Origin of the sequence: Micromonospora sp. NPDC005367, from assembly GCF_040606825.1 — a bacterium.
Lineage (GTDB): Bacteria > Actinomycetota > Actinomycetes > Mycobacteriales > Micromonosporaceae > Micromonospora.
Genome location: NZ_JBEXFP010000006.1, coordinates 56,427 through 138,788, shown reverse-complemented (window position 1 = coordinate 138,788; position 82,362 = coordinate 56,427). Strand labels below are relative to the sequence as shown.

Sequence of the window (82,362 nt, the reverse complement as noted above, 5' to 3'; positions counted from 1 at the left end):
CGGTTCGCAGCCCGGCCAGCCCGGTTCGCAGCCCGGCCAACCTGGTCCGCAGCCTGGTTACCCGGGCGCGCAGCCCGGCTGGGATCCGGCGGGTACGGGCGTCCGGCCCGGCTGGGATCCGAATTCGCCGACGCCCTGGAGTCCTTCTGGCGGCTACCCGCCTGCTCTGCCGGCTGGCGGCTACTCGCCTGTTCCGCCGGCCGGTGGCTATCCGCCCGCCGCGGCGCCCTACCCCGGTCAGACCTGGTACGGGTTGCCGGTATCCGGTTGGTACCCACCCGGCATCGACCCGAACGACCCGCTGGTGACGCCGCCCGGGGTCGGCCTCGGCGGCTGGTGGGAACGCTGCCTCGGCGCGGTGCGACGCGGTTGGCGCGTACTGCTGCCGCTCCTGCTGCTGACCCAGGTCCTGCCGGCGGTGGTGCTGTCGGTGATCAGTTTCGGGGTGGACCCGAGCGCGCGGTGGGAGGCCGCGGCCGCTCAGGATCCCACGAGGTTGCCGGACACCTTCGTGGGCGACGTGACCACCCTGCTCCTGGTGACGGTCGCCGGAAGCGTGCTGGTCGGGCTGGTGCAGTGCCTCGGTTGGGCGGCCGGTACGTGGGTGATCGCCCGCCAGGCGGCCGGTGAGCCGGCCGACCTGGGTAACGCCCTGCGCCACGGCGCGCGCCGGATGCTCGGGCTCTGGGGCTGGACGCTGCTGGCCGGTCTGGTCATCGCCGTGGGCCTCTGTTTCTGTGTCCTGCCCGGGATCTATCTCGCCGCCGCGCTGAGCCTCTTCGGTCCGGTCTACCTCTTCGAACGGGAGAACCCGCTGGGTCGCGCGTGGGGGATGTTCCACAAGCGGCTCGGCATGGTGCTCGGGCGGGTGCTGCTGGTGGTGGGGCTGGTGCTCGTCGTCAGCGTCGTCGCGGGTGGCGTGCAGACGGCGGCCAGCGCGCCGTTCGGCCTTGATCCGTTCAATTCCGCCGGTACGGCGATCGGTGTGATCTTGGTGCTGGCGGTCACCGGGCTGCTGACCCTGCCCGCGCAGCTCGTGCAACTGGTGGGGCTGGTGGTGACGTACGCCGAACAGCGCGCCCAGGAAGGCCCGGTGAACAGCGCGAGGCTGGCTGCGGAACTCGGCTGACGGGCTGGTGCTGCTTGCACTCGGCATGGGAGAGTGCTAAACAAGTTATTGGCACTCGCACACTGTGAGTGCCAAAGGTCGGGACGGTGGGGCTGCGGCCACATCGGCGGAACAAGCCGCTGGTGGGGACGTGGCCGGTCGTCGCGGGCTATCCGGCCCGGCCGAGGAGACGTCGTCGTCGCATGGTGGCGACGTTCCAAGGTGCGTACACCAGGCGGCCCATCCGGGACACACACTCGGGTGGCCCGTGAGTGTCCAGGAGGACAACGCCGTATGGCCAAGATGATCGCGTTCGACGAAGAGGCGCGCCGCGGCCTCGAGCGGGGCATGAACCAGCTCGCCGACGCCGTTAAGGTGACCCTCGGCCCCAAGGGCCGCAACGTTGTGCTCGAGAAGAAGTGGGGTGCCCCCACCATCACCAACGATGGTGTGAGCATCGCCAAGGAGATCGAGCTCGAGGACCCGTACGAGAAGATCGGCGCCGAGCTGGTCAAGGAGGTCGCGAAGAAGACCGACGACGTTGCCGGTGACGGCACGACGACGGCGACCGTCCTGGCCCAGGCCCTGGTCCGTGAGGGCCTGCGCAACGTGGCCGCCGGTGCCAACCCGATGGCCCTGAAGCGGGGCATCGAGGCCGCCGTGGCCAGCGTCTCGGAGGAGCTGCTGAAGCTCGCCAAGGACGTGGAGACCAAGGAGCAGATCGCCTCCACCGCCTCCATCTCGGCTGCTGACACCAGCGTCGGCGAGATCATTGCCGAGTCGATGGACAAGGTCGGCAAGGAAGGCGTCATCACCGTCGAGGAGAGCAACACCTTCGGCCTGGAGCTGGAGCTCACCGAGGGTATGCGCTTCGACAAGGGCTACATCTCCGCGTACTTCATGACCGACCCGGAGCGTATGGAGGCCGTCTTCGACGACCCGTACATCCTGATCGCCAACAGCAAGATCTCGTCGGTGAAGGACCTGCTCCCGATCCTCGAGAAGGTCATGCAGGGCGGCAAGCCGCTGCTGATCATCGCCGAGGACCTGGAGGGCGAGGCCCTCGCCACCCTGGTGGTTAACAAGGTCCGCGGCACCTTCAAGTCGGTCGCCGTCAAGGCGCCGGGCTTCGGTGACCGTCGCAAGGCCATGCTGACCGACATCGCCATCCTCACCGGTGGCCAGGTCATCAGCGAGGAGGTCGGCCTCAAGCTCGACGCCGCCCACCTCGACATGCTGGGCCGCGCCCGCAAGGTCGTGGTGACCAAGGACGAGACCACCATCGTCGACGGTGCCGGTGACCCCGAGCAGATCCAGGGCCGGGTGAACCAGATCCGGGCCGAGATCGAGAAGAGCGACTCCGACTACGACCGCGAGAAGCTGCAGGAGCGCCTGGCCAAGCTGGCCGGCGGTGTTGCGGTGATCAAGGTCGGCGCGGCCACCGAGGTCGAGCTGAAGGAGCGCAAGCACCGCATCGAGGACGCCGTTCGCAACGCGAAGGCCGCCGTCGAGGAGGGTGTCGTCCCGGGTGGTGGCGTCGCGCTGGTGCAGGCCGGCAAGACCGCCTTCGACAAGCTGGACCTGACCGGCGACGAGGCGACCGGCGCGCAGATCGTCAAGATCGCGCTGGACGCCCCGCTGCGGCAGATCGCCGTGAACGCCGGCCTCGAGGGTGGCGTGGTCGTCGAGCGCGTCCGCAACCTGGAGCCGGGCCACGGCCTCAACGCCGCCACCGGCGAGTACGTGGACCTGCTGGCCGCGGGCATCATCGACCCGGCCAAGGTGACCCGTTCGGCGCTGCAGAACGCGTCGTCGATCGCGGCGCTCTTCCTCACCACCGAGGCTGTCGTGGCGGACAAGCCGGAGAAGACCCCGGCCGCCCCGGCTGGCCCGGGTGGCGGGGAGATGGACTTCTAAGTCCTGAAGTTCCAGTCGGAAACGGGGCGGGTCGCGTCAGCGGCCCGCCCCGCTTCGTCGCCGGTTGGCCCTTCTCGACCTCCCCGCCTGCCGTCGGACCGCGAGTTCGGACGCGGTGGCGCTCACCGCGGTTCAGCTCGAAGAGGGCTCGGTGGCCCGGGCGCCGTCAGGTCGGCAGCGGTCGTTGGTTGCGCCGCTTGTGCACCCGGTCGTACGGAGCGCGCACCTTGATCGGCGCGTCCACCATCTCCAGCGGCTCGTCGGTCACCGGTTCGCCGGTGTCGGTCATCTCCGCGAGCTGCTCGGCGTCGCCGTAGTCCAGCCGGTCGATCGGGAGATGGCCGGGGAGATCGCCGACCGGCGTCCAGGTGACGGGCGCGATGTCGTCGCTCTCTTCGTCCGTGGTCATGGCTGCCTCCTCTACCGAAACGGTAGGGGGCGGCGCTGGTCGGTGAGGGCGAATGGCATTATCTGGGTCTATATCCCATTCGCCCTTTTATCAATTCTCGATCTGCTTCCGGTACAGGAAGAAGACGCGCTCAATCCGGGCGCCCGCGCTGCGCGAATAGAACGGTACGGGCCCGACCCAGCCGATCTGCGCCGAATCGTGCCCCGCCGCCCGCTGGTCGCGCAGGCACCGCCGCAGCAGCACCCCACCGATCCCCGAGCCCTCGGCCGCCGGAGTGGTACCCATCGGGCCGAACCAACTCGGCCGGGACGAGCCGTAAGCCGCGAAGGCGATCACCTCACCATCCCGTTCGGCCAGGTGGCAGCCGGCGCCGGAGCGGCCCACCGAGCCGGTCAGCTCGGCGTCCCAGGTCCCACCGAAGGTGGTGCGGGCGAGCTCGGTCAACGCCGGCAGGTCCGCCGGCTCCGCCTCGCGTACCGTCACGCCCTGACCGGCGAGGCGGCGCTCCGCGGCATCCGTGGACCGCGGCGCCGGCGAGTCGTCGTACGACAGGTCGGCCGTCATGTTCCACGCCGTCCGGTCCTGCTGGTAGCCGAGCGCGAGCGCGGCGCAGACCGCCGGGGTGTACCGGACGTCGATGCCCGGCCAGGCGTAGTACGGCGGGTTGCCGGCGAGCAGCACTTCCGCCGCGCCCAGCCCGGCGAGGCGCCGTTCCGCGCCGGCCAGCAGCGCCCGGGTGGCACCCCGGCGGCGGTGCTCCGGCGCGACCGCGACCAGGTCGACGTGCCCGAGCCGCTGGTCGGCCGCCGACATCGAGCCGATCAGCACCCCGACCAGGCCCGTCCCGCGGTACGCCCCCAGCGCGAACACAAGCCGGTCGGCCGCCGCCCGGGGCCAGAGCGCGTCCACGACGACGGCCGCCTCGGCCGCGTCCTCCGGCAGGTCCAGTGCTCCTTCGCAGAGCCGTACGACAGCCGGTGCCAGCTCGGGGGTCAGCTCGACGACGGTGATCTCTGCGTCCATGGTGGCCGACCCTAGATCACCGGGTACGGGTCAGCGCAAGAGCGCCGGCCCTTCGAATAAGAAGCGCTCAGCGGGCCGCACGCACGGCGGCGTACGCGTCGACCAGCCCGGCGCCGGTGATGTTGGCGTCCCCGCCGCACGCGTCCGACGGGTTGCGGGACCGGTAGGTCGGCCGCGCCGGTGCGGCGGTGTCCCGCAGCAGTTGCCGGGTCCGGGCCACGTCACCGATCAGCGCCGGGTTCGCCGACCACATCAACGCCACCACGCCGGCCACCTGCGGGGTCGCCATCGAGGTGCCGTCGAGGGTGGCGTACCCGCCGCCGGGCATCGCCGAACGCACCCCGACGCCCGGTGCCACCACGTCGGGCTTCGCGGCGCCGCCGGGTGCCGGTCCGCGCGAGGAAAACTCCGCGACCCGGTCCCGGTCGTCCACCGCCCCCACCGTCAGCACGTCCGGGTACGGCGCGGGCGGGTCGTCGACCGAGCCGCACCACGGTCCGGTGTTGCCGGCCGCGACGACCACGAAGATGCCGGCGGCGTCGAGTGCGGCGGTCGCCGGCCGGAGAACGCCCAGGTCGCAGCCTTCGATGCCGGGGCAGCCCCACGAGTTGGTGAGGATGTCCGGGGCCCGTTCGGGACGCCCGGCGGTGAACGGGTCACCACCGGCCGGGAACGGGGCGAGCATGAACTGGAGGCAGTCCAGGTAGTGAGCGGGGCTGCCCAGGTTGCGGGCCAGATTCACGCACCCCACCCACTGCGCGCCCGGAGCCACCCCGATGCCGCCGCGGCCGACGGCGCTGCCGAGCGTGTGCGTGCCGTGCCCGCCGGAGTCGGTGGGGGAGCGGGTGCCGTCCCACGGGTCGAACCAGGAGTCGTCGCCGCCCCGGAAGCCCTCGGCCAGGGCCGGGTGACGACCGTCCACGCCGGAGTCCGAACTGCCGACGACCACGCCGGCGCCGGTCACCCCGAGCTGCGTCCAGACCCGGTCGGCGCCGATCCGCCGGATGTTCCACTCCGGGCCGCTCGGGGTGGGGTCGGTTCCCCGGGCGGCGCGGGGCGGCGCGGGCAACGGACGCAGTCGCTGGCTCACCAGCACCCGGTCCACCTCGGGCCGGCCGGACAGCCACGCCCGCACCGCCGGTCCGCCGTCGACCTCGATCGCGTTCACCAGGTAGTACGACTTCGGGTGCACGTTCCGGCGGGTCAGCTCCCGGCGCAGGCCCGCCTGGGACCGGTCGGCCGTGTCGACCAGCCGCCGGTACACCTCGCGAGCCCGGGCGTCCCGGCCGGCCCGGCCCGGTGCGGCGGCGGGAAGGTTGCTCAGGTCGGCCTGCTGGCGCAGCACCACGAGCAGGCGTTCGCCGTACAGCCCGGGCTGCCCCGGGCCGAGGTCCACCGCGACGAGCGCCACCAGCAGCGCCACGGCGGTGATCGCGGCGGTCCGCCGGCTCGGGGTACGCCCGCTACGGCGGGCGAGCAGCACCCCGTACCCGGCGGCGAGGAGCAGCGCCACGGCGAGCCCGGCACCGGCGATGACCGCCACCCAGTACGGCACATCCCGGCTGCCGACCAGCAGCAGGCTGATCTCCTCCGGGTCGGCGAAGGCCAGCGGCCCGAACGCGGCGAGCCCGACGAGCCACCGGGTCGGAGCGGCGGACGCCACGCCGGCGGGCCCCCGGCGGCGGCCGGCGGCATGCAGGGCAGCCAACGCGAAACCGGTCGGGGGGAGGGTGAGCAGGGCCGGCAGTTGTGCGCCCGACTGGCCGGCCCCGGCGGCGAGCAGCAGCAGTGCCACGCCGGCGACCAAGCCGCCGACCAGCACCAGGCGGGCCGGCCGGGGCGGCTCGCCGACCGCGAACCGGGACCAGAAACCGGCGTCGAGGAGCGCCCCGGCCACCGCGCCGAGCGCCGCGGCCGCCAGCGCGGCGAGCACCGTCTCCAGCAGCCCGCCGAGCGCACCCAGCCACGCCCAGGGCAGCAGCAACGCGAGTCCGCCGGCGATCGCGAGCATCGTGACCGGCGCGGGCCGCAGCCCCCCGAGCGTCCTGCGGCGCGGCGCGGCGCCACCCGGGTCGACCCCAGCCGCAGGTACGGCCTCCGCCCGGCGGCGAGCGAGCCGGCCCAGGATCAGCGCGGCCAGCGCGGCGGTCACGGCGAACCCGGCGAGGTACGCCTCGTGATGCACCGGTGGGATCGCCCGCAGCAGCGTGAACGAGCCGAGCACGACCACGCCGGCCAGCCAGACCCGGCCGATGGCGCGCACCACACCCGAGCGGGGCAGCAGGGCGAGCAGCAGCGCGGGCGTACCGACCAGCAGCACGGTCAGCAGGCCCGCCACCGGCCAGAGCCAGCCGACCCGGTCCCGCCCGAAGCCGAGCAGCACCTGGTCGACCAGCCAGCCGCCGATCTGGGTCGGCGCGGTCACCGCGACGGTCCAGCAGCCGACCAGGACGGCCCCGACCACCGGCCAGGGCGAGGAACCGTTCGACGCGCGGGCGTCGGCCCACTGCGGGGGATGGGGCATTGAGAAACAGTACGACGGGCCGCCGCCCGCGGACCGGTACGGCTGCGGGTGACCCCCGGGCGCGCACCGGTCGGGCCGGCGGGGCGAGCCCCTGCGACGTGCCGCCGGATGTTCTCGGCGGTTACGGTGGACGGGTGCGCGACCCCAACGTCTCCCGATCCCTCGCCGGCCGGCTGTCGCCCGACCGTCGCAGCAGCGACCTGCGCAAACTTCGGGCGGAGCGGTTCGATGTGCTGGTGATCGGCGGTGGGGTGACCGGGGCGGGCGCTGCCCTGGACGCGGCCTCCCGAGGGCTGAAGGTGGCCCTGGTCGAGGCGCGCGATCTCGCCGCCGGCACCTCCAGCCGCTCCAGCAAGCTGATCCACGGCGGGCTGCGCTACCTGGAGCAGTTGGAGTTCCACCTGGTCCACGAGGCGCTCACCGAGCGTGGGCTGCTGGCCACCCGGCTGGCGCCGCACCTGGTCCGGCCGGTGCCGTTCCTGGTGCCGCTCCCCGCCGGTCGAGGCGTGCGGGACCTGCCGGGTCGGGTCTTCCGCCGCTCCTACTACGGCACCGGGGTGGCGACGTACGACGCGTTCGCCGGGATCTTCGGCACCGGTCGCGGCATGCCGCTGCACCGGCACCTGACCCGGGAGGGGGCCCGCCGGATCTTCCCGAGTCTGCGCGCCGACGTGCTCGCCGGGGCGATCCGCTACTACGACGGCCAGGTGGACGACGCCCGGCTGGTGGTGACCCTGGCCCGCACCGCGGCCAGCCTCGGTGCCACCGTGGTGAGCAGCGCCCGGGCGGTCGGCCTGATCCGGCAGGCGCGGGAGGTCACCGGGGTCCGCGTACGGGACATGGAGGCGCCGGGCGGCTCGCCGGACGCCGAGTTCGAGGTGCGGGCCCGTACCGTCATCGCCGCCACCGGTGTGTGGAGCGACGACATGGCGCGGATGTTGAACGACGTCGGGCTCCGGCCCGGCCTGCGCGTACGGGCCTCCAAGGGGGTGCACCTGGTGGTGCCCCGCTCGGCGATCACGGGCGAGACCGGCCTGATCCTGCGTACGGCCCGAAGTGTCCTCTTCGTCATCCCGTGGGGCGGTCACTGGATCATCGGTACCACCGACACCGACTGGCAGTTGGACCGCTCGCATCCGGCGGCGACCGCGAGCGACATCGACTACCTGCTCGATCAGGTCAACACGGTGCTGGACCGTCCACTCACCACGGCGGACATCGAGGGCGTGTACGCGGGGTTGCGCCCGCTGCTGGCGGGTGAGGCGGATTCCACCTCGAAACTCTCCCGCGAGCACGCGGTCGTCGAGCCGATGCTCGGGCTGCTGCTGGTGGCCGGCGGCAAGTACACCACGTACCGCGTGATGGCCTCGGACGTGGTGAACCGGGCCGCGCGGCGCCTCGGTGGGGTACGCCCGTCGCGCACCGCAGACCTGCCGTTGCTGGGCGCCGACGGGTACACCGCGATGTGGCGGGACCGGGCCGACCTGGCGCGGCGACACGGCGTGCCGGTCGGCGTGGTGGAGCATCTGCTGGAGCGGTACGGCACCCTCACCCTGGACGTCCTCGCGCTGATCGATGCCGAGCCGCTGCTCGGCATCCCGCTGGCCGGAGCGCCGGAGTACCTGGCCGCCGAGGTCACGTACGCGGCCCGGGCCGAAGGGGCGCTGCACCTGGAGGACGTGCTCACCCGGCGTACCCGGATCTCGATCGAGACCAGTCACCGGGGCGTCGAGTCGGCGGAGCACGCGGCGGAGTTGATGGGCGCGGTACTCGGCTGGGACGCGGCGCGCCGGGCCCGCGAGGTGGAGCACTACCGGGCCCGGGTCGAGGCGGAGCGGGAGTCCCAGCTGATGCCGGACGACGTCGCGGCCGACGCGGTCCGACTCGGCGCGCCGGACGTGCGCGGTTACGCCGCCGACCGGGGCGGCGACGGCGACCCGGCGGAGCTGCCCTCCAGCTGACCGCCGCCGACGGCCCGTAAGCTACCGAGCTGTAGGGCTACCAGGCACAACCGGCGGTGCTGTAGCTTCCGGCGAGTGTCACGCCGTTCCCGTTCCCGTCTGCTCGCTCCTCTCCTCAGCGCGGTGCTGGTCGCCACGTTGACCGGCTGCACCCTCGTCCACGCGTCCACAGAGGAGCCGGTGCCCGCGACGGACGATCCGGCCAGCGCGCTACCGGAGCCGGGTGCCCCGACGACCGTGGGGGACGGCCAGGTGAGCCTCTTCCAGAAGCTCGGCGAGTACGGCCCGCTGCGCACCCTCCAGGTCGAGCGGGACGGCGTCTGGAAGTGCCTCGACTGCGCCGGGGACGGGGTGAACTCCACCGGCAGCCTCGCTCCGGAGCAGGTGAACCGGTTGCAGCAGCTCCTCACCGACCCGGCGCTCGCCACGGAGACCGACCAGGCACGGCGCTACCGGTCCACCTGCATCGACGCGCTGACCTCCAGCCTGCTCACCGCCGTCGGGTCGATCACCACCGAGGACTGCCCCGGGGTGGAGGATCCACGGATCGCCGGCGAGATCCTCCTGCTGCTCACCCAGGCCACACCGGCCGAGCTGAAGGGCTGACGCCGGAGGCTCAGAGCACCTTGCCGGGGTTCAGCAGCCCGGTCGGGTCCAGCGCAGCCTTGATCGCCTGGTGCACGCGTACGCCCACCGGCCCGATCTCGCGCGCCAGCCACTCCCGCTTGAGCAGGCCCACCCCGTGTTCCCCGGTGCAGGTGCCGCCGAGTTCCAGCCCGAGCCGCATGATCTCGTCGAAGGCGCGCCGGCCGCGTTCCAGGCTGGCCGGGTCGGCGCGGTCCACCACGATGTTCGGGTGCATGTTGCCGTCCCCGGCGTGCCCCACCACGCCGATCGGCACGTCGCACTCCGCCGCGATCCGGGACAGCCCGTCGAGCAGCGCGGCGAGCGAGCCGCGAGGCACCGCCACGTCATCGATGACCAGGCCGCCGTTGCCACCCGGGTACGCGTCCGCGGCGAACTTCTCCATCGCGGGGTGAGCGAGCCGACGGGCCTGGAGCAGGGCGGCCGCCTCGACCGCGTCGGTGGCGGCGTAGACCTCATCGGCACCGGCCGCCTCGCACACCTCCGCCAGCGCGGCCAGGTCGTCCGCGGCCCGGGTGCCGGTGTCGGCGGCGGCCAGCAGCAGCGCCTGGGCGTCGGTACGCAGGCCCATCGGCTGGTACGCCTCGATGGCCCGCAGGTGGGTCTGGTCCAGCAGTTCCAGCAGGCTCGGGCTGAGCCCGCGGGCGGCGATCTCGGCCACCGCCGCGCCCGCGGTCGCCGTGGTGGGGAAGACCGCGACCAGGGTGAGCGACTCCGCCGGGGCCGGGCGCAGCGCGACCGTCACCTCGGTGACCACGCCGAGGGTGCCCTCCGAGCCGACGAAGAGCCTGGTGAGGTCGTACCCGGCCACGCCCTTCGCCGTCCGCCGGCCGGTACGCAGCACCTCGCCGGAGGCGAGCACCACCTCCAGGCCGAGCACGTACTCGGTGGTCACGCCGTACTTCACGCAGCACATGCCGCCGGCGTTGGTGGCGACGTTGCCGCCGATGGTGGAGGACTCCCAGGAGCCCGGGTCCGGCGGGTACCAGAGTCCCTGCTTCGCCACCGCGGCGGCCAGCGTCGCGTTCACCACGCCCGGCTGCACCACCGCGATCCGGCTCACCGGGTCGATCTCCCGGATCTCGTTCATGGCGACGGTGCTGAGCACCACCGCGCCGTCCACCGCGTTCGCGGCGCCCGCCAGGCCGGTACGGGCTCCCTGCGGCACCACCGGTACCCCGTGCCGGGCGGCGGCCCGGACCACGGCCACCACCTCCTCGGTGCTGCGCGGGCGGGTGACGACCAACGGGGTGCCGGCGACGCAGAGGTCGGCTTCGTCGCGTTCGTGCGTCCGGAGCAGGTCCGGGTCGGTCAGCACGGCGCTCTCGCCGAGGGCGGCACGCAGTTCGTCGATGAGGGGGGATCCGGCCATGCAGGAGAGGCTAGGTGCCCGTACGCCGTTCATCAACATGATCCACTGCGGTGCGGGCATGCGTCGTCTTCAGGATCGGTCACCGGGCCGCCCCGGATCGCCGCCTGGCCCTCGTGCGACACCGCCGGCGTTCCCGGACCCCGCGCTAGGTTTACGGCCATGCTCTACCTGGATCGGCCCGCCTGGCCGTCGCGCGGCCGACTCTGGTCCCATCTGATCAGCGACGTCTCCTACGCGGAACTGCACGCGTTTGCCGAGGCGCTCGGTGCGCCCCGGCGTGGCTTCGACCGGGACCACTACGACATCCCGGCCGACCGGTTCCCGGTGGCCGTCTGGCTCGGTGCCCGGGTGGTGCCCAGCCGCGAGCTGGTCCGGCTGCTCCGCGGTGCCGGGCTGCGCCGGCCGAAGCACCTGGTGCGGGCGGCGCAGGCCGGCGATTCCGCTACGCCGGAGCGGATCCCGGGGTGGTCAGGGCCGTCAGTTCGCGGCGCAGGTTCGCCCGTGCCGGCTGCTCCCAACGGCGGGCCAGCGGCGGTGACCGGAACAGCGCGGGCAGGCCGAGCAGCCCGTTGAGCACCCGTGCCCTGCCGATCCGGAAGTCCGGTTCGGGCACGTGTGCGTATTCGCGCCGCACCGCCCCCGCGTACCGTTCGTACGCCGCGGGAGGCGCGGCCAGCACCGCGAGGTCGGCGTCGCAGAGCAGGGCGCCGTCGGCGTCCCCGGCGTCGACCAGGTGCCCGGCCGTGAGCAGCACCAGCCGGCGGACCTCCGCCACCGCGTGAGGCGCCAGCCCGAGGCCGGTGAGCAGCCGGACGGCCAGTTCGGCGCTGTCCTGCTCGTTCGCGTCGCTGCCGGCGCGTGGGTCGTAGACCGCGTCGTGACACCAGGCGGCCAGCCGGACCAGATCCGGTCGTACGGCCAGCTCGGCGTGCCGATCGACCACGTCGAGCACCGCGCGCAGGTGGTCGACGGTGTGGTAGTGCCGGTGCGGCTCCCGCCACCGGTGTATCAGCTCTTCGCCGGCGTCGGTCAGCCCGGCCGGGCCGGTCGCCCCGGCGCCCCGGGCCGCCGCCCGCCACCGTTCGAGTAGGTCGGCCACCCGACGAGTCTGCCCCAGCCGGGAACGATGCGGAAGCGAGGATTCACCCGGCACACCTCGGGTAGTAGCGGACATGGCGGCGACTCGGGAGCGTGGACGGATCAGGCGTGTGCGCCCTCGGGAGCTGGTCGCCGACGTCGACAGCGCGCGTATCGCCGACGCGATGGAGCAGGTCCGCCACATTAGCAAGGCGACCCTGCACGATCGGCTGCACCGGGTCCGGATGGCCGCCGGGCTGGCCGTGCAGGCCGGGCTGGCGGCCCTGTTGGCGTACCTGGTGTCGCACCGGCTGCTCGGCAACCCGCAGCCGGTCTTCGCTCCCATCTCGGCGGTCGGCACCCTGGCGGCCTCCGTCGGCCAGCGGTTCCGGCGCACGGTGGAGCTGATCGTCGGGGTGGCCATCGGGGTGGCGATCGGCGACGGTCTGGTCTACGTCCTCGGCACCGGGGCCTGGCAGCTCGGCCTCGTGGTCACCGCGGCCATCCTGCTGACGATCTTCGCGGGCGCGAGCGTGGCGATCGTGATCCAGGCGGCGGCCACCGCCGTACTGATCGTGACGCTGAGCCCCTCCACGATGAACCTGGAGATACCTCGGTTCGTCGACGCCTTCCTCGGCGGCGGGGTGGCGTTGCTGGTGACCGCGGTCCTGCTGCCGCTGAACCCGCTCCGAGTGCTCAACCGGGCCGCCCGGCCGGCGCTCGATCTGCTCGCCTCCCAGCTCGACGCCACCGCCGAGGGCCTGCGGAACCGGGATCGCGCCCGAGTGCAACGGGCCCTGGACCGGCTCCGTGACAACAAGTCGGAGCTGGCCACCTTCGTCGAGGCGATCGACGGGGCGAAGGAGACCGCGACCCTGTCCCCGGCTCGGTGGCACCGCCGCAACGAGTTGACCCACTACGCGGAGGCGGCCGACCCGATCGACCGGGCGATGCGCAACAGCGGCACACTCATCCGCCGCGCGGTGACCCTGATCGAGGACGAGGAGCCGGTCCCCGAACCGATGTCGGACGCCGTCGACCACCTCGCGGAGGCGGTGCGCCTGCTCAGACACGAGTTCGCCGTCGGCGACGAGCCTCAGCAGGCCCGGGAGCGGTCGCTGCGCGCGGTCAGCGAGGCCGGCCGGGCGTACGACGAAGGGGTGGGTTTCTCCGGCAGCGTGGTCGTGGCCCAGGTCCGCACGGCGGCGAGTGACCTGCTGGTCGCCTCCGGCATCGAGCAGGAGGAGGCGAACCGGCTGATCCGGCAGTCCTTCGGCGAACACAACACGCCCCCCGGCGCCCGCCCCGAACCGGATGGCGGACGGCCGAAACCCCCCACCGCGCCTCCGGTCGGCTGACCCGCCGGCCGGGCACATGGTGTGCCAGGCCGGCCGTGCCCGTGGGCCGGTGACCGACCGGCGGTCCGCCGCCGGGCGTTCAGGCGAACGTGGCGAGGGCCGCGAGCAGCCGGTCGACGTGCTCCTCCGTGCTGCCCAGCCCGATGCTGGCCCGCAACGCGGTCGGCGGCAGGTCCCGCCGTCCGGCGCGGGTGGCCGCCTCGATGAGCAGTCGCTGGGCGAGCGGGTGGGCGCAGAACAACCCGTCGCGTACCCCAATGGCGTGTTCCCGGGCCAGCTCGGCGGCCACGTCGGAGGAGTCCCGCCCCGCCACCACGAAGGAGACGATGCCCACCCGGGGCGCGTCGGGACCGAAGGTGCGCAGCTCCACGACGTGCGGCAGCGCCGCGATGCCGTCGCGCAGCCGGCCGAGCAGGCGCTGCTCCCGGTCGTGCAGCGCCGCACGGTCCGCGTCCGCGAGGGCGTCGCACACGGCGGCCAGCGCGACCGCGCCGAGCAGGTTGGGGGTTCCGCCCTCGTGCCGGGCCGGCCCGACCGCCCAGGTGACCTCGTGGGTGGCCGCCCCGACCCGGGCCGTGGCGCCACCGCCGGCCAGGTACGGCTGCGCGTCGTCGAGCCAGTCCGCCCGGCCGATCAGCGCCCCGGCCCCGAACGGGGCGTAGAGCTTGTGGCCGGAGACGGCGAGATAGTCGACGTCCAGCGCCAGCAGGTCGACCGGTGCGTGTGGGGCGAGCTGCGCGGCGTCCAGGGCGATCCGGGCCCCGTGGCGCCGGGCCACCCGGGCCAGCTCGGCCACCGGCCAGCGCTCGCCGGTCACGTTGCTCGCCCCGGTGACCGCCACCAGTACCGGCAGCCCGGGCTGCGCCGCCCGGCGCAGCTCGGTGAGCGCCGCGTCCAGGGCACGTACCGCCTCGCCCGGGTCCGCGGGCACGGGCAGCCGGACCGAGCCGCGCGGCCAGGGCAGCAGGTTCGCGTGGTGCTCGCCGCCGAAGGTGACCACGGTGGTGCCGGCGGGCAACGCCCGGGCCAGCAGGTTCAGCGCGTCCGTCGTGTTGCGAGTGAAGATCACATGGTCTTCGGCCCGAGCGCCGAAGAAGTCACCCACCGTCTGCCGGGCCCGCTCGTAGGCGAGCGTGCAGCGGCGGGAGAGGGCCCCGGCGCCGCGGTGCACGCTCGCGTACCACGGAAGCAGCGCGGCCACCGCGTCGGCCGCGACCCGCGCGCACGGCGCGGTGGCGGCGTAGTCGAGGTTGATCTCATCCGGTACGCCGAGCACGGCGAGCGGCTCGGTCCCGGCCGGAGCGGCCGGCGCGGTGGCGATCGGGGATACGAGGGTGACGGACACGCGGGAACCTCCCGGGCCAGGGACCCCGGGGCGACGTCGGGACGGGGTCCGCGCTTGCCCGGCACGCGGATCGGGCCGGGCCCGGTCATCACCCGGGGCACCCCACCGCGAACTCGACGAGGGTTGCCGGCCAGCAAGCCGGGGCTTGACGCTGGCGCTCGTGACCTGTCGGCAGCATAGCGGCTGCCGATGCGCCAGAACCACCCGCCCGGCGGTGGCTAGGCTGACCGCATGGCCGACACCCCGCCCGGCAGCGCGCCGCCGTCGCCGTCCGTTCCGCCCGGTCCCGGTGCCGCGCTCCGGATGCCGCTGCGCCGGCTGGGCTGGCGGCGGTTCCTGGTGCTCGCCGGGCTGGTGCTCCTCATCGCGGCGTGCGCGGTCTTCATGGTCTACACGATCGGCGAGAACATCGGCGTGCAGGCGCTGCTGATCGGTACGGTCGCCGCCCTCCTGCCGGTGCCCGTGCTGGTCGCCTGCTTCCTCTGGCTCGACCGGTACGAGCCCGAGCCGCTGAAGTACCTCATCTTCTGTTTCACCTGGGGTGCGTTCGTCGCCACCGCCGCCGCGCTGACGGTGAACGACTTCGCGGCCGGCCAGCTCGCCCACGCGAAACTGCCGGCCGCGCTCACCGGAGTGCTGGTCGCACCCTTCGTCGAGGAGTCGACGAAGGCCCTCGGGCCGATCCTGCTGCTGGTGTTCCGGCGACGGGAGTGGTCGGGGATCACCGACGGGCTGGTCTACTGCGGGCTCTCGGCGGTCGGCTTCGCGATGGTGGAGAACATCCTCTACCTCGGCGGGTACGGCTTCGCGACAGGTGTCGACAGGTACGGGCCGGCGACGGGGGCACAGCAGGTCATCGCCATCTTCATCGTCCGGATCCTGCTGTTCGGGTTCGCCCATCCGCTCTTCACCTCGATGACCGGTGTCGGATTGGGCATCGCCGCCCGTACGGCCGACCGTCGGGTCCGGGTGCTCGCCCCCGTCGCGGGGCTGCTGGTGGCCATGATGCTGCACGGCACGTGGAACCTGCTGCCGACGCTCAGCCAGGCCACCAACCAGCCGCTGATCATGCTGTACGGCTTCATCGGCCTGATGGTGCCGATCTTCTTCGGCATGGTCGGGCTGGCCGTCTGGCTGCGCGCCTGGGAGGGGCGGCTCACCGAGCGCAGGCTGCCGGACTACGTCCGGGCCGGCTGGTTGAGCCCACCCGAGGTGGCGGCGCTGAGCAGTCTCGGCCGTCGGCACGCGGCCCGCGCCTGGGCGCGACGGGTGGCCGGGGACGCCGGGGTGAAGGCGATGCGCGGCTACCAGTTCGCGGCCACCCGGCTGGCGCTGTTGCGCGACGGGTCGCTGCGCGGCCTCGACCGGAAGGCGGCGGATCAGGAGCGGACCGCCCGGGAGGAGCGGGAGCTGCTGGAGTCGATCACGGCGTACCGCTCGTTCTTCGTCGGCCGGGACCCGCAGGCGCCCGCCGGGGTGTGGGACGGAAACCGCTACCACCTGCGTTTTCCGGACGGCTCCCAGCGGAGCGTGAACGCGCCGGACGAGCCGGTGGTGCCGATCCCGGTGGTGTTGGGCGGGCCACCACCCGCGCCCGCGCCGCCCGGCTGGCACGTGCCGCAGCCCGGCCCGCCCTGGCACGCCTGACCGGGCGGCGCCGGAGTGCGAGCCGGTGCCGACCGGTCCGGATACTCGGGCGGGCCGGCGCGGGTCGCCGGGCGGGTCAGGTCATCAGGCTGGTGAGGAAGTCACCGAGTCCCTGGAACATGGCCACCAGTCCCGCCCCGATCGCCTTGAAGATGTTCGCCGCGCCGTCCGGCCGGAACGCCATGAAGTAGATCAGGAACGCGATGAAGCCCCAGAACAGCAGCTTCCTGATCCATTCGGGCATCGTCCCTCCCCAGGGCCGGTGGTGCGGGCTGGCTTCCCGGCGGGGAGCGGTGCAAACGGCGTCCGTGCGGTCGGCGGCGGGAAAGCCGGCACCGTCCGGCGCCGGTCCGCGGGGAGCGGGCTAGAGGTAGAGCCCGGTGGCGTCGACCTCCACCCGCTCGGCGGCGACCGCGTGTACGTCCCGCTCGCGCAGCAGCACGTAGCCGCGCCCGTGCAGTTCGACCTCCGACCGGTCGTCGGGGTCGAAGAGGACCCGGTCGCCGGAGACGATGGAACGGACGTTCGGACCCACCCCGACGGCGGTGGCCCAGGCCAGACGCTTGCCCACCGCCGCGGTCGCCGGGATCACGATGCCGGCGCTGGAGCGGCGCTCGCCCTCGCTTCCCTCCAACTTGACCAGCACGCGGTCGTGCAGCATGCGGATGGGCAGGCCGGAGTCGAGATCGTTGTCGGCGGTCACGTCGCAGACGCTACCGTGTCGCCCCCGCTCCTCGACCGGTGGTTACCGTCACGGTGGCCAGGGCAATGTCGCACAAGGGGCCTATGGTGACGAGCGTCGGCGTATGCTGTCCGACCTGTCACCGTGGGCGGACCGGCCGTCTTGCCAGGAGGTGCGCTTGAGCCGCTTCGAGCGGGTACGCGACCGGTTCCGTCGTGCGTACGAGACGGCGCGGTCGTCCAGACGATCCGCGCAGGCCGCCTCCGGCGACGTTCCCGCCGAGGCCGGCCTGGCCTCGCCGGCGTCGCCGGGCCCGATGGCGCCACCGGCGGCGACGGTGGTCGACGAGGAACTGCCACCGCCCCCGCCGCCGAGCACCACCAGCCGGGACGACGCCGAGGTGCCCCACGCGCTGCGCATCGCCGCCGCCTGGTCGTGGCGCCTGATCGTGATCGGCCTGGTCGCCTGGGCGCTGCTGAGGATCGTCGGCACGATCCGCATCGTGATCATTCCGCTCGCCATCGCGCTGCTGCTGTCGGCGCTGCTGGCACCTGCGGTGGGTTGGCTGCTGCGGGTCCGCTTCCCCCGGTCGCTGGCGACCGGGGTGGTGCTGGTCGGCGGCCTGGCCGCGGTGGTCGGCACGCTGACCCTGGTGGTGAACGAGTTCATCAAGGGTGTGCCGGAGCTGAGCGAGAAGTCCTCGCAGGGTGTCCGGCAGATTCAGGAGTGGCTGAAGACCGGCCCGCTGCACGTCTCCGACAGCCAGCTGGATCGCTACATCGAGGAGGGTCAGAAGTGGGTCAGTGAGAACACCGGCCGGTTCACGGATGCGGCCACCACCATCTCGGGCACCGTCGCCGAGGTGGTCACCGGCCTGCTGCTGGTGCTCTTCGCCACGTTCTTCTTCCTGCGTGACGGCAACCGGATCTGGCGCTTCCTGGTGCGGCTGCTGCCCGTGGCCGCCCGCTGGCGGGTGGACGACGCCGGCCGCGCCGCCTGGGGGACGCTGGTCGCCTACGTACGGGCCACCGTGCTGGTCGCCTTCATCGACGCCGTCGGCATCGGCATCTTCCTGGTCATCTTCGACATCCCGTTCGCCTTCCCGCTCGCCGCGCTCGTCTTCCTGGGGGCGTTCATCCCGATCGTCGGGGCGGCGCTCTCGGGCGGGGTCGCCGTGCTGGTCGCGCTCGTCGACAGCGGCCCGGTGACCGCGCTGATCATCCTCGGCGTGGTGATCGGCGTGCAGCAGGTGGAGGGGCACGTGCTCCAGCCACTGATCATGGGTCGTGCGGTGGCCATCCACCCACTCGCGGTGATCATCGGTATCGCCGCCGGCGTGGTGCTCGCCGGGATCACCGGCGCGCTGGTCGCCGTACCGCTGATCGCGGTCCTGAACACGGCCATCCGCCGGCTCGCCGCTCGTACCGTGCCGGCGACCCCGCCGGACGCCGTGGTGGTCGCCTCGCAGACCCCCTGACCGCCCCGCCGTCCACGACGGACCGGCAACGGTCGGGTCAGGACGCGGCGAGACGCTTCAACGCACCCTGGACGACGTCCCGCCGGGTGGTGTACCAGAACGGCGGCAGCGATCGGCGCAGGAACGGGCCGTAGCCGCGGGCGGTCTCCAACCGTGAGTCGAGCACGGCGACGACTCCCTTGTCGCCGGTCGCCCGAATGAGCCGACCCACTCCCTGCGCGAGCCGGATGGCGGCGATCGGCACGCTGACCGCGGCGAAACCCGAGCCGCCGCTGGCGTCCACCGCGGCCGCCCGGGCCGCCGCGAGCGGCTCGTCGGGCCGGGGGAAGGGGAGCCGGTCGATCACCACCAGCTGGCAGGAGTCGCCGGGCACGTCCACCCCCTGCCAGAGCGACATCACCCCGAACAGGCAGGTCTCGCGCTCCTCGCGGAACCGGCGGACCAGAAGGGGCAGCGCGTCCTCGCCCTGCAACAGCACCGGCAGGTCGGTCCGGGCGCGGACCAGCTCCGCCGCCTGCTGCGCGGCCCGCCGCGAGGAGAAGAGCCCGAGGGTACGACCACCGAGCGCCTGGACCAGGTCCAGCAGCTCCTCACCGGCCGCGTCGGGCAGGCCTGAGACACTCGGCCTGGGCAGGTGCGCGGCGACGTACAGGATGCCCTGCCGGGCGTAGTCGAACGGCGAACCGACGTCCAGCGACCGCCAGCCCGGCCCGCTCGTGGCCGCGCCGCCCGCGTCGCGCTCCGCCTCGCCGCTGGTGCCGCTGGTGCTCGTGCCGGCGCGGCCGCTCCTGCTGGTGGCGGCGGCCAGGGCCGCGGCTGCCGGGGATGGCGGCGAAGCGGCCGGGGCCTCCAGCCCCAGCGCCCGGGCCACCGTGTCGAACCGGCCGCCGAGGGTCAGGGTGGCCGAGGTGGCCACCACGGTGCGGTCCTCGTAGAGGTGGGTGGCGAGGGTGCCGGCGACCGACAGTGGGGCCACCACCAGCGCCCGGCGGCTGCCGTTGTCGGGCTTCTCGACCCACGCGACGTCGTGCTCGTTCTCCTCCAGCAGCCGCTGCGCCGTGGTCGACAGCTCGTCCAGCACGGCCCGGGCCTGCTGCTTGCGTACCGGGTCCGGGTCGTCGGACTTGACGTCCCCGATGGCGTCGAGCGCGGCGCGGGTGGCCGCGTCGAGGAGGGTGCAGGCCTCGCGCAGCGGCGCGGGCAGGCCGGCGGTGAGCCGCCCGGCCGGTGCCTCGGCCAGCCCCACCGCGAGCGCGTCGCCGGCGGCGGTGAGCGCCTCCGCGGTCTCCGGCTTCAGCAGCGGTCGGGCCCGGCGGGTGGACCGGTCGATCAACTCCGGCACCAGTTCGGCCTGTGCGGCCGAGGAGACCCGGTCGGCCAGTTCATGCGCCTCGTCGACGATGAGCAGCTTGTGCGGTGGCACGATCTGCCGCCCGGCGAGCATGTCCACCGCGAGGAGGCTGTGGTTGGTGACGACGATGTCCGCCTCGCGTGCCCGGGCCCGGGACGCCTCGGCGAAGCATTCCGCGCCGAACGGGCAGCGGGTCGCCCCGACGCACTCCCGGGCCGGCATGGAGACCAGGCGCCAGGCCTGGTCGTCGACGCCCGGATCCAGCTCGTCCCGGTCCCCGGTCGCGGTCTCCATGGCCCAGTCCCGCAGCCGCTGAACCTGCTTGCCCAGCCGACCGGCCTCGCCGAGCCACTTGCCGCCGGCCGGGCCGGGAGACGGTGCGTCGAAGAGACCGTCGGTCGGTTCCTCCTCGGTCGAGTTGTCGAGCCGGGCCAGGCAGAGGTAGTGGTGTCGCCCCTTCAGCACGGCGAACGTGGGCCGGCGGCCGAGCAGCGGCTCGACCGCGTCGGCCAGCCGGGGCAGGTCGTGGTCGACGAGCTGGGACTGGAGCGCGAGGGTGGCGGTGGAGACGACGACCGGCCCGTCGACGGTGAGCGCCGGCGCCAGGTAACCCAGGGACTTCCCGGTGCCCGTGCCGGCCTGCACCAGCAGGTGCTCGCGGGCGGTGACGCACTCCTCGATCGCGGCCGTCATCTGTTGCTGGCCGGGGCGGGCGCTGCCACCGGGGACGGCCCCCACGGCGGCGGCGAGCAGCTTCTCGCTGCTCGGCCGGGTGCCGCGACGCCGCCCCGTACGGGCCGACGGGGTGCTGGAACCGGTGGCGGCGCGGGGCAGGGTCACCGTGCGACGGTACCCGCCGCCGCCGACACCGGGCGCGCCCCTCCGCCGCGTGGCGGCACGTCGGGTTCCAGCCCGTTACATCGGCGCTACGACGAGTGGGCGATATCGGTTAGGGTGCGATTCATGCCGAGCGACGTGGTCCGCGTGATCTACCGCAAGTACGACGGCAGCGCCCACCGCGACTACCCGGCTCGTCGGCTCGCGGAGGACGACCTCGGGGTTTGGCTCGGCGTGCCGGTCGGCACGAAGTCGATCTACCACGGGCGTCCGTCGGTGGAGCAGATTCCGTTCGTGCTCCTGGTGCCCCACCAGGCGTGGTGGACCGCCATGTTCAACCCGCCGCCCCGCACCAGCGAGGTCTACTGCGACATCGCCAGCCCGGCCCGTTGGGAATCCGAGGACACCGTCCACCTCTACGACCTCGACCTGGACGTGGTTCGCCGGCGCGCCACCGGCGTTGTGGAGTTGCGTGACGAGGACGAGTTCGCCGAGCACCGGGCGCGCTTCGGCTACCCCGATGAGCTGGTGGCCGAGGCGGAGGCCGCGGCGCGGTGGCTGCTGACCGCGCTCGGCGACGGCACCGAGCCCTTCGCCACCGCGTACCGCAAATGGCTCAACCTCGTCCTCTGACCCTCGCGCGGGGGCGGAGATGGGGGCGAGGGGCGGCGTCGGCGCGCGGGTTCGGCGTCGACGGGTGATGATCCGAGGGTGGCACCTCGTGAGACGGAAGTCGTAGCGCCGGTCGGCGGGCCCCTGCGGGGGCTGCTGAGGGCGACGGCGCCGGTCGACCTCGGCACGGTCGACCCGCGGTCCACCCCGGGGCTGCCGGGCGAGGCGGTGACCGGTGAGCGTCGCAAGGCCTGGGCTCGCGCCCAGGTGCGGCTGATCGGAGCCGAGCTGGGCCGGCAGCAGGAGATGCTCTACGCGGAGGCGAAGGTCGCCGATCCCGACCCGGGTCCCGTGGACGGTCCCGGGGCCCTGGGCGGGGCCGCCCGGACGGGCGGGTCGGGGCCGGCCCGGCGGGTACTGCTGGTGCTCCAGGCGATGGACTGCGGCGGCAAGGACGGCACGATCAAGCGGGTCGCCGGTGCCATGGACCCGCTGGGGTTGCACATCCGCTCCTTCGGTCCGCCGACTCCCGAAGAGCTGCGGCACGACTTCCTCTGGCGGATCCGGCGGGCGTTGCCGGCCGCCGGCTACCTGGGGGTCTTCAATCGTTCCCACTACGAGGACGTGCTGGTCGCCCGGGTCGAGGCACTGGTGCCTGAGCCCACCTGGCGGGCCCGGTACGACGAGATCAACGCCTTCGAGCGCGAGCTGACGGAGAGCGGCGTGACGCTGATCAAGGTCATGTTGCACATCTCGTACGCGGAGCAGGGCGAGCGCCTGCTCGCACGGCTCGACGACCCGCGCAAGTACTGGAAGTACAACCCGGCGGATGTGGCCGCCCGGGGCCGCTGGGACGACTACCAGGCCGCGTACGCCGATGCGCTGGGCCGGTGCGGCACGGACGCCGCGCCCTGGTTCGTGGTGCCCGCCGATCGCAAGTGGTACCGGGACTGGGCGGTGGGGCATCTGCTCCGAGAGACGTTCGACACTCTCGACCTGGGGTATCCGCCCGCCGGTTTCGATCCGGAGCGGGAGCGGGAGCGGCTGCGAACTGGGGTCGTCGAGGCGCGAGGGACGCCCGAGGTGAACGGCAGGTGAACGAGCGATGAATGTGGCCTGGCCTGGGGTGGGCCGGGAATTTCCCGCCACCGTCGTTCCCTAGCATTCCCAGGGCAGGCGTCCTGGCGGCGTCCGCCACCCTTCCACCGACACGACGAGGTCCGTGCTGTGAAGTTTTCCTTCCGCCCCACCGAGGGGGCCTTCTACGAGCTCTTCACCAGGGCCGCGCAGAACTTGGTCCGGGGCACCGAGCTGCTCAACGAGCTGGCTCTGCCCGGTGTCGAGGTGCAGTCGGTCAGCGAGCGGTTGACCGAGGTGGAGCACGACAGCGACCAGATCACCCACGAGCTGTACAAGAAGATCAACTCTACCTTCATCACCCCGTTCGACCGGGAGGACATCTACCGGCTCGGGTCGCTGCTCGACGACGTGATGGACCACTTGGAGGCGGTGGGGAACCTCCTCTACCTGTACGGCCTGACGAAGCTGCCGTCGCTGCCCCGGGAGATGCACGAGCTGGTCAACGTGCTCGACCAGCAGGCGAAGCTGACCGCCGAGGCGATGCCCCGGCTCAAGTCGATGAAGGATCTCGAGGACTACTGGATCGAGTGCAACCGACTGGAGAACGACGGTGACCAGGCGTACCGGATGCTGCTCGTCCGCCTCTTCTCCGGCGAGTACGACGCGTTGACCGTGCTGAAGATGAAGGAGGTCGCCGACGAGCTCGAAGCCGCGTGCGACGCCTTCGAGCACGTGGCCAACACGGTCGAGACCATCGCGGTCAAGGAGTCCTGATCCTGTGACCCCCGAACTCATCGCCGTTCTGGCGGTGATCGCGGCTGCCCTGGTGTTCGACTACACCAACGGTTTCCACGACGCCGCCAACGCGATCGCGACGAGCGTCTCCACCCGGGCGCTGACACCCCGGGTCGCCCTCCTGCTGGCGGCCGTCGGAAACTTCGTCGGGGCGCACTTCGGCGCAGGCGTGGCGAAGACGGTCGGCGACGGCCTGGTCACGCTACCCACCGGGGTGGGCAGCCTCGGGGTCGTCTTCGCCGGCGTGCTCGGTGCGATCTGCTGGAACCTCATCACCTGGTACTTCGGCCTGCCGTCGTCGTCCTCGCACGCCCTGTTCGGTGGCCTGGTCGGCGCCACCCTCCTCGCCAGCGGCGGCGTGGTGCAGTGGGTGAACATCGTCGAGAAGGTCATCCTGCCGATGGTGCTCTCGCCGATCGTCGGCCTTACGCTGGGCTACCTGGTGATGCTCGCGATCCTCTGGCTGTTCCGGAAGGGGCAGCCGGGCAAGCTGAATCGAGGCTTCCGCTGGGCGCAGACCGCATCGGCGGCGGCCATGTCGGTGGGCCACGGCATGCAGGACGCGGCGAAGACCATGGGCATCGTGGTCCTCGCGCTCTACACGGGTGGATTCCAGGAGAGCAAGACGCACATCCCGGGCTGGGTCTTCTGGACCTCCGCGACCATGCTGGCGCTCGGCACGTACGCGGGCGGCTGGCGGATCATCCGCACCCTCGGCCGCAAGATCATCGACCTGGGTCCGCCGGAGGGCTTCGCGGCCGAGATGGTGGCCAGCGCGGTGCTCTACTTCAACGCCCTGGTGCTCAAGGCGCCGATCTCCACGACGCACACGATCACCTCGGCGATCATGGGCGTGGGTGCCACGAAGCGGCTCTCCGCGGTCCGCTGGAACGTGGCGGGCAACATCGTGCTCGCCTGGATCATCACGTTCCCCGCCGCGGCGCTGATCTCCTGCATCGCGTACCTGGTGGTGCGCCCGCTCTTCGGCTGAGCCACCGCTCGCCGAGGACGCCGGGGGCCGGCACCCCGGAGCGAGCCCGGACTGAACAGAGGCCCCGGCCGTCGCGGAAGCGACGGCCGGGGCCTCTGTTTCACATCCGATCGACGCTCACGCGTAGTCGACGCCGATCTGGCCCCGGATCGTGTCGAGCAGCGTCATCACCTCGAGGGTGGTGGAGTGCGGCACCAGCGGGCTCTCGAGCAGGCCCTCCGCCAGGCAGCGCTGCACCTCGATCGCCTCGTACTGGTAGCCCCCGCCGGGCACGTCCAGCGAGACGGTCTCCGGCTCGGCGCCGGCCCGGTGCAGGGTCAGCGAGTCGGGCCGGAAGAACGGCGCCGGCAGGTCGATCCGGCCGGCGGTACCGGTGACCGAGGCGACCAGCGGGGTGGCCCCGATGATGCCGCAGCTGAGCGTCGCGACCGCGCCCGAGTCGTAACCGAACACGACGCCGGTGTTCTCGTCCACGCCCTCCGGGCCGATCTTGGCCCAGGAGCGGACGTGCTGGGGCACCCCGAGCAGCAGGTGCGCCAGGCTGATCGGGTAGATGCCCAGGTCGAGCAGGGCGCCGCCGCCCAGCACCCGGGCCCGCATCCGGTGCTCGGGCGGGAACGGCCCGGATGCCCCGAAGTCGGCCTGCACGCTGGTCACGGTGCCGATCGCGCCGTCGGCGATCAACTCGACCAGGCGCAGGATCACCGGGTTGGTGCGCATCCACATGGCCTCCATGAGGAAGACCCCGGCGGCGCGGGCGGTGTCGATGAGCTCCTTGCTGGTCGCCACGTCGAGCGTGAACGGCTTCTCCAGCAGCACCGCCCGCCCGGCCGTGAGGCAGGTCATGGCGGCCGCGTGGTGGGCGGAGTGCGGCGTCGCCACGTACACGGCGTCGACCTCCGGGTCCGCGGCCAGTTCCGCCCACGAGCCGTACGCGCGCGGCACGTCGTGCTTCTGGGCGAAGAGCTTCGCGCTCTCCGGCGTACGCGAACCGACGGCGACCAGCTCCGCGTCCGGCACCAGCCGGAGGTCCTCGGCGAAGCGGGCGGCGATGTGGCCGGTGGCCAGGATGCCCCAACGAGTCATGGCGGCAACGCTAGTCCAGCCAGGTGAACGGGCGATCATGCGCTCCCGGCGGGCGCGACTAGGCTCACGGCATGACGATCGACCCCGACGGCTTCCCCGCGCCGCCGGCTCTGGTGGAGCACGCCCGGCGGTTCCGTGCCGAGGGTGGGGTGCCGGCGGTGCCCCGGGTGGCCGCCACCGTGCTGTTGCTCCGCCCGGTCGGCCCCGGCTTCGAGGTGTACCTGATCCGTCGCGTCGCCGCGATGACCTTCGGTGGGATGTACGCCTTCCCGGGCGGCGGGGTGGACCGGTCGGATTCCGAGACCCACCTGGACTGGGCCGGTCCGACGCCGGCCGAGTGGGGCCAACGGCTCGGGCTCGCGCCGGACGCCGCGCAGGCGGTGGTCTGCGCCGCCGCCCGGGAGGTCTTCGAGGAGGCCGGGGTGCTGCTCGCCGGCGCGAACGCGGCGAGCGTCGTCGGCGACGTGAGCGGGGACGAGTGGGAAACCGCCCGGGTCGCGCTGGAGCAGCGCGAGGTCGGCTTCGCGGGCCTGCTCGCCGATCGGGGACTCACCCTCCGCTCCGACCTGCTGCTGCCGTGGAGCCGCTGGATCACGCCGGAGTTCGAGCCGCGCCGCTTCGACACGTACTTCTTCGTGGCCCTGTTGCCGCAGGGCCAGCGGCCCCGGAACGTGTCACGGGAGGCCGACCGCACGCTCTGGCTCCCGCCGGCGGACGCCCGGGCCAAGGCGGAGGCGGGTGAACTGAACATGCTGCCGCCGACGCTGGTGACGTTGGGGCAGGTGGCCGCGGCCGGCGACCTGACCGGTGTCGCGCGAGCCGCCGCCACCCGCGACGCGGCAACCCCGGTGACTCCGCACCTGGACGACCCGGACAACGGCACCCCCCACTTCCGCCTCCACTAACCCCCCCGTCCGCCCAGAAGCGCACCCTTGCCCGAAAAGAGTGGCCATCCCGTGCGGAATGGCCACTCTTTCCATGAGTGCGCCGCCAACAGGGCGGGGTGAGGTGGGTCAGCCGAAGCGGCCGGTGATGTAGTCCTCGGTCTTCTTCTGGCTCGGGTTGCTGAAGATCTTCTGGGTGTTGTCGTACTCGATGAGGCGGCCGGGGTCGCCGGTCTTCTCGATCGAGAAGAAGGCGGTACGGTCCGAGACCCGGGCGGCCTGCTGCATGTTGTGCGTGACGATGATGATCGTGAACTTGTCCTTGAGCTGGAACATCAGGTCCTCGATGGCCAGCGTGGAGATCGGGTCGAGCGCCGAGCAGGGCTCGTCCATCAGGACGACCTGCGGCTCGACGGCGATCGTCCGGGCGATGCAGAGCCGCTGCTGCTGACCGCCGGAGAGGCCGGCGCCCGGCTTGCCGAGCCGGTCCTTGACCTCGTCCCAGAGGTTCGCCGAGCGCAGCGCCTTCTCCGCGGCCTCGTCGAGGATCGACTTCTTCCGTACGCCGTTGAGGCGCAGCCCGGCCACCACGTTCTCGTAGATGCTCATGGTGGGGAACGGGTTGGGCCGCTGGAAGACCATGCCGATCATGCGGCGGACAGCGGTAACGTCGACGTCCCGGTCGTAGATGTCCTGGTCGTCGATGGTGAGGCTGCCCTCGACCCGGGCACCGGGGAGCACCTCGTGCATCCGGTTGATCGAGCGGAGGAAGGTCGACTTGCCGCAGCCCGAGGGGCCGATCAGGGCGGTGACCGTCTTCGGCTCGACGGTGAGGTTGATGTTCTCGATCGCCTTGAAGGCGCCGTAGTAGGCGGTGACGTTCGAGGCTTCGATGCGCTTGGCCATGGTGGTGGTACCTCCGAAGTTCATCGGCCGAGCCGGTTACGACGGGCCAGCAGCTTCGCCGCGATCGTCAGGATCAGGACGAGGGCTACCAGGGTGAGAGCCGCGGTCCACGCCCGGGCGGGGGAGAACCGCGACGCGTCGCCGGCCTGCTGGTACACGAAGAGCGACAGCGACGACTGGTTGTTCTCGAACGGGTTGAAGTTGATCGCCGCGCCGCCGCCGGCGACGAGTAGCACCGGCGCGGTCTCGCCGGCCGCGCGGGCGATGGCGAGCATGACGCCGGTCACGATGCCCGGCAGCGCGGTCGGCAGCACGACCCGCAGGATGGTCTTCCACTTCGGCACGCCCAGGGCGTACGCGCCCTCGCGCAGCGGCGCCGGGACGAGGCGCAGCATCTCCTCGGTGGAGCGGACCACCGTGGGGAGCATCAGCACGCTCAGCGCGAGCGCGGCGGCGAAACCCGAGAAGCTGGGCCGGCCGTCGTTGAACCACGGGGAGACGATCAGCACCCAGAAGGCCAGTACGAACAGGCCGGAGACGATCGACGGGATGCCGGTCATCACGTCGACGAAGAACCGGATCGTGAAGGCGAACTTGCCCCGGCCGTACTCGACGATGTGGACGGCGCAGAGGATGCCGAGCGGGACGGTGATCAGGGTGGCGATGCCGACCTGCTCCAACGTGCCGATGATCGCGTGGTACGCCCCGCCGTTCGCGTCCCGGGCCCCGATGTTGTTCATCGAGGTGAGGAAGAAGTCGGCGTCGAGGCGCTCGACGCCCTTGCTGAGCAGCGTCCAGACCACCGACGCGAGCGGCAGTACGGCGAGCACGAACGCCGAGTGGATCAGTGCGCTCCAGGTGCGGTTGCGGGCCGAACGCGGCCCCTCGACCGCCTTCGCCGCGATGTAGAGCCCGGCCAGGTAGAGCAGCGCGCCGAGGACCACGACGAGCACCCAGTTGCCGATGCCGGCGCCGAGCACCACCGCCGCGGAGACCAGCAGGGCGGCGAGCGCGACGGCCGGCGCGGCGTACCGGGGGAGTCGCTTCGTCCGCAGGGTGTCCGGCTGGGCGGCCGGTCGGGAGCGGTGGCTGGTGACGGTGGTGGTCATGCGGCCGACTCCGTGAACTCCCGGCGGCGGTAGATGATGACCCGCGCGGTGATGTTGACGATCAGCGTGATCGCGAAGAGCACCAGGCCGGAGGCGATGAGGGCGCCCCGTCCGGTCTCGTTCGCCTCGCCGAACGCGTTGGCGATGTTCGCGGCGATGGTGTTACCGCCGTTCTGGATCAGGTTGAACGAGATGCCGAACGTGATGCCGAGCGTCATCGCGAGGGCGATCGTCTCGCCGAGCGCGCGGCCCAGGCCGAGCATGACCGCGGCGATGATGCCGGGTCGGCCGTACGGCAGCACCGCCGTGCGGATCATCTCCCACCGGGTGGCGCCCAGGGCGAGGGCGGCCTCCTCGTTCGCCGTCGGGGTCTGCATGAACACCTCGCGGGAGAGCGAGGTGACGATCGGCAGCACCATGATCGCGAGGACCAGCGCACCGAGCAGGATGGACTTGCCGAAGGGCCCCTCGCCCCCGAAGAGCGGGATCCAGCTGAAGTACTTGTTCAGCCAGACCGAGAAGTCCCGGACGGGGTTGATGAAAATTTCCCGGCCCCACAGACCGAAGACGACGCTCGGCACGGCGGCGAGCAGGTCGATCAGGAAACCGAGCGTGGTGCCGACGCGGCGTGGCGCGTAGTGGGAGAGGTAGAGCGCGATGCCCAGCGCCACGGGCACCGCGATGAGCAGGCCCAGTGCCGCGCTGAGCACGGTACCGAACGCGAGCGTGCCGATGCCGAACTTCGGCTGCGTCTCGTTGGGCGACCAGCCCTCGTAGGTCCAGAAGTTCGCGGTGTCGGCGCGCAACGCCGGCACCGCCTTGGCGACCAGGAAGACCGCGATCGCCGCGATGATGACCAGGACGGCGGTGCCGGCAGCCAGGGTGAGGCCGCGGAAGGCCCGCTCGGCGCCGAACGCCCGGGCCCGGGGCAGCGCGCCGCCGCCGCCCAGCCCGGTGCCGCCCGGGGTACGGGTGCTGACTGGTGCCTCGGCCACACGCGCCGAAGCACCGGCGGGCCACTCGTGACTCTCGGTCACGCGAGTCCCGCCGGTGCCGGCGTCGGCCGAGCGGTGGGGGGTTTCACCCATCTGCTCGCTCGATTCGATTGCGGAGGTGGTGGGTCAGGTCAGGAGATGTTCTTGACCGCGGCCTCGACCTTGGTGCGGACGGTCTCCGGCAGCGGCGCGTAGCCCAGCTCGGTCAGGGAGTTCTGGCCCTCGGTGCTGGCCGCGTAGCCGAGCAGGCCCTTGACCAGCGGCAGCTTGTCGGCGGCGAGGCCCTTGCCGCAGACGATCTCGTACGTCGCCAGGACGATCGGGTAGGCCCCGGCCTCCTTGGTGTTGTAGTCGATCGACAGCTTCAGGTCGTCGCCCTGGCCCTCGATGGTGGCTCCGGCGATGGTCTTGCCGGCGTTCTCGGCGGTCAGCTCGGCGAACTCGCCGGCACCGTTACCGATCTTGGCCATGTTGAGGCCGGCGTTCTCGGCGAAGGACCACTCCATGTAGCCGATCGAGCCGTCCGCGCCCTTGACCGAGGTGGCCACGCCGTCCGAACCCTTGGAGCCGGTGCCGCCCGGGGCCTTCCATGCCTTGGCCTTGCCGAAGGTCCAGTCCGCCTCGGCGGTCTTGCTCAGGTAGTTGGTGAAGTTGTCGGTGGTGCCGGACTCGTCCGAGCGGTGCACCGTCTGGATGGTGGTCGACGGCAGGGTGGCGCTGGGGTTGTCGGCCTTGATGGCCGGGTCGTCCCACTTGGTGACCTTGCCGGCGAAGATCTTCGCCAGGGTGGCCGGCTTGAGCTGGAGGTTGTCCACGCCACTGACGTTGTAGGCGACGGCCACCGGACCGATGACCATCGGCAGGTGGATGGCCGTACCGCCGGCGCACTTGGCGTCGGCCTGCGGCTGCTCCTCCGGCTTGAGCGCGGAGTCGGAGCCGGCGAAGTCGGCGGTGCCGGCGATGAAGGCCTGGATGCCCGCGCCGGAGCCGGTGGGCTCGTAGTTGATGGTGCTGCCCTGGCACTTCTGCTGGTACGCCTTGATCCATTCGGCCATGGCGTTCTTCTGGGCCGACGAGCCCTGGGCGTTGACCGTGCCGGTGGCGCAGTCGACCGCGGAGGCCGAGCCGGAGGCGCTGGCGCCGGTCGCGGGCTCGTTGTTGTCCGAGCCGCATGCACTGAGAGCGAGCGCCGCAGTAACAGCGAGGCAGGCGATCGTGCCATACCGCTGGAGCTTCACCTGAGGGGTTTCCCTTCACGTCTGACTTGGCGCCCCGGTAGTCGCCCGGGGGAACCGGCAGTGACCGGCCGATTCCACAAGCTAGGAGCGCCAGGTAGCCGGTTTGCCGGTCGCGAGTGAACGAAGGGTGAACAGGTTCGGCAGATGAGGTGACCGCTCGCCGAGGGCGGGTTGTCCGTTAAGTGAACTCGCGAGCGCAAGTCGGATTTATGGCCATTTTCCCGGTTGTCCGGGACCTGGTCGAGCCGTACTGGTCATCCCACCCGCGGCCGGTCCGGGGCGTCGGCGCGGCATACCGACGGACCCGACGACGCGTCCACGCCGCCGACCTGTCCGCGTCGACGGCTCGCCCCCACGGCGAGGCTCGGCGACCTGGGCGCCACCGAGCCGGTTCCGGTCAGCCCAGGTGGTAGTTGACGTGCGCCGACCAGCGCAGGAACCCGAGCCGCTCGTAGAGGGCGACCGCCGGGCCGTTCGACTCGTCGACGTAGAGCATCACCCGGTCCAGCCCGCGCCGGTCGCGCAGGTACGCGAGCCCGGCCGCGGTCAGCACCCGGCCCAGCCCGCCGCGGTGCGCCGCCGGATCCACCCCCAGCACGTACACCTCGCCGATACGGGCCGATCCCGGGATCTCGTGCACCTTGGTCCAGTGGAACCCGAGCAGGCGGCCGGTCGACTCCTCCACCGCGAGCAGGAAGCCGGCCGGGTCGAACCATTGTTCCGCCAGCCGTACCCGCAGGTCGTCGGCCGTCCATCGGCCCTGCTCGGGATGTTCGGCGAAGGCCCGGGCGTTGAGCGCCAGCCAGGCGTCGTCGTCGGCCCCCGGCTGGAAGGCGCGCAGCGTGACCCCGTCGGGCAGGCGAGGCTCGGTCACCGGGGCGGTGAGCGAGCGGCGCAGCTGCCAGAGCACCCGGGCCCGGGTGAACCCGAGGTCGACCGCGAGCGCGGCGGCGGAGGGGTGGTCGCCGTGCGCCCAGGCGCGCAGTGGGCCGGTGGCCGCGGCCACCGCGGCCCGGGCCAGCGCCCGGCCGGTGCCACGCCGCCGGTGCGCGGGATGCGCCACCAGCTCGACCCCGACACCGGCGGACGGGTCGGTGGTGTCCAGGTGGGCGTACCCGCTCAGCGTGCCGTCGCCGGCCCGGGAGATCAGGTGCACCGCGAACGCCTCGGGGTCGCGCAGGCGCAACAGGGTGTGCTCGTCGAAGGGGTCGGCTCCGTCGGTGTCGCCGGCGGCCCGGGCCAGGGCCAGCACGTCGGCGATCTCCGTGGGGGAGAGCCGGTCGGCACGGGTCACCTGGTCGGCGCTGGGCTCGGCGCTGCTCATCCGTTCACCGTATCCCGGTCCGGTCCGGTGGTCGCCGGCCCCCGGTGCGATCGACTCACGTCTGGTCGGTGGGCAGGGCCTCCAGGTCGAAACGCGCGGTCAGCTCCGGAAGGAGCTGCCAGAGGGCCTCCACGGTGCCCTGCCGGTTCCCGCCGGCGTCGTGCATCAGCACCACCGAACCGGGTTCGACCTGGGAGGAGACGATCGCGGCGATCTTCGCAGCCCCCGGTGCCTCCCAGTCCGACGGGTCCACGGCCCAGTGCAGCGGCGTCATTCCCAGCGCGTGCGCCACGGAGACGACCGGGTAGGTCCAGGCGCCGCCAGGCTGGCGGTACCAGACGATCGGCGCGTCGGGGACCGCGGCCCGGATGGCCTGGTTGGTGCGGAGCAGGTCGGCCCGGATCGCGTCCGGGGAGCGCTTGCCGAGTGTGATGTCGTGGTTCCAGGAGTGGTTGCAGAGGGTGTGCCCATCGGCCACGATCGCGCGGACCAGGTCGGGATGGTTCTCGGCCATCTCGCCCACCAGGCAGAACGTGGCCCGGACGCCGAACTCCCGTAGTGCGGCGAGGACCTGCGGGGTGTACTGCGGATCGGGGCCGTCGTCGAAGGTCAAGGCGACCCGGTCATTGCCGGTGGTGGCGTGCGCCCCGAAGAGGCCGTCGCCGGTGGCGTCCTGCGACGAGCCGTCCTGTCCCGCCTCGGCGGGCTCGGTCGGCTTCGGCGGTTCGGTGGGATCGCCGTCCTGCTCGGCCTGCTCGGTTTGCTCGCTGACGGTGGGCTCGGCCGCGGGCTGGTCGGCGTAGTGGCCGCCGTTCAGGTCGCTGGTGACTCCGGCGGCACTGTGCTGCGGCCGTTCCGGGATGAGGCTCCGCCCCAGCGCGTACGCCGAACCGAGCAGCGCGGCCACCACCAGGACGACGATCGCGGCCGCGCGTCCGGTTGAGCCGGGCCGCAACAGCGCTCGTACCCGGTCGCTCAGCCGGCTGCCGCCCCCCGTGGTCATTGCGCGTACCGCCGTCCCTTTTCGCCGACAAACTCGACAGTCAGAATAGAACCGGCGAGCTGCACAAAAAGGGCATATGGGAAAAGCCCGAGAGGAAACCGGATCAGACCGGCAGTGGCGCGGGCTCCGACTCGGGCAGCGGACGGGACGGCGGCACCACGAACTTGTAGCCCACCTGGCGCACCGTGCCGATCATCGACTCGTACTCCGAGCCGAGCTTGGCCCGCAGCCGCCGGACGTGCACGTCCACCGTGCGGGTGCCGCCGAAGTAGTCGTATCCCCAGACCTCCCGCAGGAGCTGGTCGCGGGTGAACACCCGGCCCGGGTGCTGGGCGAGGAACTTCAGCAGCTCGAACTCCTTGTACGTGAGGTCGAGCGGACGCCCCTTGAGCTTCGCGGCGTAGGTGTCCGGGTCGATCGTCAGCTCCCCGGCCCGGATCGCGCCACCCGTGCCGGCGACCGCGTTGTTGTACCGCCCTACGGCGAGTCGCAGCCGGGCCTCCACCTCAGCCGGGCCGGCCGACGCGAGGACGACGTCGTCGATGCCCCAGTCGGCGTTCAGCGCGATCAGCCCGGCCTCGGTGACCACCGCGACCAGGGGTACGCCGAGGCCGGTGGCGTGCAGCATCCGGCAGGTCGCCCGGGTCTCGGTCAGCTCCGAGCGGGCGTCCACCAGGACCGCGTCCGGACTCGGGCCGGCGACCAGCGTGCGTACATCGCGCGGCGCGGTGCGTACCGAGTGCGGCAAGAGCTCGAGCGCCGGCAACACGGCGGACGGCTCACCCGCACGTGCACCCACCAGCAGCAGGATCTCCACGATCACCTCCGTCCCGGCGGCCTCGTGGCCGCGCGCGACCAGCGACACTCCGGTCGACGAGTGTGCTGAGAACTAGCGTGGGTCCCGGCGTCTCTGACGGGCGGGGTAACGGCATGAGCCTAACCGATGGGTCTCCCCGCACTCCCGGGAAAGTTTCCCGTTTGTTCGCTTTGCCCGCGATGGGGGCTCGGGTTTTAACGTTGCCGAAACCGTGACCGCCGTACCCCGGGCGGGGCCTCCGCCCCGCGCGGCCGGTCTGGCACGATCGGGACGTGTTTCCCTCCACCTCGCCCGAGACCGGCCGTGACCCGTGGTCCGACGGACCCCGGCCCGGGCCGCCCTACGGCCCGCCGCCGGAGCCGCGTAGCGCGCCCGACGCCGACGGCGGTGAACGCCGCGAGCGTCGTGGCCCCCGCCGGATCCGGCGCGGCGGTGAGCCGGCCCGGAGACCGGACGACGCGACGGTCGAGCCGGACGAGGAGGAGATGCCGCCGGTCGAGGTCCGGCGGCCGCTCTCGCTCGCCACCGCCGGCTTCTCCCTGCTGCTCGGGATCGGCCTGGTGCTCGGGGCGCAGACCTCCGGGCCGGGGCACCGGCTCCCCTTCGCGATCATCATTCTCGGCGTCCAGCTGCTCTTCGTGCTGGCCTGGACGATGGCCATGCGGCCGCCCGCGCTGCTGCTGGTCGCCCTGGTCAGTGTCGGGGTGGCGGTGGCGGCCGACGCCGCGGCGGTGCAGTCCGGGGTCGCCGGGCTGGCGCCGCTCGGCTACGTCGCGGCCGGCGGCTTCATCCTCGGCGTGCTCGGCCAGCTGATACGCCGCGTCGACCGGGTGCGGGTCACCGACTCGCTCGGCAGCACCCTGCTGATCGTGGTCGGCGTGGTCGCCTTCGGCACGCTGATCGTGCTGAGCCGGGTCCCGGCGGGCACCCAGGCCATCACCGTCTGCCTGGCCGCGAGCGGCGTCGCACTCACCGTCGCCCGGGCCGTCGACGCGGTGGTGCCCTGGCCCCGGCTCGCCCCGCAGGTGCCTCGGGGCGCCGCCGGGGTGGTCGGCGGCGCGATGGTCGGCACGCTGGTCAGCGCGGTGCTCGGCAGCTACCTCGTCACCCCCTTCACGCCGACCAAGGCCGCGATCATCGGCCTGGTCGCGGCCGTCGCCGCGGTGCTGGCCGACCTCGCCGTGGGTTACGCGGAAGCGGGCCGGCTGATGGCCGGTGAGGCGCCGACGATGTGGGTCGCCCGGCACATGCAGGGCCCGCTGGGCGGCTTCGCGTTGGCCGCCCCGGCCGCGTACGCGATGTGCATGCTCTTCCTCTGAACGTACGGTTGAGTTCGATGCCGCCCGGGTACCAAGCGGGCGCTACGGCGCGGCACCGGTAGCGACGAGCCGTCGCGACAGCGCGGGCGTGACAGGACGAGCCGCACAGCGGCGTACGGACAGGAGGCGGCGTGACCCAGGCCCAACCGGCGTATGCGGAACGTCCCCGGCGACGGGGCCGTCGGGCCCTCGTCGTACTCGTCGTGCTGCTCCTGCTGCTGGTCGGGATCCTGGTGGTCGCCGACCGGGTGGCCGTCGGGGTGGCCGAGCGCGCCATCACCGACCAGGTCCGCCAGGAAGTGGCCAAGCAGGGCGCCCAGTCCGCGCCGCCGGAGGTCGAGGTCGGCGGCTTCCCGTTCCTCACCCAGGTGTTGAACGGCCGGTACGAGCGCATCTCGATCGTGCTGCGCGAGGTCCGTGGCTCGGTGCAGGGCGACGCGATCAGCCTGCCGAAGCTCGACGTGGACGCCCGTGAGGTCAGCGCCTCGCTGGACACCATCCGCTCCGGGCGGGGCGAGGTGGTCGCCGAGAGGGTGCACGGCACCGCCACCGTCAGCTACGACAGCCTGGCCGCCCTGCTCGACCGGCCCGGGCTCAAGCTCAGCGAACAGGGCGGGAAGCTGGCCGTCACCGCACCGGTGGACGTCCTCGGCCAGCAGCTCACCGTCACCGGCACCGCCGACGTGGTGATCAGCGAGCAGGGCAAGGTCAGCCTCCGCTTCAACGACCTGAACGCCGAGGGGCTGCCGGACGTCGCGGTGGCCCGTACGTTGCTGAACAACTACGCGCGGAGCATCTCGATCGACGTGCCCCTGCCCGAGTTGCCCTTCCAGCTTGCCGTCCGTGAGGTCCGGCCCACACCGGACGGGCTGGCGGTCACCGCCGACGCCACCGACGTGCCCATCAACTCCGCGGGCTGACCCGGCGAGACGCGCACGTCGGCGGGTAGCCGGTTCCCGGATGCTGGTCGGTGCCCTGGCGTCCGGAAAGATGGCTGATAGGCTCGCATCCCATGGGGACCCTCCTCACCAAACGGCGCGCGGTCGACCTGTGCCGCGTGGCCACCTGCCTGTGTCGTCCCGTCATCTGACGGCGGGGCTGTCCTCGGCCGCTTGACGCGGCCATCGGCACGCAGGGTCCACGTACCCTCCGGTGCTCCCACCCCCATCCGCCCGGCAGCGGCGCCGTCGCACGAACCCGTGATCCGTCCTAACCGTGGGTCCCGCGCATGGTGCGACATCGACAATTTTCGCTCTTCGCGTTGACTCACCACCCATCCTCACCAGGGAGTGATCTGATGAGTCGCGACACCGCACTCGTGTCGGCCGACTGGGCCGAGAAGAACCTCGACACCCCGGGAGTCGTCTTCGTCGAGGTCGACGAGGACACCTCCGCCTACGACACCGGCCACCTCGCCGGGGCGATCAAGCTGGACTGGAGGACCGACCTGCAGGATCCGGTACGCCGGGACTTCGTGAACAAGAACCGGTTCGAAGCGCTGCTCTCCGAGCGTGGGATCGGCAACGACGACATCGTCGTGCTGTACGGCGGCAACAACAACTGGTTCGCCGCGTACGCCTACTGGTACTTCAAGCTCTACGGTCACCGTGAGGTCAAGCTGCTCGACGGTGGTCGCAAGAAGTGGGAGCTGGACGCCCGTCCGCTGGTCAAGGACGTGGTGACCCGTCCCGCCACCCGGTACGTCGCGCAGGAGCCGGACACCTCGATCCGCGCCTTCCGCGACGAGGTGGTCGCCGCCATCGGCACCAAGAACCTGATCGACGTGCGGTCCCCCGACGAGTACGCCGGTCGGCTGCTCGCCCCCGCCCACCTGCCGCAGGAGCAGGCGCAGCGGGCCGGGCACATCCCGACCGCGCTCAGCGTGCCGTGGTCGAAGGCGGCCAACGAGGACGGCACCTTCAAGTCGGACGACGAACTGCGCAAGATCTACGCCGACGCGGGGCTGGACGACGGCAAGGAGACCATCGCCTACTGCCGGATCGGCGAGCGCTCCTCGCACAGCTGGTTCGTGCTGCAGGAGCTGCTCGGGCACCGCAACGTCAAGAACTACGACGGCTCCTGGACCGAGTACGGCTCGCTGGTCGGCGTGCCGGTCGCGCTCGGCGACGAGCCGGGGGAGGTGTGAGACGTGACTGCTCCTGTCGCTTCCACCGCTGCGGGCTGCGCCGCACCGGACCAGGCCGCACCTCTGCCGGCCAGCCTGGACCTGGAGAAGGAAACCGTGATCAGCGGCGTCGTCCGCGCCGCCGAGGGTGAGGTCGTGCCCGGCGCGTACGTCCGGCTGCTCGACTCGACCGGCGAGTTCACCGCCGAGGTGGTGACCTCGGCGGCCGGCCAGTTCCGTTTCTTCGCGGCGCCGGGCACCTGGACCCTGCGCGCGCTCTCCCGGCACGGCAACGGTGACACCACAGTCACCGTCGGCCGGGGCATCACCGAGGTGCCCGTCGCCGTCGCCTCCTGACCCACGCTCTGAACGTCCGGGGCCGGTCACCCACGCGGGTGGCCGGCCCCGGCCGTACCCGGGCCACGACCGTCGGCCGGGCGGTCCCACCATCGACGCGGGTCCGGGTCGTCGGGCGTCGCGTGACACGATGGCTCGGTGAGCGGTGCTGTCCAGACGGGGTACGCCCCGCCGTCCGGTCCTGACGCGCCGGCCCCCAACCGTCGCCGCTGGCTGCTGGCGGCGGCCGTCGCGTGGGCGCTGCTGCTCGCCGTGCTCGTCTGGACGTCGGTGCACGACGACCCGCCGACGGTGCGCGAACAGCGCACCCTCTCCGAGGCGGGCGCCCTGGTCGACCGGGCCGTGGGTGAACTGGCCGCGGCCGCCGGCACCAACCTGCTTGAGCTGACGCCGCCGCGGGTCGAGCGGGGCTGCCGGGTCACCCCGCTGGCCGAGGGCGCGACCCTGACCCGGAGCGTGGCGGTGGCCGCGACCGAGGGCGACGAGCGGCAGTTGCTGGAGGGGATCGCCGATCGCTTGCCGGCCGGCTGGCGGGCCGGGGTGCAGATGACACCGGACGGGCTCCGGCTGCGCGCCGATGCCGGCGAGTTCGTCGCCGTCGCGGGACGCCCCGCGAGTGAGCGGCAGGTCCAGCTGACCGTCGACACCGGCTGCCGATTGCTCGGTGCCGGATACCCGCCCGCCGGCGAGGCGAGCACCGCGACGCCCGGGGCCGAGGTGACCGCGCTCGCCGACGCGCGGCGCGCCCTCGGTGGCTCCGCCGAGGCGGCCCCCGAGCTGGTGACCGCTCCCTGCCCCGGCGGTGGCCTCGCCCGTACCGCCCGCTCCGACGCCGAACCCGGCCCGGCGGACCCGGCCACCGCACTCGCCCCGCTCGCCACGGGCGGCCCGATGCTCGAAACCGTCGAGGCGTACGCGTACCGCACGGGCCGGACCGTCGTCCTGGCCGACACGGCGGCCGACGAACCGCACCTGGCGGCCACCACCGGCTGCCCCTGACCACCCCGCCGGCCCCCCGGGCGATCACGAGTTCGCCGCCCAGACGGCGGTGGCCCCATGGTGGAGAGTCGTCCGGCGAACGAGGTCAGGGACGGCGGCCGCCCATCGGGGTGCGACTACGACCGAGGGCATCGACCCTGCCCCAGCGCCCCGGGATGTCGAGCAACTCGATGCGGCCCATGCCCTCCGGCACGGCCGGGTCGATCACGAGATGCTCGCCCTGCGGTTCGAGGCCGAGCATGACCCGCAGCAGCAGCAGCGGAGTGCCCGTCGACCAGGCCTGCGGGCTGGACGCGGTCGGGTACCGCACCGGGAAGTCGGTCAGGCTGCGCTCGTAGCCAGCGAACGCCTCGGGCAGCCGACCGTTGAAGTACTGGGCGGCGGCGAGCATCGCGTCGCAGATCCGCCCGGCCTCCTCCCGGTAGCCGTACCGGTGCAGTCCCCAAGCGATGATCGAGTTGTCGAACGGCCAGACCGTGCCCACGTGGTAGCCGATCGGGTTGTAACGCCCCTGGTCGTCGGCGAGCGTACGCACGCCCCAGCCGGAGAAGAGCCGCGGGCCGAGCAGATGGTCGACGATCCGCCCGGCTCGCGCCTCGTCCACGATGCCGCTCCAGAGCAGGTGGCCGATGTTGGAGGAGAGGGCGTCCACGTGCCGGCCGTCGGCGTCGAGCGCGAGCGCGTAGTACTCCTTCTCCGGGATCCAGAAGTCACGGTTGAACCGCTCCTTGAGCTGCGCCGCCTCGCGTTCGAGCCGGTCGGCGTACTCCGGGTCGTTCCAGAACTTGCGGGCGAGCCGGGCGCCCCGCACCTTCGCGTCGTAGGCGTAGCCCTGGAGTTCGCAGGTGGCCCGGGGAAAGCCCGGCAGCCGCCCGTCCGAGTACGAGATCGAATCCGGGGAGTCCTTCCAGCAGTGGTTCTGCAGACCGGTCCGCGGGTTGCGGGTCTGGAACCAGATGTAGCCGGTGCCGAGCAGGTCGCCGTAGGTGTCGATCCAGTCCAACGCGGCCCGGGCCGCCGATTCCAGCAGCAGCACGAGCTGGCTGTCGCCGGTCCACCGTTCGTACTCGTCGAGCAGGATGACGAAGAGCGGCGTGGAGTCGGCCGAACCGTAGTACGGGGAATGAGGCTGCTCCTCGAAACCGGCCGTCTCGCCGTACCGCAGCTCGTGCAGGATCTTGCCCGGCTCCTCGTCCCGGAAATCGTCCACCCGATGTCCCTGTAGACCGGCCAGGATCTGGAGGGTGGGCGGGACCAGCTCGGGCAGGAACGGCAGCGCCTGGAGCGAGGTGAACATGCTGTCCCGGCCGAAGAGGGTCATGAACCACGGCAGTCCGGCGGCGAGCAGCCGGACGCCGAGAGTGATCGACTCGTAACGCAGGGCGGCGAGGTCGTTGAGGCTGCGCCGGTAGGCGGTGGCGAGTGGCTCGCAGTCGCAGCCGAGCTTCGGCGCCCGCTCGATGAACTCGCTCTGCTCGGCCTCGATGGCGGCCATGTCCCGACTGCCGCCGTACCGCAGGGTGGAACGGATGTCCTCGCCGCGTGCGCCGTACACGACGGTCTCCACGTGCAGCCGTGTGGTCCACTCGCCGTGCCGGTCGACGCGGACGTGGAACGCCATGCCGGCCACGTCGATGTCGGCCGGCTCGCTGGTGGTGATCACCGTTTCCCGGTGGAACGCCTCGCGACGGTAGATCAGGCGGAGCTCGTTGCCGTTCACCATCGCCGTCGTCCGGCCCTTCTTCTGCCGGGGGCTCTTGACCTCGAAGAGGTCGGCGAAGTCGGCGCCGATGTCGACCCGCAGCCTGAACTCGACCTGCTCTCCCGAATGGTTGAGCACGGTCAGTTCCTCGCTGAAGCTGCCGCCGATGGCGCGGCTGCGGATCACCGAGACCTTGGCGTCCAGGTAGTGGGTCGGCTCGCCGGGGGCCAGGAAGAACCGGGTGCGGTAGGACCGCGCGTCGTCGATCGAGAGCGGGTGCAGACGTTCCCCGTCGAGGGTGAGCAGCCAGGTGGAGAGGAAACGGGTGTCGAACGAGAAGAGGCCGGTGGGGAAGTCGAAGGAGGGTTCGACGTCACCGCGTTGGTCACTGACCAGGAACGTGTTGCCGTCCAGGATGCTGACCAGGTCGATCACGCCGGCCGTCCGACCTGCTGCCGAGCCACCTCGCGGGGGTCACGGGTGCCCGGGGGGTCGGGGAAGAACCTGCGGAAGACGAGGAAGAGTACGACGTTCCCGCTGAATGTGCTCTCGTTGCGCAGCACCGCGGCGATGCCCTGTGCCTGCCCGCGCACCATCCGCTCGAAGAGATCCACGCTGCTGTACCAGATGGCGTCGGCCGGGCCGCGCTGGCGGCTCACCATCACCGCGCCGGGGCGCATCATGACCAGCCAGTGTTCGGTCACACCCCCGGTCACGGTGAGATCGATCTGGAGGGTGCCGCTCACCAGCCCACGCAGGATCTCAGGAGCGCGTGCCGGCAGCGATTCGAAGAACCGCTCGATGGCCTCGCTCACAGCAGAAGCCTAGGCAGCAACCCGGCCTTTCGGGCGGGTATCCGATCTGGTCACCGAGCCGGTGACGGGAGAACGGTCTCGCGGGGCGCGGTCAGTAGACGAGCGCCTGCGCGCCCTGCGCCATCGCCTCCTCGACGAAGACCGCCGCGCCGGCGATCCGCACCCCCGGCAACACGTCGTCGGGGCCGATCTCCCGCCGGGCGGCGCACTGGGTGCAGGCGGTCACCGTGCCGGTGGTGAGCACCACGTGCAGCAGTTCGGCCAGCGGGGCCGAGTGCGGCAGGTCGAACTCCTCGGCGCGGCCGGGCAGCGCGAACCAGGTCGACTCGCCGGTCAGCCAGAGCGAGACCTCCACCCCGGACGCGGCAGCCGCGGCGGCGACCGTGAACGCCTGGGCGCACCGCTCCGGCGCGTCCGCACCCGCGGTGGCCTTGACGACGAGAGTACGGGCCATGGGGCCCAGCATAGGATGGCCGCGATGGTTACCGAGATCGGGTTCGTCAGCCTGCTGGTCGCCGGCCTGGGCGCGCTCGCCGGTGGCCTGATCTATCTGGCCGTACGCATTTCGAGAGGTAACTGGTGAGCGCGAGGATTGAGCCGAGTTTGCGAGCCCCGCAGTCGCGAGCGAAGGAGATCCGGTGAGCGCGAACCCGTCGGACGACAACCCGCTGGCGCCGCCCCCGTGGCTGAACGCGCCACCGGTCGACCCGTACCCGTACGAGGAGAGCCACGACCTGCGGGTCGGTCCGAAGCTGCACCCGACGCTGGACGGCCTGCTGCCGTACATCGGGGTGTGGCGGGGGCGCGGGCGGGGCGGCTACCCCACCATCGAGGACTTCGACTTCGCGCAGGAGATCCGGATCAGCCACGACGGGCGTCCGTTCCTGTTCTACGAGTCGCGCGCGTGGATCCTCGACGAGCAGAGCCGCCCGGTGCGCCCGGCCGGCCGTGAGGTGGGCTGGTGGCGGCCGGTGCTCGACGGTGAGCGGGCCACCGACGAGCTCGAGGTGCTGATGACGAACCCGACCGGGGTGATGGAGCTGTACCTCGGGCGGCGTAACGGGACCCAGATCGAACTGGTCACCGACGCGGTGGTGCGGACGTCGACCGCCAAGGAGGTCACCTCCGGGCACCGCCTCTTCGGCATCGTCGAGGGCGCGCTGCTCTACGCCCAGGAGATGGCGGCCGTAGGCCAGGGGCTCAACCCGCACCTCTCCGCCCGTCTCGTGAGGGTCGGCGGCTGACCGATCACGTCCGGTCGACGGGGAACCCCAGGAGTTCCTGCAGGGCGCGGGTCTTCGGGGACGGGGGGCGAGAGTCGCCGTCCAACGCGGTCACCTCGACGAGGCCGCGTACCGACGAGGTGAACCAGACGCCGTCGGCGGCCTGCAACTCGGCCGGGGTGACCAGCCGTTCGTCGGCGCTGAGTTCCAGGTCGCCCGCGTGCGCCAGCAGCCAGGCGGCGGTGGTGCCGGGCAGGATGCCGGTGGTGGCGGCCGGCACCGTGCAGAGGGTGCGGCCGGCCAGCCACACCAGGTTCGCGGTCGGCCCCTCCAGGGCGTACCCGTCCGAGGAGATCCAGAGCACGTCCTGCACGCCTGCCCGGCGCGCCCAGCGCCGGGCGGCCGTGCTCGCGGCGAACGACGTCGACTTGATCCCCGCGGGCAGCCAGTCCAGCGCGGAACGCGATGCCGCAGGAACCCCGAGCGGCAGGCTCGCCACCGTGATTCCGGTCACTCGGGCGCGGCGGGCCGCGGCCGGGACCTCGGCGAGCGTGGCGTACACGGTCGGCGGGCCGCCGCTCTCCGGACCCCGGGTGCAGATCAGCCGCAACGCGCCCTCCACCCCTGCCGGCCAGCCCGCCCGGACCGTGTCGAGCAGCCCGACCAGGACGGCCCGAGGCGGCAGCGCCAACTCGACGGCCGAGGCGGCCCGGGACATCCGGTGCAGGTGCTCGTCCCGCAACCACGGTGCCCCGTCGCGGAGATGCATCGTCTCGAAGATCCCGTCGCCGTGCAGCACCCCCAGGTCATTGCCGCGCAGTACCGGATCATCGACGGACATGGCGTCGCGCCCCAGCACCGCGATCCTCGATGCCACCATGACCGCCGAGCGTAGCGGCGGAACAGGTGGGCCGGGATCGGCCTGACGGCGAACTATGATCGGACGGTGTCCGAGTCCTCCCTCGCGGAAATGCTCCGCTCCCGCGGCCTGCGGCTGACGGCGCAGCGGCAGCTGGTCCTGCAGGCGGTGCTGGACCTCGGGCACGCCACGCCGGAGCAGGTGCACACCGCGGTCCGCGAGGTGGCTGCGGGCGTCAACATCACCACCATCTACCGCACGCTGGAGCTGCTGGAACGGCTCGGCCTGGTGACACACACGCACCTCTCGCACGGCTCGCCGACCTACCACACCGCTGGTGAGCACCAGCACGTGCACCTCGTCTGCCGCAACTGCGGCGAGATCGACGAGTTCGACCCCGAGTTGATCCGGCCGCTCGCCGACCAACTCGCCAGGCAACGTGGTTTTCAGGTGGACATCGGGCACGTGTCACTCTTCGGTGTCTGCGGCAGCTGTGAGAACGGGGACCAGGGATGATCGACATCGCGGGTGCGGTGGCCGTAGAGAGCATCGACGAGGCCAGCCGCGACCAGCCCGAGCCGGCGCACGCCGCGGCCGGGGTGCGCGGGGTCGCCGCGCACTACGGCGATCCGATGCGGGAGCAACGTGCGCTGGACAGCGCCGTCGGCCTGGTGGACCGGTCGCATCGCGGGGTGATCGCGGTACCCGGCGAGGAGCGGGCGAGCTGGCTGCACACGCTGACTTCGCAGCACCTCGCCGACCTCGCCGCCGGCGAGGGGACGGAACTGCTGGTGCTCTCCCCGCACGGGCACATCGAGCAGCACGCCCTGGTCGCCGAGGACGGGGTGACCACCTGGCTGGACACCGAGCCCGGCGCCACCACCGGGCTGCTGTCGTACCTGGAGCGGATGCGCTTCTTCAGTAAGGTCGAGCCGCGTGACGCGACCCCGGATCACGCGCTGCTCTCCCTGGTCGGGCCGGAGGCCCCAGGGGCGCTCGAGACGCTCGGCGTGACCGGGCTGGCGGCACCCGACGCGGTCGCGGTGCCGGGTCCGAAGTTCCGTCGCGGCGAGGTGCCTCCCCGGCCCACCGCGCGGTACGCGGTGCAGCCGCTGCCCGCCGGCGGCTGGGCCCGCCGGGTGCCGCTCGGGGTGGACCTGCTCGTGCCTCGGGAGACGATGGACCAGGTGGTCGCCGAGCTGCGCGGAGCGGGAGTCCCGGTCGCCGGGCTGTGGGCGTACGAGGCGATCCGGGTGGCCGCCCGCCGGCCCCGGGTCGGGGTGGACACCGACCACCGGACGATCCCCGCCGAGGTGAACCTGATCGGCCCGGCGGTGCACCTGGACAAGGGCTGTTACCGGGGCCAGGAGACGGTGGCCCGGGTACACAACCTGGGCCGGCCGCCGCGTCGCCTCGTCCTGCTGCATCTGGACGGGGTGAGCACCGACCAGCCGCCCGCCGCCGGCACTCCGGTGACTCTCGACGACCGTGCGGTCGGTTTCGTCGGCACCGCCGTGCACCACTACGAGCTGGGTCAGATCGCCCTCGCGGTGGTCAAGCGCAACGTCCCCGAGGACGCCCGCCTCATGATCGGAAACATCGCGACCGCCATCGACCCGGACTGACCTCGGCGTCTACGATCCCGGCATGACGACAGGGACGTTGATCACGGTTGCCCCGACCGGCGCGGAGTCGGCCAAGGCGGAGGTTCCGGCGCTGCCGGTGACCCTCGACGAGTTGCTGCTCACCGCGAAGGAGTGCGAGGCGCTCGGCGCCGCCGTGATCCACGTCCACATCCGGGACGGCGAGGCGAAGCCGACCCTCGACCTGGGCCGGTTGCGCGACACGGTGGCGGCGCTGCGGGAACGCACCGACCTGATCGTCCAGCTCTCCTCCGGCGGTGCGGTGACCGACCCGGAGTCGGACCGGCTCGCGGTGCTCGACTCCGCGCCCGACATGGCCTCCTGCACGATGGGCACGGTCAACTTCGGCGACGACGTCTTCCTCAACCGCTGGGAGTTCATCGTCGACCTGCACACCCGCATGCAGGAACGCGGCATCGTGCCGGAGTACGAGATCTTCGATCTCGGCCACCTGGCCGCGCTCCAGCGCCTGCTCGGCAAGTACGGCCTGCCGCACGGCGGGCACGTGCACGTCGACTTCGTGATGGGGGTACCCGGCGGCATGCCGGGCACCACCGAGACGCTTGTCGCCGCGCGGCAGATGCTGCGGGACCTCCCGGAGGGCACCACCTTCTCGGCTACCGGCATCGGTCGCAGCACCCTCCCGGTCCTGCTCGCCTCGCTCTCCACGGGTGGACACCTGCGGGTCGGCATGGAGGACACGGTCACCTACGCCAAGGGGCGGCCGGTGGAGTCCAACATGCAGCTGGTCGCCCGGGCGGTCGGCTTCGCGCAGCTCGCCCAGCGCCCGCCGCTGACCACCGTCGAGGCCCGCGAGCTGCTCGGCCTGTAAGGCCAGCCCCGTTCGGCACTCCTGTCACAGATTGCCGGACGACCTGGTCACCCGGCCGTCGGGGGTCGCCACCGCGTCGGTACCGTCCACAGCGTGGCAAAGACGTACGAGGGCGGTGCGCCGCTCGCCGAGGTGATCCGGTCGGAGTTCGTTGAGGGGGTGCACCGCGGGTCGGTGGTGGTGCTCGACGCGTCGGGGGCGACGGTCGCCGCTGCCGGGGACGTCGCCTCGGCGATTTTCCCCCGGTCCTCCAGCAAGCCCATGCAGGCGATCGGAATGCTCCGCGCCGGTCTGTCGCTGAGCGACCCCGCCGATCTGGCGCTCGTCTCGGCGAGCCACGCTGGTGAGGAGTTCCACCTGGAGCGGGTCGGCGCGTTGCTGGCACGGGCCGGGCTGGACGAGTCGGCGCTGCACTGCCCGCCCGACCTGCCGGTCGGAGAAGCGGCCCGGGACGCGGTGCTGCGGGCCGGGGGCGGGCCCACCCGGATCCAGATGAACTGCTCCGGCAAGCACAGCGGGATGCTGCTCACCTGCCTGGCCGCGGGATGGCCCCTGGACGGTTACTGGCGGCCGGAGCATCCGCTCCAGCAGCGGCTACGGGAGTCGATCGAGGAGTTCACCGGCGAGGAGGTGGCGGCCGTCGGCGTCGACGGTTGCGGCGCGCCGGTGCTCGCGGTCTCGCTGACCGGACTGGCCGGGGCGTTCCTTCGCCTCGTCTCGGCCGAGGTCGGCTCGCTGCCGCGCACGGTGGCCGACGCCATGCGGGCGTACCCGGAGCTCGTCGGCGGTACGCAGGCCGACGACACCCGGCTGATGCGCGGCATCCCGGGTCTGCTCGCCAAGGTCGGCGCGGAGGGCGTGATCGCCGCGGCGCTTCCCGGCGTGGGCGCGGTCGCCCTGAAGATCGACGACGGTGCCGCCCGCGCCCGGATGCCGGTGCTGGTCTCCGCGCTGCGCCGGCTCGGTGTCGACGCGCCGGTGCTCACCGAGTACGCCGAGCTGCCGCTCTTCGGCGGGGGCGTACCGGTCGGCGCGGTCCGTCCGGTCTGGTAGCGCTGGAGCCGCAAGGCCCCCGCTCCGGCTCGGCGTGGATTCGCTGGCCTCCGCGGGTTACGTCGAGCCCCGCCCCGCCAGGCCCGGCCTGACCCGGCTCGACTCGGCTCGGTCCCGCCCGGCTTGGCCATGTCCTTGTCTGGCTCGGCCTTGTCCGGCTTGGTCCGGCTCGGCCTGGCCTGGTCGGGCCCGGCCCGGCCTGGCTTGGGCCGGCTCCGGCCGGCTTGGCCCTGGCCTCGCTTGTCCAGCTCGGCCTGGCTGGCACGCATACCTGTGCCCATGAAGCTTGATCCCGCAGAGGCATATTTATGCCTCTGCGGTATCAAGCTCGACTGCTATAGGCCTGCCTGTCCCGGCCGTCTGGGGCATTTCGCGCTGCCTAGGCTGTTCCACTGTCCGGGCGGTCCCGCGCGGTCTGGGCCGCCGCGTCGCCTGGACCGTTCTGCACGGTCTGGACCGTCAAGCGCAGTCTGGGGAGCTGGGCCGCTCCGCATCGTCCGAACCGTTCCACGCCGTCCAGGCTGTTCCGCGTCCGGGCCGTCCCGTGCCGTCGCGGCGAGCCGTGTCGCTCGCTCTGGGCCGGGGTGGGTGCCGGCCGGCGAGCGCTGACGTCACCGGGAAGCGGCATGCCCCTGACCACGCTCCGGTCGAGGGGTGGCGGCTTCGGCGTGCGGTGCGTCAGGCCAGGAAGTCGAGCAACGCCTTGTTTGTCGGTTCCGGACGCTCCAGCGGCGCCAGGTGACCGGCGTCCGGCACGTCCGGCATCCGTACGCCCTGCGGTGCCTCGGCGGCGATGCGGTCGGCGAGCCGGCGGAGGTCCGCGACGTCATCGGTGCCGGTCCCGACCAGCACGGGTACGGCCAGCTCGGCGAGCCGGTCGATCGCCGGCGGATCCAGCTCGCCCACCTCGACGGCGCTGAGCGCCTGCTCGGCCGCGAGCGCGCGCTGGTCCATCTCCTCGGCGAAACGGATCAACTCGGGGTCGACGTCCTCCGGGCTGCGGCTCGGTCCGACCACCCAGAACCGCACCTCGCCGGCGGCGGTGGCCGCGAAGTCCTCCGGATCGACGTCGCCGACCAGGTCCTCCCAGAGCTGCTCGGTCTCCTCGGACCATTCGCTGCCGGAGACGGGAGCGCCGAAGAGCGCCAGCGCGGCGACGCGGTCGGGGTGGGCGAGTGCGGTGTCCACGGCGACCCGGCCGCCGAACGAGCAGCCGACGAGCGCGGCGCGGGGCAGTCCGAGCGCGTCCAGCAGGCCCACCACGTCGTCGTGGTGGGCGAACGGCGCCGGCGGCAGCTCGGACTCGCCGTAGCCGCGCAGGTCCACGGCCAGCACCCGGTGCCGGGTGGACAGCGCGTCGATCTGCGCCCGCCACATCCGCCGATCCGCGATGCCGGCGTGCAGCAGTACCACCGGGGTGCCCGCGCCGGCGTCGTCGTACGCCAGCGTGGTGCCGTTGACTTCGATCTTGGTCATCGGAGGACCGTAGGCAGCTAGCGGTTGAGCGCGCAAGTGGGTTGCTGAGATGCCGCTAACTATGGCAAGCATTCTGCTTGCAGTAGTTAGCACTCCGCGTTACCGTCGGGTCATGGCCACCGGCAAGGACCTTCCCGACATCGGCGGGTTCATTCGCGACCTGCGGCGCAACGCGAAGATCTCGCTGCGTCAGCTCGCCGAGCAGGCGGGAGTCAGCAACCCGTACCTCAGCCAGATCGAACGCGGCCTGCGCAAGCCGAGTGCCGAGGTGCTGCAGCAGCTCGCCAGCGCGCTGCGGGTCTCGACCCCGGCGATGTACCTGCGGGCCGGGCTGCTGGACGACAAGGAGGGGCACGGCGTGCTCGCCGCCATCGCCGTGGACCCCGACCTGACGATGGCCCAGAAGCAGTCCCTCAGCCAGATCTACGAAACGTTCCGCCGGGAGAACGTCCGCCTCGCCGAGGCGACCGCCGCCGCGGCGAACGCGGCCCACGAATCACCGGCCGCCGCGGGGCAGCCGGCCACCCCGTCGGAGTCGGCGGCACTGGTCAACCCCGCCGCCACCGGACCCACGACACCGGAGGGCACTCCGACGGAGGCGGTCCTCGAGTCGGTCACGGTCACCGAGGCCGGTCCGGCACCCGCCCCGCCGAGCACCAACACCCCCGAGACGAAGGCCGCGGAGTCGGCCGAGGAGGAGACGTCATGACCGAGCCGAAGACCAACCGCATACCGGCCCCGATCTACGCCGCCGCCGGCGCGGGCGAGCTGGCGCTCCAGCACCTGCGCAAGCTGCCGACCGTGGTGAGCGACCTCGGCACCCGGGTCGTCACCGACCTCGGCGGCAAGGCCGTCGTCACCGGCTTCGAGCTGCGCGAGAAGGCCAACGAGACGCTGCGTACCGCCAACGCCCTAAGGGAGAAGGCCGCCGCGGGCGACCTCGACCTGAACCGGCTGCGTGAGGTGGCCGACCTGGAGAAGCTGCGTGCGGCAGTCGACCCGGACAAGCTGCGCGCGGCGGCCACTCGCAACGCGGCCGCCGTCCTGGCCGGAGCGCAGGTCGCGCAGGAGCGGGCGCTCGCCGCGTACGGCGCGCTGGTCGCCAGAGGTGAGCGCGTGGTCGGTGCCGGCGTGCTGGAGGTCGCCGAGACGGTCAACGCCGACATCGAGGCGACCGAGGTCGACACCGAGCCGGCTCGGGCCGCCGCCAGGCCGGCCGAGGCGAACGCCGTCGAGGTGACCGCCCCGGCCGAGGTGCCCAGTCCGGCCGACGTGGCGAAGGTCATCGACGCCGATCCGGCCGCCGGCAATACCGAGGCCAAGAGCGTTCCGGCCAGGAAGCCCCTGGCCACCAAGGCGGCGAAGCCGGCCGAGACCCCGTCGGCGAAGCTGCCCCGGGCCACCAAGCGGACCCGCCCGGCCGCCGAGTAATCCACTGCACCGGTGACCCCGGGGGCGTCCTTGTCGGACGTTTCCGGGGTCGCCGACATAAGCTTGCCGTCATGGCCTACGCCGCGCCGATCTTCGCCTTCGAAGTCCGCACCGTGATCGAGCTCGTTCTGCTCGTCTTCGCGCTGATCATTCAAGGCGTCGCCCTGGTGCACGCCATCACCCAGCGGTCCGACGCCTTCAACGCCATCGGCACCCTGCCCAAGGGCGGCTGGATCGCGATCCTGGCGGTCTGCCTGGTGCTCACCCTGCTCGGCTTCGGTCCGATCAGCCTCTTCGGACTGATCGGCATCGCGGCCGCGCTCATCTACCTGCTCGACGTCCGGGGCGGGCTGCGTGACGTCAGCGGCGGCCGAGGGTCCTGGTGAGAGGCTTCCGCTGGCCGCCGCCACCGGACGGCGGCCCGCGTACCTGGGGCCCCGGTCCCGGTGCTCCGCGGACCGGCCGTCCCGCCCTGCCCGAACCGGACACCGAACTGGTCACCACGCCGCACGGCGTACGGCTGGAACGGCTGATCACCGGCGCCGGTGATCCGGTCACCGTGTTTGCGCACGGGCTGGGCAACGGCATCGCCACCACCAGGCCGTTCGGCAGCGGAGTCATCGGCCGCAAGGTCTTCTTCCAGTTCCGCGGGCACGGCCGTTCGGACGCGCCGCCGTCGCCGTGGAGTTACGCCGACCTGGCCCGCGACGTCCGGGCGATCGCCGATCTCAGCGGCGCCACCCGCGCCTTCGGTGCCAGCCTCGGCGCCGGCGCGCTCTGCCGGTTGCTCTCGCAGAGCCCGGAGCGCTTCGAGCGGCTGGTGTTCTTCCTGCCCGCCGTTCTCGACCGTCCGCGCGGCGAGGTGGCCCGGCAGCGGCTCACCGCGTTGCTCGACGCGGTCGAGAGCGGGGACGCCTCGGCGGTCGCGGAGGCGGTAAGCGTCGAGCTGCCGGCCGCGATCCGTAACACGCCGGCCGGGTGGGCGTACCTGCGTCAGCGGCTCGACCAGCTGCTCCGCGACGGGCTCGCATCCGGGCTGGCCGGCCTCCCGGAGCAGGTCGCCCTGCCCGACGCCGCGGTCCTGTCGGCGGTCACCGCGCCCGCGTTGGTGATCGCCTGCGCCGGCGACGACCTGCATCCGGTCGAGGTCGCCGAGCAGCTCGCGGCCGTGCTTCCCCAGGCCACCCTGCACGTGTACGACCGGCCGAACATTCTCTGGACCGAACGCGCCGATCTGCGTGGGCGGATCTCCGCCTTCCTCAACGAGTAACCTGCCCTGACATGGGTGTCACACATCACGGCCGGACGCACCGGCTGGACCTCGCCGACCCGACCCTCCGCGAGTGGGAGTGCACGGTGCTGCACGCCGACCCGGAGCAGGGCATCGTGCTCGACCGCTCGGCCTTCTACCCGGGCGGAGGTGGTCAGCCGCCCGACCACGGAGTGCTGCTCTGGCAGGGCGTACAGACCCGGATCGTCGGGACCCGCAAGGGCGACGACCTCTGGCTGATCCCCGCCGAGGGTGATCCGCTGCCCCCGGTGGGCAGCACGGTCACCGGCGCGGTGGAGGACGAGCGGCGTACCCGCCTGATGCGCACCCACTCCGGCCTGCACGTGCTCTGCGGTGTGGTGTTCCGCGATTTCGGCGCGCTGGTCACGGGCGGCAACATGGAGCCCGGCGAGGCCCGGATGGACTTCAACCTTCCCGACGTGCCGGCGGATTTCAAGGCGCGGATCGAGGAGCTGGTCAACACCGAGGTGGCTGCCGACCGGTCGGTGGCCGTCCGGGTGCTGCCCCGGGTGGAGGCGCTGGCGCTGCCGGACATCATCCGTACCCAGTCCAACCTCATTCCGCCCGACGAGCAGGAGGTGCGGATCGTGGACATCGTCGGGTTGGACGTGCAGGCCGACGGCGGCACGCACGTCGCCTCCACCGCGCACATCGGGAAGGTGCAGGTGGTCAAGGTGGAGAGCAAGGGGCGGGCGAACCGGCGCGTACGCATCCGGCTCGTCGACTGACCTGGATGCTCGGGTGTTCAGTCGGCGGCGCGGCGGGCACGCAGTGACCTGACCTTGTGGCGGTTGCCGCAGCGTTCCATCGAGCACCAGCGGCGTTGGCCGGGGCGCGAGGTGTCCACGAAGACGAGGTAGCAGTTGTGCGCGCCGCACTCGCGGATCCGCCCGGCGTGCGGGCCGGTGAAGAGGTCGATCGCGTCCCGGGCGATGGTGGCGAGGGCCTGCCCGCCCCGGGCCGGGAGCGACCACCGCCGGGATCCGCCGACGGTCAGCTCGGGGGCGAGGGGCGCCCCGGCCGCGACCTGGTTGAGCGTGGCCAGGTCGGCGGGGGTGGCGGTGAAGTCGGCGGGGTCGTCGCTCGGTGGCCCGCCGCCGGTCCGCGCGCACACCAGGCGCCACATCGCGTTCCGTAGCCGTCGGGCCGTGGTCAGCTCCGCCGGGTCGACCTCCAGCCGGTCGGGGTCGAGGTGGAGCCGGGACAGCGCGAGCCAGCCGGCCAGGTCGTCTGGGCGGTGCAGGGCTTCGTAGCGGCGGCCCACCGGGCCGGGCCCGCCGGTCGTGAGGAACTCCAGGCAGAGCGCGCCCGGGTCGAAGCGGTAGCGGATGCCGTTCCAGGAGACCAGGGTGAGTCCGCTTGTGTCCTCCGTCACGTAACCACTATAAAGGGTTACATGGACGATCCGTGCTGGCGGGTCGCCGAGCGGAGGTGCTGACGCGATGGCCTTGAACTGGAAGCTCGTCATCGACTGCACGGACCCGATCGCGTTGGCCCGATTCTGGGCGGCTGCGCTCGACTACGAACTGGAGGACAACAGCGTCCTCGTCGACCGATTGGTCGAGACCGGTGCGATCGGCCCCGAGACGTACGTCGAGATCGACGGGCGCCGCGCGTTTCGTCAGCTCGCCGCTGTGCGCCACCCGGACGACCCGGTCGACCCGGCCAGCGGCACCGGGCTCGGCCGCCGGCTGCTGTTCCAGGCCGTGCCCGGTGCCAAGCGGACGAAGAACCGGCTGCACATCGACCTGCACGCCGGCCCGGCCGACCGTGAGGTGACGGTGAAACGGCTGACCGCGCTCGGTGCGACCGTGCTGCGCGAGGTCGACGAGTACGGCAGCCGGCACACCACCATGGCCGATCCCGAGGGCAATGAGTTCGACGTGCAGTGACGGGTCCGGTGGTGGTGGCTGGCAGGTCCCCGGACCTTCACTGTTGCGTCGGCTCCATGCCAGATAGGTGATCGGAAAACCGGACTTCCGCTGTCAGGTATCGGTGACAGCCTTGCCGTATGACGAAACCGCTGACAGGAAAGGTCGCTCTGGTGGCCGGGGCGACCCGCGGAGCAGGCCGACAGATCGCCGTCCAGCTCGGCGCGGCCGGGGCCACCGTCTACGCCACCGGTCGCAGCAGCCGGGCCGGCCGATCGGAGATGGACCGTCCGGAGACGATCGAGGAGACCGCCGAGCTGGTCACCGCGGCCGGCGGCGAGGGCATCGCCGTGGTGGTCGACCACCTGATCCCCGAACAGGTGCGGGACCTGGCCGCCCGGATCGACGCCGAGCAGGGCCGGCTCGACGTGCTGGTCAACGACATCTGGGGCGGTGACCCGCTCGTCACCTGGCACGAGCCGGTCTGGAAGCAGCCGCTGGACGCCGGTCTGCGTACGCTGCGGCTCGCCGTCGACACGCACATCATCACCAGCCACTTCGTGCTGCCGCTGTTGATCCGCCGACCCGGCGGACTGGTGGTCGAGATCGGCGACGGGACGAAGGCGTACAACGACCAGAACTACCGGCTCTCGGTCTTCTACGACCTGGCGAAGGTCTCGGTGAACCGGCTCGCCTTCGTCTGGTCTCACGAGTTGAAGCCGCACGGTGGCACCGCCGTCGCGCTCACGCCCGGCTGGATCCGCTCGGAGTCCATGCTGGAGCACTTCGGGGTAACCGAGGAGAACTGGCGTGACGGGGCGGCCAAGGACCCGCACTTCCTCATCTCGGAGACGCCGGCCTTCGTCGGTCGCGCGGTTGCCGCCCTGGCCGCCGACGAGGACAGGGCCCGCTGGAGCGGCCGGTCCGTCTCCGCCGGCGAGCTGTCCCAGGTGTACGGCTTCACCGATGTCGACGGCAGCCGGCCGGACGCCTTCCGCTACATCAGCGAGGTGGTCGACGCCGGCAGACCCGCCGACGTCACCGGCTACCGCTGACCCGCGACGCCCCCCGTTTACCGCCGACCGGCGACGGCCTCGGCTACCGCCGGCCGGCTGTGCTCGGCGGGGCCGGGTCCGGGTCGGCGTAGAGCCGGCTCATCCGCTCGGCTGCCCCGGCCATCCGGGAGCGCAGCCCGGGTGGGTCGAGCACCTCCACCTCCGGGCCGAGCGCGAGCAGCTGGGCGTACGCCACCTCGACGGACTCGACGGGCAGCCGCAGCACCACCCGGCCCTGCCCGTCGGGGCCGTCGGCTGCGGCGACGGCCTCGTCGTACACGAAGGGAGCGTCGACGAGGTGCCGGAGCGCGCGCACGCCGGCGGCGTTCAACCGCACTCTGACCTCGGCCCGGAGCATGCTCCGCAGGAACGCCTCGGCCTGCTCCCGCCAGTACGCGGCCAGGTCGAAGCTCTCGTCCCGGTCGAACGTTCCGGTGTCGACCTCGACACCAATGACCCGATCGACCCGGTACGTCCGGTGGTCGTCGCCGACCCGCCCGACCAGATACCAGGTGCCGCTCTTGAGTACCAGACCGTACGGGGCCAGCTGCCGGGTGACCTCCCGGTCGCCGTGCCGGTAGCGCAGCCGGACCGTGCGGTCCTGCCGGACGGCCCCGGCCAGCTCGGTGAGCCACGGCGGTGGCCCGGCCTCCCGGAACCAGCCCGGCACGTCCAGGTGGAACCGCTGCCCGGTGCGGGCGGGCGCGTCGCGCAGGTTCGCCGGCAGCGCGGCGAGCAGCTTCAGCTCGGCGGACGCGACCGCGTCGGCGAGTCCCATGTCGCCGGCCGGCCCGGGCAGCCCGGCGAGGAAGAGCGCCTCCGCCTCGTCCCGGGTCAGTCCGGTCAGTCGGGTCCGGTAACCGCCGAGCAGGCGGTAGCCGCCGGCTCGTCCCCGGTCGGCGTAGACCGGCACCCCGGCGGCCGAGAGCGCCAACACGTCCCGGTAGACGGTCCGCTCGGAGACCTCCAGTTCCCTGGCCAACTCCGCCGCAGTCATCGTCTCCCGGGCTTGGAGCAGCAGCACCAAGGAGATCAACCGGGACGCGCGCACTCGTCCATCCTGCCCCGGCGGCCTCACCGCCCGCCGGGGGTGAGCAGGCCCCGGTCGTACGCGGCCGCCACCGCGGCCGCCCGGTCGTTGACGCCGAGTTTGGCGTAGACGTGCAGCAGGTGGGTCTTGACCGTCGCCTCGCTTATGAACAGCTGGGCCGCGGCCTCCCGGTTGGACGAGCCACGGGCCACCAGGGTGAGCACTTCCAGCTCGCGCTGGCTGAGCGGCTCCTCGGCCGGGGCCCGTAGCCGGCCCATCAGCCGGCCCGCCACCGCGGGTGATAGCACCGATTCGCCCCGGGCGGCCGCGCGTACCGCACGGACCAGTTCTTCCCGGGGCGCGTCCTTGAGCAGGTAGCCGGTCGCGCCGGCCTCGATCGCCGGCAGCACGTCGGCGTCGGTGTCGTAGGTGGTCAGCACGAGGACCTTGGCGGTGCTGCCGGAGCGGGTCAGCCGGCCGATCGCCGTCACCCCGTCCATGCCGGGCATCCGCAGGTCCATCAGCACCACGTCCGGGTTCAGGTTGGCGGCCAGTGCCAGCGCCTCGGCGCCGTCGCCGGCCTCGCCGACCACCTCGAAGGCCGGATCGCCGGTGAACATGCCGCGCAGCCCGTCCCGCACCACCGGGTGGTCGTCGACGATGAGCAGTCGTACCGGGACGGTCAACCGGCACCTCCGGGAAGCGCGGGCACGGACGCCGAGACGGCGGTGCCGCCGCCTGGCTCGGACTCGACTGTCAGCTCGCCGCCGACCCCGGTCACCCGCTGCCGCATCGCGGTGAGGCCGTACCCGCAATCCGCCTGCCGGGGCGCGGGTCGGATGTCCGGGTCGAAGCCGATCCCGTCGTCCCGGACGTCCAGCGTGACCACGTCCGTCATGTACGACAGGGTCAGCCCGACCCGGGTCGCGGACGCGTGCCGGGCAACGTTCGCCAGTGCTTCCTGGGCGGCCCGCAGCAGCGTCACCTCGATCTCCGGGTGCAGCGAGCGGGGCGTGCCGGTGGTGGCGATCTCGGCCCGGACCCCGTGCAACGACGACCAGCGTCCGCCCAGCTCGGCGAGGGCGTCGGGAAGCCGTGCCGTCTCCAGCTGTCGCGGGCGTACAGCCCGTACGGACCGGCGTGCTTCGGTGAGGCTCTCGCGGGCCAGGGCCAACGCGTTGTCCACGTGCCGTCGCCACGCGTCGGAGCGGTCCCGGGACTGCTCGGCCGCCTCCAACTGGGTGATGATGCCGGTCAGCCCCTGGGCCAGGGTGTCGTGGATCTCCCGCGCCATTCGCTGGCGCTCCTCGAGTACGCCCGCCTCACGGGCCTGAACCAGCAGTTGGGCGTGCAGTCCCTCGTTCTCCCGCGCCGTCTCGGCGAGTTTCCGATTGGCCCCGGCCAGCTCCTCCACGAGCCGTTTGCGGTTGGCGTTCTGCCGCTCGGTGACGGCGCCGAACCAGCTGACCGCGCCGGCCACCCCGACGTTGAAGAACACCAGCACCGACCAGAGCAGCCAGTGCCCCGGCGAGGAGGGGGGGCTCCCGCTCTGCGCGGTGCCGACCAGGACGCCGGTGGCGACCACCCCGACGAACCGCCACCGACCGGGCAGCACGAGGAACGCGTGCACGAAGCCGATCCAGGCGAAGAAGCCGTACCAGGGGCTGCCCAGCACCAGCACGGCCGCGGTGGCGAGCAGCCCGATGTAGTAGATCGCCATCAGTGCCCGCCGGGTGATCCACTGCGGGTGGAGCATGACGAACCAGGTGACCCAGCAGGCGGCCGCCACCGCGACGGCCAGCGTGATCGGCAGGGGCAGGCCGCGCGGGCTCGGTGCGAAGACGGCCAGCAGCGTGGCCACGAGCAGGCCGACGTACGGCATGACCCGGTAGAGGCTCGCCTCGCGCGCCTCCCACGTGGCCAGCTGGTTGACCTGCTCAGCGGTGCTGGTCATCGTCTCTCCGCTCACTCCCAGCGGAACAGTTTCGTAGCGGCCGCCCCGGCGACCAGTGCGACCAGCGCCATTATCGTCAGGTGCAGCGGCCGGGGTGCGGTGCCGGTCCAGCTGTCGAGCAACGCCTGCACACCGGGGGGCGTGTAGTCGCCGATCCGGACGAGGAAGTCCGGCAGCAGGAACCGGGGCAGGTAGACCCCGCCGAAGAACATGATCAGCAGGAACAGCGGCACCATCAGCGCCTGCGCCGCCTTGGCGGTCCGGGCGACCGCCGCCACCAGCAGACCCAGCGCGAGCAACGCCGCCGTGCCCAGTACGAACGCCACCGCGAAGCCGAGCGGATGGCGAGGCAACGGCACCCCGAACGCCAACCGGCCGACGACCACCAGCAGGACGGCGCTGGCCAGGATCGCCGCCAGGGTGATCACCAGCTGGGCGGCCAGCAGCGCGGCGGGGCTGGCGGGGGTGGTGGCCAACCGGCGCAGCACCCCTCGCTCCCGGTACGTGGCGAGCATGGTTGGCAGCACGTTCAGCCCGGCCACCGCGAGGGTGACCACCAGCAGTGAGGGAGCGAAGTACGAGATGAACGTCTGCCCGTCGAAGGTCGGGTCCGGTCTGCGGAGCGCGGGAATCAGCCCGAGCACCACCAGCACCAGCGTCGGCAACCCGACGGTGGAGAGCACGGTGGGAAGGTCCCGCAGGTAGAGCCGCGTTTCGACGGTGAGGAGCTGCCTGAAGGCGCGCATGTCGTTCCCCTTCACTCGGTGATCCGCCGCCCGGTCAGCTCGACGAAGGCGTCGTCGAGGGTGGACTGTTCGAGCCGCAGGTCGGCGGCGACGATCTGGTTGCGGGCCAGGACGGCCGTGACCGCGTGCAGCAGGTCGCCGGTGCCGGTCACCACCAGCTGGCTGCCGCTGCGAGCCACCGCGCTCACCTCGGGCAGATCGGTGAAGAGGTGGTCGTCCACCGGTGCGGACGGCCGGAACCGGATCCGCTGTTCGGGCGCGACGCGTGTCACGAGGCCGGCCGGGCTGTCCAACGCGATGACGCGGCCACCGTCGATGACCGCCAGCCGGTCGCAGAGCCGCTCGGCCTCCTCCATGAAGTGGGTGACCAGCACGATCGTCACCCCGCGCTCCCGAACGCGTTCGATGAGCCCCCAGGCGTCCCGACGGGCCTGCGGATCGAGCCCGGTGGTCAGCTCGTCGAGGATGGCGATCTCCGGGTTGCCGACGAGTGCCAGCGCGACGGAGAGTCGTTGCTTCTGGCCGCCGGACAGCTTCTTGTACGGCGTGTTCCGCTTGTCGCCGAGCCCCAGGTCGTCGAGCAGGCGGGCCGGGTCGGCCGGGTCCCGGTAGAACGAGGCGAAGAGTTCCATCGCCTCGGCCACCCGCAGCCGGTCCGGCAGCTGGCTCTCCTGGAGCTGCACCCCGACGCGTTGGCGGAGGTGGGCCCCGTCCCGGCGGGGGTCGAGCCCGAGGACCGACACGCCACCCCGGTCCGGGACGCGCAGCCCGGACACGCACTCCACCGTGGTGGTCTTGCCGGCGCCGTTCGGTCCGAGTACGCCGAAGATCTCCCCGGCCTCCACCGTGAACGACACGTCCTCCACCGCCACCAGATCGCCGTACCGCTTGTGCAGGTTGGTCACCTCGATGACCGGCATCGCACCGCCCTTCCCCGTGGGTTCGTGCCTTCCAGGGTCGCGACTTGGACCCGGCGGGGCATCGGCCGTCCGGGGACGATCAGGAGCGGCGGAGGATGACCTTCGCGGTCCATCAACCGGTTGATGTGCGATCGGCGGTTAGGCTCTGCGGTCGTGGACGTGACCAGCATCGCCCGCCCGGTCACCGGGGCGGCCGGCCGCTTCTTCTCCGGAGCGGGGCTGCTGCTGCGCGGCATCGCCCTCTACGTACGCAGCCCGAAACTGATGCTGCTCGGCATCGTGCCGGCGCTGATCTCCGGCGTGCTCTACCTCGCCGCGTTCGCCGCCCTCGTCTGGTTCGTCGACGACCTTGCCGCGCTGGTCACCCCGTTCGCCGACGACTGGTCGACGACCTGGCGCAACGTGTTGCGGGTGGTCGCCGGCCTGGCGGTCCTCGGGCTCGGTGGCCTGCTCGGCGTGGTCACCTTCACGGCGGTCACCCTCGTCATCGGCGACCCCTTCTACGAGGCGATCTCCGAGCGGGTGGAGGACCGGCTCGGCGGCACGCCGGGCGCCGTCGACGTGTCGTTCTGGTCGTCGCTGCGCCGCAGCCTCGCCGACTCCGTACGTCTGGTGGCACTCTCCACCGCGGTCGGCATCCCGCTCTTCATCGCCGGTTTCCTCCCGCTGGTCGGTCAGACCGTGGTTCCGGTGATCGGGGCCGCGGTCGGCGGCTGGTTCCTCGCCGTGGAGCTGGTCGGCGCGCCCTTCTACCGGCGCGGTATGCGGCTGCCCGAACGGCGGGCGGTGCTGAAGGCGGACCGGCCCACCGCGCTCGGCTTCGGGGTGGCGGTCTTCCTCTGCTTCCTGATCCCACTCGGCGCGATCCTCGTCATGCCGGCCGCCGTGGCCGGTGCCACCCTGCTGGCCCGGCGTTCGTTCGGGCAGCCGGTCCAGGAGAGCTGACGCACAGAGCACCCCTCCCCACGCGACGCTCGCGGCCATTTGACGACACCATGTTGGTAACATGTCGACATGGTGTCGATAATTTCCGGGGGCGGGCGCTGATGTTCCTCGCCATTCGTGAGCTGAGCTTCGCCCGGCTGCGGTTTGCACTGATGGGAGCGGTGATCGCGCTGATCGCCGTACTGATGGTGATGCTGTCGGGGCTGTCGGTCGGGCTGGTGCGCGACGGTGTGTCCGGGTTGCAGAACCTGCCCGTCACCTCCTTCGCGTTCGCTCGAAACGTCCAGCACGACTCCGCGTTCTCGCGCAGCGTCGTCGACATCTCGGCGGTCGACGCCTGGGCCGGCCAGCCGGGCGTGGCGCAGGCGGCCCCGTTCGGGAACTCGCTGGTGAACGGGCGTACCGACCAGGGGACGGAGGTCGATCTCGCGTTGTTCGGAGTCCGACCCGACTCGTTCCTGTCGCCGCCGGTCGGCGAAGGCGATCGGTTGGGGGCGGCCGACGGAATCGTGGTCAGCCCGACGGCGCTGGATGCGGGGCTGCGGGTGGGTGACACCGTCACCGTGGCTCGGCTCGGTACCCGGTTGCGGGTCGTCGGGGTGACCGAACAGCAGGACACCTTCGGGCACGTGGACGTGGCGTACCTGCCGTTGGCGGCGTGGCAGGCCATCAGGTCCGGCACCGCACCCGGTGTGGAGTTGCCGCAGCGGGCCGCGGCGGAGATCACGGCGGTGGCGATCCGCGCGGACGACGGGAAGTCCGTCGACCTGGCGGCGGGTGACGCGGTCGCCGGCACCGAGAGCATGACCCTGAACGAGTCCTACGGAGCCTCGCCCGGGTACACCGCCGAGACGACGACCCTGCAGTTGATCCAGGGCTTCCTGTACGCGATCTCGGCACTGGTGGCCGGCGCGTTCTTCGCCGTGTGGGCGATCCAGCGCAAGGCCGAGGTGGCCGTCCTGCGGGCGCTCGGCGCCTCGACCGGCTGGGTGTTGCGCGATGCCGTGACGCAGGCGTTCGTACTGCTGGTCGCCGCAGTGGCCGTCGGGGTCGGTGTCGGGCTCGCGCTCGGCGCCGCCATCACCGGCAGCGGCATCCCGTTCGCGCTGAGTATGCCGAGCGTCTCCGCGGCCGCGGTGGGCCTCGTCGTCCTCGGCCTCGTCGGAGCCGGTGCGGCGGTCCTCCGCATCACCTCTGTCGACCCCGCCACCGCACTGGGAGGAAACCGATGAGCAGCCGACCTGCTCCGACCGCTTCGACCACGCCCGCTGACGGCTCGCCCGAGCGGCTCGGGTTGGTGATGCGGGCGGTGTCCCTGCGGCACGGCGACGCCGCCGAGACGGTACAGGCGCTCGACGAGGTCGATCTGACGGTACGGCCCGGCGAGCTGGCCGCGATCGTCGGGCCCTCCGGTGCGGGCAAGTCCAGCCTGCTCGCCGTCGCCGGTGGCCTGGTCCGGCCCGACCAGGGCAGCGTCACCATCGCCGGTCAGGACATGACCGTGCCGAGTCGTCGCGCGCGCACCGCCCTGCGTCGCCGGCACGTGGGGTTCGTGTTCCAGTCGGGCAACCTGCTGCCCGCGCTGACCGCGGCCGACCAGGTGCGTCTGCCCCTGCGCCTGGGGCCACGCCCGGCCGGATCCGGCCGCGATCCGCTGGAGCTGCTCGCCGACGTCGGCATGGCCGACAAGGCCGACCGGCGTCCGCACCAGTTGTCAGGCGGTGAACGCCAACGTGTCGGGATCGCCCGGGCGCTGGTCACCGAGCCCAGTGTGCTGCTGGTCGACGAACCGACGGCGGCCCTGGACCGGGCCCGCAGCCACGACATCGTGCAGCTCCTGGCCCGCGAGGCCCGGCAGCGGCTGGTCGCGGTGGTCATGGTCACTCACGACCACGATGTGCTGCAATACTGTGACACCGTCTACGAGATGGTCGACGGCAAGCTCGCGACCAGCAGGTGACCGGGACGGCAGGGTGCGGACGCGGCGCATGACCAGACAGGTGCGTCCGTCCGGAACGAGGGGGTCGGCGTGCCGAAGATTCAGGCCGCGACCGTCGCCGAGCATCGCGCCTCCCAACGCGCCGCGCTGCTCGACGCGGCCCGCACCCTGCTGTCCGAACATCCCGAGCGGATCCCCGGCCTGGCCGAGGTCGCCCAGCACGCCGGGCTCGCCCGGTCGAGCGTCTACTCCTACTTCAAGTCCCGGGCCGACATGTTCGACGCCCTCGTCACCGACACCTTCCCCCGGTGGTCGGCCTACGTCGAGAAGCACATGGAGGCCGCCAGCACACCGGGGCAGAAGATCCAGGCCTACGTGGAGGCCAACCTGCAACTGGTCGCCCGAGGTGACCACGCGCTGGCCCGCGCGCTGGCGTCGGCGGGCAGCAGCGAGACGTTGGCCTCCTCCAGCCGGCTCATGCACGACCGACTGGAAGCCCCGCTGCGGGCCGCGCTCACGGAGCACGGCTCCTCGGACGCGGTCCGGATGGCCGAACTCGTCCAGTCGATCGTCTACGCCCTCAGCCGCATGATCGAGGGAGGGCTTGCCCTGAAAGCGGCGAGCGGGCTCGCCCGCGAACTGCTCAGCCCGTACCTCGACGGCCATGACGGCTGAGTCGTCGGCTCGACGGTGCGCCTGCCCGAACGGTGGGCGCTGCTGGGGGCTCGGGCAGTCCACAGAGAGGGGATGACGTGCAGCTCACCCTGGTCCAGGCAGACATCACCACCCAGCAGGTCGACGCGATCGTCAACGCCGCCAACTCGTCGCTGCTCGGCGGCGGTGGCGTCGACGGTGCCATCCACCGCAAGGGCGGTCCGGAGATCCTGGCGGAGTGCCGGGCGCTGCGCGCGTCCCACTACGGCCGGGGGCTACCCACCGGTCGGGCGGTCGCCACCACGGCCGGCCGGCTGCCGGCCCGCTGGGTGATCCACACCGTGGGCCCGGTCTGGTCGGCGAGCGAGGACCGCTCGTCGTTGCTGCGTGACTGCTACACCAGCAGCCTCGCCGTCGCCGAGGAACTGGGCGCGGCCACCGTCGCATACCCGCTGATCTCCGCGGGCGTCTACGGCTGGCCCGTCGAGGACGCGGTCCGCCAGGCGTTGACCGTGCTGCGCGTGGCCACTGCGGCGCGGGTCACCGAGGCCCGGCTGGTCCTCTTCGACGCGGGCACGTACGCGACCGCCGAGCGGGTCGCCGCGTCGGGCTGAGCCGGTCCGCCCGAGCCAGGGGCGTGGGCGGACCGGGGGTCGTACGTCACCAGGTGATGCGCAGGTTCATCGCCGTCCTCCTCTCGGGTGACCACGACGTTAGGTTTGGCCGATTGTTGGGTCAATCCTATTTTTAGGTCGTTGCCATGTATGCTTCCGGCGTGAGTACCGACAGCAGCCTTCGCGAGCGCAAGAAGCAGCAGACCCGGCAGTCCATCTCGGACGTGGCGACCCGGCTGTTCCTCGAGCGCGGCTACGACGGGGTGACCATCGCGGAGATCGCGGCGGCGGCCGGCGTGGCGAAGATGACGGTGACGAACTACTTTCCCCGCAAGGAGGACCTGGTCCTCGACATCGCCGACGAGTTCGTCGCGCTGCTCGCCCGTACCGCCGCCGACCGGCCCGCCGGGCAACCGGTGCTGGACGCGTTGCGCCGGCGTTACGCGGACGCCGTAACGCGGCGTGAGGCGCTGGTCGGCTTCGCCGACGCACCCTTCGTCCGGCTGGTGGAGGAGAGTCCGGCGCTCACCGCCCGTCTGCGTGAACTGTTCGAACTGCGCGAAGGGGCGCTCGCCGCCCAGCTCGCCGCCGAGCCGGCGACGGCCGGGGACGACCTGAGCGCGCGGCTGCTCGCCGCGCAGCTCGCCGGGGCGTACCGGGTGCTCTTCCAGGAGGCGTTCCGGTTGGTTCGCGGCGGGCACGACGAGCGGCAGCTGGCCGAAGCCCTCGCCCAGGCCGGGTCGCGCGCCTTCGACCTGCTCACCTCCGGAGTGAAGTGACATGGCGGAATCCCTGCGACTGATGGCCGTGCACGCCCACCCCGACGACGAGTCCAGCAAGGGCGCCGCGACCCTCGCCCGGTACGCGGCCGAAGGGGTCGACGTACTGGTGGTGACGTGCACCGGCGGCGAGCGCGGCGACGTGCTCAACCCCGCGATGGACCGGCCGGAGGTACGTGCCGACCTGAGTCGGGTCCGCCGCGAGGAGATGGCCCGGGCGGCGGCGCTGCTCGGCGTACGGCAGCGGTTCCTCGGCTACGTCGACTCCGGGTTGCCCGCCGACGGCGCCGACCTACCCGTCGACGCGTTCGCCCGGCTGCCGGTCGCCGACGCGGCGGCTCCGTTGGTCGCGGAGATCCGCGAATTCCGGCCACAGGTCATGGTGACGTACGACCCGACCGGCGGATATCCGCATCCCGACCACGTGATGGCCCACCGGATCGCGCGGTACGCCTTCGACGCGGCCGCCGACCCGGCCACCCACCCCGAAGCAGGCCCGGCCTGGGCCGTGGCGAAGCTCTACTACCCCTGGTGTCCTTCAGCCGGGCCTGGTTCCAGGCGCTGCACGACGCGACCCGGGCCGCCGGTCTGCCCTCCGCGATGGACGAGGTGCTGCGGGAACTGCCCGACGAGTTGCCGGAGCCTCGGGTGACCACCCGGGTCTGGTGTGCCGACCGGTTCGCCACCCGCGATCGCGCACTGCTCGCGCACGCCACTCAGACCGACCCGGCCCACCCCTTCTTCGCGCATTCCCGTGACGTCGAGCGGCGGGTCTGGCCGACCGAGGACTACGAGCTGGCCGAAGCGCGGATACTGATGAGCCTGCCCGAGGACGACCTGTTCGCGGGCCTCAGGTCAACTCGCGCAGGCAGGACCAATGAACGGCCACCGGCCGGTAGCCGAGCCGGGCGTTGACCGCCAGCATCGGCGCGTTCGCCTCGTCGTTCGAGGTGTACGCGACCCGTACCCCGCCGGCCGCGGCCCGGTGCAGGGCCGCCTGTTTGGTCAGCCGGGCCAGCCCGCGTCCGCGGCGGCTCGGCACGGTCGCGGTGTAGTCCGACCACATCCGGTCGCCGTCCCGCTTGACCAGGCTCAACGCCACCACCTCGCCGTCGGACTCGGCGGCCGTGCTCGCCGCCTTGTCCAGGCCGAGGTTCTCCCACACCTCCCAGAGCCAGTACTCGTAGGTGAACGCGTCGGAGGGCACGTCGCCCGGCTCGTCCGCGGCCGCAGCGACATCGGCCTCGTACACGAGCCTCGGGTCCAGGTCGGCCAGCGCCCGCCACCGTACGCCCGGCGGCTCCGCCGGCATCGGCGGTGCCGGACGCAGTTCGAGCGCCGAGTAGCGCAGCTCGCGACTGGGCGTGAAGCCGTGCCGGCGGGCGAAGGGAAGCGCCTCCGGCTGCGCCCAGGTGCGGACCCGGCGTACGCCGAGCGGGCGGAGGTGATTAAGCGCCGCGTCCAGCAGGGCGGTTCCGACGCCCCGACGGCGTTGCTCCGGATGCGTGTGCAGCATGGAGACCTCGCCGAAGTCGGGCTCGGACGTCCGGATGTTCCGGAACGCCGACACCCAGCCGACCACCTGGTCGTCGACCTCGGCGACGAAGGCCGTCCAGTCCTCGCCCGACGGGGGCTCGGAGATCATCTTCCGGGTCGAGGCCTCGCCGCGTACCAGGTACGGGTGGACGAGGGCGCGTAGCGCCACCACGGCCGGCGCGTCATCGGCAGTGGCGTGGCGGATCTGGAAGTCAGCCATCGTGACGCACCGCCGCGAACGCGTCCTGTACCACCTCGACGGCGGCCGCGTAGGCGTACTCGGCGACGTCGGAGAGCGCCGGCATGGGGATCGGGCGTATGGGTTTCACTCGGGCAGGCTAGCGGCTAGCCCGCCGACCCTCGACCCATTAACCGTGCGGCCGGTCTCCGGGGCGGCGACGGATCGCCGCCGCGCCGGATTTCCGGGTGAGATCACCGGTCGCCGCCCGTTCCGGCAGCCCGCGGAGATCAGCTGACCCGCAGGCCCTCCAGCAGGCCACGGTCGCCGGTCACGTCCAAGGTGTCGAAGCTGACCCGGCCCCAGAGGGCGAGCAGCAGATCGCTGGCGGTGCCGCTGACGAGTGCCCGCGCACGGTGATCGTCGTGGTCGAGGATGGTGTCGGTGTCCAGCAGTGCCACACCTTCACCACGCAACCGCAGGTACCACTGCTGCGCGGCGTCGGCCGCGACCAACTGCACCACACCGTGCCACTGCCCAGGGGTACGCCGCTTGCCCGCCGGTAGCCAGGTGTCGAGCACCTCGCTCACCCCGTCGGCCGCGAGCTTCGCCTCGACCGGCTCACCGGCGGCGATGGCGAGCTGGGCGTCCCAACGGTGCACCGCGGTCTCGTGCGCCGCCCGGCGCGGCCAGAAACCGGCCCGCTTCGGCTGCGGCGCCCAGTTCCACGCCGGCGCCTCCGGGTCCAGCCCGTCCAGCACGGCCACCAGCTTGTCGTACCCCTGCTGCCAGTACTGCAACGCGGTGACGCCCGGTTCCGGCACACCCTGCTCCGGGCGCTCCGTCGGAGCGCTGGTCACCCCGGAGCCGGCGAACGAGGAGACCCAGTGGTAGAAGGCGCCGACGTGCAGCGTCAGGTCGGCGACGGTCCAGCCGGGGCAGGAGAGCACGGGTGTCTCCGGAGGCGCCTCGGCCACCGCCGCGGCGAAGGCCGGCCCTTCCACCCGGAGGGCGCCGATCCAGAAGTCCTTCGTGCCATGCAGTCTGCTCATCGCCATCCTCCCGGGGGTGACCCGGCTACCAGTGAGTGTCGCGGCTACCCCTCAGCCTAGGGTGAAGGGTGTGTCAGACGTCTACGCCCAGCCGACGACCGGAGTCGACGCGACCGACATGAATGCCCTGGCCCGCTACACCACCCTGCGCATGGGCGGGCGGGCCGGCCGGATCGTGCCGGGCAACAGCGCCGAGGAGATAGTACGAGCGGTACGCGAGGCCGACATCCGGGACGAGCCGGTGCTGATCCTCGCGGGTGGCAGCAACGTCGTGATCGGGGACGCGGGCTTCCCCGGCACGGTGGTGCTCGTGCGCTCACGTGGGCTGCGGGTGGTCGCCGAGGACACCGACACCGTGACCGTACGGGTCGAGGCGGGCGAGCCGTGGGACGAACTGGTCGCCACCACCGTGACGAACGGCTGGTCCGGCCTGGAGTGCCTCTCCGGCGTGCCCGGCTCCACCGGCGCCACACCGATCCAGAACGTCGGCGCGTACGGCCAGGAGGTCGCGGAGACGATCACGGGCGTGGAGGTCTACGACCGGGCGGACGGCACCGTCGGCCGGATCGACGCCGCCGACTGCGGTTTCGCGTACCGGGGCAGCATCTTCAAGTACAGCGACCGCTGGCTGGTGCTCTCGGTCGACTTCCGGCTCGCCCGCTCGCCGCTCTCGGGTCCGGTGCGCTACGCCGAGCTGGCGCGCGCACTCGGCGTCGACGTGGGGGACCGGGTGCCGCTGGCCGACGCCCGGGCGACGGTGCTGCGCCTGCGCGCCGGTAAGGGCATGGTGCTGGACGTCGCGGACCCGGACACCCGCTCGGTGGGCTCGTTCTTCACGAACCCCGTGCTGGACCGGGCGGCGTATGAGCTGTTCCGTGAGCGCGCCGCGGACCTGGGCGAGGCGCCCTCCTGGCCCTGCCCGGGTGACATGGTCAAGCTGAGCGCGGCCTGGCTGATCGACAAGGCCGGGTTCGGCAAGGGCCACCCGGGGCCGGGCGGGGTCGCCATCTCCAGCAAGCACACGCTGGCACTGACCAACCGCAGCGGCCGGGCCGGCACCGCCGACCTGGCCGCCCTCGCCCGGCAGATCCGCGACGGCGTACAGACCCGCTTCGGCGTCACCCTGCACCCTGAGCCGGTCCTGATCAACTGCACGATCTGACCCAGGTTGGTCATCAAATTTGCCGAACAGGGCCGCCTGCACCAGCGCGTAACTCTCAGTGAGAGCGGCGACTCAGGTGAAGTTGGCGCCGCCGTCGACGAGCAGCGACTGCCCGTTGACGTAGGCGCTGTCGTCGGAGAAGAGGAACGCCACCATCGCGGCGAGGTCCTCCGGCACCCCCAGTCGCGGCGAGCGCACGGTCGCCAGGGCCTGCTGACGCCACTGCTCGGTGGTGCTGCCGAGCGCGGCCCCGGTGAGGACCACACCGGGCGACACGAGGTTCGTGCGGACGCCGTGCTTGCCACCGAGGCTCGCGGTGTGCCGGGTGAGCCCGATCAGACCGCTCTTGGCGGCCTGGTACGCGACCCGCTCGGTTTCGCCCAACCACACCGCACTCGACATGGTGTTGACGATGGAGCCCCCGCCCTGCTCGATCATGATCGGTAGGGCATGTCGGACGCCGTACATGTAGCCGGTGAGCGTGACGTCGATGGTGTGCTGCCAGACGTCGAGGGGCACCGAGGTGACGTCGGTGTCTCGTCCGATGGTTGCGCGCGAGAGGTCCGCAGCCACGTTGAAGAGGCCGTGCAGGCCGCCGAACCGTTCGACGGCGAAGGCGACCAGGTCCCGGTACGACCCCTCGTCGGCGATGTCGAAGCCGCGCGCGACGGCCCTTCCGCCGGAGCCGGTGATTCCGTCCACCACGGCCTGCGCGGCGGCCTCGTTCAGATCCGCCGCGACGACCAGCATGCCTTCCTCGGCGAGGCGGACCGCTGTCGCACCGCCGATGTTGCCCTGCGCCGCACCCGCGACGATCGCAACCTTGTCCTTGAGTCCACGCATTGTCCTGCCCCTTCCACTTCTCTTGAACGCTTCGTCCGAAACCGCAGTTTGAGCCGGAGTCACTCGCCGGGCTCCGGCGGCGGGTAGCCGGCCAGCAGGTGGTCGACCAGGTCGTGTGCGTGGTCCCGTACCTCGACGAAAGTCACGTCGACCTGCGCGCCGAGTTGCGCCATCTCGTGTCGGGCTGCGTCGGCCAGCCGGTCGGCCAGCATCCGGGTCGATGACGGCAGCCGCAGCCCGGCGGTGACGATCGCGAGTGTGCGCGCCATCGGGCAGGCTCCGCCGAGGGCGCGCGCCCCGCCACCGCCGCTTTCAGCGTCGCGTGGCTCGGCGTATCCGGAACGTGGGCGGGCCGACCGATGGCGAACTCCTTGCGCAGCACCGGCACGATCTCTCCCAGCATCTCGATCTGCTGGAGCACGGTCCGGTGCGGCACACCGATTCCGTCCACGTTGAACAGCTGGCGTTGGTAGTCGCCGGCGGCGTGTTCCCGGTACGTCAGCACCCGGTCGATCACCTGTTGTGGGCTCCCGACCAGAACCGCGGTCTGCGCCATCGTGTCCTCCAGCGACGGGCCGTGCCCGTACGCCGGTAGAGTCCGGGCAGGCACCGCACGTGCTCCTTGGGCCAGAAGAGGTTGTTGTGGAAGAAGCCGTCGCAGTGGTACGCGGCCTGTTCGGCGATCTCCGGACTGCGGATCGAGGCGTGCCAGTCGACCACGTCCTCGCGCCACAGTCGGCGTAGCAGCGCGTAGTTCTCGACGGCCAGCGGGATCCCGTTGCGGATGTCCTGCCCGAACCGGGGGTAGACCGGGCCGGTGTTGCCCCGGCCCATCATCAGGTCGATCCGGCCGTCCGCGAGGTGTTGCAGCTTGGCGTACTCCACCACCGCTCGGATTCGGTCGTGTTCCGTTGGCGTTCGCCCGGTCGCCCGGTCGCCCGGTCACGGGCTACGTCCCCTACCCCGCAGATTCCGAAGTGCATCTCTGACTCGCCTGCTTCGTAGCCGTCATTGTTTGTCGTCCGGCCGGTCCGTCGTGCGCGTGCTCGTGCTCGTGCCGAACACGCGCCCGCGGCAGACCAACGGACATTCGGCGCTGCCGGGCGGCGGTGGTCACTTGCCGCGCAGCGGCGCGAGAGCCTGGCTCCAGGCCACGACCTGATCGAGGGTCGTGTTCAGTGCGTCCCGCTGGAAGTCGTTGGGCTTGAAGGTGCTGAAGTTCTCGAAGTCGGTGAAGAGCGACAGTGCGACCTGGGAGCGCACGTCGGCCATCTGGAGCTCGCCGGCGATCAGCCGCAGGTGCTCCACCGCCCGGGCGCCACCCACCGAGCCGTAGCTGACGAAGCCGACGGCCTTGTTGTTCCACTCCTTGTAGAGGAAGTCGATGGCGTTCTTCAGGGCGCCGGACGTCGAGTGGTTGTACTCCGGAGTGACGATGACGAACCCGTCGAACGAGGCGATCTTGTTCGCCCATTCCAGGGTGTGCGGCTGCTGGTACTGGTCCATGGCCGGCGGGTAGATCTCGTCCAGGTGCGGCAGCTTGTAGTCGAGCAGGTCGACGAGTTCGAACTCGACGTCGGTGCGCTGCTTGGCGAGCTCGTACACCCACTGCGCCACGGCCGCGCCGTTCCGTCCGGGCCGGGTGCTGCCGATGATGATTCCGATCCTGGTCATCTTCGTCTCCTCCTCGTGGTGGACCCCCTTTGAGGAAGTCCTTGCTTCGCGAAGCAACTATACGGAGTGCGATTGCTTCGGCAAGCAAGTACATTGGGGGCATGTCCAACGTCACATCTAATTCCCCATCAGCCTCGAACGCGGTCAAACCGCTAGATCAGGGTGAAGAAGCTGTCGTGCGGGCTCTGCACCGCGTGATCCACGCCCTGCCTCGTGCCATGGACGCCGAACTGCTCCGCGAGCAGGGGCTTCCGCTCGTCGAGTACCTGACGCTGATGAACCTCTCCGAGACCCCCGGCCGGCGGCTGCGGATGAACGAGCTGGCCGCGACCTGTGGAATGTCCCTCAGCGGTATGACCCGCGTCGTGCAGAAACTCGAAGCGCAGGGGTTCGTTCAACGGATCAGGTGCGAACAGGACGGCCGCGGCTGGAACGCGGTCCTCACCGACAGCGGGCTCGCCCGTCTGGAGCAGGCCTGGCCCACCAACCTGGCGGCCACGCGCAAGTACTTCCTCGACCATCTCGCGGGCCTGGACCTCGAAAAGCTCGCCGCGGCGATGCGGAAGATCGCCACGTGAGGCGACGGTCCGAGGAGCGGCGCCCCGGACGGCGGTGGCCACGACAGGGGGCCCAACCTCTCCGGGCAGAACACCTAGGCCGGGGCGACGACGGACCAGGGGACGGTCAGCTCGCCGAGGCGCCAGCGCGCAGGGCGGTCGAGCAGCGGCCAGCCCGCGTCCTTCAGCGACTGGACGGCGTGCAACCAGCGCTGCCGGGGGCCGTACGGGGCGTAACCGGCAGCCGCCCGCCAGGCATCGTCCAGCGCCCGGATCAGGTCGTGCACCCGCTCACCCGGCACGTTGCGGTGGATCAGCGCCTTCGGCAGCCGCTCGGCCAACTCGGCAGGAGTCGTCAGGGTGGCGAGCCGGGCGGCCAGCGTCAGTGAGCGCGGGCCGTCGGCGTCGATCAGCAGCCAGCCACCCAGCCGACCAAGTTCGTCGCAGGTGCCCTCCACGAGCATCCCGCCCGGCCCGAGCGCCGCGGTGATCGTCTGCCACGCGCCGGGCACCGCGCTCTCGTCGTACTGGCGCAGCACGTTGAGCGCGCGTACCAGCACCGGACGCAGACCGGCCAGCTCGAACCCGCCCCGCGCGAAGGTGAGCCCCGGTGGATCGGCGGCCGGCTCGGCCGCGGCCACCCGCTCCGGGTCGATCTCCAGCCCGACCAGCCGAACGTCAGGTCGTACGCTGGCGGCCAGCCGGGCGCGCAGCTCCACGGCGGTCACCGGGCTCGCGCCGTACCCGAGGTCGACCACCAGCGGGTCGGTCGCGTCACGGAGCAGATCACCACAGGTCGCCACGATCCAGTTGTCCACCCGACGCAGCCGGTTCGGATTGGTGGTACCCCGAGTGATCACGCCGTACGGCCGGCGCCGCCCCTCGCGCTTCACTGGCCTACGCGGTGCACCTTGTGCTGGGCGGCCTGGGCCAGCGGGCGGACCACCAGGCGGTCCACGTTCACGTGGTGCGGGCGGGTGGCACACCACGCGACGCAGTCCGCCACGTCCTCGGCCACCAGCGGTTCGGGGACTCCGGCGTAGACCGCCGCCGCCCGCTCCGCGTCGCCGCCGAACCGGACCAGGCTGAACTCCTCGGTCTTCACCATCCCCGGGTCGATCTCGATGACCCGCACCGGTCGGCCGCTCAGCTCCAGCCGTAGCGTGCCGGCCACCGCCGTCTGCGCATGCTTGGCCGCGGTGTAGCCGCCGCCACCCTCGTACACGGTGAATCCGGCCGTCGAGGACACGACCACGATGGTCCCGGCCCCGGACGCCTCCAGCGCCGGGAGCAGAGCCTGGGTGACGCGGAGCGTGCCGAGCACGTTGACGTCGTACATCCACTGCCAGTCGTCGACCGACCCGGACTCGACCGGATCCAGCCCGCGCGCGCCGCCGGCGTTGTTCACCAGCAGGGTGACCGGCCCCGGCGCGGCCTGGGCCGCCTCCGCCAGGGCGGCGACCGACTCGTCAGAGGTGACGTCGCAGGCGACCGCGGTGGCCCGGCCGCCGGCGGACTCGATCTCGGCGACCAGTTCGGTCAACCGTTCGGTACGGCGGGCCGCGGCCAGCACGTGGAATCCCTCGGCGGCGAGCCGCCGGGCCGTTGCCGCGCCGATCCCGCTCGACGCTCCGGTGACGATGGCGACAGAGGTCATCCGGACATTGTGACCTCAGACGGCCGGGGCGATACGCCCCGACGTGTCCGCGCTCACCATGAGGTCCGTCACGCCGGAGGACCGTCCGCGCGCATTTCCCTGGTTCGATCGGGAAGATGACATCCGGCGTAGAGGTTGACCAAAGCGCCGGTCGGGCGAGACGGCATCAACCGTGAGCAGGGGAGCGGACGTGGCGGAACTTCGCACCGGCGTCGGGCGTCAACGACGGGCACAGTCCTGGATGCAGCCCCGACGGATCGCCACGCTATCGGTGCACACCTCACCGATGCACCAACCGGGCACGGGCGACGCCGGCGGCATGAACGTCTACATCCTCGAGGTCGCCCGGCGGCTCGCCGAGGCGAACGTCGAGGTGGAGATCTTCACCCGGGCCACCTCCGGTGACCTGCCCCCGGTCGTGGAGATGGCGCCGGGCGTGACGGTCCGGCACATCATGGCCGGCCCTCTGGAGGGGCTCACCAAGGAGGAGTTGCCCGCTCAGCTCTGCGCGTTCACCGCCGGGGTGCTCCGAGCCGAGGCGGCCCGTCCACCGGGCCACTACGACCTGATCCACTCCCACTACTGGCTCTCCGGACAGGTCGGCTGGTTGGCCAAGGAGCGTTGGGGCGTACCGCTGGTGCACACCGCGCACACGCTCGCGAAGGTCAAGAACGCGCAGATCGCAGCGGGGGACCGTCCGGAACCCAAGGCGCGGGTGATCGGCGAGGAGCAGGTGGTCTCCGAGGCCGACCGGCTGGTGGCGAACACGCGGGTCGAGGCGCACGACCTGATCGAGCGGTACGCGGCCGACCCGGGGCGGGTCGCCGTGGTGCAGCCCGGCGTCGACCTGAACCGGTTCCGTCCGGCTGTCGGGGACCGGGACGCGGTCGCCGCCGCCGCCCGGCGCCGGCTCGGCCTGCCCACCTGCGGCTACCTGGTGGCGTTCGTCGGCCGGATCCAGCCGTTGAAGGCGCCGGACGTGCTGGTACGCGCCGCCGCCGCGCTGCGTGAGCGGGATCCCGCGCTGGCCGAGCAGCTGACCGTCGTGATCTGCGGCGGCCCGAGCGGGAGCGGACTGGACCGTCCGACCGCCCTGATCGAGCTGGCCGCCTCGCTCGGCGTCGCCGACCGGATCCACTTCCTGCCGCCGCAGACCGGGGACGACCTGCCCGCCCTCTACCGGGCGGCGGACCTCGTCGCGGTGCCGTCGCACAACGAGTCGTTCGGCCTGGTCGCCCTGGAGGCGCAGGCGTGCGGTACGCCGGTGCTGGCCGCTGCGGTCGGTGGCCTGGTGACCGCGGTCCGGGACCAGGTCAGCGGGGTGCTCATCGACGGGCACGACCCGGTCGACTGGGCTCGGGCGCTGGCCCGGCTGCTGCCCGACGAGGTGCGGCGCCGAACCCTCGCGCGCGGCGCCGAGCGGCAGGCGCGTCAGTTCTCCTGGGACCGCACGGTCACCAACCTGCTCCAGGTGTACGGCGATGCCGTCGCCGGGCACCGGGAACGCCTCGCCGCGCAGCTCGCCGGAGATTCGGCCTTCTCCTGCTCCTGGTGAGGCCGCCGCTTCCGGCGCGGCCGCCGCATCGCGCGGCTCTGGTCGGCGGCTGGCCCTCGGCGTAGCGGCGCGGGTGCGGTGGCCGGCTCGACCGTAGAGTGGGTCCGGTGAGCGGGAAGAGCGATCTTGCGGCACTGATCGAGTCGGTCTGTGACGAGCGGGAGCTCGACTGGGAGCCGACCGGCCCACACTCGTACGCGGTGACCCTGCCCGGTACCCACAAGCTCAAGACGGTCTGCAACCTGATCGTCGGCGAACACGCGTTGCGGATCGAGGCGTTCGTGATGCGGCAGCCCGATGAGCGGCGCGAGGAGCTGTGGGCGTGGCTGCTCCAGCGCAATGCCCGGATGTACGGGGTCTCCTTCTCGATCGACGCGGTGGGTGACGTCTACCTGACGGGGCGGGTCAACCCGGCCGGCGTCGACGCCGACGAACTCGACCGGCTGCTCGGGGCCGTGCTGACGTACGCCGACGAGTCCTTCGACACCATGTTGGAGATCGGCTTCGGCAGTTCGATCCGGCGGGAATGGGAGTGGCGGGTCAAGCGTGGTGAATCCACCGCGAACCTCGCCGCGTTCGCTCACCTCTTCGAACCGTCCGGAGGTTCGGAGCCTTCCTGACGGGTATGCCGCTCCGCGCGGTGCGGCAGGTTGGGACACGCCGCGCGCCGAGGACCATCTGTCGAGGAGCGTGAGCGTCTCATGGCTCAGCGGAACAGCACGGGTCGCGGCGGGACTGCGACCAGGACCAGGCAACGGGCGGGGAACCGGACCCCGAACACGCCGTCGATCTCCGAGTCGGAGATCTCCCGGATGCGGGTGGACGACATTCGCGGTCGGCTCCGCAAGTACGGCGTCTCGGGTATCAGCGCGCTGCGCAAGCCGGAACTGGTGAAGGAACTCGCGCGGGCGATGCGCAGTGGTGGCGGGGCCGCGCGCAAGGCCACCGGACCGGCCGGCCGGGCCGCCGGAACCCGCGCCGCGGGGCGCGCCTCGGCCACGAAGAAGGCGGCCACCGCGCGGGTGGCCAAGGCGGCTCCGGGTCGGGCCAAGGCGGTACCGGCGAACAAGAGCGCCCCGGCGAAGAAGGCCGCCGCGAAGAGGGCGGCGGCGAAGAAGACGACCGCCGCGAAGCGGACGACGGCGGCGAAGAAGACGACCGCCGCGAAGCGGGCCGTGCCCGCACGCAAGACGGCGGCCGCGACGAGGACGGCGCCCGGTAAGAAGGCGGCACCGGCGCGTAAGACGGCCGCCGCCAGGAAGACCGCGCCGGCGCGGAAGAGCACGAGCCGCGGCGGTACCGCCGCGAAGGCGGCGGGCGGTGGCCTCCGTACCGGACGCGCAACCGCTCGGTCGGCGCGCTCCTCGCAGGTCATCTCGTCACTGGCGGACCGGCCGGAGCGACCGGGCCGCAGCCTGGTGACCAGCAACCACGAGGTGATCATGCGCTGGGCCCGTGAGCGTGGCGCGAAGCCGGCCACCATCGCCGGCACCGAGCGGGAAGGCCGGGTCTCGGTGCTGACGTTCAACATCCCGGGTTACCGGGAGAGCAGCCGGATCCGCGAGATCACCTGGGACGACTGGTTCCACACGTTCGATCTACGGCGGCTCAACCTGATCTATCAGGAGCAGATGCGCGACGGTCGGCAGAGCAACTTCTTCCGTACCGAGTCGCCTGATCGCGAGGACGCTTGACGGTTTGCGGGAATGCCGGACGGGTATCCGCCGTTGGCACAGAACGTGGCCCGGAGCAGGGACAACTCACGCGCTGTGACCGGCGAGACAGCCGATCTGGGTTGAAACCGTAATCCGGGCGAATTAACTTTATTGTGCCGCGCCACGCTTGGAAACGTTCGGGGGAGCGGCGGATCGATCAGATCCGCGCACCAGGCGAGGTGCGAGGGGACGGGTGGTTCAACCGTTGGGGGACGGTGCCCACCTGTTTGGACCGGCGGCGCGAGCGGGCGACGCTTACGGGGGTGAGTGTTGCCCGCCGCCGCCGGCCCCACCAGAGCGCGAGTGCCCACCGCTGCCAGAGGGCGTGGTGGGCACTCTGCGTCCGCTGTGACATAGGCGACCGGGGTCAGGTCCTGACCGGATCGCCGGCCGGTTCCGGTCCGCCGGCCCGCACCGGCCCGCTCGTCGGAGTGGCCGGCCGCCCGTTCTTCGTGCCCCGCAGCAGTGCCGCGACGCGGCGTTCCCGGGGCGGCCCGGCGAGCAGATGGCCGACGGCGGCGAGCAGGCCGAGCCCGCCGACGATGAGCCAGTGGGCGGAACCCAGGTACTGCAGGCTCACCCCGCCCAGCGTGGGCGCGACGAACGACGCGGCTGGGAAGGTCAGGTAGAAGACCGACTGATAACGGGCGCGCAGCTCGGGTGGGGCCAGATCGGCGTTGATCTGCGCGTTCGGTGGGGCCGCGAGCATCGAGCCGACCGTCCACACCACGGCGGCGCCCAGGTAGACCACCAGTTCGTCGGCGACGGCCAGCGCGCCGAAACCGACCGCCATCAGCCCGGTGGAGGTCGCGAGGACGAAGCCCTTCCGGCGGCGGTCGATCAGCCTGGGTACGAAGAGCTGGCCGAGCACGATCAACGCGCCGCCGAGCGCCACCACCAGGCCGTACGCAGACGGTTCGAGCCCGTCCGCGCGCATCGCCAACGGCATGATCGTCGACGTCTGCATGGTCAGTACGGCCAGCACGAAGGTGAGCCCGACGAAGGTCAGGAAGATTCGGTCGGTGAGTGCGGTGAGCAGGCCGGGGCGTCGGGAACCGCGCGCCGCCGAACCGATCCGGGGAGCGACCCGAGGTGTCCGGACGGGCCGGCGAAGCGTCTCGGGCACCTTCCAGGCGATCACCAGGGCGGTGGCGAGCGTCGCCCCGGCGTCGACCAGGAACAGCGCCAGGTAGCTCGCCTCGGCGAGTACGCCGGCCAGGAGCGAGGCGACCGCCATGCCGAGGTTGAACGCCCAGAACTGAAGGTTGAACGCGCGTGAGCGGCGCTGCTCCGGGACCATGTCGACGATCGACGCCACGAACGCCGGGCTGGGCATCGAGTGCACCACCCCGACCAGCGCGGAGAGCACCGTGATGAGCAGCAGGTGCCGGCTCAGGGCCAGCGCGATCATCAGGCCGGCGGTGACGAGGTGAGCGGTGAGCAGGGTCGCGCGTCGCCCCCAACGGTCGGCCAGGACCCCGCCGAGCAGCACGCCGACCGCCCCGCCGGCCCCGTACGCCCCGACCACCGCGCCGGCGAGCGAAGCGCTGGCCCCCCGCGCCTCGGTGAGGTAGAGCGACAGGAAGAGCATCGCGAACGCGCCGGCCCGATTGATCAGAATGCCGGCCCAGAGGTACCAGAAGGTGGCGGGGAGACCGCCCGCGGTTTCGTGCCACCAGCGCCGCAGGGCGTGCACCCGTCCTCCAGACAGTTCGGTTTGTTAACCGTTACCGCCTGACCGTATCGGAACACCGAGGGCCGGCCCGATTCGCGTCCCGGCGGCGCGAGTCGGGCCGGGCCGGGTCGATCAGTTCGCGGGTACCGGCTCGGCGGCCCCGGCGGCCTGCGGTGCGGCCGGCTCGATGACGGTCGCCGGGGCGGCGGTACGCCGCAGCGCGAGCGCACGCCGTTCCCGGGCCGGCCCGGAGACCAGGTGGGCCACGGCCATCACCGCGCCGAGGACCGCGCAGCCGACCCAGAGCGCGCTGTTGCCGGCGTGCTCACGGACCAGCCCGCCGAAGATCGGCGCGGCGGCACCGGCGATCTGCCAGGAGAGCGAGAAGACACCCTGGTAGCGACCGCGAAGTTCGGCGGGGGACAGCTCGGCGATGAGGGTCGCGTTGGAGGGGGAGTTGAGCATCTCGCCGAGCGTCCAGATCAGCACGGTGAGCCCGTAGAACCAGGCGGCGTGGGCGAACGCCGTGAGCCCGAAGCCGACGCCGGTCACCAGGGCGGCCAGGGCGAGTACGTGGGACCGGTTCCGCCCCCGGATCAGCCGCGGCACGAAGAGTTGCCCCACCACGATCAGTACGCCGTTGAGCGCGATCACCGAGCCGTACGTCGCGGGGCTCAGACCGGAGTCGCCCATCGCGATCGGCAGCATCGAGATGTGCTGGAGGAAGATCAGCGCGGCGAAGAGGTTCAGCGCCACGAAGCCGAGGAAGATCCGGTCGCTGAGGATGGTGCGCAGCGCGCCCGCCGGTGCGGCCGCGCCCTTGCTGACGGGCCGGGCCCGCCGGGTCTCGCCCACCCGGGTGAAGATGATCAATGCGGTGACCAGCGTGGTCGCCGCGTCGATCAGGAAGAGCAGCAGGTAACCGGCCTGTGCGGCGAAACCGGCCAGCACGGCCGCGCAGGCGAAGCCGAGGTTGATCGCCCAGTAGTTCAGGGAGAAGGCCCGCAACCGGTCCTTCTCCGGCACCACGTCGATCATCATGGCGCCGAACGCGGGGCGGGCCGCCTCGGCGAACGCGCCGAGCAGCAGGGCGCCCAGCGCGACCGCCCAGAGCGGCCGGGCCAGGCCGAGCCCCACCATCATGACCGCCCCGCCGAGTTGGGCGGTGAGCAGAGTGGGCCGGCGGCCCAAGCGGTCGGCGAGCGTGCCGCCGATGGTGGTGCCGACCGCGCCGCCGACGCCCCAGAGACCGATGACCAGGCCCGCCTGGGAGGCCGAGAAGTCGCGCTCCTGGGTGAGGTAGATGGCGAGGAACACCAGCACGAACGAGCCGAGCCGGTTGATCAGGGTGCCGGTCCAGAGGTACCAGAACCGCGCCGGCAGTCCGCCCGCCGTATCCCGAAACCAGCTCTGCACCGTCCGCATCCGCGACCGCCCCCGTGTTTGGTAATGACCGGTGTATCTAAAGCGCCTTACAAACTAGTCGGCGCCCTGACGCTCGGTCACCAGCTTTTCCACGTGGTGGTCGTCACGACGGGTCGCGGCATGTCCAGCCACGACGTACGGCAGGATGATCCGCATGACTGCGAGTGAGGGGCCCACCGTCGGGACGCTGGTCCTGTTGCGGCACGGCGAGAGCGACTGGAACGCCAAGAACCTCTTCACCGGCTGGGTGGACGTCGATCTGACCGCCAAGGGGGAGACCGAGGCGCGGCGCGGCGGTGAGCTGCTCCGCGAACACAACCTGCTGCCGGACGTGGTGCACACGAGCGTGCTGCGGCGCGCGATCCGCACCGCGGAGCTGGCGCTGAGCGCCGCCGACCGGCACTGGATCGCGGTGCGCCGGTCGTGGCGGCTCAACGAGCGGCACTATGGCGCTCTGCAGGGCAAGAACAAGAAGCAGACCCTCGACGAGTACGGCGAGGAGCAGTTCATGCTCTGGCGGCGCTCGTACGACACCCCGCCGCCGCCCATCGACGACAACGACGAGTGGTCCCAGGTCGGCGACCCCCGGTACGCGCTGCTGCCCACTGAGCTGATGCCGCGTACCGAATGCCTCAAGGACGTGGTGGAGCGGATGCTCCCCTACTGGTACGACTCGATCGTGCCGGACATCCTCGCCGGCCGTACGGTGCTGGTGGCCGCGCACGGCAACTCGCTGCGTGCCTTGGTCAAGCACCTCGACCAGATCTCCGACGAGGCGATCGCCAAGCTGAACATCCCGACCGGCATCCCGCTGCGTTACGACCTGGACCCGAAGCTGCGTCCGCAGGTCCTCGGGGGGACGTACCTCGACCCGGAGGCCGCCAAGGCGGCCGCCGCCGCGGTCGCCAACCAAGGCCGCTGAGCCACTACCCGGTGCGGCAAAGGGCCCCCGCCGCGCAAGCGGCAGGGGCCCTGCGGAGCTCGGGCGCGCGGCTCAGCTCGCCGTCGGAGCCTGTTCGCCGGTGATCAGGTAGACCACGTGCTCGCCGGCGTTCACCGCATGGTCGGCGAAGCGCTCGTAGAAGCGGCCCAGCAGGGTGGCGTCGATCGCGGTCTCCACCCCGTACGGCCAGTCCTCGCCGAGCAGCACGCCGAAGAGGTGCTTGTGCAGCTCGTCCATGGCGTCGTCGTCGCGGTCGAGCTCGGCGGCGATGTCGGCGTCGGGCTTGGCCAGCACCGAGGCGATCTTCTCGGCCATCCGGTCGGCGATCGAGTCCATGTCGGTGAAGATCTGGCGCAACTCGGCCGGCACGGCGGGCGACGGGTGCCGGCGCAGCGCGGTCTTCGCCACGTGGTCGGCCAGGTCGCCCATCCGCTCCAGGTCCGCCGCCACGTGCAGGGCAGTGATCATGGCGCGCAGGTCGGAGGCCACCGGCGCCTGCCGCGCCAGCAGGTCGCAGACCCGCTCCTCGACGTGCCGGTAGAGGTCGTCGATCTCGGCGTCCCGCTCGATGACCGTCTCGGCGGCCTGCCGGTCGGCGGTGAGCAGGGCCCGGGTAGCCTGCCGCATGGCGGACCGGACTCCCTCGGCCATGTCCACCAACAGTTGGCTCACAAGGTGTAGATCGGCCCGGAACTCGTCGCGCATTGTCACGTCCTGTGGGGGTCGTGGCCGGCCGCGGCCGGCGCAGGATTGAACGGTGTGCCGACCACGGTAGGGCGCACGGGCGGACCCGAAATGAATCACGGTGAACGACGCCCGACGGTTACGTTAATTTTGCGGGAAGCGAGCCGGTTTCATCCCTTTCTGGGCGGTAGCCAGGTTAACAATGACCCTACGATCGCCAGGTGGAATGGGCGGTGGCGGTCGCAGTGGCCGTGGCGCTGGTGGCCGGACTGGTCGCCGGGATCCTCCTACCCGGAATCCGGTCGAGGTGGGCCCGCCGTGACAAGTCGACGGGGAGCGGCAGTTCCCACGTGAACAGGGGGAGGCCCGCGATAGCCGAGGATCCGCAGGCTGGGCTCGGCCGCCGTACGATCGACTCCCTCCGAGCCGGCGTCGTCGTGCTGGATCCGGACGACGTTCCCGTTCTGGTCAATCCCGCAGCCCGGGCGATGGGGCTGCTGCGTACCGGCGCCAGCCCGGGCTCGATAGCGGCGCACCCGCTGATCCGTACCCTCGCCGGTCAGGTCCGGCGGACGGGCATCCGGCGTGAGATCGAGCTTGACCTGCCCCGGGGCCGCGACAACGCCGGGGACAATCCGCTCGGCGTACACCTCAGGGCGATGGGCGTGGGTGCCGGGTACATCGCCGTGGAAGCCGCCGACGTGACCGAGTCGCACCGGCTTGCTCGGGTGCGGCGTGACTTCGTGGCCAACGTGAGCCACGAGCTGAAGACGCCGATCGGTGCCCTGCAACTGCTGGCCGAGGCGCTGCTGGACGCCACGGAGCCGGCCACCGACGCCGCGCCGGACCTGTCCGAGGACATGGTCGCCGCCCGTCGGTTCGCCGAGCGCATACAGCACGAATCCACCCGGCTCGGTCGGCTGGTGCAGGAACTGCTCGAACTGACGCGCCTGCAGGGGGCCGAGCCGCAGCCGGCTCCCGAGCCGGTCTCGGTGGACTGGGTGGTCGCCGAGGTGGTCGACCGTACGCGCACCACGGCCTCCGCCCGCGAGATCGAGGTGGTGGCCGAGGGGCAGCGTGGCCTGACCGTCTACGGCAGTGACAGTCAGCTCGCCACCGCCGTCGCCAACCTGGTCGAGAACGCCATCAACTACTCGGCCGACGGCACGAAGGTGCGGATCACCGCCAGCAGTGGCGAGGAGCACGTGGAGATCGCCGTCACCGATCAGGGCATCGGCATCGCCCCCACCGACGTCGATCGGATCTTCGAGCGGTTCTACCGGGCCGACCAGGCGCGTTCCCGATCCACCGGCGGTACGGGGTTGGGGCTGGCCATCGTCAAACACATCGCGAGCAACCATGGCGGACGGGTCGATGTGTCGAGCACTCTTGGTGGTGGGTCGACGTTCACCCTCCGGTTGCCCGCTCGCCCCCCGGACGACCTCCTGACGACACTGCCAGGCGCTGGGATCGAGCCTGGTTCAGCCGAGCTTCGGCAGGTCTGACAGCAATGGAAAGGAAACCCCGTTGAGCCGCGTTCTGGTGGTCGAGGACGAGGAGTCGTTCTCCGACGCCCTGTCGTACATGCTCCGCAAGGAGGGCTTCGAGGTCTCGGTCGCCGCGACGGGTCCGTCGGCCCTGACCGAGTTCGACCGGACCGGGGCGGACATCGTGCTGCTCGACCTGATGCTGCCCGAAATGTCAGGTACCGAGGTCTGCCGTCAGCTCCGGCAACGCTCACACGTGCCGATCATCATGGTCACCGCCCGGGACAGCGAGATCGACAAGGTCGTCGGCCTGGAGATCGGGGCCGACGACTATGTCACGAAGCCGTACTCGCCGCGCGAGCTGGTGGCCCGGATCCGCGCCGTGCTGCGCCGGCAGACTCCCGAGGCGGCCGAGTCGGGCACCCCGACGCTGGCGGCCGGCCCGGTCCGGATGGACATCGAGCGTCACGTGGTGACCGTCGACGGTGGGACCGTGCAGCTTCCGCTCAAGGAGTTCGAGTTGCTGGAGCTGCTGCTGCGCAACGCCGGCCGGGTGCTCACCCGGGGTCAGCTCATCGACCGGGTCTGGGGCGCCGACTACGTCGGCGACACCAAGACCCTGGACGTGCACGTCAAGCGGCTCCGCTCCAAGGTCGAGCCGGAGCCGTCCACGCCGCGCTACATCGTGACCGTGCGCGGCCTGGGCTACAAGTTCGAGCCCTGATCGGCGGACGGGAGGGCGCGCGGCCGGCGGTGGACTGCCGTGAGCTGGTGCTCAATGCTTTCCACCTGTCACGTTGCACGCCCGCTGCGGTTGCGGAGCGTGAGCGGTGCGTATAGGTGTGCAGAGCAAAGGGCGACGGGAAAGGTAGGGCCGGCGGCCTGGCGGATCACCCTCCATGAGGGGGCCGGCTGCCGCGAGGGCTGCGGCTGCCGTGCGGAGGCGCGGCTTACGGCGCGGGGTGCGGCTACGGGCCCGGCGGGTCGCCGGGGTGATCAGGACTGGTCGGCCGG

Annotated in this window: 86 protein-coding genes, 2 pseudogenes and 1 riboswitch (1 of these 89 cut by a window edge); of the genes and pseudogenes, 47 read left to right on the top strand and 41 right to left on the bottom strand. The window is 72.0% G+C overall.

The genetic code is table 11. The features are described 5' to 3' along the window. Together ABZS42_RS07020 and groL are read left to right on the top strand one after the other, a co-directional pair. Nucleotides 1–1,129 (top strand): hypothetical protein (locus ABZS42_RS07020; protein ID WP_355143012.1); only part of this gene is annotated, 1,129 nt, incomplete at its 5' end. A 273-nt stretch (nt 1,130–1,402) separates the two neighbouring features. Continuing rightward, entirely contained in the window at nt 1,403–3,025 is a 1,623-nt protein-coding gene (groL, locus tag ABZS42_RS07015; RefSeq protein WP_355143011.1) for a chaperonin GroEL, read from the top strand. Nucleotides 3,026–3,191: 166 nt separating this feature from the next. Here the strand turns inward: groL and ABZS42_RS07010 are convergent, their stop codons facing one another. The 3 genes from ABZS42_RS07010 to ABZS42_RS07000 all read right to left on the bottom strand — a co-directional run bounded on the left by ABZS42_RS07010 (nt 3,192) and on the right by ABZS42_RS07000 (nt 6,981). Further along, nucleotides 3,192–3,434, bottom strand: coding sequence for a hypothetical protein (locus ABZS42_RS07010; RefSeq protein ID WP_355143010.1), 243 nt, complete (start codon nt 3,432–3,434; stop codon nt 3,192–3,194). 90 nt (nt 3,435–3,524) lie between these two features. Then, complete coding sequence (locus tag ABZS42_RS07005) at nt 3,525–4,457, bottom strand: GNAT family N-acetyltransferase (RefSeq protein WP_355143009.1); 933 nt, start codon at nt 4,455–4,457, stop codon at nt 3,525–3,527. A gap of 67 nt (nt 4,458–4,524) precedes the next feature. Beyond that, entirely contained in the window at nt 4,525–6,981 is a 2,457-nt protein-coding gene (locus ABZS42_RS07000) for a S8 family serine peptidase (protein WP_355143008.1), read from the bottom strand. Nucleotides 6,982–7,115: 134 nt separating this feature from the next. Between ABZS42_RS07000 and ABZS42_RS06995 the strand changes: the two genes are divergently transcribed. Continuing rightward, complete coding sequence (locus tag ABZS42_RS06995) at nt 7,116–8,942, top strand: glycerol-3-phosphate dehydrogenase/oxidase (protein WP_355143007.1); 1,827 nt, start codon at nt 7,116–7,118, stop codon at nt 8,940–8,942. A gap of 75 nt (nt 8,943–9,017) precedes the next feature. Beyond that, a complete protein-coding gene (locus tag ABZS42_RS06990) occupies nt 9,018–9,548 on the top strand; it encodes a hypothetical protein (protein WP_355143006.1) in 531 nt (176 codons plus the stop codon). Between the two features lie 10 nt (nt 9,549–9,558). Here ABZS42_RS06990 and ABZS42_RS06985 read toward each other — a convergent pair whose 3' ends face one another. Continuing rightward, nucleotides 9,559–10,959 carry an FAD-linked oxidase C-terminal domain-containing protein gene (locus tag ABZS42_RS06985; RefSeq protein WP_355143005.1) on the bottom strand — a complete coding sequence of 467 codons (1,401 nt, stop codon included), beginning with the start codon at nt 10,957–10,959 and terminating at the stop codon, nt 9,559–9,561. A gap of 159 nt (nt 10,960–11,118) precedes the next feature. On the opposite strand from ABZS42_RS06985, the pseudogene ABZS42_RS06980 reads away from it, so the two are divergent. Further along, nucleotides 11,119–11,331, top strand: a pseudogene (locus ABZS42_RS06980) (DUF4031 domain-containing protein); the annotation flags it as partial. A 70-nt stretch (nt 11,332–11,401) separates the two neighbouring features. On the opposite strand, the gene ABZS42_RS06975 reads toward ABZS42_RS06980, so the two are convergent. After that, complete coding sequence (locus ABZS42_RS06975; protein ID WP_355143004.1) at nt 11,402–12,058, bottom strand: metal-dependent phosphohydrolase; 657 nt, start codon at nt 12,056–12,058, stop codon at nt 11,402–11,404. Nucleotides 12,059–12,131: 73 nt separating this feature from the next. On the opposite strand from ABZS42_RS06975, the gene ABZS42_RS06970 reads away from it, so the two are divergent. Continuing rightward, entirely contained in the window at nt 12,132–13,394 is a 1,263-nt protein-coding gene (locus tag ABZS42_RS06970) for an FUSC family protein (protein ID WP_355143003.1), read from the top strand. Nucleotides 13,395–13,473: 79 nt separating this feature from the next. On the opposite strand, the gene ABZS42_RS06965 is transcribed toward ABZS42_RS06970, so the two are convergent. After that, nucleotides 13,474–14,739 carry an aminotransferase class V-fold PLP-dependent enzyme gene (locus tag ABZS42_RS06965; RefSeq protein ID WP_355143002.1) on the bottom strand — a complete coding sequence of 422 codons (1,266 nt, stop codon included), beginning with the start codon at nt 14,737–14,739 and terminating at the stop codon, nt 13,474–13,476. Nucleotides 14,740–14,784: 45 nt separating this feature from the next. Then, nucleotides 14,785–14,905, bottom strand: a riboswitch (SAM riboswitch). 65 nt (nt 14,906–14,970) lie between these two features. On the opposite strand from ABZS42_RS06965, the gene ABZS42_RS06960 reads away from it, so the two are divergent. Next, entirely contained in the window at nt 14,971–16,386 is a 1,416-nt protein-coding gene (locus tag ABZS42_RS06960) for a PrsW family intramembrane metalloprotease (protein ID WP_355143001.1), read from the top strand. Nucleotides 16,387–16,462: 76 nt separating this feature from the next. Here ABZS42_RS06960 and ABZS42_RS06955 read toward each other — a convergent pair whose 3' ends face one another. Both ABZS42_RS06955 and ABZS42_RS06950 read right to left on the bottom strand, forming a co-directional pair. Next, complete coding sequence (locus tag ABZS42_RS06955; RefSeq protein ID WP_165947321.1) at nt 16,463–16,630, bottom strand: hypothetical protein; 168 nt, start codon at nt 16,628–16,630, stop codon at nt 16,463–16,465. A 120-nt stretch (nt 16,631–16,750) separates the two neighbouring features. Beyond that, nucleotides 16,751–17,089 carry a co-chaperone GroES gene (locus ABZS42_RS06950; RefSeq protein ID WP_355143000.1) on the bottom strand — a complete coding sequence of 113 codons (339 nt, stop codon included), beginning with the start codon at nt 17,087–17,089 and terminating at the stop codon, nt 16,751–16,753. A gap of 103 nt (nt 17,090–17,192) precedes the next feature. Between ABZS42_RS06950 and ABZS42_RS06945 the strand changes: the two genes are divergently transcribed. Next, nucleotides 17,193–18,545, top strand: a complete 1,353-nt coding sequence (locus ABZS42_RS06945) for an AI-2E family transporter (RefSeq protein WP_355142999.1) — start codon at nt 17,193–17,195, stop codon at nt 18,543–18,545. Between the two features lie 37 nt (nt 18,546–18,582). Here the strand turns inward: ABZS42_RS06945 and ABZS42_RS06940 are convergent, their stop codons facing one another. Continuing rightward, the gene (locus ABZS42_RS06940; protein ID WP_355142998.1) at nt 18,583–20,736 is read right to left on the bottom strand and encodes an ATP-dependent DNA helicase; all 2,154 of its coding nucleotides are present in this window, start codon (nt 20,734–20,736) and stop codon (nt 18,583–18,585) included. Between the two features lie 123 nt (nt 20,737–20,859). On the opposite strand from ABZS42_RS06940, the gene ABZS42_RS06935 reads away from it, so the two are divergent. The 4 genes from ABZS42_RS06935 to ABZS42_RS06920 all read left to right on the top strand — a co-directional run bounded on the left by ABZS42_RS06935 (nt 20,860) and on the right by ABZS42_RS06920 (nt 24,211). Continuing rightward, on the top strand, nt 20,860–21,366 hold the full coding sequence (locus tag ABZS42_RS06935) for a DUF402 domain-containing protein (protein ID WP_355142997.1): 507 nt from the start codon (nt 20,860–20,862) through the stop codon (nt 21,364–21,366). A 123-nt stretch (nt 21,367–21,489) separates the two neighbouring features. After that, complete coding sequence (locus tag ABZS42_RS06930; protein ID WP_355143074.1) at nt 21,490–22,443, top strand: PPK2 family polyphosphate kinase; 954 nt, start codon at nt 21,490–21,492, stop codon at nt 22,441–22,443. Nucleotides 22,444–22,572: 129 nt separating this feature from the next. Further along, a complete protein-coding gene (locus ABZS42_RS06925; protein ID WP_076466922.1) occupies nt 22,573–23,199 on the top strand; it encodes a DUF47 family protein in 627 nt (208 codons plus the stop codon). Nucleotides 23,200–23,203: 4 nt separating this feature from the next. Then, a complete protein-coding gene (locus ABZS42_RS06920; protein ID WP_355142996.1) occupies nt 23,204–24,211 on the top strand; it encodes an inorganic phosphate transporter in 1,008 nt (335 codons plus the stop codon). A 117-nt stretch (nt 24,212–24,328) separates the two neighbouring features. On the opposite strand, the gene ABZS42_RS06915 is transcribed toward ABZS42_RS06920, so the two are convergent. Further along, complete coding sequence (locus tag ABZS42_RS06915; RefSeq protein ID WP_355142995.1) at nt 24,329–25,297, bottom strand: Gfo/Idh/MocA family oxidoreductase; 969 nt, start codon at nt 25,295–25,297, stop codon at nt 24,329–24,331. Nucleotides 25,298–25,368: 71 nt separating this feature from the next. Here ABZS42_RS06915 and ABZS42_RS06910 point away from each other — a divergent pair, with 71 nt between their 5' ends. Next, complete coding sequence (locus ABZS42_RS06910; protein ID WP_355142994.1) at nt 25,369–26,202, top strand: NUDIX hydrolase; 834 nt, start codon at nt 25,369–25,371, stop codon at nt 26,200–26,202. A 108-nt stretch (nt 26,203–26,310) separates the two neighbouring features. Here the strand turns inward: ABZS42_RS06910 and pstB are convergent, their stop codons facing one another. The 7 genes from pstB to ABZS42_RS06875 form a co-directional block, all read right to left on the bottom strand. Continuing rightward, a complete protein-coding gene (gene pstB / locus ABZS42_RS06905) occupies nt 26,311–27,087 on the bottom strand; it encodes a phosphate ABC transporter ATP-binding protein PstB (RefSeq protein WP_355143073.1) in 777 nt (258 codons plus the stop codon). Nucleotides 27,088–27,107: 20 nt separating this feature from the next. Further along, on the bottom strand, nt 27,108–28,196 hold the full coding sequence (gene pstA / locus ABZS42_RS06900; protein ID WP_355142993.1) for a phosphate ABC transporter permease PstA: 1,089 nt from the start codon (nt 28,194–28,196) through the stop codon (nt 27,108–27,110). Continuing rightward, nucleotides 28,193–29,284, bottom strand: a complete 1,092-nt coding sequence (gene pstC / locus ABZS42_RS06895) for a phosphate ABC transporter permease subunit PstC (protein ID WP_355142992.1) — start codon at nt 29,282–29,284, stop codon at nt 28,193–28,195. The genes pstA and pstC overlap by 4 nt, the downstream gene beginning before the upstream one ends. A gap of 38 nt (nt 29,285–29,322) precedes the next feature. Next, nucleotides 29,323–30,429 (bottom strand): phosphate ABC transporter substrate-binding protein PstS, encoded by a 1,107-nt coding sequence (gene pstS, locus ABZS42_RS06890; RefSeq protein ID WP_355142991.1) that lies wholly within the window; start codon nt 30,427–30,429, stop codon nt 29,323–29,325. Between the two features lie 397 nt (nt 30,430–30,826). After that, nucleotides 30,827–31,753: a mycothiol synthase gene (gene mshD, locus ABZS42_RS06885; RefSeq protein ID WP_355142990.1), complete on the bottom strand. Its 927-nt coding sequence runs from the start codon at nt 31,751–31,753 to the stop codon at nt 30,827–30,829. Nucleotides 31,754–31,808: 55 nt separating this feature from the next. Beyond that, on the bottom strand, nt 31,809–32,756 hold the full coding sequence (locus tag ABZS42_RS06880) for a polysaccharide deacetylase family protein (RefSeq protein WP_355142989.1): 948 nt from the start codon (nt 32,754–32,756) through the stop codon (nt 31,809–31,811). A 103-nt stretch (nt 32,757–32,859) separates the two neighbouring features. Continuing rightward, nucleotides 32,860–33,579: a response regulator transcription factor gene (locus tag ABZS42_RS06875; protein ID WP_355143072.1), complete on the bottom strand. Its 720-nt coding sequence runs from the start codon at nt 33,577–33,579 to the stop codon at nt 32,860–32,862. Nucleotides 33,580–33,845: 266 nt separating this feature from the next. On the opposite strand from ABZS42_RS06875, the gene ABZS42_RS06870 reads away from it, so the two are divergent. The 6 genes from ABZS42_RS06870 to ABZS42_RS06845 all read left to right on the top strand — a co-directional run bounded on the left by ABZS42_RS06870 (nt 33,846) and on the right by ABZS42_RS06845 (nt 38,373). Then, on the top strand, nt 33,846–34,892 hold the full coding sequence (locus ABZS42_RS06870; RefSeq protein WP_355142988.1) for a hypothetical protein: 1,047 nt from the start codon (nt 33,846–33,848) through the stop codon (nt 34,890–34,892). 131 nt (nt 34,893–35,023) lie between these two features. Further along, nucleotides 35,024–35,812, top strand: coding sequence for a DUF2993 domain-containing protein (locus ABZS42_RS06865; protein WP_355142987.1), 789 nt, complete (start codon nt 35,024–35,026; stop codon nt 35,810–35,812). A gap of 92 nt (nt 35,813–35,904) precedes the next feature. Then, on the top strand, nt 35,905–35,982 hold the full coding sequence (locus tag ABZS42_RS06860) for an Ms5788A family Cys-rich leader peptide (protein WP_311202345.1): 78 nt from the start codon (nt 35,905–35,907) through the stop codon (nt 35,980–35,982). Nucleotides 35,983–36,189: 207 nt separating this feature from the next. Continuing rightward, on the top strand, nt 36,190–37,038 hold the full coding sequence (locus ABZS42_RS06855) for a sulfurtransferase (RefSeq protein WP_355142986.1): 849 nt from the start codon (nt 36,190–36,192) through the stop codon (nt 37,036–37,038). 3 nt (nt 37,039–37,041) lie between these two features. Further along, a complete protein-coding gene (locus tag ABZS42_RS06850) occupies nt 37,042–37,374 on the top strand; it encodes a DUF1416 domain-containing protein (RefSeq protein ID WP_355142985.1) in 333 nt (110 codons plus the stop codon). Between the two features lie 138 nt (nt 37,375–37,512). Then, nucleotides 37,513–38,373 carry a hypothetical protein gene (locus tag ABZS42_RS06845; RefSeq protein ID WP_355142984.1) on the top strand — a complete coding sequence of 287 codons (861 nt, stop codon included), beginning with the start codon at nt 37,513–37,515 and terminating at the stop codon, nt 38,371–38,373. Between the two features lie 85 nt (nt 38,374–38,458). On the opposite strand, the gene ABZS42_RS06840 is transcribed toward ABZS42_RS06845, so the two are convergent. The 3 genes from ABZS42_RS06840 to ABZS42_RS06830 form a co-directional block, all read right to left on the bottom strand. Further along, nucleotides 38,459–40,510 (bottom strand): glycogen debranching N-terminal domain-containing protein, encoded by a 2,052-nt coding sequence (locus ABZS42_RS06840; protein ID WP_355142983.1) that lies wholly within the window; start codon nt 40,508–40,510, stop codon nt 38,459–38,461. Beyond that, nucleotides 40,507–40,890 carry an SCP2 sterol-binding domain-containing protein gene (locus ABZS42_RS06835; protein ID WP_355142982.1) on the bottom strand — a complete coding sequence of 128 codons (384 nt, stop codon included), beginning with the start codon at nt 40,888–40,890 and terminating at the stop codon, nt 40,507–40,509. Before ABZS42_RS06835 ends, ABZS42_RS06840 begins: the two co-directional genes overlap by 4 nt. Before the next feature lie 91 nt (nt 40,891–40,981). Further along, nucleotides 40,982–41,356 (bottom strand): DsrE family protein, encoded by a 375-nt coding sequence (locus ABZS42_RS06830; RefSeq protein ID WP_355142981.1) that lies wholly within the window; start codon nt 41,354–41,356, stop codon nt 40,982–40,984. A gap of 12 nt (nt 41,357–41,368) precedes the next feature. On the opposite strand from ABZS42_RS06830, the gene mtfM reads away from it, so the two are divergent. Next, on the top strand, nt 41,369–41,473 hold the full coding sequence (gene mtfM, locus ABZS42_RS06825; RefSeq protein ID WP_267900765.1) for a small membrane protein MtfM: 105 nt from the start codon (nt 41,369–41,371) through the stop codon (nt 41,471–41,473). A 55-nt stretch (nt 41,474–41,528) separates the two neighbouring features. Further along, entirely contained in the window at nt 41,529–42,134 is a 606-nt protein-coding gene (locus ABZS42_RS06820) for an FABP family protein (protein ID WP_355142980.1), read from the top strand. A gap of 4 nt (nt 42,135–42,138) precedes the next feature. Here the strand turns inward: ABZS42_RS06820 and ABZS42_RS06815 are convergent, their stop codons facing one another. Further along, a complete protein-coding gene (locus ABZS42_RS06815; RefSeq protein ID WP_355142979.1) occupies nt 42,139–42,993 on the bottom strand; it encodes an aminotransferase class IV in 855 nt (284 codons plus the stop codon). Nucleotides 42,994–43,083: 90 nt separating this feature from the next. On the opposite strand from ABZS42_RS06815, the gene ABZS42_RS06810 reads away from it, so the two are divergent. The 4 genes from ABZS42_RS06810 to ABZS42_RS06795 all read left to right on the top strand — a co-directional run bounded on the left by ABZS42_RS06810 (nt 43,084) and on the right by ABZS42_RS06795 (nt 46,500). Further along, nucleotides 43,084–43,488: a Fur family transcriptional regulator gene (locus tag ABZS42_RS06810; RefSeq protein ID WP_355143071.1), complete on the top strand. Its 405-nt coding sequence runs from the start codon at nt 43,084–43,086 to the stop codon at nt 43,486–43,488. Continuing rightward, nucleotides 43,485–44,597 carry a folate-binding protein gene (locus ABZS42_RS06805; RefSeq protein WP_355142978.1) on the top strand — a complete coding sequence of 371 codons (1,113 nt, stop codon included), beginning with the start codon at nt 43,485–43,487 and terminating at the stop codon, nt 44,595–44,597. The genes ABZS42_RS06810 and ABZS42_RS06805 overlap by 4 nt, the downstream gene beginning before the upstream one ends. Before the next feature lie 22 nt (nt 44,598–44,619). Further along, on the top strand, nt 44,620–45,447 hold the full coding sequence (locus ABZS42_RS06800; protein WP_355142977.1) for a 3-keto-5-aminohexanoate cleavage protein: 828 nt from the start codon (nt 44,620–44,622) through the stop codon (nt 45,445–45,447). 93 nt (nt 45,448–45,540) lie between these two features. Continuing rightward, nucleotides 45,541–46,500, top strand: a complete 960-nt coding sequence (locus ABZS42_RS06795) for an asparaginase (protein WP_355142976.1) — start codon at nt 45,541–45,543, stop codon at nt 46,498–46,500. Nucleotides 46,501–47,178: 678 nt separating this feature from the next. On the opposite strand, the gene ABZS42_RS06790 is transcribed toward ABZS42_RS06795, so the two are convergent. After that, nucleotides 47,179–47,976, bottom strand: coding sequence for an alpha/beta hydrolase (locus tag ABZS42_RS06790; RefSeq protein ID WP_355142975.1), 798 nt, complete (start codon nt 47,974–47,976; stop codon nt 47,179–47,181). A gap of 112 nt (nt 47,977–48,088) precedes the next feature. Here ABZS42_RS06790 and ABZS42_RS06785 point away from each other — a divergent pair, with 112 nt between their 5' ends. The 5 genes from ABZS42_RS06785 (at nt 48,089) to ABZS42_RS06765 (ending at nt 51,426) form a co-directional block, all read left to right on the top strand. Then, entirely contained in the window at nt 48,089–48,685 is a 597-nt protein-coding gene (locus ABZS42_RS06785) for a helix-turn-helix transcriptional regulator (RefSeq protein WP_355142974.1), read from the top strand. Next, nucleotides 48,682–49,407, top strand: coding sequence for a hypothetical protein (locus ABZS42_RS06780; RefSeq protein WP_355142973.1), 726 nt, complete (start codon nt 48,682–48,684; stop codon nt 49,405–49,407). Before ABZS42_RS06785 ends, ABZS42_RS06780 begins: the two co-directional genes overlap by 4 nt. A 71-nt stretch (nt 49,408–49,478) precedes the next feature. After that, the gene (locus ABZS42_RS06775) at nt 49,479–49,793 is read left to right on the top strand and encodes a DUF2516 family protein (protein WP_355142972.1); all 315 of its coding nucleotides are present in this window, start codon (nt 49,479–49,481) and stop codon (nt 49,791–49,793) included. Then, a complete protein-coding gene (locus tag ABZS42_RS06770; protein WP_355142971.1) occupies nt 49,790–50,677 on the top strand; it encodes an alpha/beta hydrolase in 888 nt (295 codons plus the stop codon). The genes ABZS42_RS06775 and ABZS42_RS06770 overlap by 4 nt, the downstream gene beginning before the upstream one ends. Nucleotides 50,678–50,688: 11 nt before the next feature. Continuing rightward, nucleotides 50,689–51,426: an alanyl-tRNA editing protein gene (locus ABZS42_RS06765; protein WP_355142970.1), complete on the top strand. Its 738-nt coding sequence runs from the start codon at nt 50,689–50,691 to the stop codon at nt 51,424–51,426. 17 nt (nt 51,427–51,443) lie between these two features. On the opposite strand, the gene ABZS42_RS06760 is transcribed toward ABZS42_RS06765, so the two are convergent. Next, nucleotides 51,444–52,073 (bottom strand): ABATE domain-containing protein, encoded by a 630-nt coding sequence (locus ABZS42_RS06760; RefSeq protein WP_355142969.1) that lies wholly within the window; start codon nt 52,071–52,073, stop codon nt 51,444–51,446. A 67-nt stretch (nt 52,074–52,140) separates the two neighbouring features. Here ABZS42_RS06760 and ABZS42_RS06755 point away from each other — a divergent pair, with 67 nt between their 5' ends. Both ABZS42_RS06755 and ABZS42_RS06750 read left to right on the top strand, forming a co-directional pair. Continuing rightward, on the top strand, nt 52,141–52,590 hold the full coding sequence (locus ABZS42_RS06755; RefSeq protein ID WP_355142968.1) for a VOC family protein: 450 nt from the start codon (nt 52,141–52,143) through the stop codon (nt 52,588–52,590). Between the two features lie 119 nt (nt 52,591–52,709). Continuing rightward, entirely contained in the window at nt 52,710–53,624 is a 915-nt protein-coding gene (locus ABZS42_RS06750) for an SDR family oxidoreductase (protein ID WP_355142967.1), read from the top strand. 43 nt (nt 53,625–53,667) lie between these two features. Here ABZS42_RS06750 and ABZS42_RS06745 read toward each other — a convergent pair whose 3' ends face one another. The 5 genes from ABZS42_RS06745 to ABZS42_RS06725 are packed head-to-tail and all read right to left on the bottom strand — an operon-like array spanning nt 53,668 to nt 58,274. Then, complete coding sequence (locus ABZS42_RS06745; RefSeq protein WP_355142966.1) at nt 53,668–54,675, bottom strand: YafY family protein; 1,008 nt, start codon at nt 54,673–54,675, stop codon at nt 53,668–53,670. Nucleotides 54,676–54,698: 23 nt separating this feature from the next. Beyond that, nucleotides 54,699–55,340 carry a response regulator transcription factor gene (locus tag ABZS42_RS06740; protein WP_355142965.1) on the bottom strand — a complete coding sequence of 214 codons (642 nt, stop codon included), beginning with the start codon at nt 55,338–55,340 and terminating at the stop codon, nt 54,699–54,701. After that, nucleotides 55,337–56,608 carry a sensor histidine kinase gene (locus tag ABZS42_RS06735; RefSeq protein ID WP_355142964.1) on the bottom strand — a complete coding sequence of 424 codons (1,272 nt, stop codon included), beginning with the start codon at nt 56,606–56,608 and terminating at the stop codon, nt 55,337–55,339. Before ABZS42_RS06735 ends, ABZS42_RS06740 begins: the two co-directional genes overlap by 4 nt. 11 nt (nt 56,609–56,619) lie before the next feature. Then, nucleotides 56,620–57,354 (bottom strand): ABC transporter permease, encoded by a 735-nt coding sequence (locus ABZS42_RS06730; protein WP_355142963.1) that lies wholly within the window; start codon nt 57,352–57,354, stop codon nt 56,620–56,622. An 11-nt stretch (nt 57,355–57,365) separates the two neighbouring features. Next, nucleotides 57,366–58,274, bottom strand: a complete 909-nt coding sequence (locus ABZS42_RS06725; protein WP_355142962.1) for an ABC transporter ATP-binding protein — start codon at nt 58,272–58,274, stop codon at nt 57,366–57,368. A 123-nt stretch (nt 58,275–58,397) separates the two neighbouring features. On the opposite strand from ABZS42_RS06725, the gene ABZS42_RS06720 reads away from it, so the two are divergent. The 7 genes and pseudogenes from ABZS42_RS06720 (at nt 58,398) to mca (ending at nt 64,120) form a co-directional block, all read left to right on the top strand. After that, complete coding sequence (locus ABZS42_RS06720) at nt 58,398–59,219, top strand: EI24 domain-containing protein (RefSeq protein ID WP_355142961.1); 822 nt, start codon at nt 58,398–58,400, stop codon at nt 59,217–59,219. Between the two features lie 101 nt (nt 59,220–59,320). After that, nucleotides 59,321–60,451, top strand: a complete 1,131-nt coding sequence (locus tag ABZS42_RS06715) for an FtsX-like permease family protein (RefSeq protein WP_355142960.1) — start codon at nt 59,321–59,323, stop codon at nt 60,449–60,451. Beyond that, on the top strand, nt 60,448–61,179 hold the full coding sequence (locus ABZS42_RS06710) for an ABC transporter ATP-binding protein (RefSeq protein ID WP_355142959.1): 732 nt from the start codon (nt 60,448–60,450) through the stop codon (nt 61,177–61,179). Before ABZS42_RS06715 ends, ABZS42_RS06710 begins: the two co-directional genes overlap by 4 nt. Before the next feature lie 69 nt (nt 61,180–61,248). After that, nucleotides 61,249–61,833 (top strand): TetR/AcrR family transcriptional regulator, encoded by a 585-nt coding sequence (locus ABZS42_RS06705; protein ID WP_355142958.1) that lies wholly within the window; start codon nt 61,249–61,251, stop codon nt 61,831–61,833. Between the two features lie 77 nt (nt 61,834–61,910). Then, nucleotides 61,911–62,426 carry an O-acetyl-ADP-ribose deacetylase gene (locus tag ABZS42_RS06700; RefSeq protein WP_355142957.1) on the top strand — a complete coding sequence of 172 codons (516 nt, stop codon included), beginning with the start codon at nt 61,911–61,913 and terminating at the stop codon, nt 62,424–62,426. Nucleotides 62,427–62,587: 161 nt separating this feature from the next. Then, a complete protein-coding gene (locus ABZS42_RS06695; RefSeq protein WP_355142956.1) occupies nt 62,588–63,205 on the top strand; it encodes a TetR/AcrR family transcriptional regulator in 618 nt (205 codons plus the stop codon). Nucleotide 63,206: 1 nt separating this feature from the next. Then, nucleotides 63,207–64,120, top strand: a pseudogene (mca, locus tag ABZS42_RS06690) (mycothiol conjugate amidase Mca). On the opposite strand, the gene ABZS42_RS06685 reads toward mca, so the two are convergent. Both ABZS42_RS06685 and ABZS42_RS06680 read right to left on the bottom strand, forming a co-directional pair. Beyond that, nucleotides 64,056–64,961 (bottom strand): GNAT family N-acetyltransferase, encoded by a 906-nt coding sequence (locus ABZS42_RS06685; protein ID WP_355142955.1) that lies wholly within the window; start codon nt 64,959–64,961, stop codon nt 64,056–64,058. The pseudogene mca and the gene ABZS42_RS06685 overlap by 65 nt on opposite strands. Nucleotides 64,962–65,209: 248 nt before the next feature. Then, a complete protein-coding gene (locus tag ABZS42_RS06680) occupies nt 65,210–65,971 on the bottom strand; it encodes a maleylpyruvate isomerase family mycothiol-dependent enzyme (protein ID WP_355142954.1) in 762 nt (253 codons plus the stop codon). A 70-nt stretch (nt 65,972–66,041) separates the two neighbouring features. On the opposite strand from ABZS42_RS06680, the gene ABZS42_RS06675 reads away from it, so the two are divergent. Further along, the gene (locus ABZS42_RS06675; protein ID WP_355142953.1) at nt 66,042–67,133 is read left to right on the top strand and encodes a UDP-N-acetylmuramate dehydrogenase; all 1,092 of its coding nucleotides are present in this window, start codon (nt 66,042–66,044) and stop codon (nt 67,131–67,133) included. A 72-nt stretch (nt 67,134–67,205) separates the two neighbouring features. Here the strand turns inward: ABZS42_RS06675 and ABZS42_RS06670 are convergent, their stop codons facing one another. The 4 genes from ABZS42_RS06670 to ABZS42_RS06655 form a co-directional block, all read right to left on the bottom strand. Further along, complete coding sequence (locus ABZS42_RS06670) at nt 67,206–67,976, bottom strand: SDR family NAD(P)-dependent oxidoreductase (protein WP_355142952.1); 771 nt, start codon at nt 67,974–67,976, stop codon at nt 67,206–67,208. Between the two features lie 59 nt (nt 67,977–68,035). Then, on the bottom strand, nt 68,036–68,245 hold the full coding sequence (locus ABZS42_RS06665; protein WP_355142951.1) for a hypothetical protein: 210 nt from the start codon (nt 68,243–68,245) through the stop codon (nt 68,036–68,038). A 244-nt stretch (nt 68,246–68,489) separates the two neighbouring features. Beyond that, nucleotides 68,490–68,864, bottom strand: a complete 375-nt coding sequence (locus ABZS42_RS06660) for an LLM class flavin-dependent oxidoreductase (RefSeq protein WP_355142950.1) — start codon at nt 68,862–68,864, stop codon at nt 68,490–68,492. Between the two features lie 225 nt (nt 68,865–69,089). Continuing rightward, nucleotides 69,090–69,650 (bottom strand): NAD(P)H-dependent oxidoreductase, encoded by a 561-nt coding sequence (locus tag ABZS42_RS06655; RefSeq protein WP_355142949.1) that lies wholly within the window; start codon nt 69,648–69,650, stop codon nt 69,090–69,092. A 101-nt stretch (nt 69,651–69,751) separates the two neighbouring features. Here ABZS42_RS06655 and ABZS42_RS06650 point away from each other — a divergent pair, with 101 nt between their 5' ends. Beyond that, nucleotides 69,752–70,228: a MarR family winged helix-turn-helix transcriptional regulator gene (locus tag ABZS42_RS06650; protein ID WP_355142948.1), complete on the top strand. Its 477-nt coding sequence runs from the start codon at nt 69,752–69,754 to the stop codon at nt 70,226–70,228. A 74-nt stretch (nt 70,229–70,302) separates the two neighbouring features. On the opposite strand, the gene ABZS42_RS06645 is transcribed toward ABZS42_RS06650, so the two are convergent. Next, nucleotides 70,303–71,100, bottom strand: a complete 798-nt coding sequence (locus tag ABZS42_RS06645; protein ID WP_355142947.1) for a class I SAM-dependent methyltransferase — start codon at nt 71,098–71,100, stop codon at nt 70,303–70,305. Next, nucleotides 71,097–71,864, bottom strand: a complete 768-nt coding sequence (locus ABZS42_RS06640; RefSeq protein WP_355142946.1) for an SDR family oxidoreductase — start codon at nt 71,862–71,864, stop codon at nt 71,097–71,099. Before ABZS42_RS06640 ends, ABZS42_RS06645 begins: the two co-directional genes overlap by 4 nt. 190 nt (nt 71,865–72,054) lie before the next feature. Here ABZS42_RS06640 and mshA point away from each other — a divergent pair, with 190 nt between their 5' ends. Both mshA and ABZS42_RS06630 read left to right on the top strand, forming a co-directional pair. Continuing rightward, nucleotides 72,055–73,419 carry a D-inositol-3-phosphate glycosyltransferase gene (mshA, locus tag ABZS42_RS06635; RefSeq protein WP_355142945.1) on the top strand — a complete coding sequence of 455 codons (1,365 nt, stop codon included), beginning with the start codon at nt 72,055–72,057 and terminating at the stop codon, nt 73,417–73,419. 107 nt (nt 73,420–73,526) lie between these two features. Next, nucleotides 73,527–74,039, top strand: a complete 513-nt coding sequence (locus ABZS42_RS06630; RefSeq protein WP_355142944.1) for a YbjN domain-containing protein — start codon at nt 73,527–73,529, stop codon at nt 74,037–74,039. Between the two features lie 86 nt (nt 74,040–74,125). Here the strand turns inward: ABZS42_RS06630 and ABZS42_RS06625 are convergent, their stop codons facing one another. After that, nucleotides 74,126–74,248: a hypothetical protein gene (locus tag ABZS42_RS06625; RefSeq protein WP_355143079.1), complete on the bottom strand. Its 123-nt coding sequence runs from the start codon at nt 74,246–74,248 to the stop codon at nt 74,126–74,128. On the opposite strand from ABZS42_RS06625, the gene ABZS42_RS06620 reads away from it, so the two are divergent. Then, complete coding sequence (locus ABZS42_RS06620) at nt 74,232–75,113, top strand: hypothetical protein (RefSeq protein ID WP_355143070.1); 882 nt, start codon at nt 74,232–74,234, stop codon at nt 75,111–75,113. The genes ABZS42_RS06625 and ABZS42_RS06620 overlap by 17 nt on opposite strands. 388 nt (nt 75,114–75,501) lie before the next feature. On the opposite strand, the gene ABZS42_RS06615 is transcribed toward ABZS42_RS06620, so the two are convergent. Both ABZS42_RS06615 and ABZS42_RS06610 read right to left on the bottom strand, forming a co-directional pair. Further along, nucleotides 75,502–76,830 carry an MFS transporter gene (locus ABZS42_RS06615; RefSeq protein ID WP_355142943.1) on the bottom strand — a complete coding sequence of 443 codons (1,329 nt, stop codon included), beginning with the start codon at nt 76,828–76,830 and terminating at the stop codon, nt 75,502–75,504. Nucleotides 76,831–76,941: 111 nt separating this feature from the next. Next, nucleotides 76,942–78,234, bottom strand: coding sequence for an MFS transporter (locus ABZS42_RS06610; protein WP_355142942.1), 1,293 nt, complete (start codon nt 78,232–78,234; stop codon nt 76,942–76,944). A gap of 154 nt (nt 78,235–78,388) precedes the next feature. Here ABZS42_RS06610 and ABZS42_RS06605 point away from each other — a divergent pair, with 154 nt between their 5' ends. Further along, a complete protein-coding gene (locus tag ABZS42_RS06605) occupies nt 78,389–79,156 on the top strand; it encodes a phosphoglyceromutase (protein ID WP_355142941.1) in 768 nt (255 codons plus the stop codon). A 72-nt stretch (nt 79,157–79,228) separates the two neighbouring features. Here ABZS42_RS06605 and phoU read toward each other — a convergent pair whose 3' ends face one another. Then, nucleotides 79,229–79,882 (bottom strand): phosphate signaling complex protein PhoU, encoded by a 654-nt coding sequence (phoU, locus tag ABZS42_RS06600; RefSeq protein WP_355142940.1) that lies wholly within the window; start codon nt 79,880–79,882, stop codon nt 79,229–79,231. 200 nt (nt 79,883–80,082) lie between these two features. Here phoU and ABZS42_RS06595 point away from each other — a divergent pair, with 200 nt between their 5' ends. After that, the gene (locus ABZS42_RS06595) at nt 80,083–81,366 is read left to right on the top strand and encodes an ATP-binding protein (RefSeq protein WP_355142939.1); all 1,284 of its coding nucleotides are present in this window, start codon (nt 80,083–80,085) and stop codon (nt 81,364–81,366) included. Nucleotides 81,367–81,388: 22 nt separating this feature from the next. Then, the gene (locus ABZS42_RS06590) at nt 81,389–82,072 is read left to right on the top strand and encodes a response regulator transcription factor (protein WP_355142938.1); all 684 of its coding nucleotides are present in this window, start codon (nt 81,389–81,391) and stop codon (nt 82,070–82,072) included. A 272-nt stretch (nt 82,073–82,344) separates the two neighbouring features. Here ABZS42_RS06590 and ABZS42_RS06585 read toward each other — a convergent pair whose 3' ends face one another. Continuing rightward, on the bottom strand, nt 82,345–82,362 hold the 3' portion of the coding sequence (locus ABZS42_RS06585) for a hypothetical protein (protein WP_355143069.1). The gene runs 780 nt beyond the window's last position; only the last 18 of its 798 coding nucleotides appear in the window; its start codon lies off the right edge, out of view; it ends in the stop codon at nt 82,345–82,347.

Coding starts and splice junctions, on each gene's coding strand:
- ABZS42_RS06790 (WP_355142975.1), bottom strand. CDS start 47,976: ATGACCAAGATCGAAGTCAACGGCACCACGCTGGCGTACGACGACGCC.
- ABZS42_RS06620 (WP_355143070.1), top strand. CDS start 74,232: ATGCGGGTGGACGACATTCGCGGTCGGCTCCGCAAGTACGGCGTCTCG.
- ABZS42_RS06665 (WP_355142951.1), bottom strand. CDS start 68,245: ATGGCGCGCACACTCGCGATCGTCACCGCCGGGCTGCGGCTGCCGTCA.
- pstA (WP_355142993.1), bottom strand. CDS start 28,196: ATGACCACCACCGTCACCAGCCACCGCTCCCGACCGGCCGCCCAGCCG.
- ABZS42_RS07010 (WP_355143010.1), bottom strand. CDS start 3,434: ATGACCACGGACGAAGAGAGCGACGACATCGCGCCCGTCACCTGGACG.
- ABZS42_RS06625 (WP_355143079.1), bottom strand. CDS start 74,248: ATGTCGTCCACCCGCATCCGGGAGATCTCCGACTCGGAGATCGACGGC.
- ABZS42_RS06780 (WP_355142973.1), top strand. CDS start 48,682: ATGACCGAGCCGAAGACCAACCGCATACCGGCCCCGATCTACGCCGCC.
- ABZS42_RS06680 (WP_355142954.1), bottom strand. CDS start 65,971: ATGAGCAGACTGCATGGCACGAAGGACTTCTGGATCGGCGCCCTCCGG.
- ABZS42_RS06860 (WP_311202345.1), top strand. CDS start 35,905: ATGGGGACCCTCCTCACCAAACGGCGCGCGGTCGACCTGTGCCGCGTG.
- pstC (WP_355142992.1), bottom strand. CDS start 29,284: ATGGGTGAAACCCCCCACCGCTCGGCCGACGCCGGCACCGGCGGGACT.
- ABZS42_RS06605 (WP_355142941.1), top strand. CDS start 78,389: ATGACTGCGAGTGAGGGGCCCACCGTCGGGACGCTGGTCCTGTTGCGG.
- ABZS42_RS06765 (WP_355142970.1), top strand. CDS start 50,689: ATGGGTGTCACACATCACGGCCGGACGCACCGGCTGGACCTCGCCGAC.
- ABZS42_RS06830 (WP_355142981.1), bottom strand. CDS start 41,356: ATGCTGGGCCCCATGGCCCGTACTCTCGTCGTCAAGGCCACCGCGGGT.
- ABZS42_RS06715 (WP_355142960.1), top strand. CDS start 59,321: ATGTTCCTCGCCATTCGTGAGCTGAGCTTCGCCCGGCTGCGGTTTGCA.
- ABZS42_RS06710 (WP_355142959.1), top strand. CDS start 60,448: ATGAGCAGCCGACCTGCTCCGACCGCTTCGACCACGCCCGCTGACGGC.
- pstB (WP_355143073.1), bottom strand. CDS start 27,087: ATGGCCAAGCGCATCGAAGCCTCGAACGTCACCGCCTACTACGGCGCC.
- ABZS42_RS06650 (WP_355142948.1), top strand. CDS start 69,752: ATGTCCAACGTCACATCTAATTCCCCATCAGCCTCGAACGCGGTCAAA.
- phoU (WP_355142940.1), bottom strand. CDS start 79,882: ATGCGCGACGAGTTCCGGGCCGATCTACACCTTGTGAGCCAACTGTTG.
- ABZS42_RS06815 (WP_355142979.1), bottom strand. CDS start 42,993: ATGGTGGCATCGAGGATCGCGGTGCTGGGGCGCGACGCCATGTCCGTC.
- ABZS42_RS06855 (WP_355142986.1), top strand. CDS start 36,190: ATGAGTCGCGACACCGCACTCGTGTCGGCCGACTGGGCCGAGAAGAAC.
- ABZS42_RS06955 (WP_165947321.1), bottom strand. CDS start 16,630: ATGCCCGAATGGATCAGGAAGCTGCTGTTCTGGGGCTTCATCGCGTTC.
- ABZS42_RS06935 (WP_355142997.1), top strand. CDS start 20,860: ATGCCGAGCGACGTGGTCCGCGTGATCTACCGCAAGTACGACGGCAGC.
- ABZS42_RS06670 (WP_355142952.1), bottom strand. CDS start 67,976: ATGCGTGGACTCAAGGACAAGGTTGCGATCGTCGCGGGTGCGGCGCAG.
- ABZS42_RS07005 (WP_355143009.1), bottom strand. CDS start 4,457: ATGGACGCAGAGATCACCGTCGTCGAGCTGACCCCCGAGCTGGCACCG.
- mtfM (WP_267900765.1), top strand. CDS start 41,369: ATGGTTACCGAGATCGGGTTCGTCAGCCTGCTGGTCGCCGGCCTGGGC.
- mshD (WP_355142990.1), bottom strand. CDS start 31,753: ATGAGCAGCGCCGAGCCCAGCGCCGACCAGGTGACCCGTGCCGACCGG.
- ABZS42_RS06970 (WP_355143003.1), top strand. CDS start 12,132: ATGGCGGCGACTCGGGAGCGTGGACGGATCAGGCGTGTGCGCCCTCGG.
- ABZS42_RS06655 (WP_355142949.1), bottom strand. CDS start 69,650: ATGACCAGGATCGGAATCATCATCGGCAGCACCCGGCCCGGACGGAAC.
- ABZS42_RS06910 (WP_355142994.1), top strand. CDS start 25,369: ATGACGATCGACCCCGACGGCTTCCCCGCGCCGCCGGCTCTGGTGGAG.
- ABZS42_RS06730 (WP_355142963.1), bottom strand. CDS start 57,354: ATGCGCGCCTTCAGGCAGCTCCTCACCGTCGAAACGCGGCTCTACCTG.
- ABZS42_RS06735 (WP_355142964.1), bottom strand. CDS start 56,608: ATGACCAGCACCGCTGAGCAGGTCAACCAGCTGGCCACGTGGGAGGCG.
- ABZS42_RS06755 (WP_355142968.1), top strand. CDS start 52,141: ATGGCCTTGAACTGGAAGCTCGTCATCGACTGCACGGACCCGATCGCG.
- ABZS42_RS06685 (WP_355142955.1), bottom strand. CDS start 64,961: ATGGCTGACTTCCAGATCCGCCACGCCACTGCCGATGACGCGCCGGCC.
- ABZS42_RS06785 (WP_355142974.1), top strand. CDS start 48,089: ATGGCCACCGGCAAGGACCTTCCCGACATCGGCGGGTTCATTCGCGAC.
- ABZS42_RS06985 (WP_355143005.1), bottom strand. CDS start 10,959: ATGGCCGGATCCCCCCTCATCGACGAACTGCGTGCCGCCCTCGGCGAG.
- ABZS42_RS06810 (WP_355143071.1), top strand. CDS start 43,084: ATGCTCCGCTCCCGCGGCCTGCGGCTGACGGCGCAGCGGCAGCTGGTC.
- ABZS42_RS06775 (WP_355142972.1), top strand. CDS start 49,479: ATGGCCTACGCCGCGCCGATCTTCGCCTTCGAAGTCCGCACCGTGATC.
- ABZS42_RS06725 (WP_355142962.1), bottom strand. CDS start 58,274: ATGCCGGTCATCGAGGTGACCAACCTGCACAAGCGGTACGGCGATCTG.
- groL (WP_355143011.1), top strand. CDS start 1,403: ATGGCCAAGATGATCGCGTTCGACGAAGAGGCGCGCCGCGGCCTCGAG.
- ABZS42_RS06720 (WP_355142961.1), top strand. CDS start 58,398: ATGTGCGATCGGCGGTTAGGCTCTGCGGTCGTGGACGTGACCAGCATC.
- ABZS42_RS06640 (WP_355142946.1), bottom strand. CDS start 71,864: ATGACCTCTGTCGCCATCGTCACCGGAGCGTCGAGCGGGATCGGCGCG.
- ABZS42_RS06880 (WP_355142989.1), bottom strand. CDS start 32,756: ATGACCACGGGGGGCGGCAGCCGGCTGAGCGACCGGGTACGAGCGCTG.
- ABZS42_RS06800 (WP_355142977.1), top strand. CDS start 44,620: ATGACGACAGGGACGTTGATCACGGTTGCCCCGACCGGCGCGGAGTCG.
- ABZS42_RS07000 (WP_355143008.1), bottom strand. CDS start 6,981: ATGCCCCATCCCCCGCAGTGGGCCGACGCCCGCGCGTCGAACGGTTCC.
- ABZS42_RS06805 (WP_355142978.1), top strand. CDS start 43,485: ATGATCGACATCGCGGGTGCGGTGGCCGTAGAGAGCATCGACGAGGCC.
- ABZS42_RS06915 (WP_355142995.1), bottom strand. CDS start 25,297: ATGACTCGTTGGGGCATCCTGGCCACCGGCCACATCGCCGCCCGCTTC.
- ABZS42_RS06945 (WP_355142999.1), top strand. CDS start 17,193: ATGCTGTCCGACCTGTCACCGTGGGCGGACCGGCCGTCTTGCCAGGAG.
- ABZS42_RS06750 (WP_355142967.1), top strand. CDS start 52,710: ATGACGAAACCGCTGACAGGAAAGGTCGCTCTGGTGGCCGGGGCGACC.
- ABZS42_RS06960 (WP_355143001.1), top strand. CDS start 14,971: ATGGCCGACACCCCGCCCGGCAGCGCGCCGCCGTCGCCGTCCGTTCCG.
- ABZS42_RS06610 (WP_355142942.1), bottom strand. CDS start 78,234: ATGCGGACGGTGCAGAGCTGGTTTCGGGATACGGCGGGCGGACTGCCG.